Genomic DNA, 115,343 nt, shown 5'->3' with positions numbered 1-115,343 from the left:
AACGCCGACGACCATCACGCCGCGTTTTTGCATCTGCGCGCGTTGCAGGTTATCCAGTCCTTCTACATCAAACCACTTACGGACACGCTCATCCGGCCAGAACCAGGCCATGCCGGTTTCAAGCAGCGCCATGCCGATAGACTTAAAGTTTTCAGCGATGAGCTTCTCGCGCTCTTCGGCATTGTACTGAGGAAAGCAAAGCTCAATATTTTTCCGCGCGATCGATTCGCGACGTTTCAGGAAGACGCGCGAAGCGCTGCCCAGTTTCGACCCCAGCAAACGCAGTACAGGGTACGGAAGTTGAACCAGCAGCCAGAGAACGCCAAGACCAAACCATGTAAACCAGTAACGCGGGTGTAAAAACGCGCGTTGAAATTTGGATTGAGACAAAATAGTGAAACCTATGTGAAGCCTGTAAAGGTAGCGCAGAGTTTGCGATACGACGTGCCGATAAGACCGTTCTTCAAGGTGATGGTTGCAGGCTTTACCGAACTTTACGGCGTTGCCTGGCCACTGCTGATTTGGGCGGGCGGCGTAATGTAGCACCGTTATACGATATGTGCTATTACTCGTTTTTGATTAAAAAAGCGGCAGTTCGGAAGGTGATTGATTTTACAGATTTTATAGGCAGTCGCATGAAAGCGCCTTTCCTGCCTGAGCGGAAGGCAAAAGCGTTAGCGTTCAGAGGGAAGGCGTAAAGAAAAAAAAACGGTATTGTTGATTTGCGCCAAATTAAACATTTACGCCTTTATTTATTCCTCCGCATAATAAATAAGAAATTTCTTCGTGAAAATTCTTAAGTGTTATTCATACCATCAATGGAATAGCCATCTGCTATCATCCATTTCTGTCTTCTTTTAATCGTGCCGCAATAAGATATTGTCGTTCTTTCGCGCTTTTTGACGTTATGCTGTGATGCAAATCAAAACATGATGTTTTTATAAACATCTCTCTGGCTACAACCCCTTCTGCGATACAAATATTCGATTTGTGCGAAAAGAGCAGTTTCTTTTCCTGATTTGGTTGTCCTATTTACGATAATGTTTTAGAGGAAAATTCTTAAGAAAATTCTTGTATCGGATTAATGATCTGTGTATTTGATTTTGTTTCGATCATTATTCTATTATTGCGCATCAAGAACGATACCGTGAAGTTGGCATAGCAAAACAAAGAGGGATGATTAGATGGCTGACAGTTTTCAGAATGAGGTGCCTAAGGCACGTATTAACCTGAAGCTTGACCTGCATACTGGCGGAGCAAGCAAGAAAATGGAATTACCCTTGAAATTGCTTGTTGCGGGTGATTTCAGTAATGGGCAGGAATCTGCGACAATATCTGAGCGCGAAAAGATTAACATCACCAAAAATAATTTTGACAGCGTTCTTTCCGAATATTCCCCAAAAGTTAACCTGGCCGTTAAAAATACGCTGTCTGACGATGGTGGTGAGGACAACATTCAGCTGACTTTCCAGAGCATGAAAGATTTCACGCCAGAGCAGGTGGCTGCCCAAATTCCACAGCTGAAGGCGATGCTGGCAATGCGCAACTTGCTCCGCGATCTGAAAGCCAACCTGCTGGATAACCAGACTTTCCGAAAAGAGCTGGAAAAAATCGTTCTTGACCAGTCACTTAGTGCTGAGTTGCGAAATGAACTATCCGCACTGGCTTCAAAAAAACCTTAACCATCATGCTGTTTTAACGGATTAATCAAGGAATGCTCATGTCTGTACAAAATAATACTGCTGGCGGGGAAAGCGTGGTGCTGGAACGCCCTGCTGTGGGTGGGGTATACGCTTCACTGTTTGAGAAAATCAATCTGAACCCAGTCTCCGAACTGAGCGCGCTGGATATCTGGCAAGATGCGCAGGCGATGTCGGATGCGACCGCTGACGAGCGTCTCACCGCAGGTATGCAGGTCTTTCTGGAATGCCTGACCAAGGCAGGCTCGAAGGTCGAAAAACTGGATAAAAGCCTGATCGATCACCACATCGCTGAGCTCGATTACCAGATAAGCCGCCAGCTCGACGCCGTTATGCACCATGAAGAGTTTCAGGCGGTTGAGAGCCTGTGGCGCGGCGTGAAGTCGCTGGTTGATAAAACAGATTTTCGCCAGAACGTGAAAATTGAGCTTCTGAGCATGTCTAAAGAAGACCTGCGCCAGGACTTTGAAGACAGCCCGGAAATCATCCAGAGTGGTCTCTATAAACACGCCTACATTGATGAATACGATACCCCGGGCGGCGAGCCGATTGCGGCGCTGATTTCCGCTTATGAGTTCGATGCTTCAGCGCAGGATGTCGCTCTGCTGCGCAACATCTCTAAAGTATCTGCGGCTGCACATATGCCATTTATCGGCTCGGCAGGCCCGAAATTCTTCCTCAAGGAGTCCATGGAAGACGTCGCGGCGATTAAAGATATTGGTAACTATTTTGACCGCGCGGAGTACATCAAGTGGAAATCGTTCCGCGATACGGACGACGCTCGCTACATCGGTCTGGTGATGCCCCGCGTACTAGGACGTTTACCGTATGGCCCGGATACTGTTCCGGTTCGCAGCTTCAACTATGTTGAAGAAGTCAAAGGTCCGGATCACGACAAATACCTGTGGACGAATGCGTCGTTTGCCTTCGCGTCCAATATGGTGCGTAGCTTCATCAATAATGGCTGGTGTGTACAAATCCGTGGCCCGCAGGCTGGCGGTGCGGTTCAGGATCTGCCTATCCATCTGTATGACCTGGGTACCGGCAATCAGGTAAAAATCCCGTCTGAGGTCATGATCCCTGAAACGCGTGAATTCGAGTTCGCGAATCTGGGCTTTATTCCTTTGTCCTACTATAAAAACCGCGACTATGCCTGCTTCTTCTCAGCCAACTCCGCCCAGAAACCGGCGCTGTATGATACCGCAGATGCAACGGCCAACAGCCGCATCAACGCCCGCCTGCCGTACATCTTCCTGCTGTCGCGTATCGCCCACTACCTGAAGCTGATTCAGCGCGAGAACATCGGTACCACCAAGGATCGCCGACTGCTGGAGCTTGAGCTGAACACCTGGGTCCGCAGTCTGGTGACCGAAATGACCGATCCGGGCGACGAACTTCAGGCATCTCATCCACTGCGTGATGCAAAAGTGGTGGTGGAAGATATTGAGGATAACCCGGGCTTCTTCCGCGTGAAATTGTATGCGATTCCGCACTTCCAGGTGGAAGGGATGGACGTCAACCTGTCGCTGGTTTCCCAGATGCCGAAAGCCAAATCCTAAGGCGAGGGGAAATCAGGGATGAAAATTCATCGTCCGTTATGGAATGAAGGGGCGCTTCTGGCCCCTCAGCAGTTCCAGCAGCAGTCTGAATGGGATGCATTTTCCCGGGCCGGTATTGCCGCCCGCGGAAATGCCTTCCCCTGGGGCGTTGGGCGGGTTGAGCTGGATGACGCGATGCTGGCCTCTGGCCGCGTGCAGGCACAGTCGCTTCGTCTCTGGCTCCCGGATGACACGCTGGTTGATACCCGGTTCAGCGACCTGCCACCGGAGCCGCGTGAAATCGAGGCACCGACTTCTGCCAGCAATGTCCAGGTAACGGTGTATGTGGCGTTACCGGTGATGCAGGCCGGGATCGTAAATGTGCAGACGGACAAGGTACCAGCAGAGCGTCCGCTGCGCTATCGGGAAGCCTGGGAAACGATCGCTGATCGTTTCGGTCAGGAAGAAGAGTCGATGGCTGTGGCCCGCTTTAATCTGGCATTCCGTTTCGGGCATGAAGATAACAGTGCCTGGGATACCTGCGCCATTGCCCGTCTGATGCAGGACGGGGAGGGGGGCTGGCGTCAGGATCCGGATTTTATCCCGCCTATGGCGATGTTCTCGGCAAGTCATAATTTGTGTGAGCGCCTGGCATTACTTAATCGCCAGTTGCGTTCCCGCCGCCAGCGTCTGATGTCAATGCGTCGAGAGAGCAACGACAGGATGGCTGATTTTGCTGTCGCTGATGTTTCGCTTTTCTGGCTGCTGAATGCACTGAATTCTCATGCGAGGGTGCTCTCTGAGTATGAGCGTTTCCCTGACAGACATCCTGAGCAGGTCTGGGTCGAGCTGGCGCGTCTTGCCGGCAGTATGCTGACCTTCTCACTTGATCACGATATGGATGCCATTCCGGGTTATGAGCACAGTGCGCCGGAGAAAACATTCCCGCCACTCTTTGACCTTATCAGCGAACTGCTGGAATCCAGCCTTCCGTCACGTGTGGTGGCTGTCCGTATGGAGCGCATGGATCCGGAAACCTGGAAAGCGGTGCTGCACGATATTCGTTTGCGCGATGAGGCCGATTTCTATCTTTCCGTTCGAACAAATCAGCCACTCTGGCAGATTGCAGAGCGCTTCGCAAAAGTCTGTATTGCCGGTGCCCCAGCAAGCGTAGGCGAAGTGTCCGGTCTGGCTGTTGAAGGTATTGGCCTCATTGCTCTGAGCCGTGTGCCTGCTGCGCTGCCGGTGCGTCTGGAAAACCAGTACTTTGTGCTGGATATGGAATGTGCTGCCGCCCGTGAAATGCTAGATCAGGGGGTCTGCGCCTTCTATGTCCCGTCCGTGCTCGGCGAACTTGAGCTGGAACTGTTTGCGGTGCTGCGCTCATGATAAAGGACTTCGACATTGATGCCCTGTTGGCAGAAACCTGGCTCACCGTGGCGCAATTGCGTCATGGCGGGCAGATAACGGACGGCCCGGCACTATATGCCGCGTGTAAAGCGCAGGTTGAAAGTGTGCGCGAGGCGCTGGACAGGGCAGGCTTTGATACTGAAAGTATCGATCACATTACCTACGCGCAATGTGCCCTGCTGGATGAAACTGTTCTGAACCGCAGGCCGGAGCCGAAAACTGCTGTAGCGGATGTCATCAGAACAGACGCCACAGAAAGTTTTCCCACCGATGAAATGTCCCGTGACCTGCTGAACATCACCACGCTGGACGCGGGGCAGATAGCCTGGCGTTCAGCCCCGCTGCAAGCGCTGTACTTTGGCTCATTGCGTGCTGGTGAAGCGCTCTATGACCGTATCGCGGAGATACTGCGACATCCTGCGCCTGAACCTGCGGTGCTGACCTGTTACCAGCGGGTGCTGGCGCTTGGTTTCCAGGGGCAGTACCGGTTGTCCGGCGTTGTGCAGTCCCGTCGTGATGAGGTTATTGCAGCACTGAATGAGCGTGTGCCTCCGCTTGGAACCGGCTCCTCCCTGGTGGTGCAGAAGACCGGACGGCGTCGTTACAACCTGCTGCGTTCCGTCTGGTTCTGGATTGTGCTGGCGGTGATCCTGACTGGTGTTGTGTGGCTGGGCGGTCATTTGTGGCTGCAGGACCTGCTGCACCAGCAACTTCCGGAGCAACCCTGATGCATGGACGAACACTTGCCCGGGCTGCCGTACCGGTATTGCTGTGCCTTACCGCGGTGTTGTGGCTGTTATGGGGTTTTCTCACATGGCCAGTCGCAGGAAAATCGGTTCTGACGCTGCTCCTTATACTGACTTCAACTGCCCTTATCCGTCGGCGTTACCGTCAAAGGCAGCCTGCACAGCAGATCGATGAAGCTGGTAACTTCCCGCCAGAAAGCCATACCGGACCGGTGGTGTTGGTTTGTGGGGATGTGGATGATGCCATATTTGCGGCAAGCTCGTGCCGGGGTACAGCACAGGGCTGGTATATCCGGATAACGGAACTGGTCGGACTCACGCCGTTTGCAGAGCGTCTGCTGGCCCGCACCCCGGCGATGGCAGGCCAGCTCGCTGTAATGTTCCGCTGTCTGCCGGACCAGCATGAAGATGAGGCACTGTTGCGCGCTTCACTGAAGGCGTTACGCATGCAGATGAAGCAGTTGCGGGACCTGACCGGCTATAGCGTGCCGGTTGTCCTGAGCACCGAATTCAGCGGTCCGGAAACACCCTGGATAGTGGTGCGGGGAGATACAGCCCTGGTGTGTCCGGAAGACGAATCTGCCGTTACCCTCAGTGAATGGCAGCAGTCCCCGCAGGCGGCCTTTATTCAGCCTTATCTGACTCAGGCGACAACGCTGCTTCACTCCGTGATGCTGAATGAAATGGGCAAAGCGGACAGGCTGTATCCGGCCGTACGACCATTTGCAGTGACCATGCGTCTCGGGTCGGTATTCACCTCGACAGCCGCGCTGTGGCCACAATTATTGTTCCGCCAGACCCGCATAGCACCTGCCTGTCATGTCACGGCGTATGAGCCGCGCTGGCATTTTGCCGATTCGGTACTCCCTCTGCTGGCCCCTTATACTACCCCATTGCAGGGTGGGAAAACCGGTCGTCGGGTCGTGATAGTTCTGCTGTTATGCGCCCTCGGTGCCATTGTCCTGTCCGTGCGGCATAACCTGTCGCTTATCCGTAAGGTCAGCGCCGACCTTCAGCGCTGGCAGGTTATCCCAATGAGCCACTATGTCCCGAAAGCTCAGGCCCTGCTTGCCCTGCAGCAGGACGCATTGTTGCTGGAGCGCTGGCAGCGTCAGGGAGAACCCCATCGTTACGGGCTAGGACTTTATTCTGGCAACCGCCTGTGGTTGGCGGTGCAGCAGGCCATAGATACTTATGTACCTCCACCGCCACCACCAAAACCGAAGCCAACGCCGGTACCAAAAATTGTCCGTCTTGACAGTATGTCGCTGTTCGATTCCGGCAAATTCATGCTGAAAACCGGCTCCACCAAAATGCTGGTCAATTCTCTGGTCGGCATTAAGGCCAAGCCGGGCTGGCTGATTGTGGTCGCGGGTCACACGGATAACACCGGTAATGCATTACTGAACCAGACGTTGTCTCTGAAACGCGCCGAAGCGGTACGCGACTGGATGCGGGACACGGGCGACGTGCCCGAAAGCTGTTTTGCGGTGCAGGGCTATGGCGCAAGCCGTCCTGTCGCAACCAATGACACCCCGGAGGGCCGCGCGCTCAACCGCCGTGTCGAAATCAGTCTGGTACCGCAGGCCAATGCCTGTCAGATACCGGGCCACACCCAGGCGTCATCGCAGGATGATGGCGCATCACTACACAATGGAGAGTAATTCCATGGCAATTCCTGTTTATCTTTGGCTGAAAGACGACGGCGGTGCGGACATCAAAGGGTCTGTGGACGTTCAGGATCGTGACGGTAGCATCGAGGTGGTTGCACAGGAGCATAACCTGTATATCCCAACCGACAACAACACCGGCAAGCTGACCGGCACCCGTATCCACACACCGTTCCTGTTCACGAAGGAAATCGATTCCTCCAGCCCGTATCTGTACAAGGCGGTGACAACCGGTCAGACCCTGAAATCCGCTGAATTCAAGTGGTACAAAATCAACGACGCGGGCCAGGAAGTGGAGTACTTCAACACCAAACTGGAAAACGTGAAGGTAGTGAAAGTGAATCCTGAAATGTATGACATCAAGGATCCTTCTAAAGAGAAGCACAACCACCTTGAACGCGTTGAACTGCGATACGAAAAAATCACCTGGACCTACAAAGACGGCAACATCATTCATTCCGATTCCTGGAACGAACGCGCCACGGCGTAATCCTGATGCGGGCAGGTTTTCCTGTCCGCAGTTTTTTGCTGAGTGCCTGAGTTGCGGGCACTCAGCAAAGAAAAAACAATCTGCCTGCCTGACCTTATGCGCTTTGGTGAACAGCGAGGGGCGGTAGCGTGTCCAGGAACCGACAAAGAGAGAATCTCATGGAAAATCCAGCCATCCTGTTACGTCGTCTGAACCCTTACTGTGCCCGAGCGATGGAAGGCGCAGCTTCGCTCTGTCAGACCCGTGCCCATGCCGAAATTCTGCCGGAGCACTGGCTGCTGAAGCTGCTGGAGCAAGGGGAAGGTGACCTGACCGTGTTGGCGCGTCGCTATGAATGGGATATGGATGGCATCTGGCAGGATTTACTTGGCTGGCTCGACAGACAACCTCGCTCCGTGCGCCATCGGCCCCAGCTCTCTGATGACATCCAGACTCTGATGCAGCAAGCCTGGCTACTTGCCTCACTTAATGGCGAAGAGCACATTCGCAGCATCCATCTGCTGATGGCCCTGGTTGAAAAACCAAAACTGGCACGTTGTGACGGCCTTTGGCCGTTGTTAACGCTTGCTCAGAGCCAGCTGGAGCGCCTGCGACCGTTGCTGGATGCGCAATCGGATGAGCGTCCAGAAATGCAGCACGAAGCCGAGCTGGCACAGAACCACGGTGGTGAGGTGGAGCTTGTCGGGCGTCCGGCTGGTGTGGAAATGAAAGAGGGGGAACTGAGCCCTGCGCTGCAGAACACGCTGGATAAATTCACCCTCGATGTCACCGCCAAAGCGAAGGAAGGGAAGATCGATCCGGTGTTTGGCCGTGACACAGAAATCCGTCAGATGGTGGATATCCTCTCTCGTCGCCGCAAAAACAACCCGATTCTGGTCGGTGAGCCGGGCGTAGGGAAAACCGCACTGGTTGAAGGTCTGGCATTGCGTATTGCCGAGGGTAATGTGCCTGAATCCCTGAAAACGGTCACTCTGCGTACCCTTGACCTGGGCCTGCTGCAGGCCGGTGCAGGCGTGAAAGGCGAGTTCGAACAGCGGCTGAAAAACGTCATCGATGCGGTGCAGCAATCCCCGTCCCCGGTCCTGCTATTTATTGATGAAGCGCATACCATCATCGGCGCGGGCAACCTGGCAGGGGGCGCCGATGCAGCGAACCTGCTAAAACCGGCGCTGGCGCGTGGCGAACTGCGTACCATTGCGGCCACTACCTGGAGCGAGTACAAGCAGTACTTCGAACGAGACGCGGCCCTGGAGCGTCGTTTCCAGATGGTAAAAGTCGATGAGCCTGACGATGACACAGCCTGCCTGATGCTCCGTGGTTTGAAATCCCGTTACGCCGAGCACCATCACGTGCACATTACCGACGATGCGGTGCGCGCTGCTGTTACGCTTTCCCGCCGCTACCTCACGGGCCGCCAGTTGCCGGATAAGGCGGTTGATCTGCTCGACACCGCCGCAGCGCGCGTCCGAATGAGCCTCGACACGGTACCGGAACAGCTGACCTGCATTCGCTCGCAGATTACCTCTCTTGAAATGGAGAAGCAGGCGCTGCTGGAAGATATTGCTGTCGGCAATCAGAGCCATGGTGAACGCCTGACCGTCATTGAGCAGGAAGAGAACGCTCTTATCGTTGCTCTCGACGAGCTTGAAACGCAGTACGGGCAGGAACTGAAACTCACCGAACAACTGCTGGAAAGCCGCCAGGACATCTCCCGTCAAAGCGAGACGCGCACGCTGCAGCAGGAACTGAACGGCATGCAGCACAGCAACCCGCTGCTCTCTCTGGATGTTGACGTACGCACCGTTGCCAACGTGATTGCCGACTGGACGGGCGTTCCGCTCTCCTCCCTGATGAAAGATGAACAGACCGAACTGCTGACACTCGAAAACGAAATCGGCAAGCGCGTGGTCGGGCAGGACGTGGCGCTGACCGCCATCGCCCGGCGCCTGCGTGCGGCAAAAACGGGTCTCACGTCCGAGAATGGTCCGCAGGGCGTGTTCCTGCTGGTTGGTCCGAGTGGCACTGGTAAGACCGAAACTGCACTGGCGCTGGCGGACGTGCTGTACGGCGGTGAGAAATCCCTCATCACCATCAACCTGTCCGAATACCAGGAGCCGCACACGGTGTCGCAGCTGAAAGGCTCGCCTCCGGGTTACGTGGGTTACGGTCAGGGCGGCATTCTCACCGAAGCGGTGCGCAAGCGCCCGTACAGTGTGGTGCTGCTCGATGAGGTGGAAAAAGCACACCGTGACGTCATGAACCTGTTCTATCAGGTATTCGACCGCGGCTTTATGCGTGACGGTGAAGGGCGTGAAATCGACTTCCGCAACACCGTCATCCTGATGACCTCCAACCTCGGCAGCGATCACCTGATGCAGTTGCTAGACGAACAACCAGAATCCACCGAAGGCGACCTGCACGAACTGCTGCGCCCGATTTTACGCGACCACTTCCAGCCGGCACTGCTCGCCCGCTTCCAGACCGTGATTTACCGTCCGCTGGCCGAAGCGGCGATGCGCACCATCGTGGAAATGAAGCTGTCACAGGTCAGTAAGCGCCTGAACCGTCACTACGGCCTGACCACGCATATTGATGGCAGCCTGTATGACGCGCTGACCGCCGCCTGCCTGTTGCCGGACACCGGCGCGCGCAATGTCGACAGCCTGCTCAACCAGCAAATCCTGCCGGTGCTGAGCCAGCAACTGCTGACCCACATGGCCGCGAAACAGAAACCGGACTCCCTGACGCTCGGCTGGAATGACGAAGAGGGGATAGTGCTTGAATTTAATGCCGCGAAATCATAACGCAGAACGGAATTATTTATTATTAGCAACGGAATGTTGCTGTTACTGCCAATAAAAAGGAAGAAATATATGACGTTTAAAAAATTTGTCCCGGCGGCTATTGCTCTGACCTTTACAGCAAATGCTTATGCGGGATTGTTTAGTTCATCCGATGATTTTAAATGTGGCAGAGAAGACGCCGTTAAAGCTCTTTCGGATTCTTTTCGCAGTGATGCTTCAGGCCTGCTGCAAAGTGATTACCTGACAAAATCCAGATACAGTTATGACAAACCCGTTGCTGACTATCAGAATAAGCTTAATAGCCTGGTGGTTGGCGTCAGTAATGTCTCTACGTCTGGTAATGGAAGCTATGGTCTGAATTGTAGCGCAACTATCTCAGTGAAGGTGCCACAGGAAACACTGGATGTGGTGAGTAGCGAACCAGACTATTTGCATTCCATTACAGGGAACTATGGCAAACTGAATAATGGAAGCGTGGTCTGGAGTGATGTCAGTTACAGCGCTAAGCTTGCAGACAATGGTAAGGATGTCATCTTCAGCGAGTTTAACCGTACAGATTTGTCTGATGCCCTTTTCAATATCAGTGTATTGTCCATTAATAAAAGCCAGATTATTCATGCTCAGTTTAAAGGTGCGCTGGATTCTGCTAAGGCCGAATATAAAATTTCAGACCGCAACCTGAATTCCGTTTGGCGAGAACTCCCGGACTCTTCGCGAAATGCGTTAAAAAAAGAACAGCTGGCATGGGTGAAAGAAAAAACGACTAAGTGCGGGAAATTGTCGGATGCGGAATCGAATAGTGTTGATATGAAACACCGCATCGAAATTTATCAGTGCCAGACAAAAATGACCAATGAGCGCATTGATTTCCTCAGTGGCAATAATTAATTGATTGTCGCTGGTGTTCTGTAAGGGAGATAAGAGATGAGTAATACTGCTATCGGTCTGGCACAGAAAAAAATCAATGAAGCTCTGGGGTTGTCCCGTTATCGCTTAGACGTCCATGACTGCCCGCATTTTCTCGATGTCCTGCGCTATCGTGCCACTGAAACCCTGAGCCAGCCGTGGCACTACGATGTCACCTTCACCTGTGCGGCGAGCATTGCCAGCAATGAGGTGATGCTGAAACCGGCATCTTTCACCTTTCAGACGCCATTGTTTGATGGCACGCTGGCTGCGCCGGTGCGCACAGTATACGGTGTGGTGGATACATTCCGTCGGATCTCCGTGTCAGGGGATGAAATCACCTACGCCCTGCGACTCGTGCCGCGTATTGCCCTGATGCACCATACCGAACGATGCGCGGTATATCTCAATCAGTCCGTACCGGAAGTGGTTGAGCAGATACTGCGCTCTCACGGACTGGAAGGAGCGGATTTTGAATTTCGTCTGTCGCAGGCCTACCCGGTCCGGGAGCTCATTACCCAGTGGCGTGAGACAGACCTGGCTTTTGTTCAGCGTCTGCTGGCCGAAGTTGGTATCTTCTGGCGCTTTGAGATGGATGGCCGCATTGAACAGGACGTGGTAATTTTCCAGGACAGTCAGATGCAGTATCAGTTTGGTGTAAAGCTGCCCATTATTCCGCCGTCACGCACCAGCGACAACGGACAGGAGAGCGTCTGGGATATTCGGCCGAAAGACCGCGTGGTCACCGGTAGTGTGGCTACCCGCGACTATAACTACCGCGATGCGCTGGCCCCACAGGACAGTTCGGTGACGGTTCGCCTGGAGGGCGGGGCGACCACCGGTGAGGTGTATCACTATGCCGAGCCTTTCCTGAGTGAAGGGGATACGGAAACGCCGGAGAGCGGTGCCTGGTATGCCCGCCTGCGCCATGAGCGCTACCTCAATGCCCAGCAAACAGTAACGGGGCGCGCAAGTAGGCCGGTTCTGGCTCCGGGCGAAGTACTGGAGCCACAGGGCAGTGGGCTGCCTGACTCGCTGAAGAACGGCATTGTCATCACCAGTATTCACACATCAGGTGCACGCGACAAAGGCTTTCGACTGCACTTTACGGGCATTCCTTACAGCGAAACGGTCTGTTTTCGTCCGGCTCTGTTGAACCGCCCGGTGGTGGCCGGCTCCCTGCCTGCCCGGGTGGAAAGTGATGAAAAGCATGACACCTATGCTTACCTCGACAATCAGGGACGCTACCGTGTCCGGCTTGATTTTGACCGCAACAGCACTGAACAGGGCTATGCCTACCTTTGGCTTCGCCTGGCGAAACCTTATGCCGGGGATACCTACGGCTTCCACTCCCCGCTGCTTGATGGCACTGAAGTCTCGGTGATGTTCGACGGCGGTGACCCTGACCGGCCGTACATTGCCTACGCTCAGCACGATTCAGAACACCCGGACCACGTCACCCGTGATAATCACACGCGCAACATCTGGCGTACGGCCGGAGACAACAAATTCCGTCTGGAGGACAAGCGTCAGGAAGAGCATTTCAAGCTGGCGACGCCGTTTGGCAAGACGCAACTCAACGGCGGTCACGTTGTAGATAGTGAGCGTGAGCCCCGCGGAACCGGTTTTGAACTGCGCACCGATGAATACGGGGCGCTGCGTGCCGGACGGGGGATGTTCCTGACTGCTGATGCACAACCGGCGGCACAGGGCAAAATGCTGGATATGGCGCCGGCTATTGAACGCCTGAACCAGTCAGCGGCCGAAATGAAGCGGCTCAATCTGCTTGCGCAGCAGGCTCAGGCACTCACCTGTGACCTCGAAAGCCAGAACAGACTGCTGGAAAACCGCCTGAGAGACCTTCAGTCCGCGGCACTACTCGGCAGCGCACCGCAGGGCGTGGCGTTCACGTCGGGTGAGCATCTTCAGATGACCAGCAAGCAGAACACCATCCTGAGTGCAGGTCAGCATCTGGATATGGGAGCAATGAAGAACATCACGCTGGCTGCCAGTGAGTCTGTCGGGCTGTTTGCTCATCAGTCCGGGGCGAAGATGATTGCTAATCAGGGGGATGTTGAGATCCGCGCTGAAGCGAGTTCGATGGAGATGACATCTGAGCTGCTGTTTACCATCAGCAGTAACAAGGATGAACTGCTCATCAGTGCGCCTAAACTGCGACTTAACGGCGGCGGCTCCAGTATCACGCTGGACAACGGCGGCATTCTGGAAGAAACCCCGGGAGATTACCTGGTCAAATCCGCGCATTACCGCTCACCGATGGCGGGTGGCAGCATGGATATTACGCCGCCCAGGTTTAGCCAGACAAACGCCAGCGTGACGCCGCCTAAAACACGTAATATCCCTTCACGTTAAGGATAACCGGAATGAAAATCTGTTTTCCTGCCCGAAAAGCGAATGGCGAGCAGTACGCCACCCTGGATGACATGATGCAGCCGCTCTGTCAGGAGCCACACGGCTCCTGGCTGGCCGGAACAAATAACATGTGGCACGGCGGGATCCACATTACCCGTAAGAGCGCCCCGGGCTCAGTCCTGACAAAGGAGACGGCAGAGACGGCGGTGCCACTTCAGTTTATGGCGGGCGGCGAAGTGGTGGCCTGGCGCATTAATCAGGACTATCTGACCGGTAAATACATCAATAACCCGCTGCAGTATTCCGGTACGTTTGTGCTGGTTAAATCGACCTGTACCCCCGATCCCGAAAAAAAGGACAACAGCCTCGATTTTTACTCGCTGTATATCGGGCTTGCTCCGCTGTCTGCCTTTCCGGAGCACAAGCTGTATCAGGTTACTGACAAGGGGGACGGGCTGAGTCAGCGCGAATACACCGGCAAAGAAAAAGACGGAGATAAGGCGCCGGTTGCGAAGGATAAGCTGAAAACGGGCGACAGCATCATTGTGCTGCGTGAGATCACCTTCGACCTGAAGGGACAGACACAGACGTTCGGGCTTGCCCGGATGCTCAACAGCAAATCCGAAATGACCGGCGGGGCGTTCTGGGTGTCGCTTGACCCGCAATATATGGCACCTGCCGGTAAACAGCGGGCGCACCTGCCGGCCTGGATGCAGCAGGCTGTAGCGCAGGGCACATTTGATACCGTCGTTAAACCGGCAACCAGAATGGAAGTTGCAGCTGGTGATGCCGTGGGTTACCTCGCGGAAGACATTGCCCCCTGCGACTTACACGGTGTGGAGAAAAGTGCGTTCGCACACATTGAAGTAATCAGTACCGACAGCCGGATGGTCGATTTTCTGCGCAATAAGGCACAGGTGAAGAGCGGCCCGAAATTTGTTCATATCCACCCGGAGAGTTCTGTCTATGCCCGTTCCGGGGATACCTTCACCAAAACTGAAGGTAAGGTGAAGAAAGATATTCACAAAATTATGCCGCAGGACAAATGCCATCCGTTCACTGACAGCAGCGGTAAGCGCTGGTTTGATATCGGGGACGGGACCTGGGTAAGCGAAGACGATGTCGATGCGGATATCGGCCAGTACGACCTGGATAAACTGGGCTTTAAAGCATTTGAAGAGCCGTCCACATCCGATATGACGAAATCCCTGCGTGAGGGGTGGATCAAGGACGGGTTCACCAGAATGGCGGAGTGGGTACGCCCTGAACGTGGTATCCGGGAAAAACAGGTCTCTGACTACTACAAAGCCCTGCTGCGGAAAATGGACAGCGACAACAGTGGCGATCTGTCCGGAGAAGAACTGCGTCACGCGGTGAATTACGCGGAGCTGGATGTCAGGGATATCGCGGCGCGAATGCTGGTCAAACACGACAGTGAATGGTTCGGTGGCAGTAATCATCACAGCTGGAAAACATTTTTAAAGCAAATGGATCCCCTTTGTGTGAGCTATGTCAAACAGTGGTTTGACGACATGGAATGGATGAGTCATGTCGATGGTTTCAGCAGCGGTGAGCCTGTCTGGCATATGCATCCGATAGTATTTTTAGACGCACTTAAAACTGAAGATGAATGCGCAAAATTAATTTGGGGAGAAGTAGTTAATCAGAGATTAGGGCAAGCTAAGGCATGCCTGTTCAGAAAGAAAGTTATTAAAATTTGTGGTGAAATGTGGGGCGAAGCAGAAAAAATAAAGTATGCAGACGTCTTAATGGGATGTATGTCAGTTGAAACGAACCGGATGTTCTCATCTTCCGTTATTGCTTACAGAAAAGCTCGTCACAAAAATGGTGAGATTATATTCGTTTCTGGAAAATCTGGGCCTAGGCCTAAAATTGAACTGCATGCGTTCACGAAAGAAGAAATAATTAAAGATACTAGCTTAGTAGAGAAAAATGCGGTCGGGTTGATTCAGTTTACGTCTATGGCAGTGAATCAGATAAATATTGCTAATAATACGAGTTTGACTAAACTGCAACTTGCGCTTATGGACGAAATTGAACAGTTGGATTATGTTAAGCTGTATTTTACTTCAAATAAAAATAAGTTCGAACAGATAAAAAATCCAGAAGATGTTTACACCTATATCTTTTGCCCTGAAGGTGTTGGCAAACCAGATGATGCAGTTTTGTATTCCAAGGTGGATAATGAAAGAGCCTACAGAATGAATGCCAGTTTGGATTCTACAGAACATGGTAATAAAGGTAATAATGATGGGCTGATACAAAAAAGAGAGTTGCTCGCCAGGCTTAATTCGTTAATTAGCGAAGGGGAAGCGTATAGGAATCAATGTGATTGTATGGGGCAGAAATCTGATGGACCAGATTGGATGCCAGTGGCATTGTCAGAATTTAACCAATACAAAAATTTAATCGAGACTGACCCTGAGTTAAATAATAAAATTAAAGTGTATCATAATACAACAAATGCCAGAGGCAGTGATGGGACAATCTCATGGTGTTCATCATTTGTTAACTGGTGTTTAATGCAGACCAAATATGCACCATTAGCAACGCACAGTGCTTTAGCTTATTCATGGGGGCAAAGATCTTGGCATAATGGTGACGTTGTTGATAAACCATTCTATGGGGCTATTGCTGTTATGAACTATAGCCATGTTGGATTTGTTTGCGGCATTAACCCCGATGGACGATTACTTATCCTAGGGGGGAATCAGGGAGGCGGGCGCATTGGTACGGCTAATTGTATCTCGATCAGGGCTAACTCGGCTTCATCTATTAAATATTTAATGAAACCCAAAGGATATAATGTCAGGCCAGAGGATTACGTACTTAAGGTGATTAATGTTTCTGGCCCTGACTCAAGCTACTCTGATACCCACTAAGGCTAATGAATGAAAAATATAATGCTTGTTTTGCTATTTATCTCAATACGTTCGATTGCTGGAGAATCTGCGTATGTAAATTACTTCAAGGGTTTTGTGGGTATTTTTTCACACCCAACAATTTCAGATGTCAATTATTCAATGTTATCGTCTTACAAACTAAATCCAGAGTTGTTTATAAATTTCGATAAATCGCCTCCAGATTCGTTTCGTGATGATGATAAAAATAATTCAAATGTTATTTTTAATGGTTCTGTATCGAAAAAATATTTTATGGATTTTGTTAGTGCGGATTTAATAAGTGGCGACTCTTTGAATAAACACGCAAAAAAAACCTTTAAGAGCAAAGATAACCTTTATTCATTTGAATTTAAAGTCAAAAATGAACATCTCGTAATTTTAGAAAATATGCTTATCTCTGCCCCAGAGGATATGACCTCCGAAATAAGTTGTTCGTATGAATTTTCTTCAGTTAATAAAAATCAGCTAAAGCTAGTTGATGTAGTTTGCGCAGGTTAAGGTAGAAATGGTATGAATAAACGACATTCGGCTTTTATTTTCTTTGCGATGATTTTTTTTTCTTGTGTTTCAATGGCATCTGAGTTCGATAAACATGGGCAAAGATATTTTCTTGAATTAAATGGAGAAATGTTGGCTGATGGTTCTCGGGTTTATATGAGATATGATTTATCCATTTCGGAGAACCAAAGCAATGCGGTCATTAAACTCACTACATGGCATGCTCCTATCTCATGCGAGGGTGACTATAAAATGGAAAAAAATAAAGATGGATATGCGTTAAATTATTTAGGTGATTCAACTGAATGTATTTACCCAGCCCCTCAGTTTTACATTAAGAAAAAAGGTGATGACATGTATATCAAAGGGGAGCAATTGGTTTATGGGAAAGGTGAATGGCTGCGGTTATCTCGAGGGAAAAAATGATTATTGCTGCATATTTTGCAGATTGACGACAGAGAGTGGTTTGGTGGGAGTAGCCATCACCGCGGGCGAGCATTATTAAAGCAGGTGGATCCGCTATATTTCAGCTAGAATCAAAAGCAAGGAATTAAGATGAATAATCGATTGTTAATATTAGCTTTGTTCGCTTGTTTGTTCGTTTCTGAATCATCATACGCGCAGGATGGTTTGAATAATTCCACTTGGGTATATTACAAAGTTTCAAATATTGATGTTTTTGGACACCATGACTCAAACACTATAGCTAATCTCACCGAGGAATTTGAGAAGGTTACCATAAAAGAATATGGTGAAAAATTGGCTATTGAAAATAATTTTCTTGAAAACAAAGAAATATGCCTCACTGATTATGTGGAAGTGAAAAAGACGCCTCTTTCATATTACTTGTCAAAAAACACAGTCAATATGTATAAGCAGGTGTATAAAAGTAGCAACATTCCATTGCCGAATGACATTTATCTTTTAACTTCACTTTATCCGGGTAAGGAGTGTCCACCACCTTATAGTGATATGCTCAAAGTCGATGACTATCTGACCGTCACCAAACAAAACTATGTTTTGTTTTTTAAACGGCAAAGTAAAAAATTAAGTGAGGATACAGACCGTGTTGAAAATAATAACTGGTCGAGTTATTGCCATGACAACAAGGCAGGTCAAGAATTTGATGGGTCATCTAAATATACGTGTTCGTTTCCAGGTATGAGCATAAATAATGCATATAATAAGCTCATAAAAATTGATGCATCAGGTGGAAGATATTTGCTGCCTGAGTTACCGGCAAAAAATGCAACACGTAAAATCGACTCCGGAGTGGTTGAGTATAAATGGAGTGGGAATGAAATGGTTAGTATTGCTGTTGAGATGGGAAATGAGGTTATAAATTATAAGTTCAGGCAAGCATCTGCTGGGACTAATCTCGTGATTGATGTTGATACTCAATATTAACTGAATTAATTTAGGCTATATGTCTAGAGTATTAAAATTTTTTTTGTTGGTCTTTTTATTACCCATCACTACACATGCAGGTGACATCTCGGCTGTGGTCTCTTTAGGCATAGTAAAATCTGAGCAATCAGGAATTCAATTGTCGACTACTAAAGAGTCTCTTGATGGTGATACCATTTCAATCTGTTCATTGAAGGATGCATTGTGTAAGAGTTATCAAGGTTCAGCATTTTCGATTATGACTGTTGATGATTCAGTTGAAGACGTGGCTACGGATAAAAATATCTATACATTTTCTTATAATAAGCACGCTGACGAGCTTAACAGTGGGGCATACTTGTCATTCATCTATCCTGAAAATGAAAAGGCTGATTTCAGTTTTAATAGGGATGGGGTTACTTTTAAGGGTAATGGTGTAAGGCAAGACTTTTACTCCTGCACAAGTACAGAGGGCGTTCATGTTTATTCAGAGAATAATAAGCTGCATCTTTACTACTCACTTGGATATGATGTGAAACCGACGTGTTCAGAGGATGTCTATAAATGAAGATATACTTACTGTCTGTCTTTTTTTTGCGCTTTCATTTTTGGAAGTGACTCAGTTGCAGCATCGAATGATAAGCTTCCAGTTGGTACGTATTCTTATTCTCAACGCGGTGATGAACTCATAGATGGAAGCAAGGCAAGTATTACATGGGCGATTGTGGTCGACGGTAATGGCAAAGCTGAAGTGAATATTTCATCCTTGCATGCTCCATATACTTGTGATGGTATTTATACGATCGCTGATAAAGGTGATTTTTTTTGCTTTGAGTTTAACTAATGACGAAAATTCATTGATGGACTGCGATACTCCGTCACCTCAATTTTTGCTAAAAAATCCTCTCATGGGGATGTATTAGTTAAAAGTGAGCTTTTCCCCTGGGATTCGGTGGGTTGGAAGAAAATGCATAAAAAATGATTTTAAAAGAATCGAAGAGTTGATCTGGCTTGCTTATTCAAAACTGTCTCGCATGATTCAATTTTCAGCGTAAGTAATTATGCAACCGATATTGCGGGTGATTGAAGTGTGTTATATCAGCTTTATAAATTTGATTGTTACTGAGTTACGCTCGTATGTTTATCGAACTAAGGAACTATTATGCAAGGAATAATCCGGTTAGGTGATAAAACCACACACGGTGGGGCTGTGTTGTCCTGTTCAACAACCATGTTCTTCGGTGATATCGGCGTGGCCCGTAAAGGTGATCGTGTTTCCTGCCCTGAGCATGGTGATACCACTATTGTCGAAGGTAACCCAAATTATCGCGATCGCGGTGTTCCTGTGGCATTCCATGGCCACAAGTGTGGTTGCGGCTGCACCCTTATTAGCTCACTGCCCAATGCTCTGGTGGGATAAACGTGCCGGTTGAACTTGAGCGTATTCCCGCGCAGGAAAAACTGCCGCCCCGTCCGCGTTTTAAACGCTGGCTCCTCCTGGGCATTGTGATGTTGTTGGCAGGGGTTGCGACCACATTCCTGTTCTGGAAGGGCGAGCGCTCAGGTGCCGCTTTCTGGGGGCTGGCAACAGGATTGCCTGTCGTGTTGTGGGGCCTGCTGGTTGTCGGACGCTATCTGGGATATGCCCTTCTTTGCGGGCGCTGCGACCAGAAAAATGCCACGACTGCCGCACGCTACCGTGCAGACGTTGCGCGTGGTCAGCGCTTTGCCTGGCTTATCGGTGAAGTCCTGATTAACGGGCTGGGGTCTGCCAGCCCGATGACACACGAGGCCGTGTTAGCCAAAAAGCCCCTGATGATGCCCTGTGAGCCCGTTAATGGTGGCAATCCGGTTCGTCACCGGGCGCTGTCGGTCGCCGGGGAAATGGCTGACCGGGAAGCGCACTATTTTCAGGAGGTAATCGCCCACGTCCAGAATCTGGTGTCGTTGCTCCCGTCAACGCTGACCTGCTATCTGGCGGTGGATACCGGTGAACAGTTTTCGACACTGCCTTCGCTCCTGCAAAAAAGCGTTACTCGCCCGCTGGTGCGCATTCGCGACCTGACGGGGCTGGAAATCCTGGACTACTGGCTGGACTGCCATTATGACCGTGCTGCTGCGTTACTGGTGGTCAGCGCTCAGCTTTACGAACACCCGCCAGAGGACAGTGGCGAGGCCATTTCCATGTTAATGCTGACCAACTTCCGCCTGAAGGACTTCCCGGATGTGCCGGTCAGGATTCACCGGCCGCAAATGTGTTGCGATGGCAATCTCGACCGGGCATTTGAGCGCGTCATGATGTGGTCAGGACTGGAAAAAAATGCACTGAAGCAGGCATGGACCAGCGGCGGCCAGATGGCCTCCGGCGATATCTTCAGCAAGGCCCGGGAGGCACATGCCCCGGGGCTTAAAGCCGATAAAATTACCCATATTGATACGGTTGTCGGGTTTGCGGGCGTTGCCGCTCCCTGGCAGGCGTTACAGCTGGCAGCCCGTCAGTGTTTGAGCGACAGTGAAGCCCAGCTAATTGTCACCGAACTTTCAGAAGACAACCGACAACTCTGTATTGTCACCCCGGAATAACTCTCAAGGGATTGCTCTCCTCCGTTATGAAAATCGCATCCACTTTTCTGCTTGCGCTGCTTCTGGGCGCACTATCTGTCTGCCTCATTGGCGGCGCACTCTTGCTATGGCCGGAGTGGGTTAAGGACACCTTCAATATCGGGCCATTCAGTACGACCGGCATAATGATAATCAGTCTGCTGCTGATGCTGGCAGCACTGATCGTCGGCTGGGTGCTTGAAACTGTATTCACGAAGAACGGCGAGAAACAGGGAAAGCAGGATGTGGTCGCCTCCGGACAGCAGGCTGCTGCATCCCAGCCTGAAGCAAAGCATACCGACGCGGACACCTCCCGGTTTGTGGCTGAGGCGCTGGTCGATCATCTGCGCCTGCGCTACCGCCGTCGCTGGAAAACCAAAGTGCGCCTGCTGCTGGTACAGGGTACCGACAGTGATATCGAAAAGGTGGTGCCGGGTCTTAAAGGCGATCACTGGCAGGAAAGTGACGGTATTGTGCTTATTTACGGCGGTCTTGCGGAAAGCGTGCCGGATGATGAGTTCCTGTCCGTGCTGAAAGCAGTGCGACCACAGCGTCCACTGGACGGCGTGGTGCAGGTGATGAACGCGGCTGCACTGCCCGATACGGCGAAGCAGGACACGCTGGTGCGCGTGCGTCAGAAAACCGATATTCAGCTGGGCTGGCAACTGCCGGTCTGGCTGTGGCTTGTCCGGGAAGGCTACTGGGACCAGGACGGAGTGGGTGTACCTCCAGCCGGCGCGCTGTTTGGTCCAGGTGCGACAACGGAAGAGGTCCGTTCGACATTGACCTCACTCTCGTCAGACCTGCAAACCCCAGGCGTGTCGGCGCTGCTGAAGAACTCTCAGCACCACTGGCTGTTGAGCCTGTCGAAGGCCCTGCGCGGCTCGTTGCGACGCTCCCTGATCCCGCTGCTGACCACGCTGATGTCAGGGCCAGCCCCATACCGTCTGCGTGGGGTGATGTTCAGTCCGGCATTGCCAGGGACCGAAACGGTGCCGCATGCGCGCCTTTCACCACCGGTCTGGCAGGCGCTCGAAAAGGACAGCCTGCAGGTACATGCCCGTAAAATCGGTTTCCACTGGCAAAAGGTGCTGCGCCTGGTGCTGCTCGGTCTGGTACTGCTCTGGGGTGCGGGCACGCTACTGTCCCTGTCCGTCAACCTAACCCAAATCTGGCTGGCCCAGGATACGGCCCGGGTTGCCGCTGACACTAAACAGCCTCTTCCGGTGCGCCTGCGTAACCAGTTAGCACTGCAGCAGACCATTGCCCGCCTGCAGAACCGCGAAGTGCACGGTGCGCCGTGGTACACCCGCTTTGGCCTGAACCAGGACAGCGACACGCTGAAGCTGCTCTGGCCATTGTATGCCCGTAACAATCAGGCGCTGATGCGTGATGCACTGGCTGACGAACTTCACCGTCAGCTCAACGCTTTCGTGCAGTTGCCTCCGGCAAGCGATGCGCGCACCTCTGCCACTCAGAAGACCTACGGTTTGCTTAAAGGCTACCTGATGCTGGCCCGTCCAGACAAAGCGGATGCGGAGTGGCTGGCAGGCAATATGCTGAAGGCCTGGCCGCACCGCAGCGGCGTGCCGGACAGCGTGTGGCAGACCCAGGCGCCGAAGCTGCTCGGCTTCTGGGCGCAGAACTTACCGGCACACCCGGAGTGGAAAATTTCTCCTGACCGCGAACTGGTGGGGACGGTACGCCAGATTTTGCTTAAACAGATAGGTCAGCGTAACGCCGAATCTGGTTTGTACCAGGAGATGCTCGGGCGCATTGCCCGTAACTGGCCGGATTTAACCCTGTCTGACATGACCGGCGATACGGATGCGTCAACCCTGTTTTCCTCGGAAGAGGTGGTGCCGGGGATGTTCACCCGTCAGGCGTGGGAAGAGCAGGTTGAAGATGCGATTGATGAGGTAGTGAAGACCCGCCGTGATGAAATTGACTGGGTGCTGACCGACAAAACCCATCAGCCGGGCAGCGACGTCTCGCCGGAAGCGCTCAAACAGCGCCTGACAGAGCGTTACTTCACCGATTTTGGCAACGCCTGGCTCAACATGGCCAACAGTATCCAGTGGCACGAAGCGTCATCGCTTTCGGAGGCCATTGCGCAGCTGAACCTGCTGGCAGATGTGCGTCAGTCCCCTCTGGTGGCACTGATGAATACGCTTGCCTGGCAGGGACAGACCGGGACAAAAGGAGAGGCTCTGGCTGACACCCTGGTGGACTCGGCGAAAAAACTGGTGGGGCGTCAGAAGAGTGCAAAACAGTTTATTGAACAGGCACAGGGGCCGAAAGGGCCGCTGGACGGCGTCTTTGGTCCGCTCACGGGACTGATGGCCGGCAAGGACGGTACCGGCTCAAACGGTAACCTCAGCTTCCAGTCCTGGCTTGCCCGTGTAACCCAAGTGCGTCTCAAGCTGCAGCAGGTGACCAGCGCCCCTGATCCGCAGGCGATGGCGCAGATGCTGGCTCAGACTGTTTTCCAGGGAAAAGCCATCGATCTGACTGACACCCGTGACTACGGCTCTCTGGTAGCGGCAAGTCTCGGGCAGGAGTGGAACGGTTTCGGGCAAGCATTGTTTGTGCAGCCGCTCGATCTGGCCTGGCGTCAGGTGCTGGCTCCGGCAGCAGGCAGCCTCAATGCCCGCTGGCAGAGCACCATTGTTTCGCAGTGGAACACCGCCTTTGCCGGACGCTATCCATTTAAGGCCACCGGCAGCGATGCTTCACTGCCACTGCTGGCCCAGTTCCTGCGCAGCGACTCCGGGCGTATCGCGGCATTTATCAAAAACAATCTCGGCGGCATGCTGCATCAGGAAGGCAGTCACTGGGTGGTGAATCCGGCTGCCAGCCAGGGAATGAGCATCAGCCCTGCGTTTCTCGCCGCCATCAATAAGCTTGCCGATATCTCGGATATTGTCTTTGCCCAGGGCGATGCCGGGGTGCATTTCGAACTGATGGCCCGACCGTCACGCGATGTGGCCCGCACCCAACTGACACTTGATGGTCAGAAACTGGATTACTTCAACCAGATGGAAAGCTGGCAGAGCTTCACCTGGCCGGGCAATACGTACTATCCGGGTGTCGATCTGAGCTGGCGCTCAACAAGCGCTGAAATGCGTCTCTTTGCCAGCAACCAGGGTAACTGGGGCTTTATTCGTCTGCTCGATAAGGCGCTGATCACCCCGCTTGACAGCAGCCGTACCCAACTGGTGTGGATCACTCCGGACGGTAATCCTCTGAAATTTATCATGCGCAGTGAGCTTAGCAACGGGCCACTGGCGCTGCTCGAACTGCAGGGCTTCAGCCTGCCGCAGACCATCTTTACTGTGGGTGCAATTGACAGCGCGCCCACTTTTGCCGGAGACGAATAAATGGCGACTGCAGAAACACTTCTGACCCTGTGTCTTCCGGATGCAGCCCAGCGTGCTGCACTGCTCGTACAGACCCGGGAAAACCTTTCCCGGTGGGCGCCGTGGCTGACGGTACTCCCTACCGGTCATGGTTCCGGAGACGACCCGACCTATGAAGATGATTTCCAACTGATGCGCGAGGAAATCAACAAGCTGTCTGGTACCGATACTGGGATGCTGTGCCGCCTGGCGGAAAGCATTCTTACCCGCCATGCCCGGGATATCCGGGTGGTGACCTGGTATACCTTTGCCCGCCTGCAGCGTGACGGCGATACCGGGCTGACGGATGGCATCCTGCTGCTGGCAGCCATGCTGGAGCAGGCCGGATCGCACAGCCACCCACAGCGCAGCGCCGCAAGACTGGCTGCACTCGACTGGCTGAACAGTGAGAAGGTGCTCGATACATTCTCGCGCTGGCCGGATGTGACGCGTGAAGAGACCGCAAGAACGGCGGCGGCGCTGTGCCTGCTGGAGACCTCGCTGAAACAACTACCGGAGGCGGAACGCCCCAGCTTTGCCGGTCTGCTGCGGACGCTGGAAATCCGCCTTGCCGGTAGCGGTGGGCTGGATACGCCAGTGGCTGCATCAGGCCAGGATCATGTTGGTGTAACCCCCTACAGCAAAGCGACATCGGGCGCGACTGTGCCGGAAGCCGCTGTCGTCAAATCGGAGGTGGAGTTGGTACGCCAGCTGCGCGTGCTTTCCGGCTGGGTGGTTGAGCAGCCGCAGGGCTGGCTTGCCGCCCACCGAATGATGAAGGCCGCCCGCTGGGACCTGGTGACACAACTGCCAGCGCTGGATGCGAGCGGCAGGACGCGTCTGCTACCGCCGAAAGCCGAATACCGCGCTCAGCTTAAACGCCTGTATCTGCAGCAAAGCTGGACTGAACTGGTGGAGCAGGTGGATGTCATGTTCACCGAAGGCGGTAACCGCTTCTGGCTCGATTTGCAGTGGTATCTGTGGCAGGGGCTGAGCCGGGCTGGCGGGCCGTGGGAACACTGGGCGGAGTATATACTCAGCGACCTGAGGCTGTTACTGAAACGCCTGCCAGGCCTGGAGACGCTTGCCTGGAACGATGGCACGCCGCTGGCCGATGAGGTGACACTGAACTGGATAGCCGAAAAGGTCAACGATGACATGCCCGGGTTTGCCGATGCGCCTGCGGTGGCAAACGGAGGCCAGACGGATGACATATCTGCGCTGGAAGTGGAAGCGATGGAAAAAGGTGACCGCGATGGCCCGGAGGCAGCGCTGACCTGGCTTCAGAATCGTCCGGACATGGCTTCACCCCGAAGCCGCTGGTTAATCCGTTTAATCATGGCCCGGGTGGCAGAGCAGTACGGGCGTAACGAGCTCGCGCTGCACCTGCTCGGTGAACTTTCCGGGAGCGCACCGCTGCTCACCCTCAGTGAGTGGGAGCCGGGGCTGTTGTTTGATGTGCAGGCCCGTCGTCTTCGGCTGTTGCGCCTGAAAGCCGGTCGCAGCGAGAGCGACAAAACCCGTTTTGCCCCTGAAATGGATAGTCTGCTGGCCGCGCTAATTACCCTCGACCCGGCGCGTGCGATGGTGCTGTGTGGGTAGGTTCTGCATTTACGTGACATTGTACCGATGCCGTCTCTTTTCTTTTTGTTGATTTCTACACTCAGGAAGTCCGTCCATGGATGATTTAACCCTGCGCTACTATGAAGCTGAAATGCGCTACCTGCGTGAAGCAGGTAAAGAGTTTGCCCGTGCTCATCCAGACCGCGCGGCTATGCTCAACCTGGATAAAAGTGGGGCCCGTGACCCGTATGTAGAGCGCCTGTTCGAGGGCTTCGCCTTCCTGATGGGACGCCTGCGTGAAAAGCTTGATGATGACCTGCCGGAACTGACAGAAGGGCTGGTGAGCCTGCTGTGGCCCCATTACATGCGCACGATCCCGTCGCTCTCCGTGGTAGTGTTCACGCCGGACTGGCGTCAGCTTCGCAAAATGGAAGTGCTTGAGAACGGCTTTTCCGTGCTGTCGCGACCGGTCGGTCCCGATAACACGGTCTGTCAGTATCGCACCACCCGTGACGTACCATTGCAGCCGTTGCATCTGAATGAGGCCCGCCTGCAGACCGAGCCGGACGGTCGTGCCGCCATCAGGCTGCGCTTTGAGTGTCCGGATAAGGTGGACTGGTCGAAAGCCGGGATTGATAAGGTGGCCATATACCTCGATGCCGACAGCCCGGTGGCCTCGGCCCTGCATCTGGCGCTGACACGCCGGGTGCAGGCGATGTATGTCCGCCACAGTGAGACCCGTACCGAGAGGGTACGTTTTGACGGCTGGTGTAAACCCATGGGCTTTGATGATACCGACCGGCTGTGGCCAAAAGGTGACTCAGCGTTCAGTGGCTACCAGCTGCTGCTGGAGTATTTCAGCTTCCGCGAGAAGTTTATGTTCGTGGAGCTTAGGGGGCTGGAGCTTGCCGGGCTGAGTCAGAAAACCACCTGGTTTGAGACCGATATCGTGCTCGACGGCGGCTGGCCGTCAGACATGCCGTTTGAGACCGACAACTTCCGCCTGCACTGTGCGCCGGTCATCAACCTGTTCTCACTGGAAGCGGACCCGCTGACGCCTGACCCGCTGCAGAACGAATACCTGCTGCGGCCGATGCGCGTGCAGGACGGTCATACGGAAATCTACAGCGTGGACTCCATCCACGGTGCGGTGAAAAACGGCAAACATCCGTACGTACCGTTCACCAGTTTCCGCCACCGCGGTGGCATGATGCGCCATGACGCGCCGGAGCGTTACTTCCACACCCGCGTGAAGCGCGGCCCCTCGGGGCTGTATGACACCTGGCTTATCCTCGGCGGCCGCTCGTTCGAGATGGAACAACTGTCGCAGGCTCCGGAGTCGCTCTCCATCCGTATCACCGGGACCAACGGTCAGTTGCCACGTCGCTCGCTGGAAAGCACGCTGCTTGACCGGGTGGTGAAAGCGGGCAAGGTACCGGTCAGGGTCCTGAACCTGAAGGTGCCGACTTTGCCACTTTATCCACCGGCAAACGATCGTTTCCACTGGCGGGTGATGAGCCACCTGGGTTCAAGCTTCTTAAGCATGATGGATAACCCGGAAGTGCTGCGCGGTACCCTGGCACTCTATGACTGGACAGATGATGAGATGAACCGCCGTCGCCTGGAGGCGATTGTGGCGGTGAAGCACACGCTTATTCGTCGCTTTGAAAAGGGCTTTATGCTGCGCGGGGTGGACATTGAAATCACCCTTAATGCCGATAACTTTGCCGGGGAGGGCGACGTCACGCTGTTTGGCGAGATGCTGCATCGCTTCTTTGCCCTTTATGCCGATGTCCACCTTTTTAATCAGCTCACGCTGGTCCTGCAACCGACAGGGAAACGACTGCGATGGAAAGAGAATCACAGCCAGCACGTTCCGGGCTGACAGAAGCGCTTCGCGACGACATCTGGCGGGTTAATTTCTACCGCTTCTGTCAGTTGCTGGAGCAGGAGAACCCGGACGCGCCGAAACTGGGCAGTACCGAGAAACTGTCCGCCGACCCGGTACGTTTTCGTCCGTGGCCGGGAATGGGCTTCCCGGTCAGCGAACTGAAGGCGGTTGAAACCGATGAGGACCACCCGGACCTGTCGCCGACGGTGCGGACCACTTTCCTCGGAATGTACGGGGTGGACTCCCCGCTACCGACGGCGTACCTCGATGATATTGCGCAGCGCCGGGAGGGGTATGAAGCCACCACAGCGTTTCTCGATATCTTCAGCCACCGTATTCACACCCAGTACTATCGTATCTGGCGCAAATACGCTTACCCGGCCACCTTCGAAGACGGCGGCGTGGATGACACATCTCAGTGCCTGCTGGGACTGGTCGGTCTTGGCATCCCGGGTACGGCGGAGCAGATTGCCACGCCGGTCTCCCGCTTCCTGGCGCTGCTTGGCACCATGCGGTTGCCAACCCGAAATGCCGAAGGCATCCGCCAGCTGGTGAGCCTGCTGGCCCCGGAGACCCGGGCCATGGTTATCAGCCCGGACCCGGTGAAAGTCCCCGTGGAGAGCCGCAGTGGACTCGGCAAAGCCAACCGCGTGTCGCTGTCACAGCGGGCCACACTCGGCAGGACCGGGAAAGAAGCCTGCAGCCGTATCCTCCTGATGCTGGCGACTGACAATCCGCAGGAGGCGCAGGGCTGGTTGCCCGGCGGTCAGCTGCACACTGACCTGATGGTGCTGCTACGGGTGTACATGGGTTATCGCTCCGATGTACGCCTTCGCCTCACGGTACCGGTAAGCTGTCTGCCTGAACCACGCCTGGGTAAGACAAGCCGGGTTCAGTTGGGTCGCACCGGCGTACTGGGTCTCAGGCGCGACCGTCCCACGACCCGTACGCACCTCACCGTAAGTCTGGGCACCTGTGAAGGCCTGACCTGTGAGACCCTGCGGCCGGCCGAGCCCGGCGGCTATCGCTTCGACTGATATTCCAGAATGCAATACCCAATACCAGACACATTCAACACGCCCCTGTTTCTGAACGCTGAAAAGGACTCCACGAATGACTTTCGCTTCCCTGTTGCGCAGCGCCGCACTGATGCTGCTCTGTTCCCTTTTGACCGCATGTGGCCTGACTCAGGCCGTGTCGGACGGCACTGTCAGCGCAACCAGAGCCATTTTCTACAAAAAAATAAAGGTGCTGCGCCTGGACTTTGAGCCGCGTGCGGCCATCAACGCAGATGAAAGCCAGGCGCCGCTTGCCACCATGGTGCAGGTTTACCAGCTCCGGGACCGCCAGAAGGTGGATGCGGCCGAATACCAGAAACTGCTGCGCGATGCGGATAACACCCTTAAAGAGGACATTGTCGCCAGCAAGTCTCTGCTGGTGATGCCCAAAGGCAGCGTGACGCTCAATATGCCGATGAACGAAGAGGCGAAATTTGTGGCGGTGGTGGGGCTGTTTAATCGGCCGGATATCAAAAACAACACCTGGAAGCTGGTACTGAGCCGCGACGACCTCGACCCGGACAAGCCGCGCACCATCCAGCTCAACAGCACCGGGCTGACCCTGGTTCCGGTGAAGGAGTAAACCCATGGACACCACCCTCGATAACTGGCTGGCGCTGTTTGACGGGCAGACCCGCTACCGCTTTGAGATAAACGACAGCATCCTGAAGCCGGATGTGCTGAACCTCCACGGTCGGGAAGCGCTGAATGCACCGTTCAAATGGCGCATTGAGTTCACCACGCCGCAGAAAGGCATCAGCCGTCAGGATGCGATGCTGAAGTATGCCACCCTCAGCATGCTCAGTGGCAGAGTCGTGCAGGGTATCATTACCGGCTTTGAGGTCCTCAACGAAACCGTGGACCAGACGCATTTCGCCGTAACGCTTTCATCGCGCCTGGCACTGCTTGCCCATACCCGCCGCTGCGCGGTCTGGCAGAATGTTTCGGTACCGGAACTGGTGGCGCAGGTCCTGCGCAGCCACGGGCTGGAAGGAGCAGATTTTGAATTCCGGCTGGAACGGACTTACCCGGTCCGCGAACTGATCACCCAGTGGCGGGAAACGGACCTGCAGTTTATGCAGCGGATCCTTGCTGAGGTCGGTATCTGGTTCCGTACCGGAGTGAACACCGCTACCGGGCTGGACACCGTAACCTTTGCCGACAGCCAACTGCAGTATCAGTTTAATGTTCAGCTGCCGTACCGGGAGCCATCAGCGCTGTATGACGGCGCGGTTGAGGCGGTGTGGGATGCGCGGGTATGGCACAACACTATCACCGGCAGGGTGTCCACCCGGGATTACAACTACCGTACGGCCGGTACGCCGATGGATGCACTGGTCAGCGTCAGAAACGAGGCGGCCACTACCGGCGAACATTACCGCTATCTTGCCCCTTATCGTGAAGCGGGCGATAACACCACCTCTGAGCCGGAAACCGAAAGCGGGGCGTTTTACGCCCGCATTAATCATGAACACGCCCTCAATAATGCCATTCGCCTGCACCTGTTCAGTAACGCCAGCCACCTGACGCCGGGGATGGTGCTGGAGACCGGCGACAGTGATGTGCCGGACCTGAAAGAGGGGATGGTCATTACGCTGACCACGTTCTCCGCGGCCCGGGACACCCGTCTGCACGTTTCCGTGTGGGGCATGCCCTACAGCGAGCAGTTTTGCTTCAGACCCGAGCCTGTACCACGTCCGCTGATTGCCGGGACCCTGACGGCCCGCGTCGAGAGCGATGAGAAGAACGCACCGTATGCCCATCTGGACGAAACGGGGCGTTACCGGGTGAAGCTGGACTTCAGCCGTGAAGACGCAGAGCCCGGTTATAACTACCTGTGGATACGCCAGGCCAAACCGTACGCCGGGGAAACGTACGGCTGGCACACGCCGCTGACTGACGGCACCGAAGTGGGGATTGCCTTTGATGGCGGCGACCCGGACCGCCCGTATATCGCCCATGCGTTCCATGATTCTGAACATCCGGACGTGGTCACCCGGGACAACCGCAGCCAGAACATCCTGCGCACCGCAGGTCAGAACGAACTGCGAATGGAAGACCTGCGCCAGAGCGAGCATATTGCGCTCAGTACCCCGTTCGGGGCTACGGCGCTGAATCAGGGCCATATCGTTGACGCAGGGAACGAACCACGGGGAACCGGCTTTGAGCTGCGCACCGATGAGTTCGGGGTTATACGTGTGGCGAAGGGGTTGCTGGTCACCGCTGATGGCAAAGTGCACGGCGAAGGCGATGTGCTGGATATGGACGTGGCTCTCAGAGAGATTGAGACCGTCCGGACGCAAATCGAGGGACTGGCCACAGCCACCCGACAGGCGAAAGCCCTCGAAGCTGATATCGCCAGCCAGCAGGCAATGTTCGCCACACGGCTGAAAACTCTCAATGAGATGCTTCACTTTTCAGCACCCGAGGGGATGGCTTTTACCAGCGCAGAGCATCTGCAGCTGGCGGCCACTGACAATATTGCCCTGAATGCCGGTGGTGATATCAGTGTCGGGACCCAGGGGCATATCGCCGGACTGGCGGGCGACAGCGTGGGAATGTTTGCTCAACACGGCAAGCTGAGCCTGATTTCGGCTCAGGGGCCGGTACAGTTTCAGGCGCAGAACGGCGTGATGCACCTGAGCGCGGAGCAGAAACTGACCCTTATCTCTGCCAGAGAGATTCTGCTGGCCGGGAAGAAGCGAATACGTCTGGTGGGGGGCGGGAGCTCCCTCCTCATCGAGCAGGGGCAAATCAAGTACGAGACGGCGGGGACTTACATCCGCAAGGCCAGACGACTGGATACAGAAGGTGGGAGCAGCCAGCCACTTGTTTTCCCTGAGATGGGCATTTCACATGCCTATTCTGCTGTTTATCAGTTGCAGGATGAGAAGGGCAGGCTCCTTGCAGGAAGACCCTATCACCTGAAGACCCCTTCCGGGCAGGAAGCGAGCGGATTCAGTGATGCAGAAGGCCGGACCGTAGTGATATATACCCGTGAGCAGGAAGCCGTAGACCTGCATATCGTACCGGACAAGCCGCAGCCGGAAGAGTCTATGTGGTTTATCGGTGATGGCGACCAACAGCAACTGACAACCGAATACAGGGAGGATGCGTAATGGAACTGCCCGATTTACCCGATACCCCGGGCGTTGACATTCCCACCGGGACCAATAATCAGCCGTGGGACTGTACGACTACCGGCGTTGAGATGATCGAGAAACAGACGCGCTTACCGACAACCAACAACCGCCAGTATCTGCATATCAAAGTAGAGTACGCGATGCGTTTTCCACGGTTGTCGGCGGAAATTCGTCGCAACGGTAAAAGTTACCGGATGAGCCTCAAACAATTGATGCTCAGCGGGCTTATCCGAATCGATGAAATCAAGCGCGATTACCGGTGGTGGTACAAAGCCGAAGTTTCGTTTGATATGCGCACCACTCCGCCACGCCCGTTTCTCAGCAGCACGTTACTGAGTGAAGGTGCTGGCAGGCGGCACACCACCAACCCCTTCCCGGTACCGGGTAAGGGGATTTACCGTCGTCCGGATGTCATTATTGTAAAAAACATGAATGATCGCTGGCCGGGGCTTGCTGGGACGGATGCGGAAGGCCAGATGCATGCTGATAATCTGGAGCGACTGGTGGAAGTAAAGTTTCCGGGGGACAAACTTGACCAAGAACAGTACGAAGATTACATGATAATTGTTGGGGGATATGGTAACGAGGAACGCATGACCATTCTGGAGATCCACGATTGTCGGCCCGAGGAGCAGCAGTGGAGCGATCAGGTGGTCAATGTGACGATGAAAGCCTGGAAGACCAGCGGGGCGAAATACTGGCCGCTGTTCCTGTACCCACCCATTTTCACCCCACGCCCACCGGCAATTCCGGTGCCGGCGAAAATTGAGCCCTGGACGTATGCTAGGAAATCCGTGGCTGACCTCAGTGAGGGGGCTGTCAACAATATCGCAGCCGGCTGGCATGCACTCTCAGAAGAGATGCAGCAAAAGCTCGGCCAGGCTGCGGGCTGGCTAAACGACAGCGGAGAATGGGTATACTCCCAGGGGCATCAGGCATGGCGCTGGGTCAGTCAGACGGGACGCGCAGCGGCTTCATGGACGGATGAACAGCTTCGGGCTGCGTGGCTTAAAATCCAGCAAGCCACCGATATGACGCTGGATATGTTGAAACAGGTCGACTGGGTACAGGTACTGACGGATGTTGCTGTCACCGTTGGCGTGGTGCTTGTCACCGTAGGTGTGGGGGCGTTGGTGTTGACGTTAGGTGTCCCGGAAGTTTTTCTGGCCGCGTTTTTGTTGATTATTCGTCTGGCGATAACTGCCTGGGAAGCGCTGGCAGCGGTTCTGGGAGCCGGAACCGTCGGTGCGCTGGCAACCCAATAAGGAAAGATTATGGAACTGAATGATTTAGAAATGAATTATATTGAAAAATGGTTGCCAGAAGCGTCGGTGAAGTACAAGGACGGCAGTCAGGCAGTAAATCTTGGCCTGATAATTACCGTTTTTTTTAAGGATGGTCATACACCAGAAGTGCGCCAGAAGATGGTGGAGTGTGTGGATCGTTTTTATGATCAATTTAAATCTTATCTGAAGAAAACGGTATATAGAAAAAAATGGACAGGAATTACGGGAAATAACTACCAGAAAAAAAGGCAAGAAATTCTGGATGCAACGCCAGAAGAGATTTTCTCATGGTATTTGGGGAGTTCAGAGAAAGACTATCATGCCCCTGACTATGAAATTATCATTATGGGGAAAAGGATATTCCATAATGACAGTAATCGTTCTGTTATCAAACTGACATTCCCGCTAACGATGTTAAAAGAATCGGATGGTAAAGAGCGTTACCAGTCCTGGTTAATGTGGCTGTGTAATACTTTTGCCGTTGAAAGTGGTTATGCTGGTCTGTCATTTGTTCTTCCTTACGAATTTCACCGGATGTTCCCTTATGAATATAAACTGGCTCAGCGCTTTCCCGGCGTGATGGTGGATTCTATTGGCACCCTTGAAGGCTCCGGGGCTGCAATCAGCCTGAAAGGGGCTTGTTGGTTCACTATCCTGGGCAATCCCTGGCTGGAAAAACTTGGCGGTGAAGAGAAACTGGCTCATCGACTGAAGAACACACCAGAGATTGAACTGCTGCCGTATGATGGAGGCCTTATTCTCAAGGCTGGAGCACTACCGCCTGGTCTGGGTGAGACACAAACTGAAGCATTACCGCCCTTACTGGTGAAAGTAAATCAGATAATTAAGCCTGTACGATTTAACGGTTCACGCTCTCTACATTTCTACTCTGAACATGAAAACTTCCAGTTTGATAAAGAATCCACAATGAAGTGGTACAGACGCTTCGATGAAGCCAGTGCTGCGCTGGATAAAGACGATGAAGGTCAGTCCTGGGAGCCGGTCAGGATCACCTGCTGGAGTGGCGAAACATCACCGTTTGACGGTCGATGGGCCTCCATTGTTAACGGGGCGACGCAGTACACCCAAACCCGCGTTGGGCAGATTATGCCGCAGTATGAAGATAAGCATGGTCAGAAGCACCCGGCTCGTTGGTCACTGCTGGAGAGGGATGACGGAGGGAGTGTGTTTACTATTGAAGATTAATATTGGTAAAGGAACTATTGGGAATGGAACTAAATTATATTGAGCAGTGGCTACCGGAAGCGTCCGTGAAGTACAAGGATGGCAGCCAGGCGGTAAACCTTGGGCTGATAATTACCGTATTTTTTAAAGAGGGTCATACGCCAGAAGTCCGCCGTAAGATGGTGGAGTGTGTTGATCGCTTTTACACCGAATTTAAATCGAACCTGAAAAAGACAGTGTCTGGTAGCAAATGGGTTGGGATCACGGAAAATAACTATCAGAAAAAAAGGCAACAACTCTTAGACTTAACTGAAGAAGAAACCGCTTCTTGGTACATGGGGAGTGCGGAGAAGGACTACGAAGCGCCGGACTACAGTATCCTGGTGATGAATACACGAATTTTCCATAATGATAATGATCGTTCTGTCATCAAGTTAACTTTTCCTTTCTCTCTGCTGAAAGAGCCTGATGGGAAAAACCATTATCAGGCCTGGCTAATGTGGTTGTGTGAATCATTTGCCGTTGAGAGTGGTTATGCCGGCCTGTCGTTTGTGCTGCCTTACGAATTTCACAGGATGTTCCCTTACGAATACAAACTTGCACAGCGCTTTCCGGGCGTGATGGTGGATTCTATCGGCACACTTGAAGGATCCGGGGCTGCAATCAGCCTGAAAGGGGCTTGTTGGTACACTATTCTGGGCAATCCCTGGCTGGAAAAACTTGGCGGTGAAGAGAAACTGGTTCATCGACTGAAGAACACTCCAGAGATTGAACTGCTGCCATATGATGGGGGCCTGATTCTCAAGGCTGGATCGATACCGCCTGGCCTGGGAGAGACGCAAACAGAAGACTTACCGCCCTTACTGGTGAAAATAAACCAAATAATTAAGCCTGTTCGCTTTGATGGAACACGCTCTCTGCATTTCTACTCTGAACATGAAAACTTCCAGTTTGAGAAAGAATCCACAATGAAGTGGTACAGACGCTTCGATGAAGCCAGTGCAGCGCTGGATAAAGAAGATGAGGGTAAGTCTTGGGAGCCGGTCAGGATCAACTGCTGGAGTGGTGAAAAATCCCCGTTCGACGGTCGATGGGCCACCATTGTTAACGGGACAACGCAATACGTCCAAACTCGCGCCGGAGAGATTATGCCGGAGTTTGAAGATAAGCATGGCCAGAAGCACAGGGCCAGTTGGTCATTGCTGGAAAGGGATGATGGCGGCAGCGTGTTTGACATAGCTCCTGATGAGGGAAATTGATCATGCCGCGCAATTCTCCCTCATTATGCGAGATGCTTTACGGTAATTTTGTTGGCGATCTCGATCTCCAGCATATCAGTGAAGAAAATCAGGTCATCCTGTCGGTGCTGGATAATATGCAGCGGATCCTTAACTGCCGTGCAGGCACACTGGCGCATTTGCCGGACTACGGTCTGCCGGATATGACCACCATCCTACAAGGGCTTCCCGGCACCGCACATAAGCTAATGTCGACGCTGTCTGCGGTCTTGTTGAAATATGAGCCCCGTCTGAAATCCATTGATGTCGTACTGCTTGATCAGGAAATACCGGGTGAGCTGCGCTACGCCATAGATGCAGAACTTAGCGGTGTTGGTCTGGTGCGCTATGGCACTGAGTTTATGCCGGAGGGACGAGTAATGTTACGCCATCTTAAGCAACAGCAGTATATCGACACTGCAACCCATCTGTAAGGCCAGAGAGCATCATGTCAGTAAAATCACAGTTTCTTGATAAATTGCAGACCAGACAGTCTGCTCCGGCTTCATCTGTCAGTAAGAGTCAGGCCGATATAGCTGAGTTTTGCCTGCGAATGACGCAACTTAAGGAGCAGATGGACGTGTGGCTCGAAAGTACCGGACTAAGCGTGGAAGCGTACAGTACATCCGTTACGGATCTGCTGGTGAAGAACGGGACTTTTGAGATTACCGCCCTCGTTCTGCGTATCGACGACCGGTCTGTAAAATTTGTGCCGGCGTTCCTTTATGGTCAGGGTGTGACCGGGTGCGTGGAGGCGACCTTCCATGATGGGAGACATACGACTTCACTGGGACGTTTATTCATGCGGTCAGGAATGGTGAACAACTGGACCTTTATTCCGCCTGGTGTTTTATCCCGCCCAGGGCAGGGTTTTGATGAGAGCACTTTTTTTGGTTTGATTCTGGTGCTCCTTCCATAGTGCAACCGGAATGAGCAATAGCTATATATTTTTTTGCCTGCCAGTCATTGCATAATTACCTGGCGAAACAGTTAATAGCTGACGGAGAACATAGCCACAAAATTACGAAATAAATTACGGATATGGAAATGAGAAAATTAATCTTCCTTCTGGTTTCAGGGATTTTTTTTACAGCACAGGCTGATGCTGCGCGTGGAAGGCAGCCCTGTTCCGGTTCAAAGGGTGGTATAGCGCACTGCACATCGGATGGACGCTTTATCTGTAATGACGGGAGTCTGAGTCAGTCAAAACGATTCTGTTCCGGGTATGGTTCTTCAGAAACCAGCAATCCGGTAAGACCGTCCACTTCCACCCGCAAAGCTAAGACGAAAAAAGTGACAACGGCGAAAAAGCAGGACCCGCAACGTGTTGAAGAGAACGACGAACCGGTCAGTACCCAACCCCGACAGCCCACATGCGCGCCCCTCTATATGGCCAGTAAGCCCGGATATACCCATTTACCGATTTGTTCAGGGAATCAGTATTAATCGGATATGGCAAAGATTCCCTGCCCGTTGTAAAGATTAAATAGTCAGGATTAAAAGAAGAAAGGAAAGAAATAAAATATGGCACGAAGAAAAAAAGATGACAATGCTGCGGGTATTATTCTGGTTATTATTGGCGTCGTTGTCTGGGGTATTTATGTTGCGGTAAGAGCATTAATCAATATTAATGAGCGATTTATTGAATCTGTGTCGAATCCGGCCGGAATCATCGGTCTGTTCTTTGGTTTACTGATAGCCGTTGCGTTGATAATCCGGGTTTTCATTTACCGGGGTTTCCGGAAGAAAACAGCAGAACTCGAGCTGGCCATGTCGGACCTGGCCCAGAAAGCGAAAGCCTTTGACGAAACGGTTAGTACTGAAGTGGCTCGTGGCCTGTATCAGGAAAAGAAAGAGCTTTCCGGTCAGTGGGATGACTTTCACAATGCCAGAAATAAAGCCTCCCGGGCACTACAGCGTATTGTGGACTCCGCGTATAAATTCAAAGTCAAAACTCTGCTTTCCGGCACCACGGTAAATAACTGGCAAAGCAAGTACGACCAGCTCAGAAAAGAGAGAGACGCTTATACTGCTATAAGCGAGAAAATTACCTTTCTGGAACTGGAAGATAATGCCGACTGGGAAGGCGTAAAACAGCAGTTTCTGAATAAGGTAGCTCTGCTGGAAAAAGCGCAGGAAGAAAAAGAATATCAGGCTGAGCTCAAGCGTCAGATGCGGGAAGAGAAACAGCGTCAGGATGAACTGGAGCAGCAGCAGCGCGAAGCGGAAGAGGAGGAGCAACGCCTTGCTGAGCATCAGCGTTTACTGGAAGACGCTCTGCTCGCCGCTGAAGGTGCGCACCGGGAAGAGCTGGAAAGACAGCGTCTGGAGCTGGAGCAGAAAATCCAGGACGTGCATCAACAGTATGAACGCGCCAAATCCATGGCCCAGCTCACGAAGCAGGGACACGTATATGTGATTTCGAATATTGGCTCCTTCGGTGAAAACGTATTTAAAATCGGTATGACCCGACGACTGGAGCCTATGGAGCGCGTGAAAGAACTGAGCGGAGCAGCCGTGCCGTTTGATTTTGACGTCCATGCCATGATTTCCTGCGATGACGCCCCTGCGCTTGAAAAGACGTTACATGACCATCTGGAACGCTACCGGATTAACCGAATTAATCTGCGCAAGGAGTTTTTCCGGGTAGAGATTAGTCGAATTATCGATGAGGTGGAGCGTCACCACGGGCAGGTTGAATATATTGCTGACCCGGTGGCGCTACAGTATCTGCAGAGTCTCGAATACGCAGAAAGCGAAGCCGCATAAACGTTAATTTCGTCTGGTTCAAGCCACATCAAATGGATATATGGTCATGAATGATATCATCCCACGTAAAATTAAAACCGGCGGCGACCCGCGCACGCTGCCAGATTACGCTGCTCTCCGCGATGAACTCAGCAAGCTGACGCATCCTGCTCGCCCGGATGTAAACTGGCAATATGTCGAAAAACGCTGTCTCTCTCTGTTTGAACAAAACGGTGTGGAGTTGCAGACTGCGGCCTGGTACACCCTTGCCCGGACTCACCTGTCTGGATTGGCTGGCCTGAACGAAGGGCTGGCGATTCTGGAGGCCCTGATTAGCCATCAGTGGGACGTTTTCTGGCCGAAGACGCTACATACTCGTCTGGAAATCCTTACCGGCCTGAGCCAGCGCCTGCAGCAGCGCATGCGTATGCTTCCACTCAACAACAGCCATCTAAGTGAGCTTTACAGTGCTGAAGCGTTGCTTACCCGGCTGAGTTCGGTGCTCCAGCGCCTTGAACTGAAACACCTAAGCCAGTTCGATACGTTACGAACAATGATACGTTCGAATGCTGAACGGCTGGAAAGCAGTAATGACGCATCAGATCTGAATGCACGCATGATGCCCGGTTGCGAAATACCTCAGGAAAGGGCAGAGCCGGTTGACGACGTGAAATGGGTCTATATTGTGCAGCCGGAAAATCAGCCTGATGCAGAGGGGCTTACGACAGCGCACGGGTCGGTCAGACCATGGAAGCCCTTTGTCGCCGGGATGTGTTCTATGCTGGTGGTCTGCGTCGCCGCGGCATGGGGAGGGGGCTTTCTGTCCAGACCCGATCCCTTAACGACTCAGGCTGTTGCCTCGCTGGCGCCGTTACCTGAAGCGCTTACACCTGCTCAGCAAGAGGCGTTAGCACAGCGAGGCACTTTACCGTCCACGTTTATTAGAGAAACGCAGCAGCAGCTTGCCCGACTGGATAAGCTGCCCCCTGACTGGAATATTTCCTACAGCCTTCAGCTGTTAGCGCAACTCCAGACGGTGCGGCCGGAGGAGGCAAAGCCGCTTGCCGTGCAGTGGCAGCAAAAATTTAACGCGGCAGTGTTGCCTGCTGAGGCCATGAACAGCTGGTATCAGGGAATGATGAAGCTTCAGCAACTGAGCCACCGGCTGAGTAATCTGGATGAGCAAAAGGGAAAATATATCACGGTGAGTGAGCTTAAATCGGTGGTTTTTTCGGCTATACAGTCATTTAACCAAACAATACCGGCTGAAGAACAACTCAGACGCCTGTCACAGCATCCAACAGGAGGTGTGCTTCCTGAAGCCGAAAAGACCCAGCTGGAGTTGCGTCTTAAACAGCTGGCAACGCGTTACGCTCAAATAAAACGGGATTCTTCTTCGCAGTGAATTCTGGGGTGGACAGGCGAATGTGTTCAACAACGCGTGGAGGTCAAAGTGTCCCCTGCAGGAATCGAACCTGCAACTAGCCCTTAGGAGGGGCTCGTTATATCCATTTAACTAAGGGGACGAGGCGGCACGAGTATAGCCTTATTTACACTATGCGTTAAGCGCATCGCCGCCTGACTGCTCAAAGAGTCACCATTCAGGACGATTTTTTTGTCGATTTATCATCATTTTCCCGCGCCTTAAGCTCAGCTTTGCGTTTGTTCGACATGTCGTTACGGATTTGGGCATGACTTAACAGCGCGAAGATAAACGTTCCGCCGCAGATGTTACCCGCCAGCGTCGGTAGGGCGAACGGCCAGAAAAAATCGCTCCAGTGAAGCGTACCGTTAAAGACCAGATACAGTATTTCAACGGTACCGACCACGATATGCGTGGTATCAGCCAGCGCAATCAGCCAGGTCATCAATATAATCACCACAATTTTGGCACTTCCTGCAGAAGGAAACATCCAGACCATTGTGGCGATGATCCACCCGGAGATGATGGCATTCGAGAACATCTCCACTGGCGTGTTTTTCATCACATCCATGCCGATTTTTACAAACGCGTCCCGGGTGGGTTCATCAAAGATCGGCATGTATTCAAACGCCCAAGCCGCGATGCCTGTGCCGATGATATTACCCAGCAGGACGACGCTCCACAGACGCATCAATAAACCGAAGTTGCCGAGGGTAGGGTTTTGCATTACCGGCAGAACGGCGGTCACCGTGTTCTCGGTAAACAGCTGCTGGCGGGCCATAATGACAATCACAAAGCCGAAGGTATAGCCGAGATTCTCGAGTAAAAATCCGCCGGGTACGCCTTCCAGCTGAACATGAAATATCCCTTTGGCGAGCAGAGATGCGCCCATTGAGAGCCCAGCGGCGATAGCTGACCAGAAGAGGGCCATGGCATCGCGCTCCATCTCTTTTTCACCGTCCTGGCGGATATGCTCGTGGATGGCCATCGCGCGGGAAGGCAGGCGATCTTCATCAATTTCTATTTTCTCGCCGCGCGCTTTCTCCTCGCTTTCAATTTCAATTTCCTCATTGCTCTCGCCAATTTTTTCTTCGCCCACTTCTTTCATATCTGCTCCCGGAGGTTGATCTTTCTGTTAAGCGTAGCGGCTTTTGTCGGGATGCCTGTGGGGATGCTCTTAAATTGGCGGCAATGACAACAAAGGTGATACATCTCTTTCAAAGACATTATAAAATTGCCAGCGAAACGAATTCCAAAAGCCAGGCTATGCTGAGATCAGAGTCACGGTGGTTACTGCCCGTAATTGTGCTCATAGACATCGGTAAACGTGCTGTTACAATCGCTTGCACGTTTACAGACGGAGCGTCAACGGCTCCGTTACGGATGGCAATCAACGATAGCCATACTGAACAGGGAGATATTTATGAAACTTCGGCTGTCGGCGCTTGCGCTGGGCGCGACGATGCTTGTGGGCTGCGCCAGCTCCGGGGAGCAAACGGGACGCTCCGATCCTCTCGAAGGATTTAACCGCTCCATGTATAGCTTCAACTACAACGTGCTGGACCCGTATGTGGTTCGCCCGGTGGCAGTGGCATGGCGCGATTATGTTCCACAACCCGCGCGTAACGGGTTAAGTAACTTTACCAGTAACCTCGAAGAGCCTGCGGTAATGGTGAACTACTTCCTGCAGGGCGACCCGTATCAGGGGATGGTGCACTTTACCCGCTTCTTCCTGAACTCCATTCTGGGGATGGGCGGCTTTATTGACGTCGCTGGCATGGCGAACCCGAAACTGCAGCGTGAACAGCCGCACCGTTTTGGTAGTACGCTGGGGCATTATGGCGTCGGCTACGGCCCTTACGTTCATCTGCCGTTCTATGGCAGCTTCACCGTGCGTGATGATGGCGGTGATATGGTCGATACGCTGTATCCGGTTCTGTCGTGGCTGACCTGGCCGCTGTCGGTAGGTAAATGGACGGTGGAAGGGATTGAAACCCGTGCGCAACTGCTCGACTCTGACGGTCTGCTGCGCCAGTCTTCTGACCCGTACATTATGGTGCGTGAAGCGTACTTCCAGAATCATGACTTTATTGCCAACGGCGGTAAGCTGAAGCCGGAAGAAAATCCAAACGCGAAGGCTATTGAAAACGAACTAAAAGATATCGATTCCGAGTAAATAAAAAAGGTGAGCAATGCTCACCTTTTTTGATTCCAGTACGATTAGAACGCGTAGTTGAAGTTCGTACCGAACAGCCAGGCTTTACCTTCAGAGGTAAACTCGTAAGGGCCTTCCTGGAACGTGACTTTCTGACCGTGCATATAAGAAACGCCCGCATCGATGGATGCATTCTCGTTGAACGCATATGTCGCGCCAGCACTTAACCAGAAGCGGTCCTGATCCGGAATGGAAATAGAACGCTTGTCTGCCGGAACCGGGCTGTCGTCAAATGCGATACCGGAGCGGAAAGTCCAGTTTTTATCGTAGTAGTAGGTGGTACCCAACGCAATACGATAGGCGTCGTGGAAGCTTTCGTCCTTATAGAACAGCGTTTGACCATTGGTTCCGGTCGCTTTCAGCTCCTGGAACTGGCTCCAGCTGGTATAGGCCAGGCTATAGTGGATCGCCCATTGAGGTGCAACGCGGTTGTAACCGGACACTTCCCACATTTCTGGCAAATGCAGTGACAGTGAACCTGGAACGGTCTGGTTTGACGTTCCCCAAGGAATGGTGGTACCCGCACCAGGAACCAGGTTGTTCACCGGCTTCAGGATGCCGCTCTTGTAATCGCCGTCGAAGTCAATTTTCACTTCGGAACGATAGGTCAGACCCCAACGGTTGTTTTTGTCCAGCTCGTACAGGATACCGGCGTTCCAGCCATAGCCCCACTCATCACCTTCAAGACTGGCAATTTTATTGCTGTTTTTTGGCAGGCGAGCAGTTTGCTCTCCGGAGTAACGTTCAATTTTGGCATCGGCGTAGACGGCATCAAAGCCCAGACCAAAGCTCCAGTTATCGTTCAGGCGATAAGCACCGCTCAGGTTCAGGTTCAGCGTAGTAAGGTCTGTTTTACCGCCGTATTCACCAGCCGGATAGTTGCTATTGAACTCGGTAGCAAGGCCGTAGTTAGAGGTTACGGATGCTCCCCAGCCAAACTGTTCATTGATAGGTGCAACGAAGTGCAGGTTAGGGACCCATGCTGTTGGGGCAATATTATCCGCTTTAAGGCTCGCACCAGTGAAAGGCGACTTGCCTGAAATATTGACATCAGGATCGATATAAACCGCACCAGCAGAGAAGGTCGGACGATCAAACATCATGATCAATGCAGGGTTACGACTCGCGTTACCCGCATCATCCGCAATCGCACCTTCCCCCGAATACGCGCGGCCAAGGCCAGAGGAAGAAAATTCGTTTAACTGAAAGCCCGCTGACCATGCGGAAGTGGAGACGAGTGCCACTGCGACTGCCAGCGCAGTCTTGTTGAACAGGGTTTTCTGGCTCATGACCATAACCTCATTGAGTTATTTTTATTCAATAATTGTTACATACCGTAACAGGAGCGCGAAGTGTAGGGTCTGAGGTATGACAGACAAATCAGACCAGTGGCCAGAGTATAGGTCCGACCAGCCTGAATGTTGCAAGTTTGTTTATTAATATTTTCAAACATGTTTCGTGAAACGAGATCTGGTTGGCAAAATTGTGACCATCGCGACTCACCCAAAAGGGTGGTTTTTGTTTTAGATCATTTTTTAGTGTGATATTGGTCACTTATCCGATTTTGCGCCATTAACGGCTGGAGAGAGCCCGAGCCGGGGCGTAAAATAGCAGCATCGTGTTTATCTCGCGCGCTGCGCGAATACAGAGGAAATTGAGCTATGAGTAAATGCAGTGCTGATGAAACCCCGGTTTGCTGCTGTATGGATGTTGGGACCATCATGGACAACACCGATTGCACCGCGTCTTACAGCCGTGTGTTCACCAACCGCGCCGAAGCGGAAGAGACCCTGGCCGCGCTGAGCAAGCGTGCGCGTGATGTTGAATCCGATCCGTGTGAAATCAAGTCGACCTTTACCGAAGTGGAAGGCGGCGTGAAGCTGGACATCGACTTTGTTTTCGCCTGCGAAGCAGAAACGCTGATTTTCCAGCTGGGTCTGCGTTAATCCTTTTTGCCCGGCGGCGCTTCGCTTGCACGGGCCTACGATCGTGTAGGCTGGGTAAGGCAACGCCGCCACCCGGCAACATACTGCACAAATGCCCCTACCATGCAGGGGCATTTTCTTTTTCTTCTCTGTGTTTTAGCTCGCATTTTTTCGTTTCCCCGATTGGCTGAATGTAAAAAAATGGTTAAGACTGTTATCAGGTCAGACCACTTTGCGTTTGCGAAAATTTTTTTACAGGGGAGTGTTATGAGTCAGGCATTACCGCTTATTACCCGTCAGGGCGATCGCATTGCCATAGTCAGTGGATTGCGCACGCCATTTGCGCGTCAGGCAACGGCGTTCCATGGCATACCAGCCGTCGACCTGGGGAAAATGGTAGTGGGGGAGATGCTGGCTCGCAGCGAAATTCCGCCTGAGGTCATCGAACAGCTGGTTTTTGGCCAGGTCGTGCAGATGCCTGAAGCCCCCAACATCGCGCGGGAAATCGTCCTCGGTACCGGGATGAATGTTCATACCGACGCCTACAGCGTCAGCCGCGCCTGCGCAACCAGTTTCCAGGCCGTGGCGAACGTCGCCGAAAGTCTGATGGCGGGTACCATTCGCGCCGGGATAGCGGGTGGAGCGGACTCCTCTTCGGTACTGCCGATTGGGGTCAGTAAAAAGCTGGCGCGTATCCTGGTCGATGCCAACAAAGCCCGCACGACGGGTCAGAAGCTCAAACTCTTCTCGCGTTTACGTCTGCGCGATCTGATGCCTGTTCCCCCTGCCGTAGCGGAATATTCCACTGGCCTGCGCATGGGCGATACCGCCGAGCAGATGGCGAAAACCTACGGCATTACCCGTGAACAGCAGGATGCGCTGGCGCATCGCTCGCATCAGCTTGCGGCAAAAGCCTGGTCGGAAGGCAAGCTGACCGACGAGGTCATGACCGCCTACATTCCGCCCTATCGCGAACCGCTTGCGGAAGATAACAATATTCGCGGCACCTCAACGCTGGCGGATTACGCCAAACTGCGCCCGGCGTTTGACCGCAAGCACGGCACCGTGACGGCGGCAAACAGTACGCCGCTGACGGACGGGGCTGCCGCCGTGATCCTGATGACGGAATCCCGTGCGAAGGAGCTGGGCATTACTCCCCTGGGCTATTTACGCAGCTATGCCTTCACCGCCATTGACGTCTGGCAGGACATGCTGTTAGGTCCGGCGTGGTCCACGCCGCTGGCGCTGGATCGCGCGGGGCTGACGCTGGCTGATTTAACCCTGATTGATATGCACGAAGCGTTTGCCGCGCAAACCCTGGCAAACGTCCAGCTGCTGGCAAGCGAGCGTTTCGCACGTGATGTGCTGGGCCGCGCCCATGCCACAGGCGAAGTGGATCAGAGTAAATTCAACGTGCTGGGCGGCTCTATCGCCTACGGTCATCCGTTTGCCGCCACCGGCGCGCGAATGATCACGCAAACATTACATGAACTCCGTCGCCGTGGCGGCGGGTTTGGCCTTGTAACCGCCTGTGCGGCGGGCGGCCTTGGCGCAGCAATGGTTCTGGAGGCTGAATAATGGATATGCCATCTGCATTTAATCTGACGGTTCGCCTCGATAACGTGGCCGTTATCACTATTGATGTGCCTGATGAAAAGATGAATACCCTGAAGGCCGAATTTGGCGTTCAGGTGCGCGCGATGCTAAAGCAGATCCGCGACAACAAAGCCATTCGCGGTCTGGTGTTTATCTCTGCCAAACCCGACAACTTTATAGCCGGGGCGGATATTAACATGATCGCCCGGGCGCAAAGCGCGCTGGAGGCCGAAGAGCTGGCGCGTCAGGGCCAGCAGGTGATGGCGGAGATCAACAGCCTGCCGATCCCGGTTATCGCCGCGATCCACGGGGCGTGTCTGGGCGGTGGGCTGGAGCTGGCGCTGGCCTGCCATAGCCGTATATGTACCGACGATCCGAAAACCATTCTGGGCCTGCCGGAAGTGCAGCTGGGGCTGCTGCCTGGCTCCGGCGGAACGCAACGTCTGCCGCGCCTGGTGGGCGTCAGCACGGCGCTGGAGATGATCTTAACCGGTAAACAGCTGCGTGCCCGTCAGGCGCTGAAAGCCGGTCTGGTCGATGACGTCGTGCCGCAGTCCATTTTGCTGGAGGCCGCCGTTGAGCTTGCGCTGAAAGGGCGTCAGGCAAGACGTCCTCTGCCGGTTCGCGAGCGCGTGCTGGCCGGCCCGCTGGGCAGAACGCTCCTGTTCAACATGGTGGGCAAAAAGACCGAACAAAAGACCAAAGGCAATTACCCGGCGGCAAAGCGGATCCTGGACGTGATCGAAACCGGGCTGTCGCAGGGCAGCAGCAGCGGCTATGCCGCGGAGGCCAAAGCCTTTGGCGAACTGGCGATGACGCCGCAGTCACAGGCGCTGCGCAGCATATTCTTCGCCAGCACTGAGGTGAAAAAAGACCCGGGAAGCGAGGCATCGCCTGCGCCGCTGCGTGCCATTGGCGTGCTGGGTGGGGGGCTTATGGGCGGCGGTATCGCTTTTGTTACCGCAAGCAAAGGCAAATTGCCTGTACGCATCAAAGACATTAATCCTAAGGGAATCAACCACGCGCTGCAGTACAGCTGGCAGAACCTTGATCAAAAGGTCAGGCGCCGCCATATCAAGGCAAGCGAGCGTGATAAAACCCTGGCGATGATCTCCGGTACAACGGATTACAGCGGTTTTGCGCACCGCGATCTGGTGATTGAAGCCGTGTTTGAGGATCTGGCGCTTAAGCAGCAGATGGTGGCAGACGTTGAGCAGCATTGCGCCCCGCATACCATTTTTGCCTCCAACACGTCGTCATTACCGATTGGCGATATCGCGGCGAAAGCCGCGCGTCCGGAGCAGGTGATCGGACTGCACTTCTTTAGCCCGGTAGAAAAAATGCCGCTGGTGGAAGTTATTCCACATGCCACCACCAGTCCGCAAACCATCGCCACGGTAGTCAAACTTGCGAAGAAGCAGGGTAAAACGCCGATCGTGGTCGCAGACAAAGCCGGCTTCTACGTCAACCGCATTCTGGCGCCGTATATTAATGAAGCCATGCGGCTGCTGACGGAAGGCGAGAAGATCGAGCACGTCGACGAGGCGCTGGTAAAATTTGGGTTCCCCGTGGGCCCAATCCAACTTTTGGATGAGGTGGGAATAGACACCGGCACTAAAATTATACCTGTACTAGAGGCGGCTTATGGCGATCGTTTTAGCCCGCCTGCAAACATTGTTTCTGCAATTTTGAAGGACGATCGCAAAGGCAGAAAAAATGAACGCGGTTTCTATCTTTACGGCGCGAAAGGGCGTAAAAGCAAGAAACAGGTCGACCCTTCGGTTTATGGGCTTATTTCGACCACCGGTCAGGGAAAACTGTCCGCCGTTCAGTGCGCTGAACGCTGCGTGATGATGATGCTCAATGAAGCGGCGCGCTGCTTTGGTGAGCAGGTAATCAAAAGCGCGCGCGATGGCGACATCGGCGCGGTATTTGGCATTGGTTTCCCGCCGTTCCTTGGCGGCCCGTTCCGTTACATGGATACGCTCGGCGCGGGTGAAGTGGTTGCTATCCTGCAACGTCTGGCTTCGCAATATGGTCCACGCTTTACACCGTGTGACGAATTATTGCAGATGGCGGAACGGGGCCAGACATTTTGGCCTGCAAGGGAAACTGTCCTCGTAAGCTGAGGTCAAAGAAGGGTAAATCCTGAGGTGAATGAACCTGTTCTGGCGATTTTGTAAACAGAGATTGACTATACTTACGCCATTGAGGTAAAAAACAGCGTTTCATTCACCGAATGGATCAGGCACAATGCCCGGCCATCGGGTTTTCTACCTCTCAGCATTTATCGCGGGTAGTTAACGCCGGTGATTCTGGTTAACAAAAGCGGTGCAATATGCAAGTTTTTATCATGCGTCACGGCGACGCGGCACTCGATGCCGCCAGTGACTCAGTACGTCCTTTGACCGTGTGTGGCTGCGACGAATCTCGTCAGATGGCGACCTGGCTTAAAGGTCAAAAAGTGGACATCGAACGTGTTCTGGTGAGTCCGTTCCTGCGTGCTGAACAGACGCTGGAGGTGGTAGGGGAGTGTATGAACCTGCCTGCCAGCGTGGATGTTCTTCCTGAACTCACCCCCTGTGGCGATGTAGGCCTTGTCAGTGCCTATCTTCAGGCGCTGTGCAATGAAGGTGTTGCGTCCGCGCTGGTCATTTCCCACCTGCCACTGGTTGGCTATCTGGTATCTGAGCTGTGCCCGGGCGAGACTCCGCCGATGTTCACGACATCCGCCATTGCCAATGTGTCTCTGGACGAAACGGGTAAAGGTGTCTTTAACTGGCAAATGAGTCCGTGCAACCTGAGGATGGCAAAAGCCATCTGACGTGACGTGTGATTGTGCGGGGGCGCAAAACAGGCCTCCCGCCGTCCTGTCAGGGTAATTCTGGCGGCTGCCACTCTTCCACTTCAATCAACACCAGCAATGCGGCATCTCCGCCGTACTCTTTGGGTGCCTGATGAAACGCCATCACGTGTGGATGCTGAGCCAGCCACAGCGGCGTCTGCTGCTTGAGGATATGCTTACCGTGGCCGTGCATCACGCAGGCGCAAAAAACATGTTCGCGGCGACAGGCGGCGATCAATGCCCCCAGCTCCTGTTTTGCCTGCATCTGCGTTAAACCGTGCAGATCGAGAAACAGCTCCGGTGAATAATCTCCGCGACGTAACTTTTTCAGTTCAAAATGGCTGACGTCTTCGCGCACGTACTTCACAGCACCTTGCGTATTGAGCAGCGGCTGAAATTCATCTGAAAAATAGTGGCTGTTATCCGCCTGCTCCTGCAGCAGCCGTTTCACCGGGACTTCGCTGATTTTTTTACGCTGCGGGCGATGAACAATCGTGTCCTGCGCGATTTTCCGCGTCCCGGTCATTAGCTGGCGGAAGAGCGCCTGATCCTCCTCGCTGAGCGATGTTTTCTTTTTCATTCGTCATTCTCATCTCGTATTTCCGATAGTGTACCCGACTAAACGCATTTTTTAACCTCAAGCGGTACGCGTCATTGCTGATTTATCGCCGTCTTCATGGCAAACTAGCCGCCGAAAATTATGCGAGCATGCCCTGGAGGAAAGAGTGGATAAAATATTTGTCGATGAAGCAGTAAACGAGCTGCATACCATACAGGACATGTTGCGCTGGTCGGTTAGCCGCTTCAGCGCCGCCAATATCTGGTACGGACACGGTACCGACAACCCGTGGGATGAGGCCGTACAGCTGGTGCTGCCGTCACTCTATCTGCCGCTGGATATTCCGGAAGACATGCGCACCGCGCGCCTGACCTCCAGCGAAAAACACCGCATCGTTGAGCGCGTGATCCGTCGCGTCAACGAACGCATCCCGGTCGCCTACCTGACCAACAAAGCCTGGTTCTGCGGTCACGAGTTCTATGTCGATGAACGCGTGCTGGTGCCGCGCTCGCCGATTGGTGAGCTGATTAACAATCACTTTGAAGGCCTGATCGGCCATCAGCCGCAGCACATTCTGGATATGTGTACCGGCAGCGGCTGTATCGCGATTGCCTGCGCTTACGCCTTCCCGGAAGCGGAGGTCGATGCCGTCGATATCTCCACCGACGCGCTGGCCGTGACCGAGCACAACATTGAAGAGCACGGCCTGATCCATCACGTCACGCCAATTCGCTCCGATCTGTTCCGCGATCTGCCGACGCTGCAGTACGATCTGATCGTCACTAACCCGCCGTACGTCGATGCGGAAGACATGTCCGATCTGCCGAACGAATACCGTCACGAGCCGGAGCTGGGTCTGGCGTCAGGATCTGACGGCCTGAAGCTGACCCGCCGCATTCTGGCCTGCGCGCCGGATTATCTGACCGACGACGGCGTTCTGATTTGTGAAGTGGGCAACAGCATGGTACATCTGATAGAGCAGTACCCGGATGTGCCGTTCACCTGGCTTGAGTTCGACAACGGCGGTGACGGCGTCTTTATGCTGACCAAAGCGCAGCTGCTCGACGCGCGCGAACACTTCAGCATCTATAAAGATTAATCCAGCGGGCTTCGGCCCGTTTCACAACGCTCAAACACAAACAACAACATCGGAGCCGTGATGGCAGGAAACAGTATTGGACAGGTATTCCGCGTGACCACCTTTGGCGAGTCGCACGGGCTGGCGCTGGGCTGTATCGTTGATGGCGTACCGCCAGGCATCGAACTGACCGAAGCCGATTTGCAGCACGACCTCGACCGTCGTCGTCCGGGCACCTCTCGCTACACCACGCAGCGTCGCGAGCCGGACCAGGTCAAAATTCTCTCCGGCGTCTTTGAAGGACGCACTACAGGCACCAGCATTGGTCTGCTGATTGAAAACACCGATCAGCGCTCCCAGGACTACGGCACCATCAAAGACGTGTTCCGTCCGGGCCATGCCGACTATACCTACGAACAAAAGTACGGCTTCCGCGACTATCGCGGCGGTGGACGTTCTTCTGCGCGTGAAACCGCGATGCGCGTGGCGGCTGGTGCCATTGCCAAAAAATACCTGCAGCAGAAATTTGGCATCGTTATCCGCGGCTGTCTGACCCAGATGGGCGACATTCCGCTGGCGATCAAAGACTGGGATCTGGTCGAGCAAAACCCGTTCTTCTGTGCCGATGCCGACAAGCTGGACGCGCTGGACGAACTGATGCGGGGCCTGAAAAAAGAGGGCGACTCCATCGGGGCGAAAGTGACCGTGATGGCCGATGGCGTCCCGCCAGGCTGGGGCGAGCCGGTATTTGACCGTCTCGACGCCGACATCGCCCACGCGCTGATGAGCATCAACGCGGTGAAGGGCGTTGAGATTGGCGACGGTTTTGACGTGGTATCCCTGCGCGGTAGCCAGAACCGTGACGAGATCACGAAGGCGGGCTTCCAGAGCAACCACGCGGGCGGCATTCTGGGCGGTATCAGCAGCGGGCAGCAGATTATTGCCAACATCGCGCTGAAGCCAACCTCCAGCATTACCGTGCCGGGCCACACGATTAACCGCGATGGCGAAGAAGTTGAGATGATCACCAAAGGACGTCACGATCCGTGCGTGGGGATCCGCGCGGTGCCGATCGCAGAAGCGATGCTGGCGATCGTGCTGATGGATCACTTCCTGCGCCAGCGCGCGCAGAATGCGGATGTGACGACCACCATTCCACGCTGGTAAACATGAAAAAAACCGCAATTGCTCTGCTGGCGCTGTTGGCCAGTGGAGCCAGTCTGGCCGCGACGCCATGGCAAAAAATCACCCACCCGGTGGCGGGGAGCGCGCAGTCCATCGGCGCCTTTTCCAACGGCTGTATCGTCGGCGCGCAGGAACTTCCACTGCAATCAGACACCTATCAGGTGATGCGTACCGACCAGCGTCGCTATTTTGGCCACCCGGATCTGGTGCTGTTTATTCAGCGTCTTGGCAACCAGGTGCATAACCTGGGGCTGGGCACGATGCTGATCGGTGATATGGGGATGCCTGCCGGCGGGCGTTTTAATGGGGGACACGCCAGTCACCAGACCGGGCTGGATGTGGATATCTTCCTGCAGCTGCCGAAAGCGCGCTGGAGTTCAGCGCAGCTGCTGAAGCCGCAGGCGCTGGATCTGGTGGCGAGCGACGGCAAGCGCGTTGTGCCGTCCCTGTGGACGCGAGAGGTCTCCAGCATGATCAAGCTGGCGGCAGAAGATAACGACGTCACGCGGATTTTCGTCAACCCGGCCATCAAGCAGCAGCTCTGCCTGGATGCCGGAACGGACCGCGACTGGCTGCGCAAAGTGCGCCCGTGGTTCCAGCATCGCGCGCACATGCACGTTCGCCTGCGTTGCCCGGCGAACAGCCTGGAATGTGAAGATCAGCCGCTTCCGCCGCCAGGCGATGGCTGCGGTGCGGAACTGCAAAGCTGGTTTGAACCGGCAAAACCTGGAACCTCTAAGCCTGAGAAGAAGACACCGCCTCCGTTGCCGCCTTCCTGCCAGGCGCTACTGGATGAGCATGTACTTTAATGGATAATTTCGTCGATCTGTTTATGGTGTCACCGCTGCTGCTGGTGGTGCTGTTCTTCGTGGCCATGCTGGCCGGTTTTATTGATGCCCTTGCGGGCGGCGGTGGGTTATTAACCGTACCCGCGCTGCTGGCGGCGGGCATGAGCCCGGCGCAGGCGCTTGCCACCAACAAGCTGCAGGCCTGCGGCGGCTCGCTCTCGGCGTCGCTCTATTTTATCCGCCGCAAGGTGGTGAGCCTGGCCGACCAGAAGCTCAATATCCTGATGACCTTTATCGGTTCCACGTCGGGCGCGCTGCTGGTTCAGCACGTGCAGTCAGATATTTTGCGCCAGATCCTGCCGGTTCTGGTCATCTGCATCGGGCTTTATTTCCTGCTGATGCCGAAGCTCGGCGAGGAAGACCGCCAGCGTCGTCTGCACGGTCTGCCGTTTGCCCTGATTGCCGGGGGCTGCGTCGGCTTTTACGACGGTTTCTTCGGCCCGGGGGCGGGCTCGTTTTACGCGCTGGCGTTCGTGACGCTGGCCGGGTTTAACCTCGCCAAGTCGACCGCTCATGCCAAAGTGCTCAACGCGACGTCGAACCTCGGCGGCCTGCTGCTGTTTATCATTGGCGGCAAGGTCATCTGGGCAACCGGATTCGTCATGATGGCAGGGCAGTTCCTGGGCGCGCGCGCGGGTTCGCGTCTGGTATTAAGCAAAGGACAAAAGCTGATTCGACCGATGATCGTCATCGTCTCGGCCGTAATGAGCGCCAAACTTCTTTATGACAGCCATGGACAGGAGATCCTCACCTGGTTGGGGATGCATTAATGAACAGTACGCATAAATACGAACAGCTGATTGAGATTTTCGACAGCTGTTTTGCTGACGATTTTAATACCCGTCTGATTAAAGGCGACGACGAACCGATATATCTTCCTGCTGATGAAGAGGTTCCGTATAACCGCATCGTCTTTGCGCACGGCTTTTACGCCAGCGGTTTGCACGAAATTTCGCACTGGTGCATCGCCGGAAAAGCGCGTCGCGAGCTGGTGGACTTTGGTTACTGGTACTGCCCGGACGGGCGTGACGCCGCAACGCAGGGGCAGTTTGAGGATGTGGAAGTGAAGCCGCAGGCGCTGGAATGGCTATTCTGCGTCGCGGCGGGTTTCCCGTTCAACGTGAGCTGTGACAACCTCGAAGGCGACTTCGAGCCAGACCGTATCGTCTTCCAGCGCCGCGTGCATGCGCAGGTGATGGACTATCTTGAGAAAGGCATCCCGGAACGTCCGGCGCGCCTGATTGAGGCCTTACAGAATTATTACCACACGCCGGTGATCACGGCGGAATGCTTCCCTTGGCCGGAAGATCTTTAACAGAGGAAAGAAGATGATCGCAGAATTTGAATCACGCATTCTGGCGTTAATTGATGACATGGTGGAACACGCCAGCGATGATGAGCTGTTCGCCAGCGGTTATCTGCGTGGTCACCTGACGCTCGCGGTAGCTGAGCTGGAAGCAGGTGACGATCACTCTGCCGACGCTGTTCATGAGGAAGTGACCCGCAGTCTGGAGAAAGCCATTCAGGCCGGGGAACTTTCTCCGCGCGACCAGTCTCTGGTGCTGGGGATGTGGGACAACCTGTTCCAGCAGGCTAAACGCTAAGCCGCCGCCTTCTCTTCCCTCTCCCTGTGGGAGAGGGTTAGGGTGAGGGCACCAGACCGCGCCCTACTTAACCTTCTTCCCCTTCAGCAGTTTCCGTACCCATAATCGATTCGGATTCAGACCCGCAAGCGTGACCCTGTCCAGCGGAATCGGCTCGTCGCTCATCTGCGCGGCTAACACTTCGGCCAGCAGCGGGGCAGAGCACAGCCCGCGGGAACCCAGTCCGCCCAGCATAAACAGCTCTGGATAGACCGGTGAAGTCACCGCCGTTTCCTGGTGTTCAGCCAGATCCTCATAGGCCGCAAGCGTCGCCTCGTAGTCCGGCACGTTGCCCGCCATCGGCAGATGATCGCGGGTGGCGCAGCGCACGCCGCAGCGCGCGTCACCCTCGCTAACGTCGACCTCTTGCGCCCACGCCGCATCCGGGAAACAGTCAATCAGGCGCTGGCGGTTCTGCAACTGATCCGCCTCGCTGTAGTGCATCTCCGTTTCGCCACGATGATAGCTGGCCCCGATGCAGTGATGGCCGTTAGAGGGATTTTGCGGCGTCAGATAGCCGTCATAGCACAGCACCTGAAGCAGTTTGCTCAGTTCGGGGGAGGACGGAATGTGGCTTACCTGGCCGCCGACCGGATAAACCGGCAACGTTTCTGTCTGGATAAACTGGCTGATGTGATGCCCGTTTGCCAGCACAACGCTGGCATGGCTTACGGCTTTGCCATCAGCAAAACGCAGATTCCAGCGCTCGCTTCGGCTCAGCGATTCAACGGTGTGAGCATAATGCGCCGTCAGCCCGCGCGACTGCGCCAGGGCAATGACCGCCGCGGTCAGTTCAGCCGGGCACAGCCAGCCGCCGAGCGGATACTGAATGCCCCCACACCCGGTTTCCACGCCAGCGGTGTCTTTCACCTCTTGCGCGCTCACCGCGCGGGCAATCTCTTCGGGCAGGCCCAGAGAGAGCATCTGCGCGATCTTCTGCTGGCTCTTTTCATCCCAGCCAAGCTGCGTGACGCCGCACCAGTCATGGTCGAACGCCACCGGAAGCGCGTCATACAGGCGACGGGCGAAGGTAAACGCTGCCGGGAAAAACTGGAACAGGGCCGGGTCGTGCGCGCTTAAAAGCGGATAGAGCGCCCCCTGACGGTTGCCGGACGCGCCGCTGGCGGGCGCGTCGTCAGCGCAGTAGAGCGTGACCTGCCAGCCGCGCTGCAGAAGCGCGAGCGAGAGCAGGGCGCTGGCGATCCCGCCGCCAACGATCGCCACGTCGCGCGATGCGCTCGCGCGGCGCGCAAACCAGGGCGTCTGAGCGGGGATGTCCAGCGTCTGCTCCATCCTGCCGACCAGCATGTCGCGTTTGCGGCCAAAGCCTTTGGTCTTCTGCATGGTAAAGCCCGCCTCCTGCAACCCACGGCGGACAAAGCCCGCCGAGGTGAAGGTGGCAAGCGTTGCGCCAGGGCGAGCCAGCCGCGCCATCGCGTTAAACAGATGCTGGCTCCACATGTCCGGGTTTTTGGCAGGGGCAAAACCGTCCAGGAACCACGCGTCGACCTTCTGATTCATCGAATCATCGAGCCTGTCGGTCAGGTCGTTGATGTCGCCGAGCCATAAGTCCAGCGTGACGCGTCCGTCGTCCAGCATCAGACGATGACAGCCGCCGATGTGGGGCGGCCACTGCGCCTCAAGCTGCTCCGCCCAGGGCGCAAGCTCCGGCCAGCGCTGGTGGGCAAGCCGCAGATCGTGCGCGGTGAGCGGGAATTTTTCGAAACTGATGAAATGTAATCTTTGTAGCGTAGCCTCGGGGTGAGCAGCGTGGAACTGGTTAAACGCCTGCCAGAGGGTTAAAAAATTCAGCCCGGTACCGAATCCACTTTCCGCGACCACAAACAGGCTCCGCGGGTGCGCCGGGAAGCGGGTACTGAGCTGGTTTCCGTCGAGGAAAACATAGCGAGTTTCTTCGAGTCCGTTATCATTAGAAAAATAGACATCATCAAAATCTCGGGAAACAGGTGTACCCTCAGCGTTGAATTCGAGGTTGGCGGGTTGTATAGCGTTTTGTTTCACGTAAGTTACTCGTCTGACAGGCAGTGGCACGATCTTAACGATGTGAGTCCATCGGTGCAAATTTCCGCAGAAAATGTCTGATCGGACTTGTTCGGCGTACAAGTGTACGCTATTGTGCGACTCGAAACTTACTATAGTGCGACTTACAGAGGTATTGAATGAAACGTGCAGTGATTACTGGCCTGGGCATTGTTTCCAGCATCGGTAATAACCAGCAGGAAGTCCTGGCATCTCTGCGTGAAGGACGCTCCGGGATCACTTTCTCTGAAGAGTTTAAAGATTCAGGTATGCGTAGCCACGTATGGGGTAACGTCAAACTGGACACCACCGGTTTGATTGACCGCAAAGTGGTTCGTTTCATGAACGATGCCTCTATTTATGCTTATCTCTCCATGCAGGAAGCGATCAAAGATTCTGGCCTGAGCGAAGAGGTTTATCAGAACAACCCGCGCGTGGGTTTGATCGCTGGTTCCGGCGGCTCATCTAAAGCGCAGGTATTTGGTGCTGACGCAATGCGTAGCCCGCGTGGTCTGAAAGCGGTAGGTCCGTACGTGGTGACTAAAGCCATGGGTTCTGCGGTTTCCGCATGCCTGGCGACCCCGTTCAAAATCCATGGTGTGAACTACTCCATCAGCTCTGCGTGTGCGACTTCCGCGCACTGCATCGGTAATGCTGTTGAGCAGATCCAGTTGGGTAAACAGGACATCGTATTTGCTGGCGGCGGCGAAGAGCTGGGCTGGGAAATGGCCTGCGAATTCGACGCGATGGGCGCACTGTCCACCAAGTACAATGAGACCCCGGACAAAGCTTCCCGTACCTACGATGCGCACCGTGACGGTTTCGTTATCGCGGGCGGCGGCGGTATGGTTGTGGTTGAAGAGCTGGAGCACGCCCTGGCACGTGGTGCGCACATCTATGCTGAGATCGTGGGCTACGGTGCAACGTCTGACGGCGCCGACATGGTTGCGCCATCCGGCGAAGGCGCGGTGCGCTGCATGAAGATGGCGATGCACGGCGTTGACACCCCAATCGACTACCTGAACTCTCACGGTACCTCTACGCCGGTAGGCGACGTGAAAGAGCTGGGTGCGATCCGCGAAGTCTTCGGCGACAACAGCCCGGCGATCTCTGCGACCAAAGCCATGACCGGTCACTCTCTGGGTGCGGCTGGCGTTCAGGAAGCGATCTACTCTCTGCTGATGCTGGAAAACGGCTTTATCGCCCCAAGCATCAATATCGAAGAGATGGACGAGCAGGCTGCTGGCCTGAACATCGTGACCAAACCAACGGAAGCGACGCTGACTACCGTCATGTCCAACAGCTTCGGTTTCGGCGGCACCAACGCCACGCTGGTCATGCGTAAGCTGAAAGCATAAGTTTTATGTTTGATTCAGAAGGGGAGCCATAAGGCTCCCTTTTTTATGCATTGACAAGCAGCTGATCTCACAGGCAAACTTCACCACTCAACATTATCCTCACGATAATGCGTAAGCGTTTAACGTCAACCAACGCACCTTAATCCTGATAATCAGGTAGAGGGGGCGTGGCATTTCCCCGCCTTACTCTTCATTTCGGAGTAAAGCATGACTGCAGTAACTCAAACAGAAACAACCCCTTCAGCGAACGTCTCGCTGTTCCGTATCGCCTTTGCGGTATTCCTGACCTATATGACCGTTGGCCTGCCGCTGCCGGTGATCCCGCTGTTCGTTCATCAGGAGCTGGGCTATGGCAACACCATGGTCGGCATTGCCGTGGGCATTCAGTTTTTAGCCACGGTATTAACCCGCGGATATGCCGGACGACTGGCGGATCAGCACGGTGCCAAACGCTCGGCGCTGCAGGGGATGTTTGCCTGCGGGCTGGCGGGCGGCGCCTGGCTGCTGGCGGCACTTCTGCCGGTCGACGCGGCGTATAAATTTGCGCTGCTGGTGCTGGGCCGTTTAATTCTTGGCTTCGGTGAAAGCCAGTTGCTGACCGGCACCCTGACCTGGGGAATGGGGCTGGTGGGGCCAGCACGTTCCGGCAAGGTGATGTCCTGGAACGGCATGGCCATCTACGGCGCGCTGGCCGCCGGTGCACCGCTTGGCCTGCTGATCAACAGCCAGTTTGGTTTTGCGGCGCTGGCTGCCACCACCATGGCGCTGCCGCTGGTGGCATGGGCGTTTAACGGCTCGGTGCGTAAGGTGCCCGCGCACAAAGGCGAGCGTCCTTCCCTGTGGAGCGTGGTCGGCCAAATCTGGCAGCCGGGCCTGGGCCTGGCGCTGCAGGGTGTGGGTTTTGCGGTAATAGGGACGTTCGTCTCGCTCTATTTTATGAGCCGCGGCTGGGCGATGGCCGGTTTTACGCTTACTGCGTTTGGCGGCGCGTTTGTTCTGATGCGCGTGCTTTTTGGCTGGATGCCGGATCGCTTTGGCGGCGTGACGGTGGCGGTGGCGTCGCTGGTCATTGAAACCATCGGTCTTCTGCTGTTGTGGAATGCATCCGTGGCATCCGTGGCGCTGCTGGGTGCGGCGCTGACCGGCTGCGGCTGTTCTCTGATCTTCCCGGCGCTGGGCGTTGAAGTGGTGAAGCGCGTGGCCCCGCAGGTGCGCGGGACGGCGCTCGGCGGCTATGCGGCGTTTCAGGATATCTCATACGGCGTTACCGGGCCGCTGGCCGGGCTGTTAGCGACCTCGTTTGGCTATCCGTCCGTCTTCCTGGCCGGTGCGGTTTCCGCGGTGGTGGGGATCGTGGTGACGCTGGTGGCGTTTCGCAGAACGTGAGTCTTTGTTGCCGGGTGGCGGCTGCGCCTTACCCGGCCTACGGTTCGAGCCGTTGTAGGCCCGGTAAGCGCAGCGCCACCGGGCAAAATATCAGGCAACCAGCCAGAAAATCGCCAGCGCAATCAGCAGTGCAATAAACATCAATCCCGGGCGCGCAGAAAGTGTTCTGAAGGTCTCCACGACCGGTGCAAACAGCGGGCTGTAAATCGGCTGAACATTTCTCACCTCCGGCACGCCGCCTTCGCGCTCGGCGCGGCGAACGAAGATCTGGTTGAGCAGGTCCTGCACTTGCGCGGTAGTCAGTACCGTCTGCGGCGTGGCCTGCCAGTTTTGCTGGGCATAATCCCGAATCACCTCGAACTCGTGCGGCTCAAGCGGCTGTTTCAGTGCGGCCTGGACAGTATGCAGAGTCGGGGCGCTCTGGGTGCTGAGCGTCTGGCGTGCCTGGAGCCAGGTCACCAGATGGGTAAACTGTTTGGCCGGGATCAGCTCGCCCGCCTTCACGCCGGACAGCTCCAGCATGGATTGCCAGATGAGCTTCGTCGGCTCGCCGGTGGCCGCGGCCAGCTTGGTCACCATCTGCTTGAGCGTATTGTGCTCGGCGGGCAGCAGCGGACGCTCGGTCGCCGGACGTACCTGCGGCTGCGGAATCGACAGCTCATTGTTCTGCAGCAGCGTCAGCACGGTTTTAAGCTGATCGGGCGTCAGCTGGCCCAGCGCGGTCTGACCATACTGCTGGCGAATAAAATCACTCACCGCCTGGCGGTTATTTCCCTGGCCCAGCAGCTCCGTCAGCTGAGAAACAATCTGGCGCGTGGTGTGGTTCTGCTGCGCGGTCGTAATACGCTGGTTCAGGTTTTGCTCGGCAGCGGGGAAATGACGCGACTGCAGCGGTGCGTCGTTCCTCACGCCTAAATCATGCTTCACCCCGGCCCAGACTTCCGCGTTTTGCTGCGAAGTCAGCGCAATCAGGCGCGTGATCAGTCGCTCCAGCACGGTGCGCTGTTGCGTGGATAGCGGTTGTTCACCGGCAACGTTTGGCGTGACAGGGCCTTCACCCGGAGGGCGTGGCGGCGTACCTGAAATGGGCTGCATCGTCAAAAATCCTTAAAGTCAAAACTCAGCGTAAACCTGGCAGACGTATATGCCTGGCGGCCAGATTATGGCACACTTGGCAGGTTTTCTTCCTCTCAAACAGGTACTCAGACGTGAAAATCCTCGTTGATGAAAATATGCCTTACGCCCGTGAGCTGTTTAGCCGCCTGGGTAACGTTAAGGCTGTTCCTGGTCGCCCAATCCCGGTCAACGAACTGGACGACGCCGACGCCCTGATGGTGCGCTCGGTGACCAAAGTAAATGAGGCGTTGCTCGCCGGTAAGGCGGTTAAGTTCGTTGGGACCGCAACGGCAGGGACCGATCATGTGGATGATAAATGGCTGAAGCAGGCCGGAATCGGTTTCTCCGCCGCTCCGGGCTGTAACGCGATTGCCGTCGTGGAATACGTTTTCTCCTCGCTGCTGATGCTGGCCGAGCGCGACGGGTTTGCGCTGAAAGACCGCACCGTGGGGATTGTCGGCGTGGGTAACGTCGGCGGGCGCCTGCAAAAGCGCCTGGAAGCGTTAGGGATCCGTACGCTGCTGTGCGATCCGCCGCGCAAAGACAACGGCGATGACGGGGATTTCCGCTCGCTGGACGAGCTGGTTGAACAGTGTGACGTGCTGACGTTCCACACGCCGCTGTTTAAAGAGGGGCCGTATAAGTCGCTGCATCTTGCCGATGAGGCGCTCATTCGCCGTCTGAAGGCTGGCACTATTCTGATAAATGCCTGTCGTGGTCCGGTAGTCGATAACGCCGCGCTGCTGACGTGTCTGAACGAAGGACAAGACCTCAGCGTGGTGCTGGACGTCTGGGAGCCGGAGCCGGACCTCAACGTTGAGCTGCTTAACAAGGTGGACGTGGGCACCGCACATATCGCCGGTTATGCCCTCGAAGGGAAAGCCCGCGGCACGACGCAGGTCTTCGAGGCCTACAGCGCCTTTATCGGTCACCCGCAGCAGGTGGCGCTGGATACCTTACTTCCCGCGCCTGAATTTGGCCGCATTACCCTTCACGGCCCGCTCGATCAGGCAACGCTGAAAAGGCTGGTGCATTTAGTGTATGATGTGCGCCGCGATGATGCGCTGCTGCGTAAAGTGGCGGGGATCCCGGGTGAGTTTGATAAGCTGCGCAAGCACTACGTTGAGCGCCGCGAGTGGTCTTCCCTGTATGTCATGTGCGACGACGCGTCGGCGGCGACGCTGCTGCACAAGCTGGGGTTTAACGCCGTTCATCACCCGGCGCATTAATGTCTTCTTAATGCTCCCTGTCGGATACTCCGACAGGGACGCTTTTTTATTTCTGGAGTAAACCACCATGTCTGAAGGCTGGAACATTGCCATTTTAGGTGCCACGGGTGCCGTGGGCGAAGCCCTGCTCGAAACGCTTGCTGAGCGTCAGTTCCCGGTGGGCGATATCTATGCGCTGGCGCGAACGGATAGCGCGGGTGAGCATCTGCGTTTTAACAGTAAATCCGTCATGGTTCAGGATGCGGCGGCGTTCGACTGGACGCAGGCGCAGCTGGCGTTTTTCGCCGCAGGCGCTGAAGCCACTGCGGCGTACGTTGAAGAGGCGACCAACGCAGGCTGCCTGGTCATCGACCTGAGCGGCCTGTTCTCCATGGAGCCGGATGTGCCGCTGGTGGTGCCGGACGTGAACCCGTTTGTGCTGGCTGATTACCGCAACCGTAACGTCATTGCGGTACCGAACAGCCTGACCAGCCAGCTGCTGACCGCCCTGAAACCGCTGATCGACGACGGCGGCCTGTCGCGCATTACCGTCACCAGTCTGCTGTCCGCGTCCGCAAACGGCAAAAAGGCCGTTGACGCGCTGGCCGGGCAGAGCGCGAAGCTGCTGAACGGCATTCCGATTGACGAAGATGATTTCTTTGGCCGCCAGCTGGCGTTCAACATGCTGCCGCTGCTGCCGGACCGCGAGGGTTCCGTGCGCGAAGAACGTCGTATCGTTGATGAGGTACGTAAAATTCTGCAGGACGATGGCCTGATGATCTCCGCAAACGTCGTGCAGTCCCCGGTCTTCTACGGTCACGCGCAGATGGTCGGCTTTGAAGCGCTGCGTCCCCTCGCGGCAGAAGAGGCGCGCGATGCGTTTGGCCGCGGGGAAGATATCGTCCTCTCTGAAGAGAGCGAGTTCCCGACCCAGGTGGGCGATGCCACCGGCAGCGCGCATCTTTCCGTTGGCTGCGTACGTAACGACTACGGTATGCCGGAGCAGGTCCAGTTCTGGTCCGTTGCCGACAACGTTCGTTTCGGCGGCGCGCTGATGGCGGTCAAGATCGCTGAAAAACTGGTGCAGGAGTACCTGTACTGATGTCAGACGTGGAACAAAAGCCGGTTCATAAAATTGCCCTCGGTATTGAGTACGATGGCAGTAAATATTATGGCTGGCAGCGTCAGAATGAGGTGCGCAGCGTCCAGGAGAAGCTGGAGAAAGCGCTCTCTCAGGTGGCAAACGAGCCGATTAACGTCCTGTGCGCAGGCCGTACGGATGCGGGCGTTCACGGCACGGGGCAGGTGGTGCACTTTGAAACCACCGCCATGCGTAAGGATGCCGCCTGGACGCTGGGTGTAAATGCGAATTTGCCTGGTGACATTGCGGTGCGCTGGGTGAAAGCTGTGCCGGATGATTTTCACGCGCGCTTCAGCGCCACCGCGCGTCGCTACCGTTATGTCATCTACAATCAGCGTCTGCGTCCGGCGGTGTTAAGCCAGGGCGTGACGCATTTTTATGAACCGCTCGATGCGGAACGTATGCATCGCGCGGCGCAGTGTCTGATTGGGGAGAATGACTTTACCTCGTTTCGTGCGGTGCAGTGTCAGTCCCGCACGCCGTGGCGTAACGTCATGCACATCAACGTCAGCCGTTTTGGCGCGTATGTGGTGGTGGATATCAAAGCCAATGCCTTTGTACATCATATGGTGCGGAATATTGTGGGCAGCCTGATGGAAGTGGGTGCCGGACACCAGCCGGAGAGCTGGATTGCAGACCTGCTGGCAGCGAAGGACAGAACGCTTGCGGCAGCCACGGCGAAAGCGGAAGGGTTGTATCTGGTCTCGGTAGACTATCCGGATCGGTTTGACCTGCCGAAACCGCCAATGGGTCCGCTGTTTTTAGCGGACTAAACAAAGGTGCAATTAGGGCTTAGACAATATGGACGTAATTCGTTTTTTAATTGATTTCATCCTGCATATTGATGTTCACCTGGCGGAGCTGGTCGCGCAGTATGGCGTCTGGGTTTACGCTATTCTGTTCCTCATTCTGTTCTGTGAAACCGGGCTGGTTGTAACCCCGTTCCTGCCGGGGGATTCTCTGCTGTTCGTTGCCGGGGCGTTATCGGCGCTGCCCACCAACGATCTGAACGTGCATCTTATGGTGGTGCTGATGGTGATTGCCGCCATCGTCGGTGATGCGGTCAACTACACGATTGGACGCGTATTCGGTGAGCGGCTGTTCAGTAATCCGGATTCAAAAATTTTCCGTCGCAGCTATTTAGACAAAACCCATGCGTTTTATGAACGCCATGGCGGAAAAACCATTATCCTTGCGCGCTTTGTGCCTATTGTGCGCACATTTGCACCGTTTGTGGCGGGAATGGGACATATGTCCTATCGTCATTTTGCCATGTATAACGTCGTGGGGGCGCTGTTGTGGGTGCTGCTGTTTACCTATGCAGGCTACCTGTTTGGCGATCTCCCGGTGGTTCAGGAAAATCTTAAGTTACTGATTGTAGCGATTATTGTGCTTTCCGTACTGCCGGGCGTTATCGAAATCATTCGTCATAAACGTGCGGCGGCAAAGCAAGCGAAGTAAATGCACACTGGCGGTTCGACCACTTTTTTATCCAAAGTTTCGGGCTGTTATGTTTTAATGTGCAACATTCATGGTCTGTTGGAGGCAAAAATGGCATTATTCGCCTCTTATAGCAAAACTGGCATACGACCAGGTTCAGGCAGAAAGGTTATCAATGAGCTGGATTGAACGAATTAAAAGCAACATTACCCCAACGCGTAAAGCGAGCATTCCTGAAGGGGTATGGACGAAGTGTGATAGCTGCGGCCAGGTTCTGTATCGCGCAGAGCTGGAGCGCAACCTTGAGGTGTGTCCGAAGTGTGACCACCATATGCGTATGTCGGCGCGCAACCGCCTGCATAGCCTGCTGGACGAAGGTTCTCTGGTAGAACTGGGCAGCGAGCTTGAGCCAAAAGACGTGCTGAAGTTCCGCGATTCCAAAAAATATAAAGATCGTCTGGCCTCTGCACAGAAAGAGACCGGCGAGAAAGACGCGCTGGTCGTCATGAAAGGCACCCTGCACGGGATGCCGGCTGTTGCCGCTGCGTTTGAGTTCTCCTTTATGGGCGGCTCAATGGGCTCCGTGGTCGGTGCGCGCTTCGTGCGTGCCGTTGAGCAGGCGCTGGAAGACAACTGTCCGCTGATCTGCTTCTCTGCTTCCGGCGGTGCGCGCATGCAGGAAGCGCTGATGTCGCTGATGCAGATGGCAAAAACCTCTGCAGCGCTGGCGAAGATGCAGGAGCGCGGTCTGCCGTATATCTCCGTGCTGACCGACCCAACCATGGGCGGCGTTTCCGCGAGCTTCGCGATGCTGGGCGATCTGAACATCGCTGAGCCAAAAGCGCTGATCGGCTTTGCGGGTCCTCGCGTTATCGAGCAGACCGTTCGTGAAAAACTGCCGCCGGGCTTCCAGCGCAGTGAGTTCCTCATCGAGAAAGGCGCCATCGATATGATCGTCCGCCGTCCGGAAATGCGCCTGAAGCTGGCGAGCATCCTGGCGAAGCTGATGAATCTGCCAGCGCCGAACCCGGATGAACCGCGCGAAGGCGTGGTGGTACCGGATCAGGAACCCGAGGCCTGATAACTGAAAAGGGCAGGGCCGGTTGGCGCTGCCCTTTTGCTTTCTAATCTGTTAATGACAACCGGGCATTATGGAAAATAAAAGCATTCCCCAAGCCACGTCGCCCCTGGCCGCGTGGCTTTCTTATCTGGAAAACCTGCACAGTAAAACCATCGATATGGGGCTTGAACGCGTAAGCCAGGTTGCGGCGCGTCTTGACGTGCTCAAACCGGCGCCTTTCGTGTTCACCGTCGCGGGAACCAACGGCAAAGGCACGACCTGCCGTACGCTGGAATCCGTCCTGATGGCGGCGGGTTACAGGGTTGGCGTTTACAGCTCCCCACACCTGGTACGCTACACCGAGCGGGTTCGCGTACAGAACCGCGAGCTGCCGGAATCCGCGCATACGGCGTCGTTTGCTGAAATTGAAGCCGCACGCGGTGAGATCTCATTAACCTATTTTGAATACGGCACCCTGTCGGCCCTGTGGCTGTTTAAACAGGCGCAGCTGGATGTGGTGATCCTTGAGGTCGGTCTCGGCGGACGTCTTGATGCGACCAATATCGTGGATGCGGACGTGGCGGTGGTGACTTCCATCGCGCTGGATCATGTCGACTGGCTGGGGCCCGATCGTGAAAGTATCGGCCGCGAGAAGGCCGGTATTTTCCGGGCAAATAAGCCCGCGGTGGTTGGCGAGCCGGATATGCCGCATACCATTGCTGACGTGGCGAACGAGAAGGGCGCGCAGCTGCTGCGCCGCGGTGTTGACTGGCAGTATGAGGTTCAGGACAACGGCTGGCGCTTTAGCGATGCGCAGGGGGCGCTCGACAACCTGCCGCTGCCCCAGGTGCCGCAGCCAAACGCAGCCACCGCGCTGGCGGCACTGCGCGCCAGCGGCCTCGTGGTCAGCGAACAGGCGATCCGCGAGGGCATACAAAACGCGATTCTGCCCGGACGTTTCCAGATTGTGAGCGAGTCACCGCGCCTGATCCTGGATGTGGCGCACAACCCCCATGCTGCGGCGTATCTCGCGGGACGTCTCAAATCGTTACCAAAAACCGGGCGCGTGCTGGCGGTTATCGGTATGCTTCATGATAAAGATATCGGCGGGACGCTGGCCTGCATGGAGAGTGTGGTCGATAGCTGGTATTGTGCTCCTCTGGAGGGGCCGCGCGGCGCGACGGCTGAGCAGCTGATGGAACATCTCGGCAAAGGCGCAATCTACAGTAGCGTGGCGCAGGCCTGGCATGCCGCGATGGCGGATGCTAAACCAGAAGATACCGTGCTGGTGTGTGGTTCATTCCACACGGTGGCACATGTCATGGAAGTGATGGACGCGGGGAGAACCGGTGGCGAGTAAGTTTCAGAACCGTTTAACAGGAACCATTGTGCTGGTCGCGCTCGGGGTGATTATTCTTCCCGGGCTGCTCGACGGGCAGAAAAAGCATTATCAGGATGAGTTTGCCGCGATTCCGCTGGTGCCGAAACCGGGTGACCGCGATGAGCCGGATATGCTGCCCGCGGCGACGCAGGCGCTGCCTGCTCAGCCACCGGAAGGCGCGGCGGAAGAGGTGCGCGCGGGTGATGCCGCCGCACCGTCGCTCGACCCGTCTCGCCTGGCGGCCACGAGCAACAGCGATATCGATCCTGTGCCGGTCGAGCAGCCTAAACCGGTTGAAAAACCGAAGCCGGTTGAGAAGCCGCAGCCGAAACCGCAGCGCGATAAAGCGGCAGAACAGCTCGCCGCGGCGTCAGAGACGCCTCCGCCAGCAAAACCGACGCAGCAGGACGCTGCTGCCCCAACGGGTAAAGCCTACGTGGTGCAGCTCGGTGCATTGAAAAATGCCGATAAAGTTAACGAGGTCGTAAGCAAACTGCGCAGTGCGGGATATCGTGTTTACACTTCACCTTCCACGCCGGTGCAGGGTAAAATTACCCGTATCCTCGTGGGGCCAGAAGCGTCTAAAGACAAACTGAAAGGGTCGCTGGGTGAACTGAAGCAGATCTCCGGCCTGAGCGGTGTGGTGATGGGCTACAGCGCAAACTAAGTACGACCTGCTCCTTTAAGAGAGAGGCGATAAGCCACGGCGTTGAACATTTTTTCAGCGCCTTTTTTATTTACGCGCGGGAAGGAAATCCCTACGCAAACGTTTTCTTTTTCTGTTAGAATTCGCCCCGAACTGGATGACAGGGCGTTAAATCGTGGGACACATATGGTCTGGATTGATTACGCCATCATTGCGGTGATTGGTTTTTCCTGTCTGGTTAGCCTGATCCGTGGCTTTGTTCGTGAAGCGTTATCGCTGGTGACCTGGGGTTGTGCTTTCTTTGTCGCCAGTCATTACTACACTTACCTGTCTGTCTGGTTCACGGGCTTTGAAGATGAACTGGTCCGAAATGGAATCGCTATCGCGGTGCTGTTTATCGCAACGCTGATTGTCGGCGCTATCGTGAATTACGTGATAGGTCAGCTGGTCGAGAAAACCGGTCTGTCAGGAACGGACAGGGTGCTCGGGATCTGTTTCGGGGCATTACGAGGCGTGCTGATTGTGGCCGCGATCCTGTTCTTCCTGGATACCTTCACCGGGTTCTCCAAAAGTGAAGACTGGCAGAAATCGCAGCTCATTCCAGAGTTCAGCTTCATCATCAGATGGTTCTTTGACTATCTGCAAAGCTCGTCGAGTTTTTTGCCCAGGGCATAAACCCTGAGATGTGGCTTAACGAGGAAAAGACGAATGTGCGGTATTGTCGGTATCGCCGGTTTCATGCCGGTAAACCAGTCGATTTATGACGCGTTAACGGTGCTTCAGCACCGTGGGCAGGATGCTGCGGGTATCATCACCATTGATGCAAACAACTGCTTCCGTTTACGTAAGGCGAATGGCCTGGTAAACGATGTGTTTGAAGCCCGCCATATGCAGCGTCTGCAAGGTAATATGGGGATCGGTCACGTTCGTTATCCTACTGCTGGCAGTTCCAGCGCCTCTGAGGCACAGCCTTTCTACGTCAACTCACCGTATGGCATCACCCTTGCTCATAACGGCAACCTGACCAACGCGCATGAACTGCGCAAAAAGCTGTTCGAAGAGAAACGTCGCCACATTAACACCACCTCTGATTCTGAAATCCTGCTCAATGTGTTCGCCAGCGAGCTGGATAACTTCCGTCACTATCCGCTGGAAGCAGATAACATTTTTGCCGCGATTGCCGCGACAAACCGTCAGATCCGCGGCGCGTACGCCTGCGTGGCGATGATCATCGGTCACGGTATGGTCGCCTTCCGCGATCCAAACGGCATTCGTCCGCTGGTGCTCGGCAAGCGCGACCTCGGCGATGGCCGTACCGAATATATGGTTGCTTCTGAAAGCGTGGCGCTGGATACCCTGGGCTTTGAATTCCTGCGCGACGTGGCGCCGGGCGAAGCGGTCTACATCACCGAGAAGGGCCAGCTGTTTACCCGCCAGTGTGCCGACAACCCGGTCAGCAACCCGTGCCTGTTTGAATACGTTTACTTTGCCCGTCCGGATTCGTTCATCGACAAGATTTCCGTCTACAGCGCGCGCGTCAACATGGGCACGAAGCTCGGTGAGAAGATTGCCCGCGAGTGGGACGATCTGGACATCGACGTGGTGATTCCTATCCCGGAAACCTCCTGCGATATCGCGCTGGAGATCGCCCGCATTCTGGATAAGCCATACCGTCAGGGCTTCGTGAAGAACCGCTACGTTGGCCGCACGTTTATCATGCCGGGGCAGCATCTGCGCCGTAAGTCCGTGCGCCGCAAGCTGAACGCCAACCGCGCGGAATTCCGCGATAAGAACGTTCTGCTGGTGGATGACTCCATTGTTCGTGGCACCACCTCTGAGCAGATTATCGAGATGGCCCGCGAAGCGGGTGCGAAGAAAGTCTATCTGGCCTCTGCTGCGCCGGAGATTCGCTTCCCGAACGTGTACGGTATTGATATGCCAACCGCCAACGAGCTGATCGCTCACGGCCGTGAAGTTGATGAAATTCGCCAGATCATCGGCGCTGATGGCCTGATTTTCCAGGACCTGAACGATCTCATCGACGCGGTACGTGCCGAGAACCCAGAAATTCAGCAGTTTGAATGCTCCGTGTTCAACGGTATTTACGTGACCAAAGACGTTGACCAGCAGTATCTCGACTATCTTGATTCGCTGCGCAATGACGACGCCAAAGCCGTTCAGCTGCAGAACGATCTCGAAAGCTTAGAGATGCACAACGAAGGTTGATGCTCTGGCAGGTGAGGGCGTATGCCCTCACTTGCAACTCCCCGGAAAATCCTGCACAGTCTGCCCTGAAATCAGTAAGGGCGAAAATCATGAAACGACTCATAGTTGGGCTCAGCGGTGCCAGCGGCGCGATTTACGGCGTACGTTTGTTACAGGTTCTGCGTAACGTGGCGGACGTCGAAACCCATCTGGTGATGAGCCAGGCGGCGCGGCAGACCCTCTCTCTGGAAACCGATCTCTCCCTGCGCGATGTTCAGGCGCTGGCGGATGTCGTTCACGATGCCCGTGATATCGCTGCCAGCATCTCCTCAGGCTCGTTTAAAACAGCCGGCATGGTTATCCTGCCCTGTTCAATTAAAACGCTCTCCGGCATTGTGAATAGCTATACGGACACCCTGGTGACGCGTGCGGCGGATGTGGTACTGAAGGAGCGGCGTCCTCTGGTGCTGTGCGTGCGGGAAACGCCGCTGCACCTGGGCCATCTGCGCTTAATGACGCAGGCTGCGGAGCTGGGCGCGGTCATCATGCCGCCGGTACCCGCGTTCTACCATCGCCCGCAAACGCTGGACGACGTCATCAATCAGACGGTTAACCGGGTGCTCGATCAGTTTGACATCGACCTGCCCGACGATCTCTTCACCCGCTGGCAGGGTGCCTGAATCTGTGCACAAACCAGGTGCATGAAAAGACAAGTTGCCCTGTTTCAGGGCAATTATGCAACGGCGATCATATCCTCGACATTTAATTCGTTTTTTCCCTTTTTCTCTCTCCGGTTCGTTCGGCAGACCTGCTATCTTTCACCATTAAGGCAATATCGCAACGTTTTATTAACATATTTAACGTCGAAGTTTTGACCAGACGGCAATGTGGCATAAGACCTGCAAGATGAAGCCTGCAACACAACACACAACACAATACATAATAAAATCACGGTACTTGAGGGTAAATGTATGAAGAAGACGGTTCTGGCTCTGTCTTTGCTCGTGGGGTTAAGTGCGGCAGCAGGTAGCTACGCAGCGCTTCCACAGACGGTACGTATCGGTACAGACGCAACCTACGCGCCATTCTCTTCCAAGGATGCGAAAGGCGATTTCGTGGGGTTTGATATCGATCTGGGTAATGAAATGTGCAAGCGTATTGCGGTGAAATGCACATGGGTGGGCAGCGACTTTGACGCGTTAATTCCGTCGCTGAAAGCCAAGAAAATCGACGCCATTATCTCTTCTCTCTCCATCACCGAAAAACGCCAGCAGGAGATTGCCTTCTCTGACAAGCTCTACGCCGCGGATTCTCGCCTGATTGCCCCTAAAGGCTCCCCGATTAAGCCCACCATCGACTCGCTGAAAGGCAAACACGTCGGCGTGCTTCAGGGTTCGACGCAGGAAGGCTATGCCAATGCTAACTGGCGTGAGAAGGGCGTAGACGTGGTGGCTTATCAGAACCAGGATCTGATTTACTCTGACCTGGCGGCAGGCCGTCTGGATGCCGCATTCCAGGATGAAGTCGCCGCGAGCGAAGGCTTCCTGAAGCAGCCTGCGGGCAAAGAATTCGCGTTTGCAGGCCCGTCGGTGAAAGACAAAAAGTACTTTGGTGACGGCACCGGGATTGGCCTGCGTAAGGATGATACCGAGCTGAAAGCCGCCTTTGACAAAGCCTTTGCGGAGCTGCGTAAAGACGGTACTTACGACAAACTGGCGAAGAAATACTTCGACTTCAACGTATACGGTGAATAACACCTGGCGGTAACGCACCGTTACGGTGCGTTACGGGAGCGGTTGACCCAATACGGTGCATGTGTTGCACCGTATTGGATCGCTTTGTGCATACTTACGCATTTATAATGCAAAAATTCCCGCCTGAAAGGCATTAATCTTTGCCTGACTGAGGGGATTAATGGCACATTAGCACCACCCCGTCGTCGTAAAAATCCCGTATGAAGACAGTTTGTTGAGGACAAATATGAAAAAACTCGTGTTGTCATTATCACTGGTACTGGCCTTTTCCAGCGCCACCGCGGCATTCGCAGCTATTCCGCAGAAAATTCGCATTGGTACCGATCCAACCTATGCGCCGTTCGAATCGAAGAATTCAAAGGGTGAACTGGTCGGTTTTGACATCGATCTGGCCAATGAGCTGTGCAAACGCATCAAAGCACAGTGTACCTACGTTGAGAACCCGCTGGATGCGCTGATCCCTTCCCTGAAAGCGAAAAAAATCGACGTGATCATGTCCTCCCTCTCCATCACCGAAAAACGCCAGCAGGAGATTGCCTTCACCGACAAACTCTACGCGGCCGATTCACGTCTGGTGGTGGCGAAATCGTCTGACATTCAGCCAACGCTGGAGTCGCTGAAGGGCAAACGCGTGGGCGTGCTGCAGGGCACTACCCAGGAAACCTACGGTAACGAACACTGGGCACCGAAGGGGATTGAAATTGTCTCCTATCAGGGCCAGGAAAATATCTACGCTGACCTGACGGCGGGCCGTATTGATGCCGCATTCCAGGATGAAGTCGCGGCTAGCGAAGGCTTCCTGAAAACGCCGGTAGGTAAAGATTACAAGTTTGGCGGCCCGTCCATTAAGGATGTGAAGTTGTTTGGTGTGGGCACCGGTATGGGTCTGCGCAAAGAAGACAACGAGCTGCGTGAGGCGCTGAACAAAGCGTTTGCTGAAATGCGCGCTGACGGCACCTACGACAAGCTGGCGAAAAAGTACTTTGATTTTAATGTTTACGGCGGCTAATCGCCCCGTCATATAACGTGCGGCCCCTCCCACGGCGGGAGGGGAAAAGACACGGTTCCACCACTCACGATACGACAGGGCTCGCGGTATGCTGTACGGATTTTCTGGCGTTATTTTACAGGGCGCGCTTGTCACCCTTGAGCTGGCTATCAGCTCCGTGGTGCTGGCGGTGCTGATAGGTCTGGCAGGCGCAGGGGCGAAGCTTTCAGCTAACAAACCGCTGGCGCTGATCTTTGAAGGCTACACCACGCTTATTCGCGGCGTTCCCGATCTGGTGCTGATGCTGCTTATCTTTTACGGTCTGCAGATTGCGCTGAACAGCGTGACGGACGCGATGGGCATGGGACAAATTGATATCGACCCAATGGTGGCCGGTATTATTACCCTCGGTTTTATCTACGGCGCCTACTTCACCGAAACCTTCCGCGGTGCTTACATGGCCGTGCCGAAAGGTCACATTGAGGCGGCAACCGCATTTGGTTTTACCTCATCACAAACGTTTCGTCGGATTATGTTCCCGGCCATGATGCGCTATGCGCTCCCGGGCATCGGCAACAACTGGCAGGTTATCCTGAAAGCGACAGCGCTGGTCTCGCTGCTCGGTCTGGAAGACGTCGTGAAAGCGACTCAACTGGCGGGCAAGAGTACCTGGGAGCCGTTCTACTTTGCGGTGGTCTGTGGCGTGATTTATCTGGTCTTTACGACCGTCTCCAATGGTGTGCTGCTTCTGCTCGAGCGTCGCTACTCCGTGGGTGTGAAGAGGGCTGACCTGTGATTGAGATTATTCAGGAATACTGGAAATCGCTGCTGTGGACGGATGGCTACCGCTTTACCGGCGTGGCGATTACGCTCTGGCTGCTGATCTCCTCCGTAGTGATGGGCGGTATTCTGGCGGTGTTTCTTGCCATTGGCCGCGTGTCGAACAATAAATTTATCCAGTTCCCGATCTGGCTCTTCACCTACGTGTTTCGCGGTACGCCGCTGTACGTGCAGCTGCTGGTGTTCTATTCGGGGATGTACACGCTTGAGATCGTAAAAGGCACTGAGATGCTGAATGCGTTCTTCCGCAGCGGTCTGAACTGTACGGTGCTGGCGTTGACGCTCAACACCTGCGCCTACACCACCGAGATTTTCGCGGGGGCTATTCGCTCTGTCCCTTACGGTGAGATTGAAGCCGCGCGGGCCTACGGCTTCTCGTCGGTGAAACTGTACCGCTGCATTATTCTGCCGTCGGCCTTGCGTATCGCGTTACCGGCGTACAGTAATGAGGTGATTTTGATGCTGCACTCGACCGCGCTTGCCTTTACCGCGACGGTGCCGGATCTGCTTAAAATTGCGCGCGATATTAACTCCGCGACCTATCAGCCGTTTACCGCGTTTGGCATTGCGGCGGTGCTCTATTTAATTATCTCTTATGTTCTGATTAGCCTGTTCCGTAAGGCTGAAAAACGCTGGTTGCAGCATATAAAACCTTCTTCGACGCACTGAGAAAGATGATGGCTGAGAACAAATTAAACGTTATTGATTTGCACAAACGCTACGGCGAACATGAAGTGCTGAAAGGGGTGTCGCTGCAGGCTAACGCGGGCGACGTGATCAGTATCATCGGCTCATCCGGCTCGGGTAAAAGTACCTTCCTGCGCTGCATTAACTTCCTGGAAAAGCCGAGCGAAGGCTCGATTGTGGTGAGCGGGCAGAACATCAACCTGGTGCGTGACAAAGACGGCCAGCTGAAGGTGGCCGATAAGCACCAGCTGCGTCTGCTGCGTACGCGCCTGACGATGGTGTTCCAGCATTTTAACCTCTGGAGCCACATGACGGTGCTGGAGAACGTGATGGAAGCGCCGGTTCAGGTGCTTGGCCTGAGCAAGCATGAAGCCCGCGAGCGCGCGGTGAAATACCTGGCAAAAGTGGGCATCGACGAGCGCCAGCAGATGAAATACCCGGTGCATCTCTCCGGCGGTCAGCAGCAGCGAGTCTCCATCGCCCGCGCGCTGGCGATGGAACCCGAGGTGCTGCTGTTCGACGAACCGACCTCCGCGCTCGACCCGGAACTCGTTGGCGAAGTGCTGCGCATCATGCAGAAGCTGGCTGAAGAGGGCAAAACGATGGTGGTGGTGACGCACGAGATGGGCTTCGCCCGTAACGTCTCGAACCACGTGATTTTCCTGCACCAGGGGAAAATTGAAGAGCAGGGGCATCCGGACGAGGTGCTGGCGAACCCGCAAAGCCCGCGTTTGCAGCAATTCCTGAAAGGCTCTCTGAAGTAAGAGGGCATCAGACCGCAGTGCAGGCCAATCGCCCGGTGGCGCTTCGCTTACCGGGCCTACAAAACCGTAGGCCGGGCAAACGCAGTGCCGCCCGGCATTCAGGCCGCACGACACTCCAGCCGGTACACCCAGTCGTCATAGCGCACGCCGTCAATCTCATACGCCTTTTCCAGCACCTGCATACGCACAAACCCGGCTTTCTCCAGCACCCGCACCGAACCGCCGTTGTCCGCCAGCACGTACGCGTTAATGGCCTTCACGCCAGTCTGGTTGAACGCGTAATCACACACCGCGCGCAGCGCCTCGCTGGCGATACCTTTCCCCTGCGCGGCGGGCACAACCGTATAACCGATATCCGCCTCTTCACGATTCTCTGCGCTGATTTGCAGGCCGATATCGCCCAGCGGCGTATCATCATCCCGGGCGCGAATGACAAACACATGAGCAGCAGCGAGTCGCGCGGCAAACACGCGTCGGGTCTCTTTTTCCGGGGCGATGGCGGCCATATAGCGCATGATGGCGCGATCTTCACGCAGCGAGCGGAAGAAGGCCCAGTCAGTGGGTTCGAAAGGGGTGAGGTGAAGCCGGGGTGTGGTGATGGTTGCCATTGTTATGCCATATCTTCGGAAAATGGCCTGTCACTGTACCATATTCACCCCACCACATCCCCCAGCGCCTCTTCTAATTCATACCAGCGGAACGCAAACCCGGCCGCTTCCAGTCGTTTTGGCAGCGCTCTCTGTCCGCCTAATACCAGAACAGACGCTTCACCCATCAGCAGACGAATGACCGTGGCAGGCACGCGCAAAATTGCCGGACGGTGCAGGGCATGCCCCAGCGCGTGAGCAAACTGTTCATTACGCACCGGATACGGCGCAACCATATTGAACGGCCCGCGCAGATCGTTATCCAGTAGCCAGAGAATCCCGTTGACCATATCGTCGATATGGATCCAGGCCATATACTGACGGCCATTACCAATGGGGCCCCCGAGTCCGAGCCTGAAAGGGGGAAGCATCTTCGCCAAAATGCCGCCTTTCGGTGCCAGAACGACACCGGTCCGCAGCAGGCAGACGCGGGTTCGATCGCTTTGCGCCGCACTGGCGATACGCTCCCACTGGGCACAGAGTTTGTGGGTAAACTCGTTATGGGGCGGCTCTTCCTCGGTCACCACCACCTCGCCAAGATCGCCGTAGTAGCCCACTGCGGAACCCGAAATCAGCACTGAAGGCGGCGTGTGGCTGTTGCGGATCAGCTCGACCAGCTTTTCGGTGATGTTCCACCGGCTGCTGCATAACAGCTGTTTTTGCTCTCCCGTCCAGCGTTTATCGGCGATGGGTTCACCCGCGAGGTTAATGACGGCGTCGAAGCCGTCCAGATTTTGCTGATCGGCCAGATTTTTCCAGATATCGACACCCGCCCCCAGCACCTGACGCGCTTTCTCCGGGCTGCGCGTGACCACGGTAATGTCGTGATGCAAGGCCTGCAGACGCGCAATGAGGTGACGACCAATCAGGCCTGTACCGCCGGTCAGCAAAATCTTCATACAACCTCCAGGTTTACGCCTGGCGCCGCCAGCTTAACGTCATGGAGACGGAATCGGCGTAGCGCAGGGCGTGAAGTTTATCGATCTCAACTTCAGCATAAGTGACCCAGTGATGTTCGCGTGCGATATCGAGCACATCCTGAGTTAATTTTTCCAGCAGAGAGAAGCGGTTATTCTCCACAAACTGGATAATGTTCTTGGTGATTGTGCGGTAGTTCAGCGCGTCATTGATATCTTCGCTGGCGCGCGCTTTGTCTGCGGGATAGTGAATCACCACGTTAATGACAATATCCTGACGGTTGGCGATCTCTTCCTCTTTGATACCGATAAAGGTACGCAGGCGTAAATTTTTTATACGAATAATGGCGTCTGGCTGTGACATTGCAGGTCTTCTCCGTGTCAGTATTTCCTGCCCATAATACATGAGTGCCTCACAGGCACCCAGCCTCATACCGGGTTAAATTTGCTGGATTTTTTGCATCGCCCGCTCGGTCGCCGGGCGGGTCCGGATGCGCTCGAACCAGTTGTTTACCGCCGGGTAAGAGGCCAGATCAATTCGGTGTTTTTCATGCGTATTCACCCATGGCCAGCAGGCGATATCGGCAATACTGTAATGATCGCCCCCGAGCCACGGCGTTTTCATCAGCCGACGGTTCAGAACGTCATAGAGCCGCTGCGTCTCGACCTGATAACGTTCTATCGCGTAAGGAATGGGTTGCGGGGCGTAAGCGGTAAAGTGATGATTTTGACCCAGCATGGGGCCCAGCCCGCTCGCCTGCCAGAAAAGCCACTGCAGGGTATGGTGACGCTCACGCAGCTCGCCGCTCAGCAGCTTGCCGGTTTTCTCTGCCAGATAGAGCAAAATTTCACCGGATTCAAACAGGCTCAACGGTCTGCCCCCGTCCGCCGGCTGGTTATCAATAATGGCCGGGATTTTATTGTTCGGCGAGATAGCCAGAAAAAGAGGGCTGAACTGTTCGCCTTTGCTGATATCCACACGAATGATCCTGTAATCCAGCTCGGCTTCTTCAAGAAAGAGGGTGATCTTATGGCCGTTTGGGGTAGGGGCGTAATAAAGGTCGATCATTCTCAACTCCTGTCCATGCGAAGAGTGGTGCCATGACAAATGAGTATAGGTGGTTGTTGTAAATCGTGAGTTTTCATCAAGTGACAGCGAGGCAAAGAGATTATATGTTGAGTAAAAACCGATCAGCCTATGAGGATGTTATGAACCAGCCCGTCATCACGTTGTGGTCCGATGCGAACTTCTTTTCCCCCTATGTTATGAGCGTATACGTTGCGCTGGCCGAAAAAGGGCTCACCTTTACGCTGAAGACCGTTGATCTTGACGGTGGTGAGCATCTTAAACCGCAGTGGCAGGGCTACGATCTGACCCGACGCGTGCCGGTGCTGGAGATTGATGGATTTGCCCTGAGCGAATCGTCGGCGATCGATGAGTATCTGGAAGATCGGTTCGCCCCCCCGGAGTGGGAACGTATCTATCCTCACGATCTGCAAAAGCGCGCCCGGGCGCGGCAGATCCAGGCGTGGCTGCGAAGCGATCTGGTGCCGATTCGCGTCGAACGCTCCACGGACGTTGTGTTTGCCGGGGTGAAAAAGCCAGCCCTCAGAGCAGAAGGTGCAGAAAGCGGGCAGAAGCTGATTGAAACCGCCACCTCGCTGCTCGCCCATGGCAACCCAAACCTGTTCGGCGAGTGGTGCATTGCCGATGCCGATCTGGCGTTGATGTTAAACCGCCTGATCCTCAACGGTGATGAGGTGCCGCAGCTGCTGGTGGATTATGCCGCGTTCCAGTGGCAGCGTGCCTCCGTGCAGCGCTATGTGGCACTCTCGGCTAAGCGCGCGGGCTGATAAGCCCTGCCGCTTCAGGTATCATGGGGGCAGTCTGTTTTCCCGAGGAGTGACTGATGAAACTGATGTTTGCGTCGGATATCCATGGATCGCTGCCCGCTACCGAGCGTGTCCTTTCCCTGTTTGCACAAAGCGGTGCGCAGTGGCTGATTATTTTGGGCGACGTGTTGAATCACGGCCCGCGCAACGCGCTGCCAGAGGGCTATGCCCCTGCGCAGGTCGCGGAAAAACTCAACCAGTTCGCCTCGCGCATCATTGCCGTTCGCGGCAACTGCGACAGCGAAGTGGACCAGATGCTGCTGCATTTCCCCCTTACCGCACCGTGGCAACAGGTGCTGCTTGAACAACACCGCCTGTTCCTGACCCACGGGCATCTTTTCAGCCCGGATAATCTTCCGGCCCTCGCGGCTGGCGATGTCCTGGTTTACGGTCATACTCATATTCCGGTTGCGGAAAAACGCGGTGAGATTTATCACTTTAACCCGGGCTCGGTCAGCATCCCAAAAGGCGGATATCCTGCGAGCTACGGCATGCTGGAAGGAAATACCCTGAGCGTTATCGCACTTAATGATCAGCAAGTTATTGCGCAGGTAGCGATTAATCCGTAAGTTACACCTCAACTGCAAACGCGCCGAAAGAGCGCTTAGAAGAGAAGGTTTCCCGATGGTGGAGCAGAGTCATTTGGCAAGTACAGAGTGGGTTGACATTGTCAACGAAGAGAATGAAGTGATCGCGCAGGCCAGCCGCGAGCAAATGCGTGCGGAGCGCCTGCGTCACCGTGCGACATATATCGTTGTGCATGACGGTATGGGTAAAATTCTGGTTCAGCGCCGCACGGACACGAAAGATTTTCTCCCGGGTATGCTGGATGCTACTGCAGGTGGCGTCGTCCAGGCGGATGAAGTGCTGCTGGATTCCGCGCGTCGTGAAGCGGAAGAAGAGTTAGGCATTGCCGGTGTGCCGTTTGCCGAGCACGGGCAGTTCTACTTCGAGGATGAACACTGTCGTGTCTGGGGCGGGCTGTTTAGCTGCGTCTCTCACGGCCCGTTCGCCCTGCAGGAAGAAGAAGTCAGCGAAGTGAACTGGATGACGCCGGAGGAGATTACCGCGCGCTGCGACGAGTTCACGCCGGATTCGTTAAAAGCGCTGGCGCTCTGGATGAGCCGCAACGCCAATAACGAATCGACCAAATCAGAGAAAGAGGAAGAGGCTGAGTAAGCTTCAGCAACTCTCTCTCAGACACAGACTGGACGCGATGGGCTTTTGATCGCGCCAGTCTCCGCCATTCAGGCGCTCCAGTAACGCTTTCCCGGCTTCAATTCCAATCTTACGATGCGGCACCGCCATGGTCGTCAGCGGCGGCTGACAGACGCGGCTCACGTCGCTATCGCCAAAACCTACCACCGCCAGATCGTCCGGCACTTTGATTCGCCTGCGCTGGCACTCGTACAGCGCGCCGCAGGCCAGCTCGTCAGAGACGCACACCAGCGCATCCAGCTCCGGCCAGGCCAGCAGGAACTCGGGCAGCTGCGCCGCGCCGGTCGAGAAGCTCGGCGGCATCGCCGCGTTAATGACCCGGTTCGGCGACATATGGTGGCGAAGCATGGCTTTGTACCAGCCCTGCAGATGCTGCTGGAAAATCCACTGCTCCTGATTGGCACACAGTAGGCCAATATTTTGATAGCCGCGCTTAATGACCATCTCCGTGAGCTCATACATGGCCGCCACGTTATCAATCCCGATATTCATATCAATCGGATCGGCGCGCATGGCGCCCATCTCCATCACCGGAATTGAGGCGTTTTTCAGCCAGTGGCGAACGGTGTCGGTATGTTCAACGCTGAGCAGGATAGCGGCGGCAATGTTCGACGCCAGCAGCGTCTCCAGCAGTTTCTCCTCCTGCTCAAGACGATGCTGGGACTCAGCCAGCATGATCTGATACCCGGCAGGTTGCAGCACCTGCTGTAGCCCGGCGAACATCTCCGAGCAGCCTGCTTCGGAGAGGTTGGGCACCACCATGGCGATCGTCCATGACGACGCCGAGGCCAGGGCACTGGCGGCAAGATTAGGCATATAACCCAGCTCCTGCACGGCAGCTTCAATTTTTTCTCGTAGTTTATCGGAAACCTGTTCGGGCGTGCGAAGCGCACGGGACACGGTCATCGTGCCCACACCGGCAAGCTGTGCGACATCGGCGAGTGTCACTTTACCAGTACTGCGCCGTTTTCGGGTTAGAGACATACACCTTCCTGCTGACCAGACGCGTTCTTATTTTCCTTCGTTTCACGTGACAGGCAGTATACGCCTTAAATCCCTTTTTTTGCTGTGATTTAGCAACGTGATTGCAATTTGATAGCGCTATCACATTTCTGCATGATAACGATTGGTAGCGCTATCTTTGTGATCGCGATCGCAGTCAATCAGTGATGCATTGAATAAAGTTTGCTCATCTTAAGCGTGTCGCGGGAGTGAAAAGTGCTCAAAAAATGGATATATGATACAACCATCACGCTGCAGGAGAGCGTGAAAGACTGGCCGCAGGCGCTGGAGCTGTGTGCGAAGCCGCTGCTGGATTTGCAGGTGATTGAGCCTGAATACGTCACGGCCATCATCCAGCAGCACCACACGTTAGGACCTTATTATGTGCTGGCACCAGGGCTGGCGATGCCGCATGCGCGGCCGGAGGAAGGCGCCAAAGGACTGGGGTTGTCGTTATTAAAACTAAAACAGGGCGTCTCGTTTGGTGCCGGTGAGTTTGACCCTGTCGACGTCATTATTATGCTCGCGGCACCCGACAAAAATAGCCATATCGAGATGATCTCGTCGCTGGCAGAGTTATTTTCCAGCGATACCAATATGGCCGAACTGCATCAGGTGAATACCCTGGAGGAAATTAAAACGATTATTAACCGCTTCTGATTTAATTCTTTAATCCGGTTTTTCACAACATTACGCGTCAGCGTGATGGGGCGTACTCTACTCAAAATAAGGGGACAACAATGAAAATCATGGCTATTTGCGGTTCTGGCCTGGGCAGTAGTTTTATGGTCGAAATGAATATTAAAAAGGTGCTCAAAAAGCTGGAGATTGAAGCTGAGGTTGAACACTCCGATCTCTCCTCAGCCACGCCGGGCGCGGCCGATCTGTTCGTGATGGCAAAAGACATTGCCGCCAGCGCCAGCGTGCCGGAAAGCCAGCTGGTGGTGATCAACAACATCATCGACATCAACGAACTTGAAGCGCAGCTGCGCGGCTGGTTCGAAAGACAATAACCCTGATAAGGCGAGGTGGATATGTTTATCCTTGAAACGCTGAATTTCGTTGTTGATATTTTAAAAGTCCCTTCGGTGCTGGTGGGTTTAATTGCGTTAATCGGTCTGGTTGCGCAGAAAAAAGCGTTTTCCGACGTGGTGAAAGGGACCATTAAAACCATCCTGGGCTTTATTGTACTGGGCGGCGGCGCCACGGTGCTGGTCGGGTCATTAAATCCCTTAGGCGGTATGTTTGAACACGCCTTTACTATCCAGGGCATTATTCCAAACAATGAAGCGATCGTGTCCATTGCACTGGAAAAATACGGTGCAGCGACCGCGCTGATTATGGCCTTCGGGATGGTGGCGAATATTATCGTCGCACGCTTTACCCGGCTGAAGTATATCTTCCTGACCGGACACCACACGTTTTATATGGCGTGCATGATTGGCGTGATCCTGACGGTGGCGGGCTTTGAGGGCGTGGGGCTGGTCTTTACCGGGTCGCTGATCCTTGGCCTGATTATGGCTTTCTTCCCGGCGATTGCGCAGCGCTACATGAAGCGCATTACCGGCAACGATGAGATTGCCTTCGGCCACTTTGGCACGCTGGGCTACGTGCTGTCCGGCTGGATTGGCAGCAAGGTCGGCAAAGGATCCCGCTCAACGGAAGAGATGAACCTGCCGAAGAACCTGAGCTTCCTGCGCGACAGCTCGATCTCCATCTCCCTGACCATGATGATTATCTACCTGATCATGGCGGTGAGCGCCGGGCGCGAGTACGTCGAAGCCACCTTCAGCGCCGGCCAGAACTACCTCGTCTACGCCATCATCATGGCGATCACCTTCGCGGCGGGGGTGTTCATCATTCTGCAGGGCGTACGCCTGATTCTGGCGGAAATCGTTCCAGCCTTTACCGGCTTCTCGGAAAAACTGGTGCCGAACGCGCGTCCTGCGCTCGACTGCCCGGTGGTGTATCCCTATGCGCCTAACGCGGTGCTGATTGGCTTCCTGTTCAGCTTCCTCGGCGGGATTGTGGGGCTGTTCATCTGCGGTCAGTTTAGCTGGGTGCTGATCCTCCCGGGCGTGGTGCCGCACTTCTTCACCGGCGCAACGGCGGGCGTGTTCGGTAACGCCACCGGCGGACGTCGCGGGGCAATGATTGGCGCCTTTGCCAACGGCCTGCTGATTACCTTCCTGCCGGTCCTGCTGCTGCCGGTACTGGGCGCCATTGGTTTTGCGAACACCACCTTCTCTGACGCTGACTTCGGCGCGGTCGGGATTGTCCTTGGCAACCTGGCGCGCTTCCTGTCGCCGCTTGCCATCACCGGGCTGGTCGTGGCGCTGTTCGCGCTGCTGGTGGCGTACAACGTCTTCGCGAAAAACAAACCTGCGGGCGGTAACGCGCAGGAAAACACCGGAGCCAAATCATGAATGAGAAAGAGATAACCGAACTCGCGCGTCAGATTCGTCTTGAGACGCTGAAATCCCTGACGCAGCTGGGCTTTGGTCACTACGGGGGTAGCATGTCGGTGGTAGAAACTCTGGCCGTGCTGTACGGCGCAGTGATGAAAATCGACCCGGCGGATCCGGACTGGCCGGAGCGAGACTACTTTGTCCTGTCGAAAGGCCATGCGGGCCCGGCGCTCTACAGTACCCTGGCGATCAAGGGCTACTTCCCGACAGAAGAGCTGAGTACCCTCAACCAGAACGGCACGCGCCTGCCCAGCCACCCGGACCGCCTGAAAACGCGCGGCGTGGATGCCACCACCGGTTCGCTGGGGCAGGGGATTTCCATCGCGGGCGGCATGGCGCTGTCGCACAGGCTGGCCGGGCGGCCGAATCGGGTCTTCTGCATCGTCGGCGACGGCGAGCTGAACGAAGGGCAGTGCTGGGAGGCGTTCCAGTTTATTGCCCACCATCGCCTGAACAACCTGACGGTATTTGTCGACTGGAACAAACAGCAGCTCGACGGCGAGCTGGACGAGATCATCAGCGCGTTTGACCTGGAGGGAAAATTCCGCGCCTTTGGCTTTGACGTGGTGACGGTGAAGGGGGACGACATTCCGGGTCTGCTGGCAGTGACATCGCGCATCCCGGCAGCCGATGCGCGTCCGTTAGTCGTCATCCTCGACAGCATCAAAGGCCAGGGGGTGCCGTATCTGGAGCAGCTCAGCAACTCACACCATCTGCGATTGACCGCGGAGAGCAAAGCGGCCCTCAACGAGACGATTCGCCAACTGGAGGCTTCACATGATTAAGGTTGCACCGGCAGGACAGAAAGACGCCGTTGAGATGCGTAAAGTTTACGCTGGCTTCGTGGCAAAACAGATTGAGGCCGGAAGTGACATCATTGCGCTCGAAGCAGACCTGATGAGCTCGATGGCAATGGACGGCGTGGCGCGCGATTATCCGCAGCACGTGATTAACTGCGGCATTATGGAGGCCAACGTCATCGGCACGGCAGCCGGGCTGTCGCTTACCGGACGCAAGCCGTTCGTTCACACCTTCACCGCCTTTGCCAGCCGCCGCTGTTTTGACCAGCTGTTTATGTCCCTGGACTATCAGCGCAACAACGTGAAAGTGATAGCGTCGGATGCGGGTGTGACGGCCTGCCACAACGGCGGAACGCATATGTCGTTTGAGGATATGGGCATCGTACGCGGTCTGGCGCATTCGGTGGTGCTGGAGGTGACCGACGCGGTGATGTTTGAGGACGTGCTGCGCCAGCTTATCGACCTCGAAGGCTTCTACTGGGTGCGCACCATCCGTAAGCAGGCGCCGAGCGTCTATGCGCCGGGCTCCACCTTCACCATCGGAAAAGGCAACGTGCTGCGCGAGGGGAGCGATATCACCCTGATTGCCAACGGCATCATGGTGTCGGAAGCGCTGGAAGCCGCGCGCCAGCTTGAGCAGGAGGGGGTCAGCGCGGCGGTCATCGACATGTTTACCCTGAAACCCATCGACCGGATGCTGGTGAAAAACTACGCCGAGAAAACCGGGCGCATCGTGACCTGTGAAAACCACAGCATTCACAACGGGCTGGGGTCGGCGGTGGCGGAAGTGCTGGTGGAAACCTGCCCGGTGCCGATGCGACGGGTGGGCGTCAAGGAGCGTTACGGCCAGGTGGGGACGCAGGATTTCCTGCAGAAAGAGTATGGCCTGACGGCACATGACATTGTATCGGCGGCGCGCGAGCTGCTGTAAATAAAAAAGGCGACCGGTTAAGTGGTCGCCTTTTTGTTGCCCGGTGGCGCTAGCGCTTACCGGGCCTACGGTTTTGTAGGCCGGATAAGCGAAGCGCCATCCGGCAATACATTACTGCTGCTGCGAAGACTGGATCGCCGTCAGCGCGATGGTGTAGACGATATCGTCTACCAGTGCGCCACGAGACAGGTCGTTCACAGGTTTGCGCATGCCCTGCAGCATTGGCCCGATGGAGATCAGGTCGGCAGAACGCTGTACCGCTTTGTAGGTGGTGTTACCGGTGTTCAGATCCGGGAAGATGAACACGGTAGCGCGACCAGCAACCGGTGAGTTCGGCGCTTTGGATTTCGCAACGTCAGCCATGACCGCGGCGTCGTACTGCAGCGGGCCGTCGATCATCAGATCAGGACGTTTTTCCTGCGCAATACGGGTCGCTTCACGCACTTTCTCTACGTCGCTACCTGCACCTGAGGTGCCGGTGGAGTAGGAGAGCATCGCCACGCGCGGCTCGATACCGAAAGCGGTCGCGGAGTCTGCGGACTGGATAGCGATCTCAGCCAGCTGTTCTGCAGTTGGATCCGGGTTGATCGCGCAGTCGCCGTAAACGTAAACCTGTTCAGGCAGCAGCATGAAGAACACGGAAGACACCAGAGAGCTGCCTGGCGCGGTTTTGATCAGCTGCAGCGGTGGACGGATGGTGTTCGCCGTGGTGTGAACCGCACCGGAAACCAGACCGTCAACTTCGTCCTGCTCCAGCATCAGCGTGCCCAGCACCACGTTGTCTTCCAGCTGCTCACGCGCAACGGCTTCGGTCATGCCTTTGCTCTTACGCAGCTCAACCAGACGGGCAACGTAGCTTTCGCGAACCACTTCAGGGTCAACGATTTCGATGCCTGCGCCCAGCTCAACGCCCTGAGAGGCCGCTACGCGGTTGATCTCATCCGGGTTACCCAGCAGCACACAGGTCGCGATGCCGCGCTCTGCACAGATAGCAGCCGCTTTAACGGTACGTGGTTCGTCGCCTTCTGGCAGAACAACGCGTTTGCCCGCTTTGCGCGCCAGCTCGGTCAGCTGGTAACGGAATGCTGGAGGAGACAGACGGCGGCTGCGCTCGGAGGTCGCGGTCAGGGATTCGATCCAGTCTGCGTTGATGTAGCCTGCAACGTATTCCTGAACTTTCTCGATACGCTCGTGGTCATCAACCGGCACTTCCAGGTTGAAGCTCTGCAGGCTCAGGGAGGTCTGCCAGGTGTTGGTGTTCACCATGAAGACCGGCAGGCCGGTAGCGAACGCGCGTTCGCACAGCTTGCTGACGCGTGGGTCCATCTCGTAGGCACCGGTCAGCAGGATCGCACCGATTTCCACGCCGTTCATTGCGGCCAGACAGGCTGCAACCAGAACGTCAGGACGGTCTGCGGAAGTCACCAGCAGGGAACCTGCGCGGAAGTGTTCCAGCATGTGCGGAATGCTACGCGCACAGAAGGTCACGGACTTCACACGACGGGTGTTGATGTCGCCTTCGTTAATCACGGTCGCGTTCAGGTGACGCGCCATGTCGATTGCACGGGTGGCAATCAGATCGAAGCTCCATGGCACCGCGCCCAGAACCGGAAGCGGGCTGGATTCCTGCAGCTTAGCCGGGTCAACTTTGATGACTTTCGCTTTGGACGAGTCGTCGAAGATCTCGGACAGGTCAGGGCGAGTACGGCCCTGCTCATCCACTGGCGCGTTCAGCTTGTTGACGATCACGCCGGTGATGTTGGTATTTTTCGCGCCGCCGAAGCTGCTGCGCGTCAGTTCGATACGCTCGTTCAGCTGTTCCGGGGTGTCAGTACCCTGAGACATCACGAAAACGATCTCTGCGTTCAGGGTTTTCGCGATTTCGAAGTTCAGAGACTGGGCAAACTGGTGTTTGCGGGTTGGCACCAGACCTTCAACCAGCACCACTTCCGCGTCTTGCGCGTTAGCATGGTAGTTGGCGATGATCTCTTCCATCAGCACGTCTTTCTGGTTGCTGGACAGCAGAGATTCAACGTGGCTCATCTTCAGCGGTTCGGCCGCCGGCAGATTGGAGTTCTTGCGAACGATGGTGGTGGTCTGGTCTGGCGCATCGCCACCGGCACGTGGCTGGGCGATTGGCTTAAAGACGCTCAGACGAACGCCTTTGCGTTCCATAGCACGGATAACGCCAAGGCTGACGCTGGTCAGGCCGACGCTGGTTCCGGTAGGGATCAGCATAATAGTACGGGACACGGTTTATCCTCTTTCGTTACCGCCCAAATGGGGCGGGTTACAAAACAGCACCGCCAGCATTGCTGGCGGTGTGGAATCAGGCAGTCAGGCGGTGCGCGTCTTGCGCGATGACCAGCTCTTCGTTAGTTGGGATAACGAGAGCAGGGCGGGTGCCTTCTTTGTTGATGAAGCCAGACTTGCCGAAGCGGGCAGCCAGGTTACGCTCGTGATCAACTTCGAAGCCCAGAACGCCCAGTTTGCCCAGGGACAGTTCACGAACCATTGCCGCGTTCTCACCGATACCACCGGTGAAGATAACCGCGTCCAGACGGCCTTCCATCAGCGCAGTGTAAGAGCCGATGTATTTCGCCAGACGGTGGCAGTAAACGTCCATTGCACGTTTAGCGTCTTCTTTCTCTGCGTAGTTGTCTTCAACGTAACGGCAGTCGCTGGTAACTTCGGTCAGACCCAGCAGGCCAGACTCTTTGGTCAGCATTTTGTTGATCTGGTCAACGCTCATGCCCAGGGTGTCGTGCAGGTGGAAGATGATCGCCGGGTCGATGTCACCGGAACGGGTACCCATCACCAGACCTTCCAGCGGGGTCAGACCCATGGACGTATCAACACATTTACCATTGCGGATAGCCGATACAGAACCACCGTTGCCCAGGTGGCAGGTGATGATGTTCAGCTCTTCAACCGGCTTGTTCAGCACTTTTGCCGCTTCCTGAGTCACATAGAAGTGGCTGGTGCCGTGCGCGCCGTAACGACGTACGCCGTGCTCTTTGTACAGGCTGTATGGCAGGGCATAGAGGTAAGACTCTTCCGGCATGGTCTGATGGAACGCGGTGTCGAATACGGCCACGTTTTTGTCTTTCAGATTCGGGAAGGATTTCAGCGCTTCAGCGATACCGATCAGGTGAGCCGGGTTGTGCAGCGGTGCGAAAGAGGCAGAGTCTTTGATGCCCTGGATCACAGAGTCGTCGATCACGACGGAGCTGGTGTATTTTTCGCCGCCGTGGACGATACGGTGACCAATCGCAGTCAGCTGAGCAGACAGTTCTGGTTTTTGTGCCAGAATAGTGTTAACGATAAAGTTCAGCGCTTCACTGTGAGCGGCGCCTGCACCTAAAGCCGCTTCTTGTTTGCTGCCGTCCATCTTCCACTTGATACGTGCTTCAGGCAGATGGAAACATTCGGCCAAACCAGAGAGGTATTCGTCACCGTTGAGCGCATCGATGATGGCGAATTTCAGTGAGGAGCTACCGCAGTTCAGAACCAGTACTAACTTACTCGACATGGAAGTACCTATTATTGATACGTGGCTAAAAAAACGTCAGTGAGTCTAACAGCGTAACGCATGATGACTCGGACATTTATGATTAACATCATGCCAAACGAACATTGTGGCATGATGGAAGAAATAACTATGATTTTATGCCATTTTGCACAATTTTCAGCCAATGGCATAATATGCAATAATTTGACGAGCTAATGATTCTCGTCTATGGCCCTATCAGGCTGGCACAGGATACCCGATACGGGGTAGAGATGACAAAATATTTTGAACGTTGTCATAGCTTGTTGTGGTTTTGCACGAAAATTTTAATTTTTATATGTGAAGTTGAGGTACAGCCATGTCGACACCAGAGAACCCGTCCGTAAATTTCTTTAGTCTGTTTCGTCGGGGACAGCATTACGCAAAGACGTGGCCAATGGAAAAGCGCCTTGCGCCGATGTTTATTGAGAATCGCACCATCCGCGCCACGCGCTATGCGATTCGCTTTATGCCGCCTGTCGCTATCTTTACGCTGTGCTGGCAGATTGCGCTGGGTGGGCAGCTTGGACCTGCCGTTGCCACGGCGCTCTTCGCATTAAGCCTGCCGATGCAGGGCCTGTGGTGGTTAGGTAAACGGTCCATCACGCCACTTCCTCCTTCTATTTTACACTGGTTTTATGAAGTGCGCGGTAAGCTGGAAGAGGCCGGTCAGGCGCTCGCCCCGGTGGAAGGCAAGCCGGATTACCAGGCGCTGGCGGACACGTTAAAGCGTGCTTTTAAGCAACTGGATAAAACATTCCTCGATGATTTGTGATTGATCATCGAAACGACGACGAAAAGAGGGCACAGTAACAATCAGTTACCGTGTCTTTTTTTTAAGTGCAATGCGCTACAGGAGTCGAAAGATGGAAATGACCCATGCTCAACGTCTGATTTTGTCCAACCAGTACAAGATGATGACTATGCTTGATCCCGATAACGCTGCGCGCTACAGCCGCCTGCAAACCATCGTCGAACGCGGCTTTGGTCTGCAAATGCGCGAACTGGACCGCGAGTTTGGCGAGCTGAAAGAAGAAACCTGTCGCATCGTGATCGACATTATGGAGATGTATCACGCCCTGCACGTCTCCTGGACGAATCTCAAAGATCAACAGTCCATTGACGAGCGCCGCGTCACCTTCTTAGGCTTTGATGCCGCAACGGAAGCACGTTATCTGAGCTATGTTCGCTTTATGGTGAATACGGAAGGGCGTTATACCCACTTTGACGCGGGTACCCACGGCTTCAACGCGCAGACCCCGATGTGGGATAAATATCAGCGCATGCTGAGCGCGTGGCATGCCTGCCCGCGTCAGTACCATTTAAGCAGCAACGAAATTCAACAAATCATTAATGCCTGACGGAGGTGCGTGTGCAGTGTAGAGGTTTTCTGTTTGATCTGGACGGTACGCTGGTGGATTCGCTGCCGGTTGTGGAACGTTCCTGGTGCCATTGGGCTGACAGACATGGCATCGACCATCAGGACGTGCTGAATTTTATCCATGGCAAACAGGCCATCACCTCGCTACGGCACTTCCTGGCCGGACGCTCTGAGGACGACATTCAGGCGGAGTTCAAATACCTGGAACACATTGAAGCCACCGATACGGACGGCATTACCGCGTTACCGGGCGCGCGCGAACTGCTTGAACATCTGAACGAGGCGCAGATCCCGTGGGCTATCGTCACCTCCGGTTCCGTGCCGGTTGCCCACGCCCGACACAAGGCGGCAGGGTTGCCGACGCCGGACGTGTTTATCACGGCGGAGCGCGTGAAGCGGGGTAAACCGGAGCCTGACGCATTTTTACTGGGCGCTGAACTGCTGGGCCTCGATCCTGCAGAGTGCGTGGTGGTGGAAGATGCGGCGGCTGGCGTACTGGCCGGGTTGAACGCAGGGAGCCACGTCATCGCCGTTAACGTTCCGGCCGGTTCTCCCCGCCTGGAGGAGGCAGATTTGGTGCTGGATTCACTGACGGCGCTGTCTGTTTCAAAAGCCTCTGACGGAGTTGTAACCGTCTCGCTAAAAGTGTAATCCCATGATATGGCCCCACATTGCTGGGGCTTTTTTATGGCAAAATTCCTCATCTTCCACTGACAAGGATAGGTTGTGAACGGTGAACTGATTTGGGTCCTGAGCCTGCTTTTAATCGCCATCATTCTTTTTGCCACGGGCAAGGTACGCATGGACGCCGTCGCCCTGTTTGTTATCGTCGCGTTTGTGCTGAGCGGAACGCTGACGCTGCCGGAAGCCTTCTCCGGATTTAGCGATCCCAACGTTATCCTGATTGCCGCCCTGTTTATCATCGGGGATGGGCTGGTGCGCACCGGCGTGGCGACCATCATGGGGTCGTGGCTGGTGAAGGTGGCGGGCAGCAGCGAAACCAAGATGCTGATCTACCTGATGGTGACCGTCGCCGGACTGGGGGCGTTTATGAGCTCCACGGGCGTGGTCGCCATCTTTATCCCGGTGGTGTTGAGCGTTTCCATGCGGATGCAGAGCTCGCCGTCGCGCCTGATGATGCCCCTGAGTTTTGCCGGTTTGATCAGCGGGATGATGACGCTGGTGGCAACGCCGCCGAACCTGGTCGTTAACAGCGAACTGATCCGGGAAGGATTTGAGGGCTTCAGCTTTTTTAGCGTCACCCCGCTTGGGCTGGTCATTCTGGTCATGGGCGTGGTCTACATGCTGCTGACCCGGTTCGCCCTGAAGGGTGAAAAACAGGACAAAAACAAAGAAGGATGGAAGCGACGCACCTTCCGCGATTTGATTAAAGAGTACCGCCTTACCGGGCGCGCGCGCCGTCTGGCTATTCGCCCCGGCTCGCCGATGGTGGGACAGCGGCTGGATGACCTGAAGCTGCGTGAGCGCTATGGCGCGAACGTGATCGGCGTAGAGCGCTGGCGGCGGTTTCGTCGGGTGATCGTCAACGTCAACGGGGTGTCGGAATTCCGCGCCCGTGACGTCCTGCTGATTGATATGTCCACCGCGGATGTGGACCTGCGCGAGTTCTGCAGCGAACAGTTGCTGGAGCCGATGGTGCTGCGCGGGGAGTATTTCTCCGATCAGGCGCTGGATGTCGGCATGGCCGAGGTGTCGCTGATCCCGGAGTCGGAACTACTGGGTAAAACCGTGCGGGAGATGGGTTTCCGTACCCGCTATGGCCTGAACGTCGTGGGGCTGAAGCGCGATGGCGTGGCGATGGAAGGGGCGGTGGTGGATGAGCCGATCCTGCTGGGCGATATTTTTCTCGTCGTCGGTAACTGGAAGCTCATTAGCCAGCTCGGACAAAAAGGGCGCGATTTTGTGGTGCTCAACATGCCTGTCGAGGAGAGCGACGCATCGCCAGCGCACAGCCAGGCGCCACACGCGATTTTTTGTCTGGTGCTGATGGTGGCGCTGATGCTGACCGATGAGATCCCCAATCCGGTCGCCGCAATAATCGCCTGCCTGTTGATGGGCAAATTCCGCTGCATTGACGCCGAAAGCGCCTATAAAGCCATTCACTGGCCGAGCATCATTCTCATTGTCGGGATGATGCCCTTCGCCCTGGCGCTGCAAAAAACCGGCGGGGTGGATCTGATCGTTAAAGGCTTAATGGACGTGGGCGGCGGGTATGGGCCGTACATGATGATGGTCTGCCTGTTTATCATGTGCGCCACCATCGGCCTGTTTATCTCGAACACCGCGACGGCGGTACTGATGGCGCCTATCGCGCTGGCGATGGCGAAGTCCATGGGCGTGTCGCCGTATCCGTTTGCGATGATGGTGGCGATGGCCGCTTCCGCGGCATTTATGACGCCGGTCTCTTCACCGGTAAACACGCTGGTGCTGGGACCGGGGAACTATCGATTCAGCGATTTCGTGAAGCTGGGCGTGCCGTTCACCGTGCTGGTGATGGTGGTGTGCGTGGTATTGATACCGGTCCTGTTTCCGTTCTGAGCATTTTGCCGGGTGGCGGCTACGCCTTACCCGGCCTACAACCCCGTAGGCCCTGCAAGCGCAGCGCCGCTGGGCGAAAATCAGAGTGGCGAATCCTGGCTGATCTCATCCAGCGATAAATGGAAGCTCGGTACAAACACCTGCATAAAGTAATCCATCTCTTCGCTGCGGCGGGATTCCAGCGTTTTTTCCAGGCGCGTTTTCGCCAGCAGGAATTCGTTATTCCCTGCGGACAACTCTTCGAGACACTTCAGATAGGCACACAGCGCGTCGGCCTGTTTGACCAGCGACTTTTCATCTTCCGTGTACTGATGCTCGTTGATAAGCGGCTCGAAGATATCACGCAGTTCTTCGGGCACCATCTCAATCAGCTTCTGCTGGGCAATTTTTTCAATAGCCTTATATTCCTGCGCAATTTGCGAGTTGAAATATTTCACCGGCGTAGGCAGATCGCCGGTCAGCACTTCTGACGCATCGTGGTACATCGCCAGCAGGGCGATGCGCTCTGGATTGACCTGACCGTTGAATTTGCGGTTTTTAATGGCGGCCAGCGCGTGAGCGACCATCGCAACCTGCAGGCTGTGCTCTGACACATTTTCCGTGCGGACATTGCGCATCAGCGGCCAGCGGTTGATGAGTTTCAGGCGGGAGAGGTGGGCAAAGAAATGACTCTGACTCATAGGTTACCTTTTGTCTTCACTGCGACAGGCGTTCATTGTGCGGGGAGGGGAGGCAAGATGCAAATTTGCGGATTTTGTAGGCCGGGTAAGCGAAGCGCCACCCGGCCGAAAGGCAATGTTACTGATGGTATCCGGAGAGGAAGCGCCCGAAGCGGCTGATGGCCATTTCCAGGTCATCTTCGCGCGGCAGCGTCACGATACGCACGTGATCCGGCCACGGCCAGTTAAACGCCGTGCCCTGAACCAGCAGCACTTTTTCCTGAAGCAGGAAATCAAGCACCATTTTCTGGTCGTCGTGAATATTGAAGCGCTTCGCGTCAATTTTCGGGAACATATAGAGCGCCCCGTTCGGCTTCACGCAGGAGACGCCCGGGATATCGTTGATCAGTTCCCACGCGCGGTTACGCTGTTCGTACAGGCGACCACCGGGCACGATAAACTCGCTAATGCTCTGATAGCCACCCAGCGCCGTCTGGATCGCGTGCTGCGCCGGAACGTTGGCGCATAAACGCATGGAGGCCAGCATCTCCAGCCCTTCAATATAGCCTTTGGCGTGTTTTTTCGGACCGTTTAACACCATCCAGCCCTGACGGAAACCGGCCACACGGTAGGTTTTAGACAGGCCGTTAAAGGTGACGGTCAGCAGATCCGGGGCCAGCGCAGCGATTGAGTGGTGCTGTGCCGCGTCGTACAGGATCTTGTCGTAGATTTCGTCGGCGAAGATGATCAGGTTGTGCTGACGCGCTAGCTCGACGATCTCCATCAGCAGTTCTTTTGAGTAGACCGCGCCCGTCGGGTTGTTCGGGTTAATAATGACGATACCGCGCGTGCGGGGCGTAATTTTTGCGCGAATATCGTCCAGGTCCGGGAACCAGTCAGAGGATTCGTCGCACAGATAGTGCACCGCTTTACCGCTGGACAGCGACACGGCAGCCGTCCAAAGCGGATAGTCCGGCGCAGGGACCAGCATTTCGTCCCCGCTGTTCAGCAGGGCCTGCATGGCTTGCACAATCAGTTCGGAGACGCCGTTGCCGATATAGATATCTTCAACAGTAACATCGCGCATACCACGTGCCTGGTAGTGCTGCATGATGGCTTTACGTGCGGAGTAAAGTCCTTTTGAATCGCAATAGCCTTGTGCAGTGGGAAGGTTGCGGATCACATCAACCAGAATTTCATCCGGCGCTTCAAAACCAAATGGCGCAGGGTTACCAATGTTGAGTTTCAGAACCTTGTTGCCTTCTTCTTCAAGGCGTTTTGCCTCTTTCAGAACCGGGCCGCGGATGTCATAACAGACGTTATCTAGCTTGCTGGATTTTTCGATAGGGGACATGAACCTTTAACCTTTTCGCTATTATTGCCGCTCCCTGCCGTGGAAGTCAGCACGGAATAATGTACTCCCCCCTCGCTTCGTTTTGAAGGGTGTGCAGTAGAAGATTTTGTGCGGGGTGCAAATTTTTGATGAATCTTTTTCGCTGTGGGTACGCTTTTTCACTGTCTTAAAGTTGTGCGCATAGCGAGAGCTTAGGTTAAATGTGCTATTAATTTACCAAAATGCTGTATAATGTGCTGTTAAAAATAAGTGGTGAGTTTGACAGCGGTGGCAGTCACCCTGAGTGACTTTTCGTAAAACCTGAATGCTTGATACCTGTTTCTGTAATAGCATACTGTGGATAAAAGTTACCCATGTCAAATTAATGTTAAGTGCCATTAATGAATGGTCTTAATCTAAATTAAAATTTATTTATTATTAACCTATAAAATGCAACTTTAGTTAATTTTAATAAAATTAGTTTAGAAGCTTAACATTCTTCTTTAATCCTTAATATTGCAATAAGACTTATAAATAAAGTGGATTTGGGTTAAGATGTCTTCCAGGAAAGCAGAGGGCAGATGCACGTTTTTTGTATATCTGACCCTGGTTTTCCGAATTAATTGATTGTTATTGTTAGAGTTATCTCTGGCTGGAATGTGTCGCACATCTCCTGCTACGTTGACAGCGCTGCGATACAGATGGCAGAAAAGGTGTTATACCTTTAATGTAATTTACATAAACCTGCGAACATCTAAATATCCTGAACGTTTAAGAGAATAAAAATATCGTCATGAAACGTGCTTTCTGACTGTTGATATAAAGCAGCACAATAACTATCTGTCAGGCAGTCTGCCGGGCCGGGATGCGAGGGAAAATCTTCAGAGGGAATTGCTTAACTGTACACACACAGCTTCAACCCGGGCAGCTCCGCACGAGCAACCTGAAAGTGAATAGATATGATAAATGCAAATCGTCCGATAATGAATCTCGACCTCGATCTGCTGAGAACGTTTGTTGCGGTCGCCGATCTCAACACTTTTGCAGCAGCTGCTGCCGCCGTTTGCCGAACTCAGTCCGCCGTCAGCCAGCAAATGCAGCGGCTGGAGCAACTGGTTGGTAAAGAGCTTTTTGCCCGTCACGGGCGTAATAAGCTCTTAACGGAACACGGTATTCAGCTTCTGGGTTATGCCAGGAAAATTCTTCGCTTTAATGATGAAGCATGTATGTCATTAATGTTTAGCAACCTTCAGGGCGTGCTAACGTTAGGTGCATCTGATGAGTCGGCGGATACTATATTGCCGTTTCTTCTCAATCGTATTAGTTCGGTTTATCCGAAGCTTGCGCTGGACGTGAGCGTAAAGCGCAATGCTTTTATGGTTGAGATGTTAAATGAGAATAAAGTCGACCTGGTGGTCACCACGCATCGTCCCGGGCAGTTTGACTGCCTGACGTTGCGTACATCGCCTACGCACTGGTATTGCGCGGCCGAATACGTGCTGCAAAAAGGGGAGCCGGTGCCGCTGGTGTTGCTGGATGACCCGAGCCCGTTCCGCGATATGGTGCTGACGGCGCTGAATGAGGCTAATATTCCGTGGCGTCTGGCGTATGTGGCGTCCACGCTGCCAGCGGTGCGTGCCGCCGTGAAAGCCGGTCTGGGTGTCACCGCCCGTCCGGTAGAAATGATGAGCCCCGATCTGCGCGTTCTGGGCAAATCCGATGGCCTTCCTGCACTGCCGGATACGGAGTATCTGCTCTGCCACAATTCGTCCAGTCATAACGAACTGGCGAAGGTGGTGTTCGAGGCGATGGAAAACTACCATAACCCATGGCAGTTCGAGCGCGTTACCTCCGAAGGGGGGGATGACTCCCTGATCGTTGAAGGGGATTTTGAGTGATCGCTCGCTCAGAATTCTGGTAACAAAATGTAAGTGTAAAAAAAAGCCACTCGTGTGATTTTCACATGCAGTGGCTTTTTTTTAGCAAAAATACCCGCTTATGACGCGTGGGTTTTCGGGATATTCTATATTTATCAATTAACTAAATGGTTTTGTCTAAAACTTGTCCGTTTTCTGTTCTAACGTCATCCACATCCCTCCTATGTTAAAAAAACAGGAAATATGTTGCCGTTTTCCAGGTTGAATTAACAAAAGCGTGTCGCAGATCAAGAAAATACTCCTATTTGGGGGGAGGAATCGTTGGCAAATCCTGTCAAAATAGGAGGGTTATTTTTTTTACTTCCGAAACGGACACGATTCAACAACATACATTTGACGGAAAGTCATGTACCCACCAGGGTTAAAGGGCACCAAATGTTAATGAGAATCGCTCGATGTAATTTAATGTGAAGAAACCTTTGTTAAAGTTGACAATAGGTTATAGAAAGGAGTAAAAAACCCCATCATTTTGCTGTCTACGTCTCATTTCTGACAGTTAGTGTAAGGTTATTTGTTCCTCCCCATGAATCGATGTGATGCCCATCTGCCAGCAAGAGCAGTGTCGTTGGTATCACTTTTGATGAGTAAGCAATGAGTATGTCAACATCCACAGAAGTCATCGCTCATCACTGGGCATTCGCAATCTTTCTTATTGTAGCCATTGGCCTGTGCTGCCTGATGTTAGTCGGCGGCTGGTTCCTGGGCGGTCGCGCCCGTGCAAGGCACAAAAACACACCTTTCGAATCAGGTATTGATTCAGTAGGTACCGCTCGCTTACGCCTGTCTGCCAAGTTTTACCTGGTAGCCATGTTCTTCGTCATCTTCGACGTGGAAGCGCTTTACCTTTTCGCATGGTCGACCTCCATTCGCGAAAGTGGTTGGGTGGGCTTTGTCGAGGCCGCAATTTTCATTTTAGTGCTACTGGCCGGTCTGGTTTATCTGGTGCGTATTGGCGCGCTTGACTGGACGCCTGCGCGTTCACGTCGTGAACACATCAACCCGGAAAACAGTATCTCTAATCGTCAGCAGTAACAGCGAGGCAATAAGATGGATTATACGCTCACCCGCATAGATCCTAACGGTGAGAATGACCGTTACCCCCTGCAAAAACAGGAGATCGTAACCGACCCCCTGGAGCAAGAAGTCAATAAAAGCGTGTACATGGGCAAACTCGAACATGCCATGCACGATATGGTCAACTGGGGTCGTAAGAACTCCATCTGGCCTTACAACTTTGGCCTTTCTTGCTGCTACGTTGAAATGGTGACGTCATTCACTGCGGTGCATGACGTTGCGCGTTTTGGGGCAGAGGTACTGCGTGCTTCCCCACGTCAGGCTGACCTGATGGTGGTAGCCGGTACCTGCTTTACCAAGATGGCACCTGTTATTCAGCGTCTTTATGACCAGATGCTGGAGCCAAAATGGGTTATCTCCATGGGCGCATGTGCTAACTCTGGCGGTATGTACGACATCTATTCCGTCGTACAGGGCGTAGATAAATTTATCCCAGTGGATGTGTACATCCCGGGTTGTCCGCCTCGTCCGGAAGCCTACATGCAGGCGCTGATGCTGCTGCAGGAGTCCATCGGTAAAGAACGTCGCCCACTGTCGTGGGTCGTTGGCGATCAGGGTGTGTATCGCGCGAACATGCAGTCTGAGCGCGAGCGTAAACGTGGTGAACGTATTGCCGTCACCAATCTGCGTACGCCTGACGAAATTTAATTTGCGCCTGTAGGCCTGGAGAACACCTTCGCATATCACTACTCAAATAGCGCGAAGCCAGGCTCAACAGTCACCACGGACCATTTGCAATGGTGAACAATATGACCGACTTAACCGCGCAAGAAGCCGCCTGGCAGACCCGGGATCATCTGGATGACCCAGTCATTGGCGAACTGCGCAACCGTTTTGGGCCGGATGCCTTTACTGTTCAGGCTACCCGCACCGGGGTACCCGTTGTTTGGGTGAAGCGTGAACAATTGCTGGAAGTTGTCGATTTCCTCAAGAAATTGCCAAAACCGTACGTCATGCTGTTTGACTTACACGGCATGGATGAACGTCTCAGAACGCACCGCCAGGGTCTCCCTGCTGCGGATTTTTCCGTTTTCTACCACCTGATCTCAATAGACCGTAATACGGATATCATGCTCAAGGTGGCATTGTCTGAAAACGACATGCATCTGCCGACGATCACCAAACTTTTCCCGAACGCCAACTGGTACGAGCGTGAAACCTGGGAAATGTTCGGCATGACCTTTGACGGCCACCCGCACCTGACGCGCATCATGATGCCGCAGACCTGGACCGGCCACCCGCTGCGTAAAGACTACCCGGCACGTGCTACCGAATTCGATCCGTTTGAGCTGACCAAAGCCAAGCAGGATCTGGAGATGGAAGCGCTGACCTTCAAACCGGAAGACTGGGGCATGAAGCGCGGTACCGACAACGAGGACTTCATGTTCCTCAACCTCGGTCCAAACCACCCGTCTGCGCACGGTGCATTCCGTATTATTCTTCAGCTCGACGGTGAAGAGATTGTCGACTGCGTGCCTGACATCGGTTACCACCACCGTGGTGCTGAGAAGATGGGCGAGCGTCAGTCCTGGCACAGCTACATTCCGTATACCGACCGTATCGAGTACCTCGGCGGCTGCGTCAACGAAATGCCATACGTGCTGGCCGTTGAGAAACTGGCGGGTATTGTTACGCCGGATCGCGTTAACGTGATTCGCGTCATGCTGTCAGAACTGTTCCGTATCAACAGCCACCTGCTATACATCTCCACGTTCATTCAGGACGTCGGCGCGATGACCCCGGTCTTCTTCGCCTTTACCGACCGTCAGAAAATCTACGATCTGGTAGAAGCCATTACCGGTTTCCGTATGCACCCGGCCTGGTTCCGTATCGGCGGTGTGGCACACGATCTGCCGCGCGGCTGGGACCGTCTGCTGCGTGAATTCCTCGACTGGATGCCGAAACGTCTGGCGTCTTACGAGAAAGCCGCGCTGCGCAACACCATCCTGAAAGGCCGTTCCCAGGGCGTTGCTGCCTACGGCGCGAAAGAGGCGCTGGAGTGGGGGACGACAGGGGCAGGTCTGCGTGCGACCGGTATTGATTTCGACGTGCGTAAAGCCCGTCCTTACTCTGGCTACGAGAACTTCGACTTTGAAGTCCCGGTGGGCGGCGGCGTGTCCGACTGCTACACCCGCGTGATGCTGAAAGTGGAAGAGCTGCGCCAGAGTCTGCGCATCCTTGAGCAGTGCCTCAACAACATGCCGGAAGGCCCCTTCAAGGCGGATCACCCGCTGACGACGCCGCCACCGAAAGAGCGCACGCTGCAACATATCGAAACCCTGATCACCCACTTCCTGCAGGTTTCCTGGGGTCCGGTCATGCCGGCGCAAGAATCCTTCCAGATGATTGAAGCGACCAAGGGTATTAACAGTTACTACCTGACCAGTGACGGCAGCACCATGAGCTACCGTACCCGCGTGCGTACGCCGAGCTTTGCGCACCTGCAGCAGATCCCGTCCGCCATCCGCGGCAGTCTGGTCTCCGACCTGATTGTGTATCTGGGTAGTATCGATTTTGTTATGTCAGATGTGGACCGCTAATTATGCACGAGAATCAACAACCACAAACCGAGGCTTTTGAGCTGAGTGAAGCAGAACGTGCCGCCATTGAGCACGAGATGCACCACTACGAAGACCCGCGTGCGGCGTCCATTGAAGCGCTGAAAATCGTACAGAAACAGCGTGGTTGGGTGCCGGATGGGGCGATCTATGCGATCGCGAAAGTGCTGGGTATTCCGGCAAGTGACGTAGAAGGCGTAGCCACGTTCTACAGCCAGATCTTCCGTCAGCCGGTGGGCCGCCATGTGATCCGCTACTGTGACAGCGTGGTCTGCCACATCACCGGTTATCAGGGCATTCAGGCTGCGATTGAGAAGAAGCTCAATATCAAGCCGGGCCAGACCACGTTCGATGGTCGCTTTACTCTGCTGCCAACCTGCTGCCTGGGTAACTGCGACAAGGGGCCGACCATGATGATTGATGAGGACACTCACAGCCATCTGACGCCGGAAGCGATTCCTGACCTGCTGGAGCAGTACAAATGAAAACTGTAATTCGTACTGCTGAGACGCATCCGCTGACCTGGCGTCTGCGTGATGACAAACAGCCGGTATGGCTCGACGAATATCAGAGCAAAAACGGCTATGCCGGTGCGCGTAAAGCCCTTGGCGGCATGGCGCCGGACGACATCGTTAACGCGGTAAAAGAGTCTGGCCTGAAAGGCCGCGGCGGCGCGGGCTTCTCCACTGGTCTGAAGTGGAGCCTGATGCCAAAAGACGAATCCATGAACATCCGTTACCTGCTGTGTAACGCCGATGAAATGGAGCCGGGCACCTATAAAGACCGCCTGCTGATGGAGCAGCTGCCGCACCTGCTGGTGGAAGGCATGCTGATCTCCGCGTTTGCGCTGAAAGCGTACCGTGGTTACATCTTCCTGCGCGGTGAGTACATCGAAGCAGCGGAAAACCTGCGTCGCGCGATTGCCGAAGCCACCGAAGCGGGACTGCTGGGCAAAAACATCCTGGGCACCGGGTTTGACTTCGAACTGTTCGTGCACACCGGTGCCGGGCGTTATATCTGCGGTGAAGAGACCGCGCTGATTAACTCCCTGGAAGGCCGCCGCGCGAACCCGCGTTCCAAGCCACCGTTCCCGGCCAGCTCCGGCGTGTGGGGGAAACCGACCTGCGTAAACAACGTCGAAACCCTGTGTAACGTTCCGGCTATCCTCGCGAACGGCGTGGAGTGGTATCAGGGCATCTCCTCAAGCAAAGATGCCGGTACCAAGCTGATGGGCTTCTCCGGTCGCGTGAAAAATCCTGGCGTCTGGGAACTGCCGTTCGGTACTACCGCGCGCGAAATTCTTGAAGACTACGCCGGCGGCATGCGCGATGGCCTGAAATTCAAAGCCTGGCAGCCGGGTGGGGCAGGGACAGACTTCCTGACCGAAGCCCACCTTGACCTGCCGATGGAATTCGAAAGCATTGGTAAAGCAGGCAGCCGTCTGGGTACGGCGCTGGCGATGGCCGTCGACCACGAGATCGGCATGGTGTCGCTGGTGCGTAACCTGGAAGAGTTCTTCGCCCGTGAGTCCTGCGGTTGGTGTACACCGTGCCGTGATGGGCTGCCGTGGAGTGTGAAGATCCTGCGTGCAATCGAACGTGGCGAAGGCCAGCCTGGCGATATCGAAACACTTGAGCAACTGTGTCGATTCTTAGGCCCGGGTAAAACCTTCTGTGCCCACGCACCGGGTGCCGTCGAACCTCTGCAGAGCGCGATCAAATATTTCCGCGACGAGTTCGAAGCAGGCATCAAGCAGCCGTTCAGCAATACCCATGCGATCAATGGGATTCAGCCGAACCTGCTTAAAGCGCGCTGGTAACGACAAGAATTTTGATTAACGCTCGGTTTCGACCGAGCCAACTGGAAGCATGCTAATGGCTACGATTCATGTAGACGGCAAAGAATACGAAGTCAACGGGGCGGACAACCTGCTGGAAGCTTGTCTGTCTCTTGGCCTCGATATTCCGTACTTTTGCTGGCATCCGGCGCTGGGCAGCGTCGGTGCTTGCCGCCAGTGTGCGGTGAAGCAATATCAAAACGCGGAAGACACGCGTGGTCGCCTGGTGATGTCCTGTATGACGCCAGCCACCGAAGGCACCTTTATTTCGATTGATGACGAAGAAGCCAAACAGTTCCGCGAAAGCGTGGTGGAGTGGTTGATGACCAACCACCCGCACGACTGTCCGGTTTGTGAAGAGGGCGGTAACTGCCACCTTCAGGATATGACCGTGATGACCGGTCACAGCTTCCGTCGCTATCGCTTTACCAAGCGTACCCACCGTAACCAGGATCTGGGGCCGTTCATCTCTCACGAAATGAACCGCTGCATCGCCTGCTATCGCTGCGTGCGTTACTACAAAGACTATGCAGACGGTCAGGATCTGGGCGTGTATGGCGCGCATGACAACGTCTACTTCGGTCGTCCGGAAGACGGCGTGCTGGAGAGCGAATTCTCCGGTAACCTGGTAGAAATCTGCCCGACCGGCGTCTTCACGGATAAAACTCACTCCGAGCGTTACAACCGTAAATGGGACATGCAGTTTGCGCCAAGCATCTGCCAGCAGTGTTCCCTCGGCTGTAACACCAGCCCGGGTGAGCGCTACGGCGAACTGCGTCGTATCGAAAACCGCTACAACGGTACCGTTAACCACTACTTCCTGTGCGACCGCGGTCGTTTCGGCTATGGCTATGTGAACCTGAAAGACCGTCCGCGTCAGCCGGTTCAGCGCCGTGGCGACGATTTCATTACCCTGAACGCAGAACAGGCGATGCAGGGCGCGGCAGATATTCTGCGCCAGTCGAAGAAAGTGATCGGTATCGGCTCCCCGCGTGCCAGCATCGAAAGCAACTTCGCGCTGCGCGAGCTGGTCGGGGCGGAAAACTTCTATACCGGCATCGCCCAGGGCGAGCAGGAACGTCTGCAGCTGGTACTGAAAGTGCTGCGTGAAGGCGGTATCCATACCCCTGCGCTGCGCGAAATCGAATCCTATGATGCGGTCCTGGTGCTGGGTGAAGACCTGACCCAGACCGGCGCCCGCGCAGCTCTGGCGGTTCGTCAGGCGGTGAAGGGTAAAGCACGTGAAATGGCAGCGGCGCAAAAAGTGGCTGACTGGCAGATTGCGGCGATCCTGAACATCGGTCAGCGCGCGAAGCATCCTCTGTTTGTGACCAACGTCGACAATACCCGTCTGGACGATATCGCGGCGTGGACCTACTGCGCACCGGTTGAAGATCAGGCGCGTCTTGGTTTTGCCATTGCCCACGCGCTGGACAACAACTCACCGGCCGTTGAGCTGGATCGCGACCTGCAAAACAAGGTTGACGTGATTGTTCAGGCCCTGGCCGGTGCGAAGAAACCGCTGATTATTTCCGGTACCAACGCCGGTAGCGCAGAGATCATTCAGGCCGCAGCCAACGTGGCCAAAGCCCTGAAAGGCCGCGGTGCTGACGTCGGTGTGACCATGATTGCCCGTGCGGTGAACAGCATTGGTCTGGGCATGATTGGCGGCGGCTCGCTGGAAGCTGCGTTAAGCGAACTGGAATCCGGTGCCGCTGACGCCGTGGTGGTGCTGGAAAACGACCTGCATCGTCATGCTTCTGCCGCTCGCGTTGACGCCGCGCTCTCCAAAGCGCCGCTGGTGATGGTGATTGACCATCAGCGCACCGCGATTATGGACAAAGCGCATCTGGTGCTCTCTGCGGCAAGCTTCGCAGAAAGCGACGGTACCGTTATCAACAACGAAGGCCGCGCGCAGCGTTTCTTCCAGGTTTATGACCCGTCTTACTACGACAGCAACACCGTGATGCTGGAAAGCTGGCGCTGGCTGCACTCCCTGCACAGCACCGTGCAGAGCCGTGAAGTGGACTGGACGCAGCTCGACCACGTTATCGACGCGGTGGTGGAAAAACTGCCTCAGCTGGCAGGCATTAAAGATGCCGCGCCTGAAGCGAGCTTCCGCATTCGCGGCCAGAAACTGGCGCGTGAACCGCACCGTTACAGCGGCCGTACTGCAATGCGCGCCAATATCAGCGTGCACGAACCGCGCCAGCCGCAGGATAAAGACACCATGTTCGCCTTCTCCATGGAAGGGAACAACCAGCCGTCTGCGCCGCGTTCGCAAATCCCGTTCGCATGGGCACCGGGCTGGAACTCCCCGCAGGCATGGAACAAGTTCCAGGCTGAAGTGGGCGGCTCCCTGCGCCACGGCGATCCGGGCGTGCGTCTGATTGAAGCTTCCGAAACCGGTCTGGACTTCTTCAGCACCGTACCGGCGAGCTTCCAGGCGCAGGACGGTAGCTGGCGTATTGCACCGTACTACCACCTGTTCGGTAGCGACGAGCTGTCCCAGCGTTCACCGGTCTTCCAGACCCGTATGCCGCAGCCGTACATCAAGCTTAACCCGGCGGATGCCGCGAAGCTTGGCGTTAACGCGGGTGCGAACATCGCCTTTAGCTATGACGGCCAGACCATCAGCCTGCCGCTGATTATTTCTGAAAGTCTGACAGCAGGGCAGGTCGGTCTGCCGATGGGTATGCCTGGCATCGCGCCGGTTCTGGCGGGTGCGCGTCTTGATAATCTGCAGGAGGCAAAAGCATGAGTTGGTTAACGCCGGATCTTATCGACATCCTGCTGAGCATTCTGAAAGCGATTGTTATCCTGCTGGTGGTGGTCACCTGCGGCGCGTTCATGAGCTTTGGTGAACGTCGTCTGCTCGGTCTGTTCCAGAACCGTTACGGACCGAACCGCGTGGGCTGGGGTGGTTCACTCCAGCTGGTCGCGGATATGATCAAGATGTTCTTTAAAGAGGACTGGATCCCGCGCTTCTCGGATCGCGTGATCTTTACTCTGGCACCGATGATCGCCTTCACCTCGCTGCTGCTGGCGTTTGCTATCGTGCCGGTCAGCCCGACCTGGGTGGTCGCTGACCTGAACATCGGCATTCTGTTCTTCCTGATGATGGCAGGCCTCGCGGTTTACGCGGTCCTGTTCGCAGGCTGGTCCAGTAACAACAAATACTCGCTGCTGGGTGCGATGCGTGCTTCCGCGCAGACCCTGAGCTACGAAGTGTTCCTGGGTCTCTCCCTGATGGGCGTGGTGGCGCAGGCCGGTTCATTCAACATGACCGACATCGTCAACAACCAGGCCGACATCTGGAACGTTATTCCGCAGTTCTTTGGGTTTATTACCTTTGCCATCGCGGGCGTGGCAGTGTGTCACCGTCACCCGTTTGACCAGCCAGAAGCCGAACAGGAACTGGCCGACGGTTACCACATCGAATATTCCGGTATGAAATTCGGTCTGTTTTTCGTGGGCGAGTACATCGGTATTGTCACCATTTCCGCGTTGATGGTAACGCTGTTCTTCGGTGGCTGGCATGGCCCGTTCTTACCGCCGTTCATCTGGTTCGCGCTGAAAACCGCGTTCTTCATGATGATGTTCATTTTGATTCGCGCAGCGTTACCGCGTCCGCGTTATGACCAGGTAATGTCCTTCGGCTGGAAAGTGTGCCTGCCGCTGACGCTCGTCAACTTGTTGGTAACGGCCGCTGTCATTCTCTGGCAGCAGCCATAAGGGGCAATAGACCATGACCTTAAAAGAATTACTGGTAGGCTTCGGTACCCAGGTACGCAGTATCTGGATGATTGGCCTGCATGCGTTTGCCAAACGCGAAACCCGGATGTACCCGGAAGAGCCGGTATATCTGCCGCCGCGCTACCGTGGCCGTATCGTGCTGACGCGCGACCCGGACGGTTCCGAGCGCTGCGTTGCCTGTAACCTGTGTGCGGTAGCGTGCCCGGTTGGCTGTATCTCTCTGCAGAAAGCCGAGACGGTAGACGGCCGCTGGTACCCTGAGTTCTTCCGCATCAACTTCTCACGCTGCATCTTCTGCGGTCTGTGTGAAGAAGCGTGCCCAACCACGGCGATTCAGCTGACTCCAGACTTCGAGCTGGGTGAGTACAAGCGTCAGGACCTGGTGTACGAGAAAGAGGATCTGCTGATTTCCGGTCCGGGCAAATACCCGGAATATAACTTCTACCGGATGGCGGGTATGGCAATCGACGGCAAAGATAAGGGCGAAGCAGAGAACGAAGCTAAGCCTATCGACGTCAAGAGCCTGTTACCGTAAGGAGAGGGCAATGGAATTCGCTTTTTATATCTGTGGCCTTATCGCCATCCTGGCTACGCTGCGAGTGATCACGCACACCAATCCGGTGCATGCGCTGCTGTACTTAATCATCTCGCTGCTGGCCATTTCCGGGGTGTTCTTCGCACTGGGCGCGCACTTCGCCGGTGCGCTGGAAATCATCGTCTACGCCGGGGCCATCATGGTGCTGTTCGTGTTCGTGGTGATGATGTTGAACCTGGGCGGCTCTGAAATTGAGCAGGAACGTCAGTGGTTAAAACCGCAGGTGTGGATCGGCCCGGCAATTTTGTCGGCCATCATGCTGGTGGTGATCGTTTACGCCATTCTGGGTGTTAACGATCAGGGCATCGACGGCACGCCGATTGGCGCGAAAGAGGTGGGTATCACGCTCTTTGGCCCATACGTTCTGGCAGTGGAACTGGCCTCAATGCTGCTGCTGGCAGGTCTGGTTGTGGCTTTCCACGTTGGCCGCGAAGAGCGTGCTGGCGAGGTGCTGAGCAACCGCACTGACGACCGCGCGAAAAGAAAAACGGAGGAGCGCGCATGATCCCCTTAACACATGGACTGATCCTCGCTGCGATTTTATTCGTTCTGGGTCTGACCGGTCTGGTTATCCGCCGCAATCTGCTGTTTATGCTGATCGGGCTGGAAATCATGATTAACGCCTCCGCGCTGGCCTTCGTGGTCGCCGGAAGCTACTGGGGCCAGACCGATGGTCAGGTGATGTACATTCTCGCCATCAGCCTCGCGGCTGCCGAAGCGAGTATTGGCCTGGCGCTGTTGCTGCAGCTCCATCGTCGCCGCCAGAATCTGAACATCGATTCAGTAAGTGAGTTGCGTGGATGAACATGCTTGCCTTAACCATTATTTTTCCGCTGATTGGCTTCGTGCTGCTGGCGTTTTCTCGCGGCCGCTGGTCTGAGAATCTGTCTGCAACCGTCGGCATGGGCTCTGTTGGCTTGGCCGCGCTGGTGACAGCGTATGCGGGTATCGACTTCTTTAACAACGGGCGTCAGCCTTTCAGCGTGCCGCTGTGGACCTGGATGTCAGTCGGTGATTTCAACATCGGTTTCAACCTGGTGCTGGATGGTCTCTCCCTGACCATGCTCTCCGTGGTCACCGGCGTCGGCTTCCTGATCCACATGTTCGCCTCCTGGTATATGCGCGGTGAAGAGGGTTACTCCCGCTTCTTCGCCTACACCAACCTGTTTATCGCCAGCATGGTGGTTCTGGTCCTGGCCGATAACCTGCTGCTGATGTATCTGGGCTGGGAAGGCGTGGGTCTGTGTTCTTACCTGCTGATCGGTTTCTACTATACCGATCCGAAGAATGGCGCAGCGGCCATGAAAGCGTTCGTCGTGACCCGCGTGGGTGACGTCTTCCTCGCTTTCGCGCTGTTCATTCTTTACAACGAACTGGGCACGCTGAACTTCCGCGAAATGGTGGAACTGGCGCCAGCGCACTTCGCCGCAGGCAACAACATGCTGTGGTGGGCAACGCTGATGCTGCTGGGTGGTGCCGTGGGTAAATCCGCGCAGCTGCCGTTGCAGACATGGCTGGCCGACGCGATGGCGGGTCCAACCCCTGTCTCCGCGCTGATCCACGCTGCGACCATGGTTACCGCCGGTGTCTACCTGATTGCGCGTACCCATGGGCTGTTCCTGATGACCCCGGAAATTCTGCATCTGGTGGGTATCGTCGGTGCGGTCACGCTGGTGCTGGCAGGCTTTGCCGCGCTGGTGCAGACCGACATCAAGCGCGTTCTCGCGTACTCAACCATGAGCCAGATTGGTTACATGTTCCTCGCGCTGGGCGTTCAGGCGTGGGACGCGGCCATTTTCCACCTGATGACGCACGCGTTCTTTAAAGCGCTGCTGTTCCTCTCATCCGGTTCGGTGATTCTGGCCTGCCATCACGAGCAGAACATCTTCAAAATGGGCGGACTGCGTAAGTCCATCCCGCTGGTCTATGTCTGCTTCCTGGTGGGCGGCGCGGCGCTGGCGGCACTGCCGTTGATCACCGCGGGCTTCTTCAGTAAGGACGAAATCCTTGCGGGTGCCATGGCGAATGGTCATATCAATCTTATGGTTGCGGGTTTGGTCGGTGCGTTCATGACCTCCCTGTATACCTTCCGTATGATTTTCATCGTATTCCACGGTAAAGAACAAATTCACGCTCACGCAGGGAAGGGGATTACCCATCATCTGCCGCTGATTGTGCTGCTGGTACTGTCCACCTTCGTTGGCGCGATGATTGTGCCTCCGCTGCAGGGCGTGCTGCCAGACACCACCGAGCTTGAGCACGGTCGCGTTCTGACGCTTGAAATCACCTCCGGTGTGGTCGCTATCGCGGGCATCCTGATTGCCGCATGGCTATGGCTGGGTAAACGTACGCTGGTCACTGCCGTGGCCAACAGTGCGCCGGGCCGCCTGCTGGGCACCTGGTGGTACAACGCGTGGGGCTTCGACTGGCTGTACGACATGATCTTCGTTAAGCCGTTCCTGGGCATCGCGTGGCTGCTGAAGCGCGACCCGCTGAACAGCCTGATGAATATCCCGGCGATCCTTTCCCGCTTTGCAGGCAAAGGCCTGCTGTACAGCGAGAACGGTTACCTGCGCTGGTATGTGGCGTCCATGAGCATCGGTGCGGTTGTCGTGCTGGCGCTGCTGATGGTGTTGCGTTGATCGTTAAGTGAATTTTATTCGAATTCGTTGAAAATCAGGCCCCTGCTGGGGGCCTTAAAAAGGAATGTAAATCGCCATGTTACTACCCTGGCTAATATTAATTCCCTTCATCGGCGGCTTCCTGTGCTGGCAGACTGAACGCTTTGGCGTGAAGATGCCGCGCTGGATCGCGCTGATCACCATGGGATTGACGCTCGCGCTTGGCCTGCAACTGTGGTTGCAGGGCGGTTACTCACTGACCCAGTCTGCGGGCATTCCGCAGTGGCAGTCTGAGTTCATCCTGCCGTGGATCCCACGTTTCGGCATTACGATCCACCTGGCGATTGACGGTCTCTCACTGCTGATGGTGGTGTTGACCGGTCTGCTCGGCGTTCTGGCGGTACTCTGCTCCTGGCGTGAAATCGAAAAATACCAGGGCTTCTTCCACCTTAACCTGATGTGGATCCTGGGCGGCGTAATCGGCGTGTTCCTTGCCATCGACATGTTCCTGTTCTTCTTCTTCTGGGAGATGATGCTGGTTCCGATGTACTTCCTGATCGCGCTGTGGGGCCACAAGGCGTCCGACGGTAAAACGCGTATCACGGCGGCAACCAAGTTCTTCATCTATACCCAGGCGAGTGGTCTGGTGATGTTAATTGCCATTCTGGCGCTGGTGTTTGTTCACCACAACGCGACCGGCACCTGGACCTTCAACTACGAAGACCTGCTGAAGACCCCAATGTCTCACGGCGTGGAATATCTGCTGATGCTGGGCTTCTTCATCGCGTTCGCGGTGAAAATGCCAGTGGTTCCGCTGCACGGCTGGCTGCCAGACGCGCACTCTCAGGCGCCAACGGCGGGTTCCGTTGACCTGGCGGGCATCTTGCTGAAAACGGCGGCCTACGGTCTGCTGCGTTTCGCTCTGCCGCTGTTCCCGAACGCCTCCGCAGAATTCGCACCGATTGCCATGTGGCTGGGTGTCATCGGTATCTTCTACGGTGCCTGGATGGCCTTCACCCAGTACGACATCAAGCGTCTTATTGCTTATACCTCCGTTTCCCACATGGGCTTCGTGCTGATTGCTATCTACACCGGCAGCCAGCTGGCGTACCAGGGGGCGGTGATCCAGATGATTGCGCACGGTCTGTCCGCAGCCGGTCTCTTCATCCTGTGCGGTCAGCTGTACGAACGTCTGCACACCCGCGACATGCGTATGATGGGCGGCCTGTGGAGCAAAATTAAGTGGCTGCCAGCGCTCTCCATGTTCTTCGCGGTGGCGACTCTGGGGATGCCGGGCACCGGTAACTTCGTCGGCGAATTTATGATTCTGTTCGGCAGCTTCAAAGTGGTACCGGTGATTACCGTGATCTCCACCTTTGGTCTGGTGTTCGCTTCCGTCTACTCGCTGGCGATGCTGCACCGCGCTTACTTCGGTAAAGCGAAGAGCGAAATTGCTGCACAAGAACTGCCGGGGATGTCGCTGCGTGAGCTGTTCATCATCCTGCTGCTGGTCGTACTGCTGGTGCTGCTGGGCTTCTTCCCGCAGCCGATTCTGGATACCTCGCACAGCGCGATGGGCAATATCCAGCAGTGGTTTGTTAATTCTGTTTCTACTACAAGGCCGTAATTCGCCATGACAATAACTCCACAACAACTGATCGCGCTGCTACCGCTGCTGATCGTCGGATTGACGGTGGTGGTTGTGATGCTCTCCATTGCGTGGCGACGCAATCACTTCCTGAATGCCACGCTGTCGGTCATCGGCCTGAACGCCGCGTTAGTCTCTCTCTGGTTTGTTGGCCAGGGTGGGGCGATGGACGTCACTCCGCTGATGCGCGTTGACGGTTACGCCATGCTGTATACCGGTCTGGTGCTGCTGGCGAGCCTGGCAACCTGTACCTTTGCGTACCCATGGCTCGAAGGCTACAACGACAACAAAGAAGAGTTTTACCTGCTGGTTCTGATTGCCGCGCTGGGCGGCATTCTGCTGGCGAATGCGAACCACCTGGCCGCGCTGTTCCTCGGTATTGAGCTGATCTCTCTGCCGCTGTTCGGTCTGATTGGTTACGCCTTCCGCCAGAAGCGCTCCCTGGAAGCAAGCATCAAGTACACCATCCTGTCTGCGGCGGCGTCCTCGTTCCTGCTGTTTGGTATTGCGCTGGTATACGCACAGTCCGGTAACCTCTCCTTTATGGCGCTCGGCAAGAGCCTCGGTGACGGCATGCTGCATGAGCCGCTGCTGCTGGCGGGTCTGGGCATGATGATTGTTGGCCTTGGCTTCAAACTCTCTCTGGTGCCGTTCCACCTGTGGACGCCAGACGTTTACCAGGGCGCGCCAGCGCCGGTGTCGACCTTCCTGGCGACGGCGAGCAAAATCGCCATCTTCGGGGTGGTTATGCGTCTGTTCCTGTACGCACCGGTGGGTGACAGTGAAGCGGTTCGCGTGGTGCTGGGCATTATTGCGTTCGTCTCCATCATCTTCGGTAACCTGATGGCGCTGAGCCAGACCAACATCAAACGTCTGCTGGGCTACTCGTCTATCTCTCATCTGGGCTACCTGATGGTGGCGCTGATTGCGCTGCAGAGCGGTGAGATGTCGATGGAAGCCGTGGGCGTCTATCTGGCCGGTTACCTGTTCAGCAGCCTCGGCGCCTTCGGCGTGGTGAGCCTGATGTCCAGCCCGTACCGTGGTCCGGATGCCGATTCACTGTTCTCCTACCGTGGTCTGTTCTGGCACCGTCCGATCCTGTCCGCGGTGATGACCGTGATGATGCTCTCTCTGGCGGGTATCCCGATGACGCTCGGCTTTATCGGTAAGTTCTACGTGCTGGCTGTCGGTGTGCAGGCGCACCTGTGGTGGCTGACTGCGGGCGTGGTGATCGGTTCCGCGATTGGTCTCTACTACTACCTGCGCGTGGCCGTGAGCCTGTACCTGAGCGCGCCTCAGCAGCTCAACCGTGATGCCCCAACCAACTGGCAGTACAGCGCTGGCGGTATTGTGGTTCTCATCTCCGCGCTGCTGGTGCTGATCTTCGGTATCTATCCGCAGCCGCTGATTGATATCGTGCAGCGAGCGATGCCATTAATGTAAAAACAAAAAACCCGCCTCGGCGGGTTTTTTATTGCCCAGCGGCGCTACGCTTGCAGGGCCTACGGGTTTTGTAGGTCGGGTAAGCGTAGCGCCACCCGACTAAGCCAGCTGTTTGCGGCTAATCAACGGCCCGTCAATCTTCTTCATCGAGCGGTCCAGCACTTCCTCAATCACTGACGACAGCTCGTTCAGCTCAAACTTCGCGACGTAGCCATCCGCTTTCACCTTACGAATATGGTCTTCGTTGGCGTTGCCGGAAAGGGAAGAGTGGATCACCACCGGAATATCTTTCAATACCGGGTCGGTTTTGATTTTGCGCGTCAGCGTAAAACCGTCCATCTCCGGCATTTCGAGGTCGGTCAGCACCAGCGCGATCTTATCGGTGATGGGAACCCCCTCAGCCTGCGCCTGTGCGGCCAGAACCCCAATTTTCTCCCACGCCTCTTTGCCGGTGATATGCAGCTGCGCCGGGATCTCCATCGCCTGCAGGCCTTTCTCCAGCATCGAGCGCGCCACTTTGGAGTCTTCCGCGACGATGGCGACCGCGCCCGGCTTGATATGGAATTTGGTGGTTTTCAGATTGGTGGCGTGCAGATCGTGATTGGCCGGAGTGATGTCGTACAGGATCTGCTCAACGTCCAGCACCATCGCCAGATCGTTGATATCGCTCTTCTCGTCAAGACACGCAATGCTGGTGATGTAGCGACCGCTGACGGCGGTTTCCGCCGCGTGCACCTGCTTCCAGTCCAGACGCATGATGTTCTCAACCGACTCCACGGCAAACGCCTGCACGCTGCGCGCGTATTCGGTGATCAGCAGGATATTCAGCCCGGTGGTAGGCTTACAGCCCGCCACGGCGGCCAGGTCGATCACCGGGATCACCTGATCGCGAATATTCACCATTCCCATCAGCGGTGATTTCATCCCGGCGGGTTTCGTGAACTCCGGCATCGGCACAATTTCACGCAGCTTAAAGACGTTAATGCCAAACAGCTCAGATTTATTTTCGTTTAGAGAGGTGCCAAGACGGAACAGCAACAGTTCAAAACGGTTCGACAGGGTCAGATTCGCCCTGTCATCAATATCTTTCTGGAAATTATCCATTCTACCCTCGAGAGAAATGCTGACCTTTTAATCGTTATCGGCATCCTGAGGGAAAAATGAAGGACTAAACGCTGACCTGAGCGAAATCTTCGGCCAGCTCACATTCCGGGAACAGCGCGCGACACTCTGCCAGCAGCTTTTCACAGCCCCGCGCGTCGTAGCGCGAGCTGACGTGGGTGACGATGAGCCTCCCGACGCCCGCGTCACGGGCAAGCTGCGCCGCCTGTCGCGTGGAGCTATGACCCCGGCCGTTGGCTTTCTCTTCCATCGCCGTTTCAAGGGTCGCTTCATGTACCATCACGTCCACGCCCTGGGCCAGCGTGAGCGCCGCCCGGCACGGGGCCGTGTCGCCAAAAATTGCCAGCTTCTTGCCGGGCTGCGGTGCGGCGAGATAATCCTGACCGTTGATGACGCGCCCGTCCTCCAGCGTGACGGTCTCACCGTGCTTCAGGCGCTGGAACAGCGGTCCGGGTTTTACGCCATCGGCCATCAGCGCGGCGGCGTCCAGCGCGCCGGGTTTGTCATGCGCGTCAATGCGATAGCCATAGCACTCGACAGGGTGATTGAGCGGCTGAGCGCTCACCTTATAATCGCCGTCATCGAAAATCAGGCCTTCGCTAATCTCAACGACCTCCAGCGGATAATCCGTCCACGACCCGCTCAGGCGCAGCGTGGTTTCAACAAATTCACGAATACCCGCAGGCCCGTAAATCGTCAGCGGGTTGGCGTTACCGGCCATCGAGCGGCTGCACAGCAGGCCGGGAAGGCCAAACAGATGGTCGCCATGCAGATGGGTGATAAAAATTTTATCCAGCTTGCCGGGGTGATAAGCGGTGTGTAACAGCTGATGCTGCGTCCCTTCACCACAGTCAAACAGCCACAGCCCGCCGCGGGTGGGGTGTTTAAGATCCAGCAATATCGCCGTCACATTTCGTGAGCGGGTTGGTACGCCCGCGGACGTACCCAGAAAAATCAGTTCCATAACGCAATCAGCCCTTTGCCGAACGGGGAGGGGTTTAGTATAACGTGATGAACCCCAGGAAGGAGACTGACATGATCCAGTGGCAAGATTTACACCATAGTGACCTCACCGTTCATTCACTTTACGCCGTGCTGAAACTGCGCTGCGAAGTGTTCGTGGTTGAACAGACCTGCCCGTATCAGGACATCGACGGCGACGATCTCGTCGGCGAGAACCGCCATATCCTCGGCTGGCGGAATAACGAGCTGGTGGCGTATGCGAGGATTCTGAAAAGCGAAGACGATTTTGAGCCTGTCGTCATTGGCCGCGTCATCATCAGCGGCAAAGCGCGCGGTGAAAAACTGGGCTATCAGCTGATGGAGAAAACGCTGGAGGCATGCCAGAAACAGTGGCCGAACAAAGCGTTATACCTGGGCGCGCAGGCGCACCTGCAGTCCTTCTACGGCCACTTTGGTTTCGTGCCGGTCACCGAGGTGTACGATGAAGACGGCATTCCTCACATCGGCATGGCGCGCGAAGCGAAGCAGGCGTAATGGCGAGTCGTTGGCTATAGTTAGCGGACTGGTGTACTAACATGGAGAAAAATATGTCATTTCAATCCTGGGATACCCGTATCGACGACGACCTGGCCTTACTGAGCGAAACGCTGGAAGAGGTGTTACGTTCCTCGGGCGACCCTGCCGATCAGAAATATATTGAGCTAAAAGCCCGCGCCGAGCAGGCGCTGCATGAAGTGAAAAACCGCGTCAGCCATGCGTCCGATACCTACTACTACCGCGCCAAAAAAGCGGTGTACCGTGCCGATGATTACGTGCATGAAAAACCGTGGCAGGGTATTGGAGTCGGTGCTGCCGTCGGGCTGGTACTGGGGCTGCTGTTGGCCCGTCGTTAAGCCGCTTAACCACTCCCTATACGTGGGTACTGCTATTTATTGCCAGTACCCCGTATAATACGAGGTTTTAACAGGGAGAGGTTCGCGTGAATTCGATTTTCCTCGCGCTGGAGCAATTGCGTACCCAGCTTTCGCAAGCGTTACCCGCAACACCCGGCATACGTCATTTCGACGTCTCTTTCCCGTTAAACGACGCTTTCGACCCTCTCGCCTGGCTTGGGGCGCAGCAGTGCTATCCGCAGTTTTACTGGCAGCAGCGTAACGGCGATGAAGAGCTGGCTGCGCTGGGGGCGGTGATCCCCTTTTCCTCTCTGGCGTTAGCCACGCAGTTTTTGCGCGAGCAAAACGCGGCAGGTGATACCCGTATCTGTGGCCTGAACGCCTTTACTCCGGAGCAGGGCAGCCTCTTTTTACCGCGACTGCTCTGGCGACGCACCGCCGGCACCGCTACGCTGCGTCTGCAGCTGTGGAGTGATTATTCACTTCAGGAAGATGCCCTCGCCGCGCGGGATTTTTTACAGCAGCTCCGTCCTGCGAGATCTATCCGTCCGCTATCCGTTCAGGTTGAGCACGAAACCCATCAGCCGCAACAGGCCGAATGGCTGACGCTTATCCGCAGAGCGACAGAGACCATCGCGCGCGGTGATTTTGAAAAGGTGGTTCTCGCCCGGGCAACCGATATCCGGTTTACACAGCGCGTTAACCCTGTCGCGCTGATGGCGGCCAGCCGCGCCCTGAATTTACATTGCTACCATTTCTGCATGATTTTCGACGCCAGCAACGCGTTTCTTGGCTCGACCCCCGAGCGTCTCTGGCGGCGGCGCGGCACGCTGCTGCGTACAGAAGCGCTGGCGGGCACCGTCGCCAGCCATGCCGATGATGGCCAGGCGCAGCGTCTCGGCGAGTGGCTGCTGAACGACGATAAAAACCAGCGCGAAAATATGCTGGTCGTGGAAGATATTTGCCAGCGTCTTCAGCACTACACGCAGACGCTTGAGGTACTGCCCCCCCAGGTGGTGCGCCTGCGTAAAGTGCAGCATTTGCGCCGCTGTATCTGGACCGAACTCAAACAGGCCGACGACGAGCAGTGCCTGCATATGCTACAGCCGACGGCGGCCGTTGCCGGTTTGCCGCGACAGCCTGCGCGCGAATTTATTCAGAAGGTTGAGCCCTTTAACCGCGAGTGGTACGCCGGTTCTGCCGGGTATTTATCGCCTGACCAGAGTGAATTTTGCGTGGCGTTGCGCTCCGCCCGCGTCCAGGATGACTCCCTGCGGCTCTACGCCGGGGCCGGCATTGTCAGCGGGTCTGACCCGGAACAGGAGTGGCAGGAGATCGAAAACAAAGCGGCCGGATTGCGCTCTCTGCTCCTTAGGGATTAATACTGATTCGCGCAATCCCGATTCATATCAAAATTCCAATTTTTTCTATTATTTATACTGTGTCGCATTCTTGATACCGGACAATCTCATGTCAGTAAGTTCTTTTAACCGACGCTGGGCGGCGGTGATCCTTGAAGCCCTGACGCGCCACGGCGTCAGGCACGTGTGTATTGCACCGGGTTCTCGCTCAACGCCGCTGACGCTGGCGGCCGCCGAAAACCGGGCGTTGA

105 protein-coding genes and 1 tRNA gene (2 of these 106 cut by a window edge) are annotated in these 115,343 nt (G+C 55.2%); 88 read left to right on the top strand and 18 right to left on the bottom strand.

What is annotated here, in order from left to right:
• On the bottom strand, window positions 1–393 hold the start of the coding sequence (gene lpxP / locus KGP25_RS16940; RefSeq protein ID WP_111967611.1) for a kdo(2)-lipid IV(A) palmitoleoyltransferase. The gene continues 528 nt to the left of window position 1, outside the view; 393 of the gene's 921 nt are visible here — the first part of the coding sequence; the start codon lies at window positions 391–393; the stop codon falls past the left edge of the window.
• A 12-nt stretch (window positions 394–405) separates the two neighbouring features.
• Between lpxP and KGP25_RS16935 the strand changes: the two genes are divergently transcribed.
• The 30 genes from KGP25_RS16935 (at window position 406) to KGP25_RS16790 (ending at window position 40,000) form a co-directional block, all read left to right on the top strand.
• Complete coding sequence (locus KGP25_RS16935) at window positions 406–543, top strand: hypothetical protein (RefSeq protein WP_159427010.1); 138 nt, start codon at window positions 406–408, stop codon at window positions 541–543.
• Between the two features lie 641 nt (window positions 544–1,184).
• The gene (gene tssB, locus KGP25_RS16930; RefSeq protein ID WP_045909386.1) at window positions 1,185–1,682 is read left to right on the top strand and encodes a type VI secretion system contractile sheath small subunit; all 498 of its coding nucleotides are present in this window, start codon (window positions 1,185–1,187) and stop codon (window positions 1,680–1,682) included.
• A gap of 32 nt (window positions 1,683–1,714) precedes the next feature.
• Entirely contained in the window at window positions 1,715–3,259 is a 1,545-nt protein-coding gene (gene tssC / locus KGP25_RS16925) for a type VI secretion system contractile sheath large subunit (RefSeq protein ID WP_045909385.1), read from the top strand.
• Window positions 3,260–3,277: 18 nt separating this feature from the next.
• Window positions 3,278–4,627: a type VI secretion system baseplate subunit TssK gene (gene tssK, locus KGP25_RS16920; protein ID WP_223539330.1), complete on the top strand. Its 1,350-nt coding sequence runs from the start codon at window positions 3,278–3,280 to the stop codon at window positions 4,625–4,627.
• Window positions 4,624–5,376, top strand: coding sequence for a type VI secretion system protein TssL, short form (gene tssL / locus KGP25_RS16915; protein WP_167211795.1), 753 nt, complete (start codon window positions 4,624–4,626; stop codon window positions 5,374–5,376). Before tssK ends, tssL begins: the two co-directional genes overlap by 4 nt.
• Window positions 5,376–7,058 carry an OmpA family protein gene (locus KGP25_RS16910; protein WP_223539329.1) on the top strand — a complete coding sequence of 561 codons (1,683 nt, stop codon included), beginning with the start codon at window positions 5,376–5,378 and terminating at the stop codon, window positions 7,056–7,058. The genes tssL and KGP25_RS16910 overlap by 1 nt, the downstream gene beginning before the upstream one ends.
• A 4-nt stretch (window positions 7,059–7,062) precedes the next feature.
• Entirely contained in the window at window positions 7,063–7,554 is a 492-nt protein-coding gene (gene hcp, locus KGP25_RS16905; RefSeq protein WP_039339792.1) for a type VI secretion system effector Hcp, read from the top strand.
• A 158-nt stretch (window positions 7,555–7,712) separates the two neighbouring features.
• Window positions 7,713–10,358, top strand: coding sequence for a type VI secretion system ATPase TssH (gene tssH, locus KGP25_RS16900; RefSeq protein WP_223539328.1), 2,646 nt, complete (start codon window positions 7,713–7,715; stop codon window positions 10,356–10,358).
• Window positions 10,359–10,427: 69 nt separating this feature from the next.
• Window positions 10,428–11,246, top strand: a complete 819-nt coding sequence (locus KGP25_RS16895; RefSeq protein WP_223539327.1) for a lysozyme inhibitor LprI family protein — start codon at window positions 10,428–10,430, stop codon at window positions 11,244–11,246.
• Window positions 11,247–11,282: 36 nt separating this feature from the next.
• Window positions 11,283–13,637 carry a type VI secretion system Vgr family protein gene (gene vgrG, locus KGP25_RS16890; RefSeq protein ID WP_126534706.1) on the top strand — a complete coding sequence of 785 codons (2,355 nt, stop codon included), beginning with the start codon at window positions 11,283–11,285 and terminating at the stop codon, window positions 13,635–13,637.
• An 11-nt stretch (window positions 13,638–13,648) separates the two neighbouring features.
• Window positions 13,649–16,540: a CHAP domain-containing protein gene (locus tag KGP25_RS16885; RefSeq protein ID WP_223539326.1), complete on the top strand. Its 2,892-nt coding sequence runs from the start codon at window positions 13,649–13,651 to the stop codon at window positions 16,538–16,540.
• A gap of 9 nt (window positions 16,541–16,549) precedes the next feature.
• Window positions 16,550–17,059, top strand: coding sequence for a hypothetical protein (locus KGP25_RS16880; protein WP_126534704.1), 510 nt, complete (start codon window positions 16,550–16,552; stop codon window positions 17,057–17,059).
• Window positions 17,060–17,071: 12 nt separating this feature from the next.
• Complete coding sequence (locus KGP25_RS16875) at window positions 17,072–17,485, top strand: hypothetical protein (protein WP_126534703.1); 414 nt, start codon at window positions 17,072–17,074, stop codon at window positions 17,483–17,485.
• Window positions 17,486–17,614: 129 nt separating this feature from the next.
• Window positions 17,615–18,466 (top strand): hypothetical protein, encoded by an 852-nt coding sequence (locus KGP25_RS16870; protein ID WP_223539325.1) that lies wholly within the window; start codon window positions 17,615–17,617, stop codon window positions 18,464–18,466.
• A gap of 19 nt (window positions 18,467–18,485) precedes the next feature.
• Window positions 18,486–19,013, top strand: a complete 528-nt coding sequence (locus tag KGP25_RS16865) for a hypothetical protein (RefSeq protein WP_126534701.1) — start codon at window positions 18,486–18,488, stop codon at window positions 19,011–19,013.
• 594 nt (window positions 19,014–19,607) lie between these two features.
• Window positions 19,608–19,865: a PAAR domain-containing protein gene (locus KGP25_RS16860; RefSeq protein WP_071704081.1), complete on the top strand. Its 258-nt coding sequence runs from the start codon at window positions 19,608–19,610 to the stop codon at window positions 19,863–19,865.
• Between the two features lie 2 nt (window positions 19,866–19,867).
• Window positions 19,868–21,028, top strand: a complete 1,161-nt coding sequence (locus tag KGP25_RS16855) for a hypothetical protein (protein WP_223539324.1) — start codon at window positions 19,868–19,870, stop codon at window positions 21,026–21,028.
• A 26-nt stretch (window positions 21,029–21,054) separates the two neighbouring features.
• Window positions 21,055–24,426, top strand: a complete 3,372-nt coding sequence (locus KGP25_RS16850; RefSeq protein ID WP_223539323.1) for an ImcF-related family protein — start codon at window positions 21,055–21,057, stop codon at window positions 24,424–24,426.
• Complete coding sequence (gene tssA, locus KGP25_RS16845) at window positions 24,427–26,046, top strand: type VI secretion system protein TssA (RefSeq protein ID WP_069720420.1); 1,620 nt, start codon at window positions 24,427–24,429, stop codon at window positions 26,044–26,046.
• Between the two features lie 76 nt (window positions 26,047–26,122).
• Window positions 26,123–27,892, top strand: a complete 1,770-nt coding sequence (gene tssF / locus KGP25_RS16840) for a type VI secretion system baseplate subunit TssF (protein ID WP_223539322.1) — start codon at window positions 26,123–26,125, stop codon at window positions 27,890–27,892.
• Window positions 27,856–28,935 (top strand): type VI secretion system baseplate subunit TssG, encoded by a 1,080-nt coding sequence (gene tssG, locus KGP25_RS16835; protein ID WP_223539321.1) that lies wholly within the window; start codon window positions 27,856–27,858, stop codon window positions 28,933–28,935. The genes tssF and tssG overlap by 37 nt, the downstream gene beginning before the upstream one ends.
• A gap of 76 nt (window positions 28,936–29,011) precedes the next feature.
• On the top strand, window positions 29,012–29,539 hold the full coding sequence (gene tssJ / locus KGP25_RS16830) for a type VI secretion system lipoprotein TssJ (RefSeq protein WP_223539320.1): 528 nt from the start codon (window positions 29,012–29,014) through the stop codon (window positions 29,537–29,539).
• Between the two features lie 4 nt (window positions 29,540–29,543).
• Window positions 29,544–32,075, top strand: a complete 2,532-nt coding sequence (gene vgrG, locus KGP25_RS16825; RefSeq protein ID WP_223539319.1) for a type VI secretion system Vgr family protein — start codon at window positions 29,544–29,546, stop codon at window positions 32,073–32,075.
• Entirely contained in the window at window positions 32,075–33,364 is a 1,290-nt protein-coding gene (locus tag KGP25_RS16820; RefSeq protein ID WP_126534695.1) for a VRR-NUC domain-containing protein, read from the top strand. Before vgrG (KGP25_RS16825) ends, KGP25_RS16820 begins: the two co-directional genes overlap by 1 nt.
• 9 nt (window positions 33,365–33,373) lie before the next feature.
• Window positions 33,374–34,591 carry a DUF3396 domain-containing protein gene (locus tag KGP25_RS16815; RefSeq protein WP_126534694.1) on the top strand — a complete coding sequence of 406 codons (1,218 nt, stop codon included), beginning with the start codon at window positions 33,374–33,376 and terminating at the stop codon, window positions 34,589–34,591.
• Between the two features lie 23 nt (window positions 34,592–34,614).
• Window positions 34,615–35,829 carry a DUF3396 domain-containing protein gene (locus KGP25_RS16810; RefSeq protein ID WP_223539318.1) on the top strand — a complete coding sequence of 405 codons (1,215 nt, stop codon included), beginning with the start codon at window positions 34,615–34,617 and terminating at the stop codon, window positions 35,827–35,829.
• A 2-nt stretch (window positions 35,830–35,831) separates the two neighbouring features.
• On the top strand, window positions 35,832–36,281 hold the full coding sequence (gene tssE / locus KGP25_RS16805) for a type VI secretion system baseplate subunit TssE (protein WP_126534692.1): 450 nt from the start codon (window positions 35,832–35,834) through the stop codon (window positions 36,279–36,281).
• 14 nt (window positions 36,282–36,295) lie between these two features.
• The gene (locus KGP25_RS16800) at window positions 36,296–36,766 is read left to right on the top strand and encodes a hypothetical protein (protein ID WP_126534691.1); all 471 of its coding nucleotides are present in this window, start codon (window positions 36,296–36,298) and stop codon (window positions 36,764–36,766) included.
• A gap of 605 nt (window positions 36,767–37,371) precedes the next feature.
• Window positions 37,372–38,616, top strand: coding sequence for a GIY-YIG nuclease family protein (locus KGP25_RS16795; RefSeq protein WP_126534689.1), 1,245 nt, complete (start codon window positions 37,372–37,374; stop codon window positions 38,614–38,616).
• 46 nt (window positions 38,617–38,662) lie between these two features.
• Entirely contained in the window at window positions 38,663–40,000 is a 1,338-nt protein-coding gene (locus KGP25_RS16790; RefSeq protein WP_223539317.1) for a VasL domain-containing protein, read from the top strand.
• Between the two features lie 49 nt (window positions 40,001–40,049).
• Here the strand turns inward: KGP25_RS16790 and KGP25_RS16785 are convergent.
• Window positions 40,050–40,121, bottom strand: a tRNA-Arg gene (locus KGP25_RS16785).
• Between the two features lie 75 nt (window positions 40,122–40,196).
• Entirely contained in the window at window positions 40,197–41,126 is a 930-nt protein-coding gene (locus KGP25_RS16780; protein WP_045908749.1) for a formate/nitrite transporter family protein, read from the bottom strand.
• A gap of 315 nt (window positions 41,127–41,441) precedes the next feature.
• Between KGP25_RS16780 and mlaA the strand changes: the two genes are divergently transcribed.
• Window positions 41,442–42,194: a phospholipid-binding lipoprotein MlaA gene (mlaA, locus tag KGP25_RS16775; RefSeq protein WP_023336447.1), complete on the top strand. Its 753-nt coding sequence runs from the start codon at window positions 41,442–41,444 to the stop codon at window positions 42,192–42,194.
• Between the two features lie 44 nt (window positions 42,195–42,238).
• On the opposite strand, the gene fadL is transcribed toward mlaA, so the two are convergent.
• On the bottom strand, window positions 42,239–43,522 hold the full coding sequence (fadL, locus tag KGP25_RS16770) for a long-chain fatty acid transporter FadL (protein WP_045908748.1): 1,284 nt from the start codon (window positions 43,520–43,522) through the stop codon (window positions 42,239–42,241).
• A 372-nt stretch (window positions 43,523–43,894) separates the two neighbouring features.
• On the opposite strand from fadL, the gene KGP25_RS16765 reads away from it, so the two are divergent.
• The 4 genes from KGP25_RS16765 (at window position 43,895) to sixA (ending at window position 48,578) form a co-directional block, all read left to right on the top strand.
• Window positions 43,895–44,179 (top strand): YfcZ/YiiS family protein, encoded by a 285-nt coding sequence (locus tag KGP25_RS16765; protein WP_023336445.1) that lies wholly within the window; start codon window positions 43,895–43,897, stop codon window positions 44,177–44,179.
• A 246-nt stretch (window positions 44,180–44,425) separates the two neighbouring features.
• Window positions 44,426–45,736 (top strand): acetyl-CoA C-acyltransferase FadI, encoded by a 1,311-nt coding sequence (gene fadI, locus KGP25_RS16760; RefSeq protein WP_021241580.1) that lies wholly within the window; start codon window positions 44,426–44,428, stop codon window positions 45,734–45,736.
• Window positions 45,736–47,883: a fatty acid oxidation complex subunit alpha FadJ gene (gene fadJ / locus KGP25_RS16755; RefSeq protein WP_223539316.1), complete on the top strand. Its 2,148-nt coding sequence runs from the start codon at window positions 45,736–45,738 to the stop codon at window positions 47,881–47,883. Before fadI ends, fadJ begins: the two co-directional genes overlap by 1 nt.
• Before the next feature lie 209 nt (window positions 47,884–48,092).
• Window positions 48,093–48,578 carry a phosphohistidine phosphatase SixA gene (gene sixA, locus KGP25_RS16750; RefSeq protein ID WP_032623034.1) on the top strand — a complete coding sequence of 162 codons (486 nt, stop codon included), beginning with the start codon at window positions 48,093–48,095 and terminating at the stop codon, window positions 48,576–48,578.
• Between the two features lie 49 nt (window positions 48,579–48,627).
• Here the strand turns inward: sixA and smrB are convergent, their stop codons facing one another.
• Entirely contained in the window at window positions 48,628–49,179 is a 552-nt protein-coding gene (gene smrB / locus KGP25_RS16745) for an endonuclease SmrB (protein ID WP_008502613.1), read from the bottom strand.
• A gap of 145 nt (window positions 49,180–49,324) precedes the next feature.
• Between smrB and prmB the strand changes: the two genes are divergently transcribed.
• From prmB to KGP25_RS16715, 6 genes are read left to right on the top strand one after another with little or no spacing between them, the layout of a single operon-like run.
• Complete coding sequence (gene prmB / locus KGP25_RS16740; RefSeq protein WP_008502612.1) at window positions 49,325–50,257, top strand: 50S ribosomal protein L3 N(5)-glutamine methyltransferase; 933 nt, start codon at window positions 49,325–49,327, stop codon at window positions 50,255–50,257.
• A gap of 60 nt (window positions 50,258–50,317) precedes the next feature.
• Window positions 50,318–51,403, top strand: coding sequence for a chorismate synthase (aroC, locus tag KGP25_RS16735; RefSeq protein ID WP_223539315.1), 1,086 nt, complete (start codon window positions 50,318–50,320; stop codon window positions 51,401–51,403).
• Between the two features lie 2 nt (window positions 51,404–51,405).
• Window positions 51,406–52,230, top strand: a complete 825-nt coding sequence (gene mepA, locus KGP25_RS16730) for a penicillin-insensitive murein endopeptidase (protein ID WP_069720435.1) — start codon at window positions 51,406–51,408, stop codon at window positions 52,228–52,230.
• Complete coding sequence (locus KGP25_RS16725; protein WP_045908744.1) at window positions 52,230–53,039, top strand: sulfite exporter TauE/SafE family protein; 810 nt, start codon at window positions 52,230–52,232, stop codon at window positions 53,037–53,039. The genes mepA and KGP25_RS16725 overlap by 1 nt, the downstream gene beginning before the upstream one ends.
• A complete protein-coding gene (locus KGP25_RS16720) occupies window positions 53,039–53,584 on the top strand; it encodes an elongation factor P hydroxylase (RefSeq protein WP_223539314.1) in 546 nt (181 codons plus the stop codon). Before KGP25_RS16725 ends, KGP25_RS16720 begins: the two co-directional genes overlap by 1 nt.
• 13 nt (window positions 53,585–53,597) lie before the next feature.
• The gene (locus KGP25_RS16715; protein WP_008502607.1) at window positions 53,598–53,873 is read left to right on the top strand and encodes a YfcL family protein; all 276 of its coding nucleotides are present in this window, start codon (window positions 53,598–53,600) and stop codon (window positions 53,871–53,873) included.
• 63 nt (window positions 53,874–53,936) lie between these two features.
• Here the strand turns inward: KGP25_RS16715 and mnmC are convergent, their stop codons facing one another.
• Window positions 53,937–55,934: a bifunctional tRNA (5-methylaminomethyl-2-thiouridine)(34)-methyltransferase MnmD/FAD-dependent 5-carboxymethylaminomethyl-2-thiouridine(34) oxidoreductase MnmC gene (gene mnmC / locus KGP25_RS16710; RefSeq protein WP_223539313.1), complete on the bottom strand. Its 1,998-nt coding sequence runs from the start codon at window positions 55,932–55,934 to the stop codon at window positions 53,937–53,939.
• 158 nt (window positions 55,935–56,092) lie between these two features.
• Here mnmC and fabB point away from each other — a divergent pair, with 158 nt between their 5' ends.
• Entirely contained in the window at window positions 56,093–57,310 is a 1,218-nt protein-coding gene (gene fabB / locus KGP25_RS16705; protein WP_014832795.1) for a beta-ketoacyl-ACP synthase I, read from the top strand.
• Between the two features lie 207 nt (window positions 57,311–57,517).
• Window positions 57,518–58,696 (top strand): MFS transporter, encoded by a 1,179-nt coding sequence (locus tag KGP25_RS16700; protein ID WP_223539312.1) that lies wholly within the window; start codon window positions 57,518–57,520, stop codon window positions 58,694–58,696.
• A gap of 90 nt (window positions 58,697–58,786) precedes the next feature.
• On the opposite strand, the gene flk is transcribed toward KGP25_RS16700, so the two are convergent.
• Window positions 58,787–59,791 carry a flagella biosynthesis regulator Flk gene (flk, locus tag KGP25_RS16695; RefSeq protein WP_063622179.1) on the bottom strand — a complete coding sequence of 335 codons (1,005 nt, stop codon included), beginning with the start codon at window positions 59,789–59,791 and terminating at the stop codon, window positions 58,787–58,789.
• Window positions 59,792–59,904: 113 nt separating this feature from the next.
• On the opposite strand from flk, the gene pdxB reads away from it, so the two are divergent.
• From pdxB to hisP, 15 genes are all read left to right on the top strand, one after another.
• Window positions 59,905–61,041, top strand: a complete 1,137-nt coding sequence (gene pdxB / locus KGP25_RS16690) for a 4-phosphoerythronate dehydrogenase PdxB (protein WP_223539311.1) — start codon at window positions 59,905–59,907, stop codon at window positions 61,039–61,041.
• 67 nt (window positions 61,042–61,108) lie between these two features.
• Window positions 61,109–62,122: an aspartate-semialdehyde dehydrogenase gene (locus KGP25_RS16685; RefSeq protein ID WP_024908943.1), complete on the top strand. Its 1,014-nt coding sequence runs from the start codon at window positions 61,109–61,111 to the stop codon at window positions 62,120–62,122.
• Window positions 62,122–62,934 (top strand): tRNA pseudouridine(38-40) synthase TruA, encoded by an 813-nt coding sequence (gene truA / locus KGP25_RS16680; RefSeq protein WP_223539310.1) that lies wholly within the window; start codon window positions 62,122–62,124, stop codon window positions 62,932–62,934. Before KGP25_RS16685 ends, truA begins: the two co-directional genes overlap by 1 nt.
• A gap of 28 nt (window positions 62,935–62,962) precedes the next feature.
• Window positions 62,963–63,622: a DedA family protein gene (locus KGP25_RS16675; protein WP_008502599.1), complete on the top strand. Its 660-nt coding sequence runs from the start codon at window positions 62,963–62,965 to the stop codon at window positions 63,620–63,622.
• A gap of 154 nt (window positions 63,623–63,776) precedes the next feature.
• Window positions 63,777–64,682, top strand: a complete 906-nt coding sequence (gene accD / locus KGP25_RS16670) for an acetyl-CoA carboxylase, carboxyltransferase subunit beta (RefSeq protein WP_023312564.1) — start codon at window positions 63,777–63,779, stop codon at window positions 64,680–64,682.
• Window positions 64,683–64,752: 70 nt separating this feature from the next.
• On the top strand, window positions 64,753–66,021 hold the full coding sequence (gene folC, locus KGP25_RS16665; protein WP_196365139.1) for a bifunctional tetrahydrofolate synthase/dihydrofolate synthase: 1,269 nt from the start codon (window positions 64,753–64,755) through the stop codon (window positions 66,019–66,021).
• Window positions 66,011–66,709 carry a cell division protein DedD gene (gene dedD, locus KGP25_RS16660; RefSeq protein ID WP_045908737.1) on the top strand — a complete coding sequence of 233 codons (699 nt, stop codon included), beginning with the start codon at window positions 66,011–66,013 and terminating at the stop codon, window positions 66,707–66,709. The genes folC and dedD overlap by 11 nt, the downstream gene beginning before the upstream one ends.
• A 165-nt stretch (window positions 66,710–66,874) precedes the next feature.
• Complete coding sequence (gene cvpA, locus KGP25_RS16655; RefSeq protein WP_000262116.1) at window positions 66,875–67,363, top strand: colicin V production protein; 489 nt, start codon at window positions 66,875–66,877, stop codon at window positions 67,361–67,363.
• 33 nt (window positions 67,364–67,396) lie between these two features.
• Window positions 67,397–68,914, top strand: coding sequence for an amidophosphoribosyltransferase (gene purF, locus KGP25_RS16650; protein ID WP_021241570.1), 1,518 nt, complete (start codon window positions 67,397–67,399; stop codon window positions 68,912–68,914).
• Between the two features lie 89 nt (window positions 68,915–69,003).
• Window positions 69,004–69,573 carry a UbiX family flavin prenyltransferase gene (locus tag KGP25_RS16645; protein ID WP_048224260.1) on the top strand — a complete coding sequence of 190 codons (570 nt, stop codon included), beginning with the start codon at window positions 69,004–69,006 and terminating at the stop codon, window positions 69,571–69,573.
• Between the two features lie 291 nt (window positions 69,574–69,864).
• On the top strand, window positions 69,865–70,647 hold the full coding sequence (gene argT / locus KGP25_RS16640; RefSeq protein ID WP_023616063.1) for a lysine/arginine/ornithine ABC transporter substrate-binding protein ArgT: 783 nt from the start codon (window positions 69,865–69,867) through the stop codon (window positions 70,645–70,647).
• Between the two features lie 226 nt (window positions 70,648–70,873).
• On the top strand, window positions 70,874–71,656 hold the full coding sequence (gene hisJ / locus KGP25_RS16635; RefSeq protein WP_008502592.1) for a histidine ABC transporter substrate-binding protein HisJ: 783 nt from the start codon (window positions 70,874–70,876) through the stop codon (window positions 71,654–71,656).
• Window positions 71,657–71,744: 88 nt separating this feature from the next.
• Complete coding sequence (locus KGP25_RS16630; protein ID WP_014832782.1) at window positions 71,745–72,431, top strand: histidine ABC transporter permease HisQ; 687 nt, start codon at window positions 71,745–71,747, stop codon at window positions 72,429–72,431.
• Window positions 72,428–73,144: an ABC transporter permease gene (locus KGP25_RS16625; protein ID WP_008502590.1), complete on the top strand. Its 717-nt coding sequence runs from the start codon at window positions 72,428–72,430 to the stop codon at window positions 73,142–73,144. The genes KGP25_RS16630 and KGP25_RS16625 overlap by 4 nt, the downstream gene beginning before the upstream one ends.
• Before the next feature lie 8 nt (window positions 73,145–73,152).
• Window positions 73,153–73,926: a histidine ABC transporter ATP-binding protein HisP gene (hisP, locus tag KGP25_RS16620; RefSeq protein WP_045908735.1), complete on the top strand. Its 774-nt coding sequence runs from the start codon at window positions 73,153–73,155 to the stop codon at window positions 73,924–73,926.
• Window positions 73,927–74,024: 98 nt separating this feature from the next.
• Here the strand turns inward: hisP and KGP25_RS16615 are convergent, their stop codons facing one another.
• From KGP25_RS16615 to yfcG, 4 genes are all read right to left on the bottom strand, one after another.
• The gene (locus KGP25_RS16615) at window positions 74,025–74,534 is read right to left on the bottom strand and encodes a GNAT family N-acetyltransferase (RefSeq protein WP_048029674.1); all 510 of its coding nucleotides are present in this window, start codon (window positions 74,532–74,534) and stop codon (window positions 74,025–74,027) included.
• Between the two features lie 44 nt (window positions 74,535–74,578).
• Window positions 74,579–75,472, bottom strand: coding sequence for a TIGR01777 family oxidoreductase (locus KGP25_RS16610; RefSeq protein WP_223539309.1), 894 nt, complete (start codon window positions 75,470–75,472; stop codon window positions 74,579–74,581).
• A gap of 13 nt (window positions 75,473–75,485) precedes the next feature.
• Complete coding sequence (gene folX, locus KGP25_RS16605) at window positions 75,486–75,854, bottom strand: dihydroneopterin triphosphate 2'-epimerase (protein ID WP_023616057.1); 369 nt, start codon at window positions 75,852–75,854, stop codon at window positions 75,486–75,488.
• Window positions 75,855–75,929: 75 nt separating this feature from the next.
• Complete coding sequence (gene yfcG, locus KGP25_RS16600; RefSeq protein ID WP_048029675.1) at window positions 75,930–76,559, bottom strand: GSH-dependent disulfide bond oxidoreductase; 630 nt, start codon at window positions 76,557–76,559, stop codon at window positions 75,930–75,932.
• 140 nt (window positions 76,560–76,699) lie between these two features.
• Here yfcG and yfcF point away from each other — a divergent pair, with 140 nt between their 5' ends.
• Genes yfcF through yfcD form a run of 3 tightly spaced genes read left to right on the top strand, consistent with a single transcriptional unit; the run spans window position 76,700 to window position 78,562 of the window.
• Entirely contained in the window at window positions 76,700–77,344 is a 645-nt protein-coding gene (gene yfcF, locus KGP25_RS16595) for a glutathione transferase (RefSeq protein ID WP_223539308.1), read from the top strand.
• A gap of 56 nt (window positions 77,345–77,400) precedes the next feature.
• Window positions 77,401–77,952, top strand: a complete 552-nt coding sequence (yfcE, locus tag KGP25_RS16590; protein WP_063622172.1) for a phosphodiesterase — start codon at window positions 77,401–77,403, stop codon at window positions 77,950–77,952.
• 55 nt (window positions 77,953–78,007) lie between these two features.
• Window positions 78,008–78,562 (top strand): NUDIX hydrolase YfcD, encoded by a 555-nt coding sequence (gene yfcD / locus KGP25_RS16585; protein WP_025757169.1) that lies wholly within the window; start codon window positions 78,008–78,010, stop codon window positions 78,560–78,562.
• Between the two features lie 3 nt (window positions 78,563–78,565).
• Here yfcD and KGP25_RS16580 read toward each other — a convergent pair whose 3' ends face one another.
• A complete protein-coding gene (locus KGP25_RS16580; RefSeq protein WP_024908958.1) occupies window positions 78,566–79,585 on the bottom strand; it encodes a LacI family DNA-binding transcriptional regulator in 1,020 nt (339 codons plus the stop codon).
• A 234-nt stretch (window positions 79,586–79,819) separates the two neighbouring features.
• Here KGP25_RS16580 and KGP25_RS16575 point away from each other — a divergent pair, with 234 nt between their 5' ends.
• The 5 genes from KGP25_RS16575 (at window position 79,820) to KGP25_RS16555 (ending at window position 83,802) form a co-directional block, all read left to right on the top strand.
• Complete coding sequence (locus KGP25_RS16575; protein WP_223539307.1) at window positions 79,820–80,263, top strand: PTS sugar transporter subunit IIA; 444 nt, start codon at window positions 79,820–79,822, stop codon at window positions 80,261–80,263.
• Window positions 80,264–80,343: 80 nt separating this feature from the next.
• Complete coding sequence (locus KGP25_RS16570) at window positions 80,344–80,616, top strand: PTS sugar transporter subunit IIB (protein WP_024908960.1); 273 nt, start codon at window positions 80,344–80,346, stop codon at window positions 80,614–80,616.
• Window positions 80,617–80,637: 21 nt separating this feature from the next.
• The gene (locus tag KGP25_RS16565; RefSeq protein ID WP_023617386.1) at window positions 80,638–82,029 is read left to right on the top strand and encodes a PTS ascorbate transporter subunit IIC; all 1,392 of its coding nucleotides are present in this window, start codon (window positions 80,638–80,640) and stop codon (window positions 82,027–82,029) included.
• Window positions 82,026–82,856 (top strand): transketolase, encoded by an 831-nt coding sequence (locus KGP25_RS16560; protein ID WP_048029679.1) that lies wholly within the window; start codon window positions 82,026–82,028, stop codon window positions 82,854–82,856. The genes KGP25_RS16565 and KGP25_RS16560 overlap by 4 nt, the downstream gene beginning before the upstream one ends.
• Window positions 82,849–83,802: a transketolase family protein gene (locus KGP25_RS16555; protein ID WP_048029680.1), complete on the top strand. Its 954-nt coding sequence runs from the start codon at window positions 82,849–82,851 to the stop codon at window positions 83,800–83,802. The genes KGP25_RS16560 and KGP25_RS16555 overlap by 8 nt, the downstream gene beginning before the upstream one ends.
• A gap of 111 nt (window positions 83,803–83,913) precedes the next feature.
• Here KGP25_RS16555 and pta read toward each other — a convergent pair whose 3' ends face one another.
• A complete protein-coding gene (pta, locus tag KGP25_RS16550; protein WP_008502877.1) occupies window positions 83,914–86,055 on the bottom strand; it encodes a phosphate acetyltransferase in 2,142 nt (713 codons plus the stop codon).
• A gap of 76 nt (window positions 86,056–86,131) precedes the next feature.
• Window positions 86,132–87,334, bottom strand: a complete 1,203-nt coding sequence (gene ackA, locus KGP25_RS16545; protein ID WP_045334289.1) for an acetate kinase — start codon at window positions 87,332–87,334, stop codon at window positions 86,132–86,134.
• A 337-nt stretch (window positions 87,335–87,671) separates the two neighbouring features.
• On the opposite strand from ackA, the gene yfbV reads away from it, so the two are divergent.
• The 4 genes from yfbV (at window position 87,672) to KGP25_RS16525 (ending at window position 91,292) form a co-directional block, all read left to right on the top strand.
• A complete protein-coding gene (yfbV, locus tag KGP25_RS16540; protein ID WP_008502875.1) occupies window positions 87,672–88,127 on the top strand; it encodes a terminus macrodomain insulation protein YfbV in 456 nt (151 codons plus the stop codon).
• 91 nt (window positions 88,128–88,218) lie between these two features.
• Window positions 88,219–88,713 carry a YfbU family protein gene (locus KGP25_RS16535; protein ID WP_008502874.1) on the top strand — a complete coding sequence of 165 codons (495 nt, stop codon included), beginning with the start codon at window positions 88,219–88,221 and terminating at the stop codon, window positions 88,711–88,713.
• Window positions 88,714–88,724: 11 nt separating this feature from the next.
• On the top strand, window positions 88,725–89,384 hold the full coding sequence (locus KGP25_RS16530) for a sugar phosphatase (protein WP_045908726.1): 660 nt from the start codon (window positions 88,725–88,727) through the stop codon (window positions 89,382–89,384).
• 75 nt (window positions 89,385–89,459) lie between these two features.
• On the top strand, window positions 89,460–91,292 hold the full coding sequence (locus tag KGP25_RS16525) for an SLC13 family permease (protein WP_023344589.1): 1,833 nt from the start codon (window positions 89,460–89,462) through the stop codon (window positions 91,290–91,292).
• Between the two features lie 80 nt (window positions 91,293–91,372).
• Here KGP25_RS16525 and yfbR read toward each other — a convergent pair whose 3' ends face one another.
• Together yfbR and alaA are read right to left on the bottom strand one after the other, a co-directional pair.
• Complete coding sequence (gene yfbR, locus KGP25_RS16520; RefSeq protein WP_008503531.1) at window positions 91,373–91,972, bottom strand: 5'-deoxynucleotidase; 600 nt, start codon at window positions 91,970–91,972, stop codon at window positions 91,373–91,375.
• Window positions 91,973–92,090: 118 nt separating this feature from the next.
• On the bottom strand, window positions 92,091–93,305 hold the full coding sequence (alaA, locus tag KGP25_RS16515; RefSeq protein WP_008500204.1) for an alanine transaminase AlaA: 1,215 nt from the start codon (window positions 93,303–93,305) through the stop codon (window positions 92,091–92,093).
• 938 nt (window positions 93,306–94,243) lie between these two features.
• On the opposite strand from alaA, the gene lrhA reads away from it, so the two are divergent.
• From lrhA to nuoN, 14 genes are all read left to right on the top strand, one after another.
• Entirely contained in the window at window positions 94,244–95,182 is a 939-nt protein-coding gene (lrhA, locus tag KGP25_RS16510) for a transcriptional regulator LrhA (protein ID WP_021241557.1), read from the top strand.
• A gap of 630 nt (window positions 95,183–95,812) precedes the next feature.
• A complete protein-coding gene (gene nuoA / locus KGP25_RS16505) occupies window positions 95,813–96,253 on the top strand; it encodes an NADH-quinone oxidoreductase subunit NuoA (protein WP_006176516.1) in 441 nt (146 codons plus the stop codon).
• Between the two features lie 15 nt (window positions 96,254–96,268).
• Window positions 96,269–96,943, top strand: a complete 675-nt coding sequence (gene nuoB / locus KGP25_RS16500; protein ID WP_003861482.1) for an NADH-quinone oxidoreductase subunit NuoB — start codon at window positions 96,269–96,271, stop codon at window positions 96,941–96,943.
• Window positions 96,944–97,032: 89 nt separating this feature from the next.
• On the top strand, window positions 97,033–98,835 hold the full coding sequence (gene nuoC / locus KGP25_RS16495) for an NADH-quinone oxidoreductase subunit C/D (RefSeq protein ID WP_023312537.1): 1,803 nt from the start codon (window positions 97,033–97,035) through the stop codon (window positions 98,833–98,835).
• 2 nt (window positions 98,836–98,837) lie between these two features.
• Window positions 98,838–99,338, top strand: a complete 501-nt coding sequence (nuoE, locus tag KGP25_RS16490; RefSeq protein ID WP_008500208.1) for an NADH-quinone oxidoreductase subunit NuoE — start codon at window positions 98,838–98,840, stop codon at window positions 99,336–99,338.
• A complete protein-coding gene (gene nuoF / locus KGP25_RS16485; RefSeq protein WP_008500209.1) occupies window positions 99,335–100,672 on the top strand; it encodes an NADH-quinone oxidoreductase subunit NuoF in 1,338 nt (445 codons plus the stop codon). The genes nuoE and nuoF overlap by 4 nt, the downstream gene beginning before the upstream one ends.
• A gap of 55 nt (window positions 100,673–100,727) precedes the next feature.
• Window positions 100,728–103,451 (top strand): NADH-quinone oxidoreductase subunit NuoG, encoded by a 2,724-nt coding sequence (nuoG, locus tag KGP25_RS16480; protein WP_223539306.1) that lies wholly within the window; start codon window positions 100,728–100,730, stop codon window positions 103,449–103,451.
• Window positions 103,448–104,425: an NADH-quinone oxidoreductase subunit NuoH gene (gene nuoH / locus KGP25_RS16475; protein WP_008500211.1), complete on the top strand. Its 978-nt coding sequence runs from the start codon at window positions 103,448–103,450 to the stop codon at window positions 104,423–104,425. Before nuoG ends, nuoH begins: the two co-directional genes overlap by 4 nt.
• 13 nt (window positions 104,426–104,438) lie before the next feature.
• A complete protein-coding gene (gene nuoI / locus KGP25_RS16470) occupies window positions 104,439–104,981 on the top strand; it encodes an NADH-quinone oxidoreductase subunit NuoI (RefSeq protein ID WP_003861491.1) in 543 nt (180 codons plus the stop codon).
• Between the two features lie 10 nt (window positions 104,982–104,991).
• On the top strand, window positions 104,992–105,546 hold the full coding sequence (nuoJ, locus tag KGP25_RS16465; RefSeq protein WP_008500212.1) for an NADH-quinone oxidoreductase subunit J: 555 nt from the start codon (window positions 104,992–104,994) through the stop codon (window positions 105,544–105,546).
• Entirely contained in the window at window positions 105,543–105,845 is a 303-nt protein-coding gene (gene nuoK, locus KGP25_RS16460; protein ID WP_003861496.1) for an NADH-quinone oxidoreductase subunit NuoK, read from the top strand. Before nuoJ ends, nuoK begins: the two co-directional genes overlap by 4 nt.
• Complete coding sequence (nuoL, locus tag KGP25_RS16455; RefSeq protein WP_023325763.1) at window positions 105,842–107,683, top strand: NADH-quinone oxidoreductase subunit L; 1,842 nt, start codon at window positions 105,842–105,844, stop codon at window positions 107,681–107,683. The genes nuoK and nuoL overlap by 4 nt, the downstream gene beginning before the upstream one ends.
• Before the next feature lie 76 nt (window positions 107,684–107,759).
• A complete protein-coding gene (gene nuoM, locus KGP25_RS16450) occupies window positions 107,760–109,289 on the top strand; it encodes an NADH-quinone oxidoreductase subunit M (RefSeq protein ID WP_008500214.1) in 1,530 nt (509 codons plus the stop codon).
• 6 nt (window positions 109,290–109,295) lie between these two features.
• A complete protein-coding gene (nuoN, locus tag KGP25_RS16445) occupies window positions 109,296–110,753 on the top strand; it encodes an NADH-quinone oxidoreductase subunit NuoN (protein ID WP_024908971.1) in 1,458 nt (485 codons plus the stop codon).
• A 99-nt stretch (window positions 110,754–110,852) separates the two neighbouring features.
• On the opposite strand, the gene KGP25_RS16440 is transcribed toward nuoN, so the two are convergent.
• Both KGP25_RS16440 and rbn read right to left on the bottom strand, forming a co-directional pair.
• Complete coding sequence (locus KGP25_RS16440; RefSeq protein WP_223539305.1) at window positions 110,853–111,857, bottom strand: chemotaxis protein; 1,005 nt, start codon at window positions 111,855–111,857, stop codon at window positions 110,853–110,855.
• Window positions 111,858–111,921: 64 nt separating this feature from the next.
• Window positions 111,922–112,839 carry a ribonuclease BN gene (gene rbn / locus KGP25_RS16435; protein WP_045908723.1) on the bottom strand — a complete coding sequence of 306 codons (918 nt, stop codon included), beginning with the start codon at window positions 112,837–112,839 and terminating at the stop codon, window positions 111,922–111,924.
• A gap of 71 nt (window positions 112,840–112,910) precedes the next feature.
• On the opposite strand from rbn, the gene KGP25_RS16430 reads away from it, so the two are divergent.
• The 4 genes from KGP25_RS16430 to menD all read left to right on the top strand — a co-directional run.
• On the top strand, window positions 112,911–113,372 hold the full coding sequence (locus KGP25_RS16430) for a GNAT family N-acetyltransferase (protein ID WP_023344582.1): 462 nt from the start codon (window positions 112,911–112,913) through the stop codon (window positions 113,370–113,372).
• A gap of 53 nt (window positions 113,373–113,425) precedes the next feature.
• Window positions 113,426–113,731, top strand: a complete 306-nt coding sequence (elaB, locus tag KGP25_RS16425) for a stress response protein ElaB (protein WP_008500219.1) — start codon at window positions 113,426–113,428, stop codon at window positions 113,729–113,731.
• A gap of 86 nt (window positions 113,732–113,817) precedes the next feature.
• The gene (gene menF, locus KGP25_RS16420) at window positions 113,818–115,113 is read left to right on the top strand and encodes an isochorismate synthase MenF (protein WP_223539304.1); all 1,296 of its coding nucleotides are present in this window, start codon (window positions 113,818–113,820) and stop codon (window positions 115,111–115,113) included.
• A gap of 88 nt (window positions 115,114–115,201) precedes the next feature.
• Window positions 115,202–115,343 carry the 5' end (the start) of a 2-succinyl-5-enolpyruvyl-6-hydroxy-3-cyclohexene-1-carboxylic-acid synthase gene (gene menD, locus KGP25_RS16415; RefSeq protein WP_063622166.1) on the top strand. Its footprint extends 1,529 nt past the window's final position, so 142 of the gene's 1,671 nt are visible here — the first part of the coding sequence; its start codon is at window positions 115,202–115,204; its stop codon lies beyond the right edge, outside the window.

The organism is Enterobacter sp. JBIWA003, assembly GCF_019968825.1.
In the GTDB taxonomy this organism is placed as follows: domain Bacteria; phylum Pseudomonadota; class Gammaproteobacteria; order Enterobacterales; family Enterobacteriaceae; genus Enterobacter; species Enterobacter quasiroggenkampii.
The sequence above is the reverse complement of the archived record's forward strand: the minus strand, read 5'-3'. Positions and strand labels throughout refer to the sequence as shown.

Coding starts and splice junctions, on each gene's coding strand:
- KGP25_RS16700 (WP_223539312.1), top strand. CDS start 57,518: ATGACTGCAGTAACTCAAACAGAAACAACCCCTTCAGCGAACGTCTCG.
- tssC (WP_045909385.1), top strand. CDS start 1,715: ATGCTCATGTCTGTACAAAATAATACTGCTGGCGGGGAAAGCGTGGTG.
- nuoJ (WP_008500212.1), top strand. CDS start 104,992: ATGGAATTCGCTTTTTATATCTGTGGCCTTATCGCCATCCTGGCTACG.
- KGP25_RS16715 (WP_008502607.1), top strand. CDS start 53,598: ATGATCGCAGAATTTGAATCACGCATTCTGGCGTTAATTGATGACATG.
- nuoB (WP_003861482.1), top strand. CDS start 96,269: ATGGATTATACGCTCACCCGCATAGATCCTAACGGTGAGAATGACCGT.
- nuoN (WP_024908971.1), top strand. CDS start 109,296: ATGACAATAACTCCACAACAACTGATCGCGCTGCTACCGCTGCTGATC.
- KGP25_RS16720 (WP_223539314.1), top strand. CDS start 53,039: ATGAACAGTACGCATAAATACGAACAGCTGATTGAGATTTTCGACAGC.
- KGP25_RS16560 (WP_048029679.1), top strand. CDS start 82,026: ATGAATGAGAAAGAGATAACCGAACTCGCGCGTCAGATTCGTCTTGAG.
- hisP (WP_045908735.1), top strand. CDS start 73,153: ATGGCTGAGAACAAATTAAACGTTATTGATTTGCACAAACGCTACGGC.
- hisJ (WP_008502592.1), top strand. CDS start 70,874: ATGAAAAAACTCGTGTTGTCATTATCACTGGTACTGGCCTTTTCCAGC.
- KGP25_RS16440 (WP_223539305.1), bottom strand. CDS start 111,857: ATGGATAATTTCCAGAAAGATATTGATGACAGGGCGAATCTGACCCTG.
- fadI (WP_021241580.1), top strand. CDS start 44,426: ATGAGTCAGGCATTACCGCTTATTACCCGTCAGGGCGATCGCATTGCC.
- tssE (WP_126534692.1), top strand. CDS start 35,832: ATGCCGCGCAATTCTCCCTCATTATGCGAGATGCTTTACGGTAATTTT.
- KGP25_RS16555 (WP_048029680.1), top strand. CDS start 82,849: ATGATTAAGGTTGCACCGGCAGGACAGAAAGACGCCGTTGAGATGCGT.
- tssA (WP_069720420.1), top strand. CDS start 24,427: ATGGCGACTGCAGAAACACTTCTGACCCTGTGTCTTCCGGATGCAGCC.
- KGP25_RS16800 (WP_126534691.1), top strand. CDS start 36,296: ATGTCAGTAAAATCACAGTTTCTTGATAAATTGCAGACCAGACAGTCT.
- elaB (WP_008500219.1), top strand. CDS start 113,426: ATGTCATTTCAATCCTGGGATACCCGTATCGACGACGACCTGGCCTTA.
- nuoC (WP_023312537.1), top strand. CDS start 97,033: ATGGTGAACAATATGACCGACTTAACCGCGCAAGAAGCCGCCTGGCAG.
- yfbR (WP_008503531.1), bottom strand. CDS start 91,972: ATGAGTCAGAGTCATTTCTTTGCCCACCTCTCCCGCCTGAAACTCATC.
- accD (WP_023312564.1), top strand. CDS start 63,777: ATGAGCTGGATTGAACGAATTAAAAGCAACATTACCCCAACGCGTAAA.
- truA (WP_223539310.1), top strand. CDS start 62,122: ATGTCAGACGTGGAACAAAAGCCGGTTCATAAAATTGCCCTCGGTATT.
- rbn (WP_045908723.1), bottom strand. CDS start 112,839: ATGGAACTGATTTTTCTGGGTACGTCCGCGGGCGTACCAACCCGCTCA.
- yfcF (WP_223539308.1), top strand. CDS start 76,700: ATGAACCAGCCCGTCATCACGTTGTGGTCCGATGCGAACTTCTTTTCC.
- smrB (WP_008502613.1), bottom strand. CDS start 49,179: ATGAAAAAGAAAACATCGCTCAGCGAGGAGGATCAGGCGCTCTTCCGC.
- folC (WP_196365139.1), top strand. CDS start 64,753: ATGGAAAATAAAAGCATTCCCCAAGCCACGTCGCCCCTGGCCGCGTGG.
- nuoF (WP_008500209.1), top strand. CDS start 99,335: ATGAAAACTGTAATTCGTACTGCTGAGACGCATCCGCTGACCTGGCGT.
- KGP25_RS16895 (WP_223539327.1), top strand. CDS start 10,428: ATGACGTTTAAAAAATTTGTCCCGGCGGCTATTGCTCTGACCTTTACA.
- hcp (WP_039339792.1), top strand. CDS start 7,063: ATGGCAATTCCTGTTTATCTTTGGCTGAAAGACGACGGCGGTGCGGAC.
- nuoL (WP_023325763.1), top strand. CDS start 105,842: ATGAACATGCTTGCCTTAACCATTATTTTTCCGCTGATTGGCTTCGTG.
- KGP25_RS16860 (WP_071704081.1), top strand. CDS start 19,608: ATGCAAGGAATAATCCGGTTAGGTGATAAAACCACACACGGTGGGGCT.
- yfbV (WP_008502875.1), top strand. CDS start 87,672: ATGTCGACACCAGAGAACCCGTCCGTAAATTTCTTTAGTCTGTTTCGT.
- mlaA (WP_023336447.1), top strand. CDS start 41,442: ATGAAACTTCGGCTGTCGGCGCTTGCGCTGGGCGCGACGATGCTTGTG.
- KGP25_RS16430 (WP_023344582.1), top strand. CDS start 112,911: ATGATCCAGTGGCAAGATTTACACCATAGTGACCTCACCGTTCATTCA.
- KGP25_RS16790 (WP_223539317.1), top strand. CDS start 38,663: ATGAATGATATCATCCCACGTAAAATTAAAACCGGCGGCGACCCGCGC.
- ackA (WP_045334289.1), bottom strand. CDS start 87,334: ATGTCGAGTAAGTTAGTACTGGTTCTGAACTGCGGTAGCTCCTCACTG.
- KGP25_RS16570 (WP_024908960.1), top strand. CDS start 80,344: ATGAAAATCATGGCTATTTGCGGTTCTGGCCTGGGCAGTAGTTTTATG.
- KGP25_RS16565 (WP_023617386.1), top strand. CDS start 80,638: ATGTTTATCCTTGAAACGCTGAATTTCGTTGTTGATATTTTAAAAGTC.
- flk (WP_063622179.1), bottom strand. CDS start 59,791: ATGCAGCCCATTTCAGGTACGCCGCCACGCCCTCCGGGTGAAGGCCCT.
- KGP25_RS16535 (WP_008502874.1), top strand. CDS start 88,219: ATGGAAATGACCCATGCTCAACGTCTGATTTTGTCCAACCAGTACAAG.
- lrhA (WP_021241557.1), top strand. CDS start 94,244: ATGATAAATGCAAATCGTCCGATAATGAATCTCGACCTCGATCTGCTG.
- KGP25_RS16865 (WP_126534701.1), top strand. CDS start 18,486: ATGTCTAGAGTATTAAAATTTTTTTTGTTGGTCTTTTTATTACCCATC.
- KGP25_RS16850 (WP_223539323.1), top strand. CDS start 21,055: ATGAAAATCGCATCCACTTTTCTGCTTGCGCTGCTTCTGGGCGCACTA.
- nuoM (WP_008500214.1), top strand. CDS start 107,760: ATGTTACTACCCTGGCTAATATTAATTCCCTTCATCGGCGGCTTCCTG.
- KGP25_RS16875 (WP_126534703.1), top strand. CDS start 17,072: ATGAATAAACGACATTCGGCTTTTATTTTCTTTGCGATGATTTTTTTT.
- fadJ (WP_223539316.1), top strand. CDS start 45,736: ATGGATATGCCATCTGCATTTAATCTGACGGTTCGCCTCGATAACGTG.
- tssF (WP_223539322.1), top strand. CDS start 26,123: ATGGATGATTTAACCCTGCGCTACTATGAAGCTGAAATGCGCTACCTG.
- tssG (WP_223539321.1), top strand. CDS start 27,856: ATGGAAAGAGAATCACAGCCAGCACGTTCCGGGCTGACAGAAGCGCTT.
- KGP25_RS16780 (WP_045908749.1), bottom strand. CDS start 41,126: ATGAAAGAAGTGGGCGAAGAAAAAATTGGCGAGAGCAATGAGGAAATT.
- mepA (WP_069720435.1), top strand. CDS start 51,406: ATGAAAAAAACCGCAATTGCTCTGCTGGCGCTGTTGGCCAGTGGAGCC.
- tssL (WP_167211795.1), top strand. CDS start 4,624: ATGATAAAGGACTTCGACATTGATGCCCTGTTGGCAGAAACCTGGCTC.
- KGP25_RS16675 (WP_008502599.1), top strand. CDS start 62,963: ATGGACGTAATTCGTTTTTTAATTGATTTCATCCTGCATATTGATGTT.
- cvpA (WP_000262116.1), top strand. CDS start 66,875: ATGGTCTGGATTGATTACGCCATCATTGCGGTGATTGGTTTTTCCTGT.
- KGP25_RS16870 (WP_223539325.1), top strand. CDS start 17,615: ATGAATAATCGATTGTTAATATTAGCTTTGTTCGCTTGTTTGTTCGTT.
- sixA (WP_032623034.1), top strand. CDS start 48,093: ATGCAAGTTTTTATCATGCGTCACGGCGACGCGGCACTCGATGCCGCC.
- yfcE (WP_063622172.1), top strand. CDS start 77,401: ATGAAACTGATGTTTGCGTCGGATATCCATGGATCGCTGCCCGCTACC.
- KGP25_RS16885 (WP_223539326.1), top strand. CDS start 13,649: ATGAAAATCTGTTTTCCTGCCCGAAAAGCGAATGGCGAGCAGTACGCC.
- argT (WP_023616063.1), top strand. CDS start 69,865: ATGAAGAAGACGGTTCTGGCTCTGTCTTTGCTCGTGGGGTTAAGTGCG.
- KGP25_RS16910 (WP_223539329.1), top strand. CDS start 5,376: ATGCATGGACGAACACTTGCCCGGGCTGCCGTACCGGTATTGCTGTGC.
- KGP25_RS16795 (WP_126534689.1), top strand. CDS start 37,372: ATGGCACGAAGAAAAAAAGATGACAATGCTGCGGGTATTATTCTGGTT.
- yfcG (WP_048029675.1), bottom strand. CDS start 76,559: ATGATCGACCTTTATTACGCCCCTACCCCAAACGGCCATAAGATCACC.
- nuoH (WP_008500211.1), top strand. CDS start 103,448: ATGAGTTGGTTAACGCCGGATCTTATCGACATCCTGCTGAGCATTCTG.
- KGP25_RS16685 (WP_024908943.1), top strand. CDS start 61,109: ATGTCTGAAGGCTGGAACATTGCCATTTTAGGTGCCACGGGTGCCGTG.
- yfcD (WP_025757169.1), top strand. CDS start 78,008: ATGGTGGAGCAGAGTCATTTGGCAAGTACAGAGTGGGTTGACATTGTC.
- nuoE (WP_008500208.1), top strand. CDS start 98,838: ATGCACGAGAATCAACAACCACAAACCGAGGCTTTTGAGCTGAGTGAA.
- aroC (WP_223539315.1), top strand. CDS start 50,318: ATGGCAGGAAACAGTATTGGACAGGTATTCCGCGTGACCACCTTTGGC.
- nuoG (WP_223539306.1), top strand. CDS start 100,728: ATGGCTACGATTCATGTAGACGGCAAAGAATACGAAGTCAACGGGGCG.
- KGP25_RS16610 (WP_223539309.1), bottom strand. CDS start 75,472: ATGAAGATTTTGCTGACCGGCGGTACAGGCCTGATTGGTCGTCACCTC.
- KGP25_RS16820 (WP_126534695.1), top strand. CDS start 32,075: ATGGAACTGCCCGATTTACCCGATACCCCGGGCGTTGACATTCCCACC.
- KGP25_RS16580 (WP_024908958.1), bottom strand. CDS start 79,585: ATGTCTCTAACCCGAAAACGGCGCAGTACTGGTAAAGTGACACTCGCC.
- KGP25_RS16765 (WP_023336445.1), top strand. CDS start 43,895: ATGAGTAAATGCAGTGCTGATGAAACCCCGGTTTGCTGCTGTATGGAT.
- tssJ (WP_223539320.1), top strand. CDS start 29,012: ATGACTTTCGCTTCCCTGTTGCGCAGCGCCGCACTGATGCTGCTCTGT.
- KGP25_RS16815 (WP_126534694.1), top strand. CDS start 33,374: ATGGAACTGAATGATTTAGAAATGAATTATATTGAAAAATGGTTGCCA.
- nuoI (WP_003861491.1), top strand. CDS start 104,439: ATGACCTTAAAAGAATTACTGGTAGGCTTCGGTACCCAGGTACGCAGT.
- fabB (WP_014832795.1), top strand. CDS start 56,093: ATGAAACGTGCAGTGATTACTGGCCTGGGCATTGTTTCCAGCATCGGT.
- vgrG (WP_126534706.1), top strand. CDS start 11,283: ATGAGTAATACTGCTATCGGTCTGGCACAGAAAAAAATCAATGAAGCT.
- nuoK (WP_003861496.1), top strand. CDS start 105,543: ATGATCCCCTTAACACATGGACTGATCCTCGCTGCGATTTTATTCGTT.
- tssB (WP_045909386.1), top strand. CDS start 1,185: ATGGCTGACAGTTTTCAGAATGAGGTGCCTAAGGCACGTATTAACCTG.
- tssH (WP_223539328.1), top strand. CDS start 7,713: ATGGAAAATCCAGCCATCCTGTTACGTCGTCTGAACCCTTACTGTGCC.
- KGP25_RS16645 (WP_048224260.1), top strand. CDS start 69,004: ATGAAACGACTCATAGTTGGGCTCAGCGGTGCCAGCGGCGCGATTTAC.
- vgrG (WP_223539319.1), top strand. CDS start 29,544: ATGGACACCACCCTCGATAACTGGCTGGCGCTGTTTGACGGGCAGACC.
- alaA (WP_008500204.1), bottom strand. CDS start 93,305: ATGTCCCCTATCGAAAAATCCAGCAAGCTAGATAACGTCTGTTATGAC.
- fadL (WP_045908748.1), bottom strand. CDS start 43,522: ATGAGCCAGAAAACCCTGTTCAACAAGACTGCGCTGGCAGTCGCAGTG.
- KGP25_RS16725 (WP_045908744.1), top strand. CDS start 52,230: ATGGATAATTTCGTCGATCTGTTTATGGTGTCACCGCTGCTGCTGGTG.
- purF (WP_021241570.1), top strand. CDS start 67,397: ATGTGCGGTATTGTCGGTATCGCCGGTTTCATGCCGGTAAACCAGTCG.
- KGP25_RS16615 (WP_048029674.1), bottom strand. CDS start 74,534: ATGGCAACCATCACCACACCCCGGCTTCACCTCACCCCTTTCGAACCC.
- KGP25_RS16810 (WP_223539318.1), top strand. CDS start 34,615: ATGGAACTAAATTATATTGAGCAGTGGCTACCGGAAGCGTCCGTGAAG.
- folX (WP_023616057.1), bottom strand. CDS start 75,854: ATGTCACAGCCAGACGCCATTATTCGTATAAAAAATTTACGCCTGCGT.
- tssK (WP_223539330.1), top strand. CDS start 3,278: ATGAAAATTCATCGTCCGTTATGGAATGAAGGGGCGCTTCTGGCCCCT.
- nuoA (WP_006176516.1), top strand. CDS start 95,813: ATGAGTATGTCAACATCCACAGAAGTCATCGCTCATCACTGGGCATTC.
- KGP25_RS16880 (WP_126534704.1), top strand. CDS start 16,550: ATGAAAAATATAATGCTTGTTTTGCTATTTATCTCAATACGTTCGATT.
- KGP25_RS16630 (WP_014832782.1), top strand. CDS start 71,745: ATGCTGTACGGATTTTCTGGCGTTATTTTACAGGGCGCGCTTGTCACC.